The organism is Bifidobacterium sp. FKU (assembly GCF_026016385.1).
GTDB classification, from domain to species: Bacteria; Actinomycetota; Actinomycetes; order Actinomycetales; family Bifidobacteriaceae; genus Bifidobacterium; species Bifidobacterium infantis.
Map to the genome: position 1 here is coordinate 403,319 of NZ_CP092888.1, position 115,343 is coordinate 518,661.

A 115,343-nucleotide genomic window follows, 5' to 3' on the forward strand; every position below is an offset into this window, starting at 1 on the left:
GAGACCCCGGTGTTCAAGAAGGCCTCCGAGGAGAAGCGCACCTCCAAGCACCCGCTGCGTGACCTGCTGCCGTACTGGAAGGAGGTCCTGCTCGGCACCGTGGCCATGGGCATCACCTACACCCTGTTCTACGTGCTCGGCACCTGGTCGTTGGCCTACGGCGTCAAGGGCCTGAAGTTCACCCAAAGCGAGTACCTGCTTATGCAGATGTGCTCCGTGGTGTTCTTCGCCATCTTCATCGTGGTCTCGTGCGTGTATGCCGACAAGGTGGGTCGCAAGAAGGTCATGATCACCGTGACCGCCGCCGCCTTGGTGTTCAGCTTCTTCGTGCCGATACTGCTGGTGCACTCCGTCTCCCACATCATGATCTTCCTGTGCGTCGGCTTCGTGATCATGGGCGGCCTGTTCGGCCCCTGCGGCGCGTACCTGCCCGAGCTGTTCCCGGTGCACGTGCGCTACTCCGGCGCCGGCCTGAGCTACAACCTCGCCGCTATCTTCGGCGGCGCGTTCGCCCCGACCATCGCCCAGGCGCTGGTCTCCTCCGAGTTCGGCGTGGCCGGCGTGGGCTGGTACATGGCCATCATGGCCGCGCTCGCCCTGCTCGCCTTGTTCCTGATCAAGGAAAGCAAGGACAAGGACTACGAGCTCTGATCCCCGCTCGTCCGCGGCGGTCCGCGACAAGGAGCATCACCCGGCAAGGGTGGTGCTCCTTTCGTATGCCGGCCGATAAGATGAACAGTAGGCGAACTTACGTAGTCTATGCAGGGCACTACGCCTCGGGCGTTTTACTCTGGGAGTCATGGATATCTCGCAGATCGTCGTGACCGTGGTGCTCGCCGTGCTGGCGTTGGCATGGGTCGCCGTCATCGCCTACAACAAGGGCCGTGTTTCGGGTCGCCTTGCCGCCGAACAGGACCTGTCCGGCGATGAGGACGCGCGTTCCCTGTTCGGCGTCGATGTGCCCGTGCGCCCCACCGAGCGGCGTCTGATCGAAGCGCTGCCCGAAGCCCTGATCGTCACCGATCGCAATGGTCTGGTCCAATACGCAAGCCCTGGTTCGGAGCCGTTCGCCCTGGTGTCCGGGGGGCGGCTCAATTCGCGTGAGATCGAGGACATTCTCACCCAGGTCGCCAACGATGGCGGTGTGCGCGAGCGCGAGGTCCGGCTGCCGGTCAACCACGGCGCCTATCCATCCTCGAACGGCCGCGGGCTTGAGGCCGGTCAGTCGCGCCCGTCCAACACGATGTACCTGCGTGTGCGCATCGGCGACATCGGCGACGACCTGTATGCCATCTTCATCAACGACATGTCCGAACAGCGTCGTTTCGAGGCCGTCCGCCGCGACTTCGTGACCAACGTCTCGCATGAACTCAAGACTCCGGCCGGCGCGATCTCGCTGCTCGCCGAAACCGTGACCGACGCGGCCGACGATCCGGACGCCGTGCGGTACTTCTCCGGCCGCATCTCCAAGGAATCCGCGCGCCTGACCGAGCTGGTGCATCATCTCATCGACCTGCAGAGGGCCCAGAGCCCACAGGGCATGATCAACGCGCGGCGCATCTGCGCGCTGGATGTGGCCCGTGCCGCCATCGCCGACAATCAGGTCAAAGCCGACTCGCGCCATGTGGACATCTGCCTGAGCGTCAACGGCAAGCCGGTGCCGACCAGGCTTGCGGACGATGCCGTGGCCCCGCAGGTGGCGGTGCCCATGATCAAGGCCGATCGGGAGGCGATGCAGACCGCGGTCAAGAACCTCGTCGAAAACGCCATCCACTATTCGCCCGAGCACACCACGGTGGCCGTCGGCGTGGCGGAGCGTGACGGCAAGGTCACCATCCGTGTGGTCGATCAGGGCATCGGCATCCCCGCCAAGTCGCTGGACCGTATTTTCGAACGGTTCTACCGGGTCGATCCGGCCCGTTCCCGTGAAACCGGAGGGTCGGGACTTGGTCTGGCCATCACCAAGCACTGCGTTCAGGAGAACGGCGGACGCATTTCGGTATGGTCGCGCAAGGGGGAGGGCTCCACGTTCACCATCGAACTGCCGGCCGCCGCGGATGAGGATGATGAATCAGCGCAGGACGGGGACGGTGCGGACACGCCGAGCGCGGCGGTGACGGACGGTGCGCCGGATGGCGGCCATGGCGGCACGCCGAACGGCTCGGCGGCGCGGGAGTAGCGCCGGCGGCGCCGATGCGGCGTCGGACGATCGCATGGCGGGCTGGTTTCGCCCGTGGCGTGTAGCCTCATTGAGCAATTACGTACTTTCGGGAAACGGCAGGCTAACGGAGAACAAATGGTTACGATGGTGTCGGAAAACTTTGCGCCTATGCGCACGGGAACATACCCAAGAAAGGCTACTATGGCACGCATTCTTATCGTCGAAGACGAGGAATCCTATCGCGAGCCGCTGGTATACCAGCTCACACGCGAGGGGTACGACGTGTCCGCCGCCGCCACTGGCGAGGAAGGTCTGGAACTGTTCACCAAGGGCGGCATCGATTTGGTGCTGCTTGATTTGATGCTGCCGGGCATTGACGGCACTGCGCTGTGCCGTCGCATTCGTGAGCAGAGCCGTGTGCCGATTATTATGCTCACCGCCAAGAGCGCCGAAATCGATAAGGTCGTCGGCCTTGAGATTGGCGCGGACGATTATGTGACCAAGCCGTACTCCTTCCGTGAGCTTCTGGCGCGCATCCGGGCCGTGATGCGTCGCAACCAGGCCACCGCCCAGGCCTCCGGCACCGTGGACGACGACATTCCGCTGGTGTGCGGCGACATCGCCATGCAGGTGGGCCAGCATCAGGTCACCGTGCGCGGCGAGACCGTGTTCTTCCCGCTCAAGGAATTCGAGCTGCTCGAATATCTCATGCAGAACAAGGGCCGCGTGATGACCCGTCATCAGCTGATCGACCGCATCTGGGGCTCGGATTACGTGGGCGACACCAAGACGCTCGATGTGCATGTCAAGCGCGTGCGCTCCAAGATCGAGGAGGATCCGGCGCACCCCAAGTATCTGACTACCGTGCGCGGTCTCGGATACAAGATCGATACTCCCGCGGAGTAAATGGAAGGCGGCCTTCGGGTCGCTTTTTTGTTGTGGATTGTGGGCTCGCCGCAGGCGAGTCCGCTCCAAAAACTACGTAGCCTCAACGTAGCCCATAAACATCCAAGTGTTCATCTTCTGTTTACTGATTTCGGTTCCGCCTTTTCGAAACCGCTAATAGTCTTGTAGTTGTCAAGAATTGACCGGGCGGTTTCGCTCCGCCCGCGAATAGTTGATAGAGGGATTAGGTAATAATCATGCAGAAGAACATCCTCGTTCGCTCCATTGCCGCGCTGTCCGGCATTGTGATGCTTGCTTCCGTGGTTGCCTGCGGCGACAACAGCGCCGCGAAGACCGACAACAACGCTTCCTCCGACTCCACCGCCAAGGCCGCTCCGGTCTCCGGCGACTTCCAGGGCGCCGGCGCCTCCTCCCAGCAGGCCGCCGTCGAAGCTTGGATCGCCGGCTTCCAGGGCTCCAACCCGGACGCCAAGATCGCCTACAACCCGTCCGGTTCCGGCGCCGGCGTGCAGACCTTCCTGACCGGCGCCACCGCATGGGCCGGCTCCGACAAGGCCCTCGCCGATAACGAGGTCGAGCAGTCCAAGTCCGTGTGCGCCTCCGGCTCCGCCTTCGACGTTCCGGTCTACATCTCCCCGATCGCCGTGGTCTTCAACCTCAAGGGCGTTTCCGATGCCGGCAAGCACATCAACATGGACGCCGCCACCATCGCCAAGATCTTCGACGGCAAGATCACCAAGTGGAACGACCCGGCCATCGCCGAGCAGAACAAGGACCTGAAGCTGCCCGACACCGACATCACCGTCGTGCACCGCTCCGATAAGTCCGGCACCACCCAGAACTTCGTCTCCTACTTCAAGGACGTCACCCCGGACAACTGGAACTACGACCTCTCCGAGAACTGGCCGAACGAGGTCGGCCAGGGCGCCAAGGGCACTTCCGGCGTGATCTCCACCGTCAAGCAGGCCGACGGCACCATCGGCTACGCCGACTTCTCCCAGGTCGGCGATCTGGGCACCGTGGCCGTCAAGGTCGGCGAGAAGTACAACGTGATCTCCGCCAAGGCCGGCTCCAAGGTCATCGAGGACTCCAAGCAGGACACCACCGTCACCGGTGACAACCGCGTCGTCATCAAGATCAACCACGCCACCAAGGCCGACGGCGCCTACCCGATCGTCCTGGTCTCCTACGATGTCGTCTGCCCGGCCTACAAGGACGCCAAGCAGGCCGAGTTCGCCAAGGCATGGCTGACCTACGTGACCTCCGACGAAGGCCAGAAGGCCGCTCAGGATGCCGCCGGCACCGCTCCGCTGCCCGCCTCCCTGAAGACCAAGGTCGCCAAGTCCATCGAGGCCATCAAGACCAAGTGATGCCGTCGGCCCACAGGGTCGCATGGACTGGGCCTGACCTCTGAACGCCGAACTGTGAATGCACAGTCGCCAGCATGAAGCCGCAGTCGTAAACCATACGGCTGCGGCTTCAGTCGGGTCAGGACCCCAACGGTTTGACAACGTCGCCGACGGGCAACCGCACCACTCGAATACTTGATAACCACCCTATATAAGGAGAATCCGTGAGTTCGCAAGACAAAACGGTTGTACAGCCGGTTGGCGGCAAGACCGCCGACAAGGTGTTCCGCGGTGTGGCATACGCCTGCGGCATCCTGATCCTGGTTGTGCTCGCCGCTGTGTTCCTGTTCCTGTTCTTCCGCGCATGGCCGTTGATCGGCGGCGATCAGGCCGCCAACAGCAAAACCGTGTCCAGCTTCACCGGCGGCAAGGCCGACAACTTCTGGAGCTATGTGCTCCCGCTGCTGTTCGGCACCGTGCTGGTGTCGCTGCTGGCGCTGCTGATCGCCTTCTTCGTGTCCATCGGCATCGCGCTGTTCATCTCTCATTACGCACCCAAGAAGCTCGCCACCGCGCTGAGCTATGTGGTCGATCTGCTCGCCGCCATCCCCTCCGTCATCTACGGCCTGTGGGGCGGCCTGATTCTGGTGCCCGCCATCTACCCGTTCTGGAACTGGGTGGCCAACCATCTGGGCTGGATCCCGCTGTTCGAGGGCCCGGCGGCCAACCCGTCGCGTACCGTGGCCACCGTGGCCGTGGTGCTCGCCGTCATGATCCTGCCGATCATCACCTCCATGTCGCGCGATATCTTCATGCAGACCCCGCGCCTGCATGAGGAGGCCGCGCTGGCGCTTGGCGCCACCAAGTGGGAGATGATTCGTCTTGCCGTGCTGCCCTTCGGCAAGTCGGGTATCGTGTCCGCCTCCATGCTGGCTCTCGGCCGCGCGCTTGGCGAAACGATGGCCGTGTTGATGATCCTGTCCCCGGGCCTCAACTACTCCATCAAACTGCTGCAGGCCTCGCAGAACCAGACCATCGCCGCGAACATCGCCGCACAGTACCCTGAAGCCAACGATCTGGGCGTCTCCACGCTGATCGGAACCGGTCTGATTCTGTTCCTGATCACCTTCGTGGTCAACTTCATCGCCCGTAAGCTTACCGAGAAAGCGACTGCGTGATGACTGCTGCCGAGAACACTGAAAAGACCCCGATGTCCGGTGCGCCCAAGATCGATTTCGATCGTTTCCGCCCGACCCGTTCCGCCATCCAGCGCCGTAACGTCATGGACCGCTTCATGTGGGTCCTGATCGCGGTGGCGTTCGTGATCGCCTGCATCCCGCTGGTCTCCCTGCTGTGGACCACCATCGTCAACGGCGCCAAGCGGCTGAACCTGAACTTCCTGAGCTACAACATGACCGGCGTGGTCGGCGGCAGCCAGACCCCGTCCGGAGGCTACGGCGGCGTGCTCCACGCCATCATCGGCACGCTCGAGATCACCGCCGGCGCCATGATCATCTCCATCCCGATCGGTCTGATGTGCGCCGTGTACCTGGTCGAATACTCGAACCGCGGCAAGCTCGCCACCACGATTTCCCTGCTCGTCGACGTGATGAGCGGCATTCCCTCCATCGTGGCCGGCCTGTTCGCCTTCTCGATGTTCACGATTCTGCTGGGCCCCGGCACCATCAACGGTTTCGAAGGCTCCGTGGCCCTCTCCCTGCTGATGCTGCCCACCGTGGTCAAATCCTGCGAGGAGATGCTGAAGATCGTGCCGAACGACCTTCGTGAGGCCTCCTTGGCGTTGGGCGTCACCAAGCAGCGCACCATCACCAAGATCGTGCTGCGCACCGCCCTGCCCGGCATCGTCTCCGGCGCCATCCTGGCCATCGCCCGCGTGATCGGCGAGACCGCCCCGCTGCTCATGACCGCCGGCTTCATCGCCAGCACCAATGTGAACCTGTTCTCCGGCCAGATGACCACCCTGCCGGTGTACGTCTACCAGGAGTACTCGAAGCTCAACGCGAACTGCCCGCCCAACGCCGACGCCACCTGCGTGACCACGATCCCGATGGAGCGCGCCTGGGCCGCCGCCCTCGTGCTGATCGTCATCGTGCTGCTGCTGAACCTCATCGGACGAATCGTGGCGAAGGTCTTCGCCGTCAAGACCGAACGCTAAGCCCAGCCGCTCAGCCTAAGCCTTAAGAACACAAGGAAACATAAGGAAACATCATGGGACAACGTATTGACGTCAACCACGAGAACATCTACTACGGCGACTTCCTGGCCGTCGAGGATGTGAACATCAACATCGAGCCGAACAAGGTCACCGCCTTCATCGGCCCGTCCGGCTGCGGCAAGTCCACCGTGCTGCGCACCCTGGACCGCATGCACGAGATCATCCCCGGCGCGCACGTCGAGGGCGAGGTGCTGCTCGAGGGCAAGAACCTGTACGACAAGGACGTGGATCCGGTGGCCGTGCGCCGCGATGTCGGCATGGTCTTCCAGCGCCCGAACCCGTTCCCGACCATGTCCATCCGCGAGAACGTGCTGGCCGGCGTGCGCCTGAACAACCACCATCTGGCCAAGTCCGACGCCGACGATCTGGTCGAATGGGCCCTGCGCGGCGCCAACCTCTGGGAAGAGGTCAAGGATCGTCTCGACAACCCCGGCATCGGCCTGTCCGGTGGCCAGCAGCAGCGTCTGTGCATCGCCCGCGCCGTGGCCGTCCATCCGCAGGTGCTGCTCATGGACGAGCCCTGCTCCGCTTTGGACCCGATTTCGACCCTGGCCGTCGAGGATCTGATCAACGAGCTCAAGAGCGACTACACCATCGTGATCGTGACCCACAACATGCAGCAGGCCGCCCGTATCGCCGACTACACCGCCTTCTTCAACCTGAAGGCCGTGGGCCAGCCCGGTCACCTCGAGTACTTCGCGGACACCATCACGATGTTCAACAACCCGCAAAACGAAGAAGCCGAGCGCTACATCTCCGGTCGCTTCGGCTGATCGTTTCCTGCGCGCGGCGTAATGATTTGTGCGTAGGAGAAACGGCAAAGCCCGCCGCAAGGCGGGCTTTCGCATATTGAGGGCGAGTATTGCCGAGTATTACCGTTCTCGCAACGGAGCGAGCTGGAATACTTCGTCGGACTGGGCGGCGACTTCCCGCTTCGGTCGATCGACGGGAGAACGGCGGGTAAAGCGGTACAAGACAAGTCCGCACGATGAATACTCTGTGATGAATCTTCTGTTTACGGTGCGAGTGTGGAAGAATGGTCACAGCAAGGTCCAGCAAAGGAGCATAGGTGAGTACTGGTCTGATCGTCGGCATTGTCGTTGTCGTTATTATCGTTGTCTTGATTGGTTGGGGCGTCAGCGCCTATAACAACTTGGTGACGCTGAAGAACCGTGTGAAGAACGGTTGGGCGCAAATCGACGTGCAGTTGAAGCAGCGCGCCGACCTCATCCCGAACCTGGTGAATACCGTCAAGGGGTACGCATCCCACGAGTCTGAAGTCTTCACTCAGGTGACCGCCGCCCGCGCCGGCGTAGTGGCTGCGGCCAGCAACCCGAGCACGACCACTGCTCAGCGCGCCGCCGCCGAAAACCAGCTGTCCCGCGCCCTGTTCAACCTGCAAGCCACGGCTGAGGCATATCCGCAGCTGCAAGCCAACCAGAACTTCATGGATCTGCAGAACCAGCTCAAGGAACTGGAGAACAAGATCGCCTACGCCCGTCAGTTCTACAACGACGTGGTCCTGAAGCTCAACACCGCCATCGAAACCGTGCCGACGAACATCATCGCCGGTCTGTTCCACTTTGAGCAGGCGCAATACTTCGAGGCCGATGAGGCTTCCCGTCAGGTGCCACAGGTCCAGTTCTGACCCGCTTCAGGCCCGTCCGGTAAGCCGCCGGCCGGGCCCGTATTGTCTTAAGAGAGGGAAGATATGCGGATACGATTCATTCGCGCCGGAATCATCAGCATTGTTGCCACGGTGGTGTTGGCAGTTATCACCTTGGCGATAATCGGGACTTCCGCGTTCGGCGATTCGGCCGACCTCAGCTACCGCACGCTGGACTATGACGTGACCGCCACCGCGAACGGTGATTTGAAGGTCACGCAGCATATCGACGTCAAGATGCGTGAGCGTACCGACAGTGACGACAACACCAAGCCGTGGAAGCAGCTGTTCCAGCAATACACGCTGAACTCCGGCACCTTGACTGATATCAGCGATATCAGCGTGCGCAACGTCACCGACGGCATCGACTACGCACAACAGAGCGAGCCCAAGCTGCCCAGTGACGTCTCTTCCGACAAGGAATGGAACAGCGACTACGCCAACCATTGGTATGTCGCCGATGTGAGCGATGGCAGCGACCATCCAAAGGCATACACGCCCGGTACCGATGGCCTCAAGCCCAGCGCCTCCGCCACCGAAGATGACACAACCGTGGAGATCGGCTGGAATATTCCGGTCACCACCGAGGCCGACAGCATGAAGTTCGATGTAAGCTTCACCATGCACGATGTGGCCACCAAATGGAAAGACGTGGCCTCCTTCCAATGGGAGCCGTTCGGCAAGAAGAACCAAGTGCCTATCGGCACGGTCACCGGCACCGTCCATTTCCCCAACGGCATCACCGGCAAAACCTCATGGACATGGCTGCACACCGAGCGCACCTCGGAAACCAAGCGCAACAGCGACGGCAGCTACACGTTCACGGCCTACAACATCCACAATGGCGACTACCTCGATGTGGTCGCGGCGTTCGATGCCGCCAAAGCCAAGGGCATCGCCCGCAAGGGAACCGGCAATCATCTCAAGGACCTGAAACAGGACGAATATAAGCAACAGCAGCGCTGGCTCGACAAGCAACGATTCGCTGCCAGAGCTCGTCTCGTGTTCTGGATTGTCAGCATCGTGCTCGGCATCGCGTTGTGCGCGTGGGGTATCTGGGCTGTGATCTCCAGCAACCGGCGTGCGCAATACAGTGGCAGCGTCGAATACTGGCGCGACCAGCCCGGCATCAGTCCGGCTTCCGCAGCCCGTCTGATTCGCGTGGTCGATCCGTCGACGCGCCAATCCGATGAAGACCGCCAGCTGACCGCCACCATGCTGTCGCTCGCCGTCAAGAAGGCCATCGCCATTTATCCGGGGCCGTCGGACATGTATCGCGGCATCGACATGAGCCAGGCCACGCCGGTGGGCTTGAGCCAAATGATTGCCGCCGACCAAGGCAAGCAGTATGCGGCAGGCATCACCAGCACCATCGTGATTCTGCCGCTCGCCATTGATGAGGCACCCAACGCGCAACAGTTGGGATTGAGCGAATCGGAAGATGCGCTGCTGAACCTGCTCATCGTCATTTCTCAGCGCGTGGGCAGCCCGGTATTCGACCTGAACCAGATGAAGGCGACCTGCCAGAACTGGCAAGACGGCTATATTGAGCTCGGCAAATTCACCGGTGCATGCAGCATGGAATACCAGCGGCTGGGTGCCACGCGCTCTGTGGACTGGCAATGGATCCTACCCGGCGTATTGGCCGCCGTGCTGGGATTTGGTTCGCTGCTGGCCAACAGCTTTATCGGATACCCGGTGGCTGGTCTTATCGGGCTGCCGATATTCCTGGTCGGACTGTTCTGCTCGATGGCCGGCGCGATGACCGTGCTCACTGATCAAGGGCAGGATATCGCCGGCCGGACTCTGGGCCTTAAGCGTTATATGGAAGACTTCTCCAACTTCACCGACCGGGGTACCGCCGATTTGGCCTTGTGGGATTGGTATATGGTCTACGCCGCCGCGTTTGGCATTTCCGATCGCGTGATGCGTGAACTGGCCAAAGCATATCCTCAGGTCAACGACCCGGCTTGGCTGGATGCCAATGCCTCCAACTCGTTGTTCTACTGGAACTACCGCCCGTATGGCTGGTACAGCCACCGTCATAATGGTCCATTCGACCACGATGCTGCCGGGCAGATGGACCTAGGCGTTGGCGGCCCAGCTCCGGCTTACGGAGGCACGTCGTTTGCCGGCGGATTCTCCGACCTCGGCTCGCAGCTGAACTCCGGTCTGGCGGACATCAGTTCGACCATCAGCGCGGCAGCACCATCCGCCGATTCCGGTGGCGATTTCTCCAGCTTCGGTTCGGGCGGCGGCTCCGGTTTCGGCGGCTCGTTCGGTGGCTCAGGTGGCGGCTCGTTCGGCGGGCGGTAGCGCATGCCTATGCCGAAACGCATTGTTCGTGCCCTGGGCTTAAGCCTTGTCGGTGCGCTGATTCTTGCCGCACTCTGTGCCGGTGCCTTGATTCTCGGCACAGATGGTGCCGACCTGAGCTACCGCACGCTTGATTACGATGTGACCGCCACCGCCGACGGCGATCTTAAAGTCACGGAGCATATCGATATCAAGTTGCGCAAACGCAAGGATGACGATGGCAAGACCAAACCGTGGAGATCGGCTGGAATATTCCCACCACCGTAAAAACCAACAGCATCAAGTTCACGGTGAGCTTCACCATGCATGACGTGGCCACCAAGTGGAAGGACGTGGCGACCTTCCAATGGGAGCCATTCGGTGAGAACAATCAGGTGCCGATTGGTACGGTCACCGGCACGGTGCATTTCCCCAAAGGTGTGACCGCGAGCAACTCGTGGACTTGGCTGCACACTGAACAAACCTCGGAAACCGGCCGAACCAAGGATGGCAGCTTCACCTTCACCGTAAATGATGTGAAAAGCGGCGAGTACCTAGACGTGGTGGCCGCTTTCGACGCGGCCAAGGCGGGAGATATGGCTCGTGTCGAGACCGACGATCATCTGCAGGAGTTGAAGGAAGACGAAGCCGACGACGAACGGTTCTGGCGCAATCTGGAACGCCAACGCTCCACAAGGCGCCTGAACAACTGGATGACCACCATATCGGCCGGCCTGATATTCGGGATTATTGGTGTTGTTGCAGCCTTACGCTCCTCCGGACGTTCACGTTACCGTGGCTCCATCGAATATTGGCGCGATCGCCCCGAGCTGAGCCCCGCATCGGCGGCCAAACTCATCGATATCGTGACTTCCGGCGACAAACCCGACATTTCCGAGCGCCAACTCGTCGCGACCTTGCTTTCTCTGGCCGTGAAGAAAGTCATTGCTGTGTTCCCCGGTTCGGCGGACCTGTATATCGGCGTGGATCTGAAACAAGTTTCTCCGGTGGAGCTCAGTCAGCGAATCGGGTCCGATCCATACAAGCGCAATAATGCGCGTACCAATAGCACGATTGTGATGCTGTGGCAGTCCGATTACGGCGTATCTGAGGGATTTGATGAATCAGTATTCGTCGAATCCGTATTTGATGGATCTGGATCTGGCGGATCTGGATCTGCCGCATCTAGCGTGTCCGATGCACACCAGCCCGATCTCAGTGCTTCTGAGCGGGCATTGCTCTATCTGCTCACCGTGATTTCCGAGCGCGTAGGTCGTACGGCATTTGACATGGATGACATCAAAGACGCCTGCAAGGATTGGAAAGACGGCTACAAGGAACTCGAAAAGTTCACCAATGCGTGCAAGACCGAATTCGCGGCGGCGGATATCGCGCCGAAAACCGAGAACGGATGGCTCATTCCCGGGGCAATCACCGTGCTGATCGGTGGCGCCAGCATATTCATCAACGGTTTGGCCGGATATCTGGTGGCCGGGGCCCTCATCGGCATTCCCCTGATGACGGTCGGCATATTCTGCTTCCTGATGGGGAATTCCTACGTGCTGACCGATCATGGTCAGCAGATGGCCGGGCAATGCTTGGGTCTCAAACGATATATGCAAGGCTTCTCGAACTTCAAGTACCGTGGAGTCGCGGATTTGACGCTGTGGGATTGGTATATGGTCTACGCTGCCGCATTTGGCATATCCGACCGGGTGATGCGGGAGCTGGCCATGGCCTATCCGCAAGTATCCGATCCGGAATGGCTTGATGCCAATGCCTCCGACACGGTGTTCTATTGGAATTATCGTCCGTACGACTGGTATGGGTTGCGTTTCTACAATGGCTCGGCGTTCGCGGATTCCGTGGCTGACAGCGGATTGGCCGGAGCGGTGCCAGCGTTCGGGGGCACGTCGTTCGCGGCTGGGTTCTCTGACCTCGGCACGCAATTGTCGTACGGATTTGCGGATATCACCGCGACAATCAATGCGGCCTCGCCATCCGGTGGCTCAGGCGGCTTTGGCGGTAGCAGCGGCGGTTCCGGCGGCGGTTCGTTCGGTGGGCGGTAAGCGATGTGCTTCTGAAAGTCCCTATAGCTTTGAAAGTAAAAGGCCCGGTGTCATAAGACATCGGGCCTTTCTCTCAAAATCGAGGTGAGGAGACCTCAACAGTCAGGTCCAACGGGGCGAAAGTCTGTGGCGCCGCCGAGAAGATTGCCTCGAAGCTAGCGTGACCTTTCTGCTACAACACAGCATACCAGCCTCCACCGAAGCTCACCAGTACACTGGACTGACCAAACCAAGGTCTACTAGCGTGCCACTTTGGCGCGGTGTCGTTGTGTCAACCGGCATAATGACGTCTCAAAATTCAAGAGGAGGTTCTCATGGTAGGCAACGACCATGACAACCGTCCGAGACAAGACCGGCAATACCGGGAAGGTCTGATGACCGGCCTGTTGATCGCCCTGGCCAATCAAGTTGGACAGGGATGGTCGACGGCCATCATCATTGCCGCACTGGTATTGCTGGGAATGAGTCTCAGACGAGGCCACTGATTTATCAGCGGAACAGCCGGAATCCATGGGGTTCCGGCCCCTCGTTTTCGCTGAACTGGGTATGAGTAAGTTGCGTTTTCTATTCCGTGAAGTTGCGGAAATTTCATAGATTGATTGTGCGGGCAGGCCGAGAGTGTGAAATCCAACGGGATGCTTAGGCTTGATTGTGGATATCGAGTTTCCATAAGTTTCACGAAGGGAATCACCATGGCATTGTTCCGCACTCTCGGATCAGTCTCCACCACCGCCATCGGCCACGGCGAAATGCCGCTGACCATCGAAAACAACCGCGGCCATGAGGTCGGCATCGAAACCCTGCACGCCTCGCTGGACGCCGGCTGCCGCCACATCGACACCGCTTGGGCCTACTACTGCTCCGGCGGTGAAGAACAGACCGGTGAAAAGCTGGTGCGCGAGGCCCTTGAGACTTGGAAGGGGCCGAAGGACGAGGTGCTGGTGGCCACCAAGGTGGGCCACTTCCGCAACTTCACCGACGGCCGCCCCACGTGGGATGTGGACGGTCGTCCGGAGAACCTGATTCGGCGCGGCAAGGAGAGCGCACTGGCGCTCGGCGTGGACGCCATTGACCTGCTGTACTTCCACCGCCCGGACCCGAAGGTGCCGTACAACGAGTCCGTCGAAGCCATCAAGCAGCTGGTGGACGAGGGCGTGGCGCAGGAGGCCGGTATCTCCAACGCCTCTATAGAGCAAATCGACATTGCGCGCGGCATTCTGGGCGACAAGCTCGTGGCCGTGCAGAACCAGTACTCGCCGATTCACCTGGAGACCCAGGGCACGCTCGACTACTGCGCCAAGGTCGGTCTGGCCTTCGTGTGCTGGAGCCCGCTCGGCGGCTACCGTCACCCCTATGATGAGACCAAGTTCGACCCGTTCCGCGAGGTCGCGGCGGCCCATGGCGTGAGCTACCAGCAGGTCGTGCTGGCATGGGAGCTCGCCAAGGGAGATCACGTGTTCGTGATTCCCGGCGCCCACCGTCCCGAAACCATTCTCGACTCCCTGAAGGCCGACCGGCTCGAGCTCACCCCCGAAGAGCTCGCCAAGCTCGGCTGATTGCCCATTCCCCATCCTCCCGAATTTGTGCCGCTGACGTTGGCTTAACGTCACAAATTCGGGAGGATTGATTCGTCTTGAAGGAACCGCCATGCGCAAAAAACTCATCCTCGACCTCGATACCGGCATCGATGACGCGCTCGCCATCGCATATGCCCTAGGCAGTGCCGACGAGATCGATCTGATCGGTATCACGGCCACCTACGGCAATGTCGCGGTGCCGCTGGCCGCGCGCAACGCGCTGGCGGTGGTGCACTTGTTCGGCCGTGACGACGTTCCGGTCTATCCCGGAGTCGACCATCCCATCGCCCCGGCAACATTGCCGAAAATGCGTGGCACCACACCAGACGAGCGGACCCAGGCCTACGCGCGCTGGCAGAACGGCGGCGCGGACGGCTGGCAAACGGACGCTTCGTGGGCACCAACTCCCGGCTCGGTGGCGGTCCACCATCCCAACGGCATCGGCGGCGCAATCATCCCCGACTCCCCGCGCGCTCCGGAAGCACCAGGCTCGGCGGTCGATTTCATCATCGCCGCCGCGCGCGAATACGGCCCGGACCTGACCATCGTACCTACGGGCGCGATGACCACCATGGCCACCGTATTCCGCAACGCTCCGGACCTGAAGGATTCCGGCGTGAACGTGACGTTGATGGGCGGTGCGTTGACGCTGCCCGGCAATGTAAGCCCGGCCGCCGAAGCGAACATCTCCCAAGACCCAGAGTCAGCAGACTATCTGTTCAAGTGTGGCGCACGCACCACCATGATCGGCCTCGACGTGACCCACCAGACCGCGCTCACCCGTGAGAAAGCCCATGAATGGGCGTCTCTGGGGACGCCGGCCGGCGACTTCCTCGTCACCATGACCGACTACTACATCGACTTCTACCTGAAGAACCAGCCGGAGATTCGCGGATGTGGACTGCACGACCCGCTGGCCGTGGCCGCCGCGCTCGACCCATCGCTGGTCACGACCTTCGGGTTCAACTTGCAAGTCGATCTCGAGGGCCCGTTCCGAGGCCGTACCATCGGCGATCGCTCACGGCTCCAGGACCCCGACAAACACACCCAAGTCGCATTGGGTGTCGACGTGTCGGAATTCCTCGACCGCTTTATGGCTCGCGTCACCGCCGCGGCTCGTGGGTAAATGCTTATGCTTTGGCGGTCGTGTCGGTTGCTGAAGCGTCGGTTAGTAGTGCGGACAATGCGGTTCTAGCTTCCGGGGTGATCCACATGGTGTGTGGACAACCCTGTGGATAACTAGCGGTACGATTCGTCGTCGTGTATATGCGGGATGGCATCGGTCGGTGTCATCGGTGTGCTGGTGCATATGGATGAGAATACCGATTTGGCCGAGCTTCGCCCGTTCCTGGTGGTAATCATGGAGGAGGCGAGAAAGCGGGGGACTAGTGTGATGCTCGTTCCGGCCGACGAGGGGATTGAGGGACTGTGCCGTATGGTGCGTCAGGGCTTCTCTGCGCTCTGAGCCCAGCGGCTCTCTATTCGGGGCACGCCATTGCAGCGGTGGCGTGCCCTTTTGGGGATGCTCGAATAGGGAAGTAGGCAAGGATTTTTCATTTGGTGCCGTCCGAGCTAATTGGCTATAAACGTATCGAACGTGCCTGTAACCGATGGAGAAAACGTAAGGAAAGAGTTCTCGGAACTTTGTCATCTGCCTGAACTGACCTTTAGCAGTCGGATGCCAATCAGCTGCCGTATGACGTGTCGGCCACGCAGTCATCGCAATCGTTGCTCTCCGGTGTGAGGACCGCCGCGACTTTTTAAGCGATACCAGAGACATACCGAGGCCGGAGCCACGAGACGAGTAACAGTTTGCGGTAGATCCCCATCGCTCTACTGCAGAGCATGAACCGCCTTATCAAAACGTTCGGCCATCAGATTGATGGAATGCATGTCAATGCGGCGCATCGCTGCTCGAGATAATGCCTGAGATAAGGCTGATCGCAATGTCGGCAACCAATGATCCGCATATTTACGGCTTACACCGAACAAAGACAGACTCTCATCGGACATCAATTTATCTATATCGACTTCGGTGTCACCTAATAATGACATCTGGTGTGAGTCGGGTAGCGACGGATCGAATGGTTCAGGATTCATGTCAAAAGCGGGTGCCAATTGCCAGGAATTATTCTTACGCAAATACCCGTGGTTTCGTAGATGGTCATCAGTGTTGCCGATGGCCGCGCCAAACATTGCTCTCCGCCATAGCTCTATGGTGTCTCCTCCTGCCCTACGCGTAAATTCTGCTAGATCCAACCAGTCTCCGCCGTCCCCATCTCTTGCTTCCAGCGCGGTCATTGCGGATATATAAGGTAATCGCTCCATTCGCTCAACTGATGGTGCAGACACGCGATCAAAACGGTGAGTCAATAGCACGGTCCGGCTTCTCTCCTCCGAATCCTTTATTGCAATGACGCGATGTTCGGGCACTTTGATGCCGGCCATGTTCGCGATTTCCAAGGTGACGGCTTCCCAGCCGATAACATCCCAATCATCGCCGTTCGGTTTCGGAAATTTGGCCAGCCACAGCGCATTACGATCCGACACCGAAGCTTTAGGTCGTGCGCCTCCGAGTGAGCCGGTTGCCCGATACAACCTGCGTAAGGAGACATCACTTACCTCGCGGTTCTGTTCCACCGCATCCGCAGTGTCCAATAACTCCGGCAGCTTTGACAGTACGGGTACTCCTTCATCTCCTGCCGCTGGCTTGCCATCAACAATGAATCGAATGGCACCCTGTCTTGTCAGATCGTTGACGCCGAACAAATATTCCGACTCGCTGACACGCGTCCGTTTAAGACTGCGGGAAAACACCTTTCTGCCCCAACGGTCTGGGGCGGAATCCGAAAATGGACCAAGTCCAGAGAAGAAGAATGGGGCCAACGAGCGGGGCATAGATGGGAAGAGGTCGAAGGAATCGCTGCTGATTGTGTACGTCGAATCATAGCGGAACGATAGGTCGTCGCCAGTCGCATACAATGTGCCGGCAGGAGCTTCCATTCCAGGCCCTAGCGTAATCAGTACAGTTGATTCGATAGTTTTTGCCATCAGGGATTCACCTCCGAACGCGCTTCGGGAGTTGTTGGCCAGCGCGGAGACGCCCAAGATCGGTGGAATAGGGGTCGCATGCGGCTACGAGTGTGTCAGCAAGTTGCAACACGCGCGCGATGGTTAACAGCGAATCTGACCGGACAGCCTTGCCTTGCTCCAGATTTGACACTGTGGTCGGGCTGACACCAGAGCGGTGTGCTACATCCGCAACCGTCAACATCAGTAGTTTGCGCTGTTGCGAGAACTGTTCGCCTAGGATGCGTAAGTCGCGTTTGGTGGTGGTGGGCACATACTTCATTGCGATACTCCGAGTGTTATAACATATAGTTTTCCATGAATAAAATCATTTATTCACTAGTATACTATTGATTATCTGCTATGCGATACCGGAATGAGGAAGGTTTAGCGTCTCGATGTTTCTGCTCATGCGCAAAAGGACTTTCTGCCAACAAATAGCCAGAAAGTCCTTTGGTCTCACGTGTATATGAGGTTTACAATCCCGGAATCAAACCACCGGGTGGGTCGAGCGTGAGGTATTGCTCCTCCAGATCGATGTCGGGCACCAGTTCCTCCACGAACGGCACCAACGCGGTCTTCTCGACCACATCCTCGCCCTTGGAATTCTGGCCGGTTACCACCGGCTCGGTCAAACGAATCTTGAGCAGTGACTGAGCGGGGGAGTCGACCACATCCACCACTTTGCCGACCACTTGGCCGGCGGGCAGTCCCAGACCGTTGCCCTCGACTAGACGGGCCTCAAGGCCAATAAGATCCTTGGGATACCATTCGTCGGCTTCGAGCATATCTTCTGCGTCGTCGACCTCGCCGTAGAGTTCGACACCGTTTAGGGCCTCGGCGGCATTGCGGTCGTCGACGCCCTCAAGCTTGAGAATCCAACGATCCTTGAACGTGCGTGAGCCCTCGACGATGTACTCGGTCTCGCCATCCTGGCTGTAGAGCACGGAGTCCGGCTCGAAGCGCCACTCGGGATCATCGGTGTACAGGCGCACGGTGACTTCGCCCTTCAGGCCCTGTGCGCGGCCAATACGAGCGACCCTCAGCAACTCGAGCTGCTGAGGGTCGTCGTGCATGTCTTGCTGTGCCATGCTGTGAATCGTTCCTTATCGGTTATCGACGGACGTCCATGATGTCAACGCGGACCTTGTGGTCAGACAGTGCCTGAATCACGGTGCGAATCGCGTTGGCGGTGCGGCCGCCACGGCCGATCACACGGCCGATGTCTTCCGGGTTCACGCGTACACGAAGCAGTTCGCCGCGCGCGTTCTCATGAGACTTGACGGAAACATCGTCGGGAAAATCAACGATGTTCTTGATGAGGTGTTCCACAGCCTGTGCGAGCATAGCTAGCCTTTCGTTTCCGCTCAGGCCTCAGCCGGAGCTTCTTCGGCGGCCTCTTCAGCCGGGGCTTCCTCAGCGGCGGCAGCGGCTTCGGCTTCAGCCTTAGCCTTGGCAGCAGCTTCGGACTTGGCGGCCTTCAGCTTCTGAGCCTGGTTCTCAACGGCCGCGATGCGGGCCTCGGCGTCCGGGCCAGCCTCAACGGTCTTCAGGGTGCCTTCGGCACCTTCAAGGCCCTTGTACTTCTGCCAGTCGCCGGTGATGTTCAGCAGCTTGAAGACGGGCTCGGACGGCTGAGCGCCGACGCCGAGCCAGTACTGAGCGCGGTCAGACTTGATCTGGATGGTCGAGGGCTGGGTGTTGGGGTTGTAGGTACCGATCTCCTCGATGACCTTGCCGTCACGCTTCTTGCGGGAATCGACGACCACCACACGGTAGAAGGCGTAGAACTTCTTGCCCTGTCGCTTCAGACGAATCTTGGTTGCCAAAATGGCTCTCCTTGTAATGCTAGGTGTGCGGGTTCTCGGTTTGCCATGTGGGGCATGACCGGCCGGAATCCACGTGTCCTCGCGGCTCGGGGTGTAGAGGGCGCCACGCGCGCGCGAATAACCGTACTAGTGTAACGCGGAAGCCGGATATTGCGCATCGGTCCGGTCGTGACGCACGGAATCGCCGGACGGACGGCGTGTCGGCGGCGCGCCTGCCGTCTTCATGGCTGATAGCCTGATTGATGGCAGTGCGAGACGGGAAAGGGGGCGCTGATCGATGGGTGAGTGCGTGATCGGCCCCGGTGCCCGGGCGCGTGTGGATGCGGATGACGGATTCTTCTTCGGCATGGGGGCCTTCGAGACCATCGCGGTATCCGGCGGCGCGCCCGTGTTTCTGGACGACCATCTGACGCGTTTGGGTGAGACGTTGCGATACCTCGGCATCGAGGCGCGTCGCGCCGATCTGGAGACGATGGTGCTCCGCGCATGCGCCGGACTCGGCGTATCGGACGATTCGGCCCTCAAGCTCACGGTCACCGAGCGCAACCGCGTCGTCTCGTTGAGACGCAACCCGTATGCCGCGCCGGGGGCGAAGCGCGTCTTCCGCTGCGACTTCGCCGATGTGCGCAGGAACGAATCCTCCCCCCTCGCGCGCATGAAGACGCTGGCGTATGCCGAAAACATCATGGAGAAGCGTCGCGCCCGCGGCCGCGCCGTCGACGAGCCGTTGTTCCTCAATACGCGGGGCGAGGTCGCCGAAGGGGCCGTCTCCAATGTCTTCGCCGTCATCGGGGGAGACGTCGTGACGCCTCCCGTCTCCTGCGGTCTGCTGCCCGGGGTCATGCGCCATGCCGTGATCGGGTTCACGGGGGCCGTCGAACGCCCGATCATGCCCGATGAGCTGCTTCGGGCCGACGAGGTGTTCCTCACCAACTCCCTGATGGGTGCCATGCCCGTGGCCGGTATCGGCGGCGTGGAATTCGAACCGGGGAGCGTGTCGCGCGACGTGAACGACACCTACGCCCGCATGGTGGCGCGGACGCGGGCCCGGGCGCAGACGAAGGAGTTCCGGTGAGCGCGCAGGTGTTCAAGCTCAGGACGTTCCGACCGCTTGCCGACATCGTGGAGTGCGTGCGCGGCGAGGAACGCTTCGCGTTCCTGGACTCCTCGATGCCGGGGGCGCAGGGGCGCTACTCGATCCTGGGACTCTTCCCCTATCTTGTGATCGAACATGGGCGGGGCGGATGCCTCGTCGACGGCGTTGCCGTGGAGGGTGATTTCTTCGATGTCGTGAAGAAGCGGCTTGGACCCTGCGATGGCGCGCGCGATCCGCGTCTGCCCCTCACGGGAGGCGCGATCGGGTATCTGGGATACGATTTCGGCCGCGAATCGTGCGGCGTGCCGACCAGGCACGATCCCGTCGCGGCCACACCGGAGGCGAGCATGGTCTTCTACGACCTGCTACTCATCGAGGACGTCCGGTCGCGGGCGTTGTTCTGTTGCTGCCAGGGGCGGACGATGACGGCCGCCCACGCCCTGACACGGGCGCAGGACCTGGTGGATTCATGCCCGCCCGCCCCTCATCCCGCGCGCCGACGTTCGCTCGCCCCATGCTCCTCCGATTTCACGCGGGCCGGGTACGGCGACGCCCTGGCCCGTCTCGTCGACCATCTGCGCGCCGGCGACGCCTACGTCGTCAACATGGCGCAGCGCCTGCGCCTGGAGACGTCCGAGAGCCCCTATGCCATCTACCGTTATCTGCGCACCCACAACCCGGCCCCGTTTTCCGCCTATCTGCGCGCACCGGGTCTCGACGTGTGCTGTTCGAGCATGGAACGGTTCATGGAGATTCGCTCGGGGCATGTGGTGACGCGGCCCATCAAGGGAACCCGGCCACGCGGCGGCACGCCGGACGAGGATCGGGCGAACCGCGAGGAACTCGCCCGCAGCGAGAAGGACCACAGCGAACTGCTGATGGTCGTGGACCTCGAACGCAACGACCTGTCGATCGTCTGCGAACCGGGTTCCGTCGGCACGGACCCCGACTTTGCCATCGAGACGTATCCTTCCGTATTCCATCTCGTCGCGACCGTCGAGGGGACGCTGCGCAAGGATCGTTGCGCCGTGGACGCGGTTCGCGCCGCGTTCCCCACCGGTTCGATCACCGGCGCCCCGAAGGTTCGCGCCATGCAGATCATCGACGAGCTCGAACGCGCGCCCCGGGGATTGTACACGGGCAGCATCGGGTATTTCTCCGATACGGGCGATTGCGATTTCAACGTCGTGATTCGCACCATCGTGCGGGAGGGAGGCGAGACGTCGCTCGGCGTGGGCGGAGGCATCACCGTGGAATCCGATTTCGACTTCGAGTACGACGAGACGATGCAGAAGGCCCGGGCGCTGCGTGAGGCCGCTTCCGTTGACAGGGGGAGCGTCGGCGAGTACAATCGTGGGCAAAACGAATAACTATCTTCAGGGCAGGGTGCGATTCCCTACCGGTGGTACAGCCCACGAGCCGCAAGGCATGATTTGGTGAGATTCCAAAGCCGACAGTACAGTCTGGATGAGAGAAGATGAAAGTACGTTTATGCTTCGTCGTACGCCCTGAAATGATGCCATATCATTTCAGGGCGTTTTCGTGTTCGCATGAACCTTCTTTTGTATGCCTTGGATAGCGTATGGGCGCAACATGCTTGGAGGCGTACATGGACGATGCGCGGTACATGGGACTCGCGATCGAGCTGGCGAAGCGAGGGGCCGGATACGTGAACCCCAATCCCATGGTCGGCGCGGTGATCGTCAAGGACGATCGGATCATCGGGCAGGGGTATCACGAGATGTTCGGCGGATTGCACGCCGAGAGGAACGCGTTGCGGCATTGCACGCAGTCGCCCGCCGGGGCGACGTTGTACGTCACGCTTGAGCCGTGCTGCCATTACGGCAAAACGCCGCCATGCACGGAGGCGATCGTGGAAAGCGGCATCGCAAGGGTCGTCGTCGGAACCTTGGACTGCAATCCCGTGGTGTCCGGCAAGGGCGTGCGCATGCTCGAAGACCACGGCATACGGGTCGATGTGGGGGTGCTGGCCGACGAGTGCCGGCATCTGATACGGGTGTTCAGCAAATACATCACCACGCATACGCCGTATGTCATCATGAAATACGCCATGACGATGGACGGGAAGATAGCGACCCATACCAATCGGTCTCAGTGGATCAGCGGCGAGGAGTCGAGGCGTCGGGTCCATCAGCTCCGTCGATCCGTCGCGGCGGTCATGGTGGGGGTGAACACGGTGATCGAGGACGACCCGTTGCTGACATGCCGCATGGCACACGGAAGGAACCCGGTTCGCGTCGTCTGCGATACGCGATTGAGGACGCCCCTCACCTCGCGGATCGTGCAGACGGCGAATGACGTCAGGACCTATATCGCCACCGCCTGCGATGACGAACGCAAGGCGGAGGACTACCGGCGGCACGGCTGCGAAATACTCGCCGTCGGAAGGAAGGGCGACCACGTCGATCTGGCGGACGTGGTGCGGCGCCTGGGGGATATGCAGATGGACAGCGTGCTGCTGGAAGGCGGGAGCGCGATGAATTGGAGCGCCCTCGAACAGCGGATCGTCGATGAGGCGCACGTGTACATCGCGCCGAAGATATTCGGCGGCGCCGCGAAAAGCCCGGTGGGTGGCCAAGGGGTCGCCCTGCCCTCCGACGCCGTCATGCTCCGGCCCCGCGCCTGCTCCCGGGTGGGAGAGGATTATCTGGTGGAAAGCGAGGTGGTGTATTCATGTTCACGGGAATAGTGGAGGAAGTCGGAACGGTGGCGGACATACGGAGGAGCGCCACCAACTGCACGCTGTCGGTCGACGCCACGAACGTTATGGAAGACCTCCATATCGGCGACAGCATGGCGGTGAACGGCATCTGTCTGACGGTCGTCGATTTCGACCGGCGACGCTTCACCGTCGACGTGATGAATGAGACGTGGCGCAGAACCTCGCTTGGCGTATTGCGCCACGGGAGCGGCGTCAACCTGGAACGGGCCCTGCCGGTGAACGGAAGGTTCGGCGGCCATATCGTCACCGGGCACATCGACGGCACGGGCAGCATATCCTCCGTGCGACGCGAAGGCAATGCCGTGTGGTACCGGATCGCGGCGCGAAACGAGATACTCGAAGGCATCGTCGAGAAAGGCTCAATCGCCGTCGACGGCATCAGCCTGACGGTCGCGGAGGTCACGGGAAGGGACTTCTCGGTATCGATCATCCCGCACACCTTGGCGCAGACGGTGCTGGGCGAGAAACGGGTCGGCGGCGTGGTCAATCTCGAAAACGACGTATTGGGAAAATACGTGCGGAACATGATGACGACCCGGACGGGACTGACGCAGGATCTGCTGTCCCGGTGCGGGTTCTGAGAAAGGATGCATGAATCATGAACCATCAGTCGGTGCAAGCGGCGTTGCAGGCGCTGCGGGAAGGAAAACTCGTTCTGGTCATCGATGACGAGGACCGGGAGAACGAGGGGGATCTCATCTGTGCCGCGCAGTCGGCCACCACATGGAACGTCAATTTCATGGCAACCCACGCCAAGGGATTGATCTGCATGCCCATGAGCGAGCAACTGGCCCACAAGCTGATGCTTCCGCCCATGGTCGAGCACAACACCGATAACCATGAAACCGCTTTTACGGTGTCCATCGATTACCGTGGCACCACGACCGGCATCTCCGCCGAAGAGCGGGGATTGACGGCTCGCATGTGCGTCTCCGATGACGTGGAACCCCTCGATTTCCGCAGACCGGGGCACATGTTCCCCCTGGTGGCGAAGAAGGGCGGCGTTCTGGAACGGAACGGGCACACGGAGGCGACCATCGACCTCATGCGGCTGGCGGGATTGCGCGAATGCGGCCTGTGCTGCGAGATCATGGACGACGATGGCCGGATGATGAGGACCCCCGACCTGACCCGGTTCGCCCAGAAGCATCAGATCCCGCTCCTGACCATCAAGGAACTGCAGGAATACAGGAAAGCGCACGATACGCTCGTCGAATGCGTCTCGACCGTGGCGATGCCCACGCGATACGGGGAATTCACGGCGCACTGCTATGTGAACAGGTTGAACGGCGAGCATCATGTCGCGCTGGTCATGGGGGATCTGGGCGATGGGACCGATGTGTTATGCCGGGTGCATTCGGAATGTCTGACCGGTGACGTCTTCGGCTCGTTGCGTTGCGATTGCGGTCAGCAGTTGGACGCGGCGATGAGGATGATCGCGGAGCATGGTTCGGGCGTGCTGCTGTACATGCGTCAGGAAGGGCGGGGCATCGGTCTGGTCAACAAGCTGAAGGCCTACCGTCTGCAGGACGAGGGCATGGACACGCTCGACGCCAATCTCGCGTTGGGATTCCCCGGTGACGCGAGGGAGTACTACATCGGAGCGCAGATTCTCAGGGATCTGGGGATACGGTCTATGCTCCTGCTGACCAACAATCCCGACAAAGTGTATCAATTGGAAGACTATGGAATGGAGATCCGCGACAGAATACCAATCGAAATCGAAGCCAATGCTTACGACAGTTTCTATCTCAAAACCAAGAAAAACCGCATGGGACATATCCTGAACATGGAGGAGGAATAAATGCACACGTTCGAAGGCGATCTGGTAGCCGAAAACATCACGATAGGCATCGTTGTGGCGAGGTTCAACGAGTTCATCACCTCAAAACTGCTGGCAGGGGCGCTGGACACCCTGAAAAGGGAGAATGTCCGCGAACAGGACATAGCGGTGGCCTGGGTTCCGGGCGCCTTTGAGATACCCCTGATCGCGTCGAGGATGGCCAAGAGCAAGCGCTACGATGCGATCATCTGCCTGGGCGCGGTCATTCGGGGCAGCACCAGCCACTACGATTACGTGTGCAACGAGGTCTCGAAGGGAATCGCGCAGACCAGCCTCGACACCGGTGTGCCGGTGCTGTTCGGCGTGCTGACGACGGATTCCATCGAACAGGCAATCGAACGGGCCGGCACCAAAGCGGGGAACAAGGGTTCCGAGTGCGCGCAGGGCGCGATCGAAATGGTGAATCTGATCCGCTCCATGGACCTCTGACGGCGAACCACCCGGCTGCGGGCGGGGGTCTTCCAGACGTTCCCGCCCGCTTCGCGCCACACGGCCAAGGCCCGATCGATCGCCGCGCCCGCTACCGCAGGGTGAGCGTTGCGGCCAAAGCCAGATGGTCGGTGTCCGGCACTTCGAAGGACGTCACACCGGACGGCCTGAGCCCTTGGGTGAACAGGATATGGTCCAGTTCGATGCGCGGCCACTTGAGCCAGCGCGGGAAGGTGAGATTCGGGCCGGCGGCTTGAGTCAGACTTGCGTCCTTGAACCCGGACTTGAGCAACGCGCGGAAGCTCGGGTGGTCGGTGCTCGAGTTAAGATCGCCCATAACGACGACGATATTGCGATTGCTGACGGATTGTGCACGGGCGAGTTCTCGCAGACCCAGAATGCCGGCCGACCAATCCGCGCAGCCGCGCATCGGCGATTTCGGGTGAGCCGAACAAAGCGTCACTGTGCGATTACCGGAGGTTTTGAGGGTGATGGCGGGAACGTCGGCGGCAGGGATGGAGACCACGTTGGGCACCGCTGCGCTCGGCTCGTAGCGGGAATAGATCACGTTGAATCCGCCATTATCGGTCTCTTTGGCGTCTCCGAACTGATGGTAGGGGAGGAGTTCGTTGATGTCGGCTTCGGTAAGACGTGTGATGAGGTCGTCGGTGACTTCCTGCAAGGCCAATACGCTGATATTGCGTTCGCGAATATTGCGAATGATTTCAGCGGCGTCGGCGCGTCCGTATCGACAATTCATCGTCATAACCGAGAACTGGGGCGAGAGTGTTTCACGCGTTGTTTCACGGTGCCCATCGGAGATTGTTTCGGGCCCTTCCTTCGGAGTGTTTGAGGTACCCGATGTATTGCTGTTATGGCTTTTTGACAGCGTCGGCGAAGTTGTTTCACGGGCTGTTTCACGGTGGGATTCTCTGCGTTTGCCGGCTGGGTCGATTGACGTACCCCAGTAGCTGATGCGCTGTGAGCTGGCAATCAGCGCGACCATAATAAGCAACGACATCGCAGTCCATTCATGTTGCCATGCGGCGACCGCGGCCAGAATCATCAAAGGAACCCACAACAGCGGAGTCAGGGCAATCATGTACGGAAGCGGCATGCGGGCCTCGAGACCGGCGGGCAGCGCGCTTAAGGCCGTCCATAACAGTGCGATGATTGCCACCGCGCCGAGGATTGTCGTCATGGAAGTTCCTTTCGAAATACAAATTGAACCGAGATATAACTTGGCTCCCCTCTGCGAGGGGAGCCAAGTTATGAGATCAGCGACCGAACAGTCCGCCAAGGCCTCCGCCGAGGTTCGGCGGCAGTTCAGTGCCACCGTCGACGTTGCCCATCATCTGCTCAAGGCCGGCGGGCAGGGCCGGGTTCTGTGGCTTCTTGGCGAAGGCGGAACCGCCGGTCGAACCGGAGGACTTGCCGGCCAGCTTGTCGCGCAATGCCTTTTCCTCGGCCTCGCGCTTCATCGGATTGCCGGACTTGCCGCCCTTCTTCTTGTTCTTGCCCTTCTTCTTGCCGCCGCCCATAGCCGGGCCGCCGAAGCCGGGGATGCCGCCGCCCATGCCGCCACGATTGGACATGCGCTTCATCATCTTTGCGGCCTGCTCGAAACGCTGCAGCAAAGCGTTCACCTGAGAAACCGTCACGCCGGAACCATAGGCGATACGGGCGCGGCGGGAACCATTGATGATCGACGGATCGCGGCGCTCGGCCGGGGTCATCGAGCGAATAATCGCCTCGGTGCGGTCGATTTCCTTCTCATCGAACTGCTCGAGTTCCTTGCGGTGCTGGGCCATGCCCGGAATCATGCCGAGCAGCGACTTCATCGAGCCCAGCTTGCGCACCTGCTGCAGCTGATCGAGGAAGTCGTCCAGGCCGAAGGAGCCATCGGAGATCTTCGCGGCGGCCTTGCGGGCCTCCTCCTCGTCGAACTGCTTCTGCGCCTGCTCGATGAGCGTCATGATGTCGCCCATGTCGAGGATGCGCGAAGCCATGCGGTCCGGGTGGAAGACCTCGAAGTCCTTCAACCCCTCGCCATTGGATGCGAACAGGATCGGCTTGCCGGTCACGGACGCCACGGACAACGCGGCACCGCCACGGGCGTCGCCATCGAGCTTGGAGAGCACCACGCCGGTGAAATCCACACCCTCGTCAAAGGCCTTGGCGGTCCTGACGGCATCCTGGCCGATCATCGCGTCGATGACGAACAGGATTTCGTTGGGGTGCACGGCATCGCGGATGTCGCGAGCCTGCTTCATCAGCTCCTCGTCCACGCCCAGACGACCGGCGGTATCGATGATCACCGTGTCGTAGAGCTTCTGCTTGGCGAGTTCGATGGAATCGCGGGCCACCTTCACCGGGTCGCCGGAGGTCTGGCCCGGAGCTGCGACGGCCTCGCCGCCATCGGATTGGACGCCCTTTTCGGGAGCATAGACGGGCACGCCGGCGCGTTCGCCGACCACCTGCAGCTGCGTCACCGCGTTCGGACGCTGCAAATCGGCCGCCACCAGCAGCGGCGTGTGGCCGGAATCCTTGAGCCAGTAGCCGAGCTTGCCGGCCAGCGTGGTCTTACCGGCACCCTGAAGGCCGGCGAGCATGATGATCGTCGGCGGGTTCTTCGCGAAGTTCAGCGGACGATCGACGCCTTGGCCGAGCACGTCGGTGAGCTCCTCGTTGACGATCTTCACCACCTGCTGGGCGGGGTTGAGCGCGTCGGACACCTCGGTGCCCAGTGCACGCTCACGCACCTTGCCGGTGAAGGAACGCACCACGTCGAGCGCCACGTCGGCGTCGAGCAGCGCGCGGCGGATTTCACGGATCGTACCGTCGATATCCGCCTCGGAAAGCTTGCCCTTGCTCTTGAGATGCTTGAACGCATTCGAGAGTCTGTCTGTCAAAGATGAAAAAGCTGCCATAATGGGCAACAGTCTAGCCGCCACGCGGGAAATTGCGGTGTTGGGGACGACGCTTTCCGGGGAATGTGTCGCGTAGTAGTCAGGGATGTTGGGCATCCAGACGGCAAATGCCGTGCCGTCCGCTCGTGGCGAAGCCAATCGAGTGCTTCCGATACCATGGAAACCGTAAAGAATCCTGTGTTTTTTGGAATGCTTACGCTGTTTTGAAAATCGCTGGACACCGCTTATACGCAGACTGCCGTGCGCTCCGAACCATGACGTTCGGGCCAACGCAGACATGCCGTGCAATAAGGAAGGCCCACTGATGCCCACTCAAAAACTACTCGAACGCAAAGCTCTGATCGTTGGCATCGTCATCAACGTGCTGCAGGTCTTAGCCGGCGTGGCCGTGTTCTTCATGACCGGCCTCAAGGCCATGTTCCTCGACTTCTCCTTCACCGCGATTTCCGTCCTGTCCGGAATGGTGGCGGTGTATCTCTCGTCGCGCACGGTGCGAACCACCGAGCGCTTCCCCAATGGCATGTTCGCACTGGAACCCATCTACGCGATCTGCAAGGCCATTTTCACCATGTCGTTGTTGGTGTATTCGCTGATTGACGTGTGCCGAGTAGCGTACGACTACTTCGTGTTCGGGTCCGGCGAACGCATTGAAACCGGCCCGGTGGTCATCTACGAGATCCTGACCGTAATCGTGTGCTTCAGCCTATACATGTATTACCGGCGCTCCAACCGCTCCATCGGCGATTCCAGCACCATGCTCACCGCCGAGTGCAAGAGCACGTTGGTCGACGGATCAATGTCGTTCGGCATCGGCGTGGTTGCCATCTTCCTGATGCTGCTACCGGCCGGCGGTCCGCTTGACTTCCTGCACTACACCGGCGATTTCTTCATCACCGTGGCTTTGGTGGCATTGACCATCAAGGAGCCGTTCAGCGTGCTCAAAGAGGCGTTCGTGGAATTGGTCGGCGGCGTGCATGACGACGATGAGACCAACGCCTACGTGGAGGCCGAGGCACAGCGCCATCTGCCTGCCAACACCGACTACGAGCAGACGCTGATCTTCAAGACCGGCATGAACTACACCGTTGACGTGTATCTGAGCGGCATCGGCGAAACCATTGATGTAGCTGACCTCATCGAATGCAAGCGCTCGCTGGAGAAGGAGCTCATCAAGCGCCTGCATATCGTGGACGTGGACTTCGTGTTTGACTGATTGATGGGTTTGAAGCGGCTACTTCAGGCTCCAAATGGAACCCTGCGGGCCGTCTTCGATAGCGATGCCGGCCTCGGTTAGGGCGTCGCGAATCTGGTCGGCCTTGGCGAAGTCCTTGGCCTTGCGGGCCTCGGCGCGGGCGTTGAGCTGCTCGGCGATCAGTGCCTCCAGCGCCGCATGTTCGGGCGACTCGGCCGTGCCATCAGCGGCACCGCCGGCAACGCCGGCGGACACCCACGGTTCGGCCAGCGGGTCGAGACCCAAGGTGTCGAGCATGGCACGCACGGCGAGCAGCGCCTCACGCACCTCGGCCTTGGCGGTTTCGGAATCGGCGCGGTCAGCCAGCTGTGAAAGCAACGTGTTGCCGGAACGGATAGCAGTGAAGATTGCGGCGGTGGCTCCGGACACGTTGACATCGTCATTCATGGCAGCCACGAAATCAGCGGGCAGGTCGTCGGCGGGCACTGCGGTGATTTCATCGCGGTTCGGCTTGAGATCGCCCAACGCAACGCCGGCGCGCTCGATGAAGTTCGAGACACGGTCGTATGCAGCCTGCGCCTCGACCAACGCCTGATCGGACCATTCGAGCATCGACCGGTACTGCACGGAGCCCAAAGCGTAACGCACCACCCAAGCGGAATGCTCGGCCAGCACGCTCGGCACGGACAGGCCGGTGCCCAGCGACTTCGACATCTTCTCGCCCTTGGCGGTCACCCATGCCGAATGCATCCAGCGCGCAGCAGAGGGGTAGCCGGCCGCGCAGGTCTGCGCCATCTCGTTTTCGTGGTGGGGGAAGCGCAGATCCAAACCGCCGCCGTGAATGTCGAAGCCATCGCCCAGGTAACGGTGGGACATGGCGGAGCATTCGATGTGCCAGCCAGGGCGACCCACGCCGAACGGCGTCGACCAACGGGCGTCCTCGGGATCGGTGTCCTTGGGGGCCTTCCACAGGGCGAAATCACGCGGGTCGTGCTTGTCGGGGGAGGCGTCGGCCGGGTCGACCGGATTGTACTTGTCGGCACCGGTGGCGTCCACGGACGGGCCCATGCGGTCGGCCACGGCAGCGGCCTCATCGACTTCGGAAGTCTGCTTCTGGTGGGTGAGTTCGCCGTAATGCGGCCAGGATGCCACATCGAAGTACACGTTGCCGGTGGGCTTGCCGTCCGCATCCGTGACCACATAGCCGTGGCCGTTGTCGAGAATGCGCTGAATCAGGTCGATCATGTCCGACATGTGGCCGGTGGCGCGAGGTTCCACGGTGGGCGGCAGCACGCCGAGCGTGTTGTACGCCTCGGTGAATTCGCGCTCGTAGTAATAGGCGCGGGCCCACCAACGCTGGCCGGCGGCCGCGGCCTTATCGAGAATCTTATCGTCGATATCGGTCACATTACGCACAAAAGTGACTTTGTAACCGAGCTTCAAAAACCAGCGGCGCACGATGTCGAACGCCACGGCGGCACGGATATGGCCGATATGCGGTGACGACTGCACGGTGGCGCCACACACATAAATGCCGACTTCGCCCGGCTTGAGCGGCACGAAATGGCTGACCTGGTGCGAGGCGGTGTCATACAGATTCAGGCCTTCTGCGGCCTTGGCGACATGCACCGGCGTCAGGCTTGAAGGCATGACGGAAATGTTGAAATCCTGCGGTTCTTGGCTGTTTCCCATAACGCTCAAGCGTAGGGTCCGAACCAGACATGCTGAATCGTTACTCGAAGAGCTTGATGAACGCTTCACAGGCGGTGCCCGAACGAGGTGACAGACGGATGAGAAGCGGGACAACAGTCTCGCGAGAACACGTCTTTGACCGCTGCGGAAACTGCGAGATTCATGGATTTGCCCTGCCTGTTACGCAAACGGGGAACGCTCGTGCCACAATAGAAGTCATGGCCACACCACAAGTGCTCATTTTGCAACATGTCCCATGGGAACGTCCGGGACGCATATTGTCGAACCTCGAGGACATCGGTCTTGAGACGGTGACGATGAATATCGTCGACAAAAAGAAACCGGACTTGCCTGATTTCGGCGAACTGGCTGGCGTGGTAATCATGGGTGGACCTATGGGAGCGCTTGATTACGACAAGTATCCGGGGCTGAAGGCGGAAGCCAAGTTGGCACGTGCCGCCGTGGCTTCAGGCAAGCCGATTCTCGGTGTATGCCTGGGGCATCAGATTATCGCCACTGCGCTTGGTGCGCAGCTGCGCAAGGGCGATGCGCCGGAGATTGGGTTCGCGCCGATCAAGCGTGTGGACAAGCATGACTTCTTCTCCATGTGGGATAAGCAGCTGACGGTGCTGCACTGGCATAACGACGTGGTGGGTTTGCCCGAGGGAAGCCAGCTGCTGGCGCGTTCGTCTTCCACCAAGGTGCAGGCGTTCCGACTGGGATCCGCGCTGGGCATGCAGTTCCATCTTGAGGTGTGCGGCTCGCTGCTGGACGAATGGCTGGATGAGCCGAGCATGGTCAAGGATCTCAAGGCCGCGGGTGGGTCCAAGTCCCGATTGCGCGAGCAGTTCGCCCAATACGATCAGCTACTGCATCCGCTCGCCGAGCAAGTGTTCTCCGGTTTTGCGGCCCGCTGCAACTCCTACGCTCAGACGCTGAACAAATAACGTTTGTGGGCCGCCGCTGGGCAAGCGTGGCGCTACATTGGTGAGTCATGCCGACTTATGACATTGGACTGGAACACGTTTCGCTTGCCTTCGCTACCAAAACCATCTTCACTGATGTGACGCAGGGTGTTTTCGAGGGCGACCGCATCGGCATCGTCGGCAAGAACGGCGACGGCAAATCCACGTTGCTGCACCTCTTCCGCGGCACCCAGGAGCCGGATTCCGGCCGCGTGACGAAGCGCGGCGGACTCACGTTCGGCATGCTTGACCAGCGCGATCCGCTCGACGACAACGCCACCATCCGTCAGGCCGCGCTCGAAGGCCGCGCCGACTACGAATGGGCGTCCGATAACACTTCCCGTGAAATCGTCGAGGCATTGCTCGGCGGCATGAGTCTGGATGCCAAGGTCGGCTCCTTGTCCGGCGGCCAGCGTCGCCGCGCCGATTTGGCCCGACTTCTGCTCAAGGATTGGGATATTCTCGCGCTTGACGAGCCCACTAACCATCTCGACGTGGTCACTATCCACTGGCTTGCCGAGCATTTGAAGAACCGCTGGTCCAAAGGCCAGGGCGCTCTGTTGCTCGTGACCCACGATCGCTGGTTCTTGGACGAGGTCTGCGAATCGATGTGGGAAGTCCACGATGGCGTGATCGAGCCGTTCGAGGGCGGGTATTCGGCGTATATGCTGCAGCGCGTCGAACGCGACCGCCAGGCTGATGTGCGTGAAACGAAGCGCCGCAATCTGGCCCGCAAGGAGCTCGCATGGCTTTCCCGCGGTGCCCGTGCCCGTTCCACCAAGCAGAAGTTCCACGTCAAGGCCGCACGCGAATTGATTGCCGATGTGCCGCCGATGCGTAACACACTTGAACTGAAGCAAATGGCCACCTCCCGTCTCGGCAAACAGGTGGTCGATTTGGTCGACGTGACGCAGATTTTCGAAAAACCGCAGGGCATGGCCGATATCGACCCGGATGTGGCGGCGCTCTCCGCGTCCGCTTCCCGCGTGGATGTGGTCAACGCCATGTACGCCGAGCCGCAGCTGCACGGTTCCGTTGAGGTGGCGGTCACCGACCTGACTGACCCGCGCCTGGTGGACGCCGGCGTGCCGGAAGCCGTCGAGGCCGCTGAGGAAGCGCGTAAGAAGGCCGAGGCTGAGAGCGGCAATCCGCAGCTTGCTGACGATCGCGAGGTTCGTCGCATGAACACGGGTGGTGAAACCATCGGCGGTGACGCTGCTGCAACGGATTCGGATGATGACACTGCTGCAGCCGGTGTCACCTCGGCTGCACGCAAGGTGACGGTTTCCGGCCGCGAGATTTTGGATGATGTGACATGGCTGATTGGCCCCGGCGATCGTTTCGGCATCGTCGGTGCGAACGGTGCCGGCAAGTCCACATTGCTGAAGTTGATTGACGGTTCGATTACTCCGACCGTGGGCCATGTGAACATCGGCAAAACCGTGAAGTTCGCCGTACTCTCGCAGCGTCTTGATGAGCTGGAGAAACTGGGCCGGTACAAGATCAAGGAAGTGCTTTCCCGCTATAAGCCGAGCTACATTGTGGATGGCAAGGAAGTAACGCCGGGACAGTTGATGGAGCGTCTCGGCTTTGAATCCGCCCAGTTGATGACGCCGATTCGCGACCTCTCCGGCGGACAGAAGCGCCGCATGCAGTTGCTGCTCATCCTGCTCGACGAGCCGAACGTGCTCATCATGGACGAGCCCGGCAACGATCTGGACACTGATATGCTCGCCGTCATGGAGGATTTGCTCGATACTTGGCCGGGCACGTTGATCGTCGTATCCCACGACCGGTACCTGCTGGAGCGCGTCACCGATCAGCAGTTCGCGCTGATTGGCGGCAAGGTACGCCATCTGCCCGGTGGTGTGCAGGATTACCTCGATATGGTTGAGGCTATTAAGAACGGCAAGGGATTGCCGGCTGACACGCCTGGCTTCGCGGGCACCGGTAGCAGCTCGGCGAAGTCTGGTAGGGGTAAGGCGGCCGCCGTCAATGCTGCTGCATCTCTCCCTCAGTCCGCTTCGCGGACAGCTCCCTCGTCAGAGGGAGCCAATAACGGTGAGGACTCCACCTCGAAGCTCACCGGCAAGGCCTTCCACGAGGCATCCAAGCGCGTGAATGCCATCGAGCGCAAGCTTGCCAAACTGGAAGAGCGGAAGACCGAACTTGAGGCACAGATGGCCGCCCATGACCCGAGCGACTACGAGGGTCTCAACAAGCTCAATGAACAACTCACCGCCGTCAATACTGAAAGCGATAATCTCGAAGCCGAATGGCTCGAACTCTCCGAACAATTGGAGTAGCGGGAGAAACCGTAACGTTCACAAGGCCTCGGTAGTTTGCCGGGGCCTACCGCTATGCAAACTCCCACGGATTAATCAATTCCACGTCGGTACCTTCGAAGTCCTTGATATTGCGCGTGGCTATGGCCGCATCCCAGGAACAGGCAATTGCCGCAATCATGGCGTCTTGAATACTGGTAGGTGTGCCCCTGCGTTCGCGTTCGACAAGGATATGGGCATAATCCGCAGCTGCCTGGGTGTCAAATGCGAACGTCCTGTCCTCTAATGTCATAAGCGCCAGCTTGACGGTCGTATCTGTGTACTTTCGTCGTTTGCCTTCAGGCATGCGACATATTCCGACCAACAACTCGGCGACGGTGATGGCGGTGGTTGCCAGATTGCTTGTATCTTGGTTCCTCAGCCAATTGGCAACGTGTTCGTCTGGCTGTTTCTTGATGATTTCGCTGATGACGTTGGTGTCCAGAATAATCATGGCCGATTCCTATTCAAAAGATACTGGCGGTCGGGAATCGGCGGAATTTCGCTCGGATAGTGGGAGTTCCCCCTTGTCGAGTCCCTCAAAATCCATGTTCTTCATGAATTCGCGGATCTCGTCGTAGAAATTGGTCTTTCGTGTGATTTCATGCGCCACCGTGCCGGCCAGCCATTCTTCAAGAATGGATCGCACCTGAGATTCCATGGAGCGGTTGTTTTTCTCAGCCACTTCTTTGAGCTGTTGAATCTGCTCATCGGGTATTTTTCGGATGGTCAATGTTGCCATGATGCACCTCCTTGTTGCTGTCATAATGCTAGCATAAGGTGCTGTCATTTTGCTTGCAGCACGGGTGATGAGGTATGCACGCATGAAAAAGGCGGATATGCATCATGCACATCCGCCCTTTGAGCTTGGACTGGGTCTCCCCGCAGTCGCCGAATCAGCGCCCGGTAACCTCGGAACCGACGACCTTTTCGCTCAGGGCGCGCGGGCCGCGGGTCACGGCTACGGCACCGGAGCGCACCAGCTCAATCACACCGTAATGCTCCAAAAGCCCCAGCAGCGCATCGATCTTACCTTCGGCACCGGTGGCCTCAATGGTTAGGGACTCGGGGTGTACGTCCACCACACGCACGCGGAAGAGGCGCACGATCTCCAGCACGTCGGAACGGTTGGATTCGTCGGCGGCCACCTTGATGAGCACCAGTTCGCGTTCCACGGTGGAGTTCGGGTCGAGCTCCACGATCTTCAGCACGTGCAGCAGCTTGTTGAGCTGCTTGATGATCTGCTCCAGTGGCACGGCCTCCACGTCGGCGGTCACCGTGACGCGTGAGATGTCCGGACGCTCGGTGGGGGAGACGGACAGTGAGTTGATGTTGAACGCACGACGGGCGAACAGGCCGGCGATACGCGCCAGCACACCCGGGCGGTTTTCGACGAGCACGGACAGCGTATGACGCTGGGAGCCGGGCTGGGATGCGGGATAATTGGCCATGAGTACGCTCCTTTCCTCAGCGCTCGTTCGCGGCGCCGTCATCGGGGCCGGTTCCCGGAGCCGGGGTGCCGCCGGTCAGCGGCTTGATGCCGGGCTTGTACGTCACCTCGTCGTTGGAAGCGCCGGCGGCTACCATTGGCCACACCATCGCATCCTTCCACACGCGGAAATCAATCAGTACCGGGCGGTCGTTGATCTGGTTCGCCTTTTCGATGGCGGCAATCGCCTCTTCCTCGGTGAACGCGCGGATACCCACGCAGCCGTATGCCTCGGCCAACTTGATGAAATCAGGCACTTCGAGCGGCGCATCGCCGTCGACCAGTGCCGCCGCACCATCGGCACCGTGCGCCTCGCCATCGAGCAGGTTGGTCTGCGAGTAGTGGTGCTCGTAGAACAGCGTCTGCCACTGACGGACCATGCCGTACACGGAGTTGTTCAGAATCGCGATCTTCACCGGAGCGTGGTCCAGGAACGCGGCGGCCAGCTCCTCAGAGGTCATCTGGAAGGAACCGTCACCATCGATCAGCCACACCGGCTTCTTGCCCTCGAACTCGCGGGCCGAGCCCACGGATGCGCCGATGGCGGCTGGCAGACCGTAGCCCATCGTGCCGAGGCCTCCGGAGGAGATCCAAGCGTGCTGGTTCTCGAAATCGATGAACTGCGAAGCCCACATCTGGTGCTGTCCCACACCGGTCACCCAGATGGTGGACGGATCGGCCATCTCAGAGAGCTTTTTGAGGACCCACTGCGGGGCCAGCGAGCCGTCGGTCGGCTCATCCCACGTCATCGGGTATTCCTCGCGCCAGCCGTCGATCGCCTTCCACCAGGGGGCCAGATTCGGCTTGCCCTGAATGGCCTGCGTGTGCTGAATCTCGGGAATCAAGTCGTCGAGCACGGTAGCCACATCGCCCACGATCGGCACGTCGGGCTGACGGTTCTTGCCGATTTCAGCCGGGTCGATGTCAATGTGAATCACGCGGGCGGTCGGTGCGAAGGCGTCGAGCTTGCCGGTCACGCGGTCGTCGAAACGTGCACCGATGGCCACAAGCAGGTCAGCGCGCTGCACGGCGCCGGTTGCGGCAATCGTACCGTGCATGCCCAGCATGCCGAGGTTCTTCGGGTCGGAGTCGGGAATGATGCCGCGTGCGGGCAGGGTCGTGACCACGGGAGCGCCGGTCAGGTCGGCCAGAGCCTTGACCTGTGCGCCGGCGTTGGAGCGGGCGGCGCCGCCACCCACATACAGCACCGGGCGGTACGACTGAGAGAACAGCTTCGCCGCGTCGGACAGCACATGGCCGTGCGCCTTGGTGGTGGGGTTGTAGCCGGGCAGAATCATGCGCTGCGGCCATGAGTAGTACATGTCGCCGGTCTGTGCGGTCTTGGTCAGATCCACGACCACCGGGCCGGGGCGGCCGGTGTTGGCGATGTAGTACGCCTCGGAAAGCACGCGAGGAATGTCCTGCGCGCGGGTCACGAGGAAGGAGTGCTTGGACACCGGGTAGGTGATGCCCACGATATCCGCCTCCTGGAAGGCATCAGTGCCGATGGCCTGCACGCCCACCTGACCGGTAATCACGACCATGGGCACGGAGTCCATGTTCGCGTCCGCAATGGCCGTGACCACGTTCGTGGCACCCGGGCCGGAAGTCACGATGCACACGCCCACCTTGCCAGTGGCCAGTGCGTAGCCTTCGGCGGCGTGGCCGGCGGCCTGCTCGTGGCGCATAAGCACGAAGCGGAACTTCGTGTTGTCTTTGATCTCGTGGTAGACGGGCAGAATCGCGCCGCCAGGAATGCCGAAGACGTCCTCGACGCCGAGATCCTCCAGCGAACGCACCAGCGCCTGAGCGCCGGTCATCTTCTCTCCATCGACGATGGTCTGCTGGTCGGGCGCCGCGTTGATTTTCGGCACACCGCTGAATGCCTGCAAAGGCGTGGGTAAAGCCATGATTCCTCTCACCTCATAGGTTTTGTCGCGAACCTGCCCGACCTTGGGATGGGGCCGGGTGCCCGCGTGTCTGATTCCAGTCGCTTCCCCGAGACTTGTGGCCCCGACACGACTCGTCGCTCATGTTGGTATCAGTCTATTCGCAAATCCGACAGCGGGCTTACTTAGTCCGCGTCTTGAGCGAGTCCAGTGACTTCCAGCCCGCTTCGGCGGCCGCCAGCTGCGCCTTACGCTTGCTGGAGCCCTTACCGATGCCGATGATGTCGCCGTTCTCGCCCAACGAGACGCGCGCGGTGAAGATCTGCGCGTATTCCGGGCCGGAGACCTCCATATGGTAGACAGGCTCCTCCTTGCCGAGACCGTGCGCCTTGACGGTCAGCGAGGTCTTCCAGTCGAGTGCCGGGCCCTCGGTGGCCACTTCGGCGAGCGTGTCGTCAATAAGCCGGTGAATCACCTTGCGTGCCTCGTCGATGCCGTGTTCCAGGAAAGTCGCGCCGATGAGCGATTCCACGATGTCGCACAGAATGGAGTTCTTCTCCGCGCCGCCCTGCTCGGCTTCCCCGTGACCCAGCAGAATGTAGGGGCCCACCTTGAGCTTGGTTTTGGCGATGGCACTCAGCGCGTCTTCGGAGACGGCCTTGGCGCGCATCTTGGCCAGTTGCCCCTCGGTCATATCCGGGTGAATAGTGAACAGCGTTTCAGTGGAGACCAGTTCGAGCACCGCATCTCCCAGGAATTCGAGGCGTTCGTAATTGGCCACGCCGGGGTGCTCATGCGAGAAGGAGCGGTGGGTGAGTGCCTGCACGAGCAGATCCGGGCTAAGAGTGGTGCCCAACGCTTCAAGAAGCTCGTTGGCCGGCGTCGGCTGCTGTGGGGTTTCATTACTCATGATTGTTGTATGGTCCTTCACGCGATGGTGGTGTGTTGTGTTGTGTTGTGTTGTGTTGTGTTGTGTTGTGTTGTGTGCGATGCGATGGTGTACGTAATGGTGCACTTATGCGAAGACCCCGCCACCCGTCGATGGCAGGGCCTTCATTCAAGCCGTTATCGCAGGACTCACTTGGTGTGAGCCGGCTGGATGGCGGAGCGGTAGGTGCGGCCGCGGTAGTTACCGCAGCTCGGGCAAGCCATGTGCGGCAGGGCCGGAGCACCACAGTTCGGGCAATTCACGGTCGCAGCAGCGGTGGCCTTCCAGTTCGCGCGACGCGAGTGCGTGTTGGCGCGCGAGGTCTTGTACTTAGGCAGTGCCATTTGAGTATCCTCTATTTCGTTCGAACAATTGAGCTTAAGCGTCCGTTATCTTAACGCACGGCTCGTACAAACTCCGTTCAGGCGCGCGTCACTCGGCCTGCTCGCCGTTCTGCTCGGCCTCGAGCTGGGCTTTGAGCCCCGCCAATCCGGCGAAACGGATATCCGTCACATCGTGATGATGATCGGGATCCTCGTTCAGATCGGCACCGCACTGCGAGCACAGACCCTTGCAATCCGGTCGGCACAGTGGCTGCAACGGCAGCGATTCGACCAGCGTGTCGCGGATCATCGCCTCGATGTCCGCGAATGCGCCGTTCTCCAGCAGCGGATACGTGTCTTCCGACTCGTCCTCGCCGGCGATGATGTCGATCTCGTCGTCCTTCTTGTTCTTGCCGCCCTTGCCGTTGGCCTTGTCCTGACCCGACTCATACGGGAAGAACACCGTCACATCAACCGGCCAGTCCTCGTCAATCGGCTTCAGGCAGCGTGTGCACTCGCTGACGAATGGCGCGACCAGGCGGCCGGTGAAGATCAGGCCGTCCACAATCGAATCGAACTGCCCGCTCACGTGTACGGGCTCACCTTCCTTGATGCCGACAATGCTGTCGCCAATGCCGGAAGGTGCTGGGAAATCGGCGTCAATCGGCTTGGATTGACCGGCGCGCGAAGCAATCTGCGCTACCGGAATGGCCCACGGGGAATCTTCAACTCGTGCCATGGTATGTTCTTGGTGCCTTTCGTATGTTGGCTGGAGTTATTCGTTACTGGCGTTATTCGCGTTACTGATGTTGCCGGCGTTGCTGGTGTTACTGGGCTTCGGGATAGTCGTTCAGCGTCAGATGCGGCATCCGTTCTCCGGCCGCGCGCTGGCGCTCTTCCAGCACGTTAAGACCGGCCTGCACATCCTGACTGAGTTTGCCGAGCTGCTGGGACAGCCCTTCCATCACCGTAGTGCAGTACTGGTCCGCGCCTTGGGTCAGATGGTCGGCTCTGGTCTGTGCCTGGTCAAGAATCGCGCGCGCTTTCTGCCGTGCAAGCTCGGTGACGTTCTCCTGGCCGGCCAGGAACTGTGCCTGTTCGTTGGCGTCCTTGATCATGTCGGCTGCGCGGCTTTGTGCGGAGGCGACGATGGCGTTGGACTGGGTCTGTGCCGATTCCAGACGGCGCTCGGCCTCGCGCATGAGGGCGGAGGCGCGCTCCAACTGCACCGGCAGCATTTTCTTCAACTCGGAAAGCTGGTCGGTGAATTCGTCTCGGTCAACCTTCACCATGCCGGGGGCGAATATGCTGGACTTCGCTTCGCCCAGTGCCACCTCGAGCTGGTCGATGATGTCATACACCGTGGTGAATTCCTCGCGGCTCTTGACCGTGGCCGGGTCGTCGTCCGTGGTTTCTCGCAGGTCGGGCATTTCGTTCATGAACGAGGGGCGAGTGCCGGCGGCCTGAGCGGTCTGAGCTTGTGCCCGGGTCTGCTGAGCTGCTTGGGCCTGCATCTGTGCCGGAGTAGGGGTAGGCGCGGCGGGCGGCGATCCGGCGAGAACATCGGCCTCTTCGGTGGGTGCCGGCGCGGCTTGCGTAGACGCGGGTGGTTCCGGGGCGGACGGCTCCGGAGTGGACGATGCGGTGTCCGCATTCGGTGTGGTCAGATCGACGTATCCAGTGGGGTGGTCATCGCTCATAGTCATTAGTGCATCAGTCCTTCCGCTGACGTTCCTCGGCCAGGGCATCGGCCAGCATCGGCACGACGCAATCGGGCACCATGCCGGTCACGTCGCCTCCATGGCGGGCCACGTCCTTGACGATGGAACTGGAGATGTGTTCAAGAATCGGATCGGCCGGCAAAAACAGGGTTTCGATGCCGGCGAGCTTGCGATTGACCAGCGCCATGCCGAGCTCGGCTTCATAGTCGCCGTTCTGGCGCAGACCCTTGACGATAACGGTGGCGCCGACCTTCTTGCAGTAGTCGGTGATCAGGCCGTCGGTGGAAGAAACAGTGACGTTCTTGCAACCGGCTTTGTCAAGGGCACGGCGGATCACGTCGACTCTGGTGGCTTCGGAAAACATCGGTGTTTTCGCGGCGTTGATGGCCACCACCACATGCACCTCGTCGAAAAACCGCGCCGAGCGCTCGATTACATCCAAGTGTCCGGCGGTAACGGGGTCATACGAGCCGGGGCATACTGCGATAGTCATGCCTTATAGCCTACCGCGAATGGTGTGCTTCGTGCTGCCGAGCGTGCATTGTTGTCGCGTCGGCGTATGAGGCAGTGTGTGCGGTGCCGTATGTGGCGTCGTGCGCGGCATTGTATGTGGCGGGGTGGCGTGATGCGCGACATGGGTGTGTGGAGGTGTGCGGATTACGCGCCAATGGGTTTCGCGGGTAACGACGGGAATCTATGATGGAGTGCAGTCGAATCGTTGAATACGAGGAAAGAAGTGCACCATGACTTTTGCCGAGATGTTCGTTGATGATGCCGAACCGCTGCGCAACCCGGACCAAGGTGCCGGCACGTCGGTGCTGGAACGCCCGGAAACCAAGGAGTCTCCGGTTCGTGACGATGGCGGCGACGCGGATCGATTCGCACATTATGTTTCTAAGGACCGTATCGCCGAATCACGCGCGACCGGTCGTCCGGTGGTCGCCCTGTGCGGCAAGGTCTGGGTGCCCAAGCACGATCCGTCCAAGTACCCGGTTTGCCCCGATTGCAAGCGCATCTACGAAGAGATGACGCGCTAAAGGTGGTACTTGGCTCCCCTCAGCGAAGGGAGCCGAAATGGTCACCGAGCCGAAATCTCGTCGATCAGCTTGAGCTCTTCAACGGTGAAGCGGGTGTTCTTGAGGGCGTCGATGTTGTCGAGAATCTGCTGCGGCTTGGAGGCTCCGGTCAGCACGGAGATCACCTTACCATCGTGCAGCAGCCATGCCAGGCTCATCTCGGCCAGCGTCTGGCCGCGTTCGGCGGCCAGATTGTTCAGGTCCACGACCTGCTTGTGTAGTTTCTCGGTCAGAGCGGAATCGTTGAGGAATCGCGGATCGTGAGCCATGCGGCTGTCGGCCGGAATGCCGTTCAGATAACGGTTGGTCAGCAGGCCCTGAGCCAGCGGGCAGAAGGTGATAAGGCCCTTGCCCAGCTTGTAAGCCGTCTCCTTCAGACCGTTCTTTTCCACGGTGCGGTCGAGGATGTTGTACTTGTTCTGGTTGATGATGAACGGCACGTGCAGGTCGGCGAGAATCGCGGCGGCCTTCTCCATCGTCGGACCATCGTAGTTGGACAGACCCACGTACAGGGCCTTGCCGGAGTTCACGGCCTGAGCCAGCGCGCCCATCGTCTCCTCAAGCGGGGTTTCCGGGTCCGGGTGGTGATGGTAGAAGATGTCCACATAATCCAAGCCCAAGCGTTCGAGCGACTGGTCGAGGCTGGCGAGCAGGTACTTGCGGCTGCCGAGGTCGCCATACGGGCCTGCCCACATTTCATAGCCGGCCTTGGTGGAGATGACGAGTTCGTCGCGGTGGTGCTTGAAGTACTTGGCGAGCAGCAGGCCGCAGTTCTTCTCGGCCTGGCCGGGCTCGGGACCGTAGTTGTTGGCCAGATCGAAGTGGGTGATGCCGTTGTCGAAGGCGGTGAAGACCAGGGACTTCATCTGGTCGAATGGCGTGATGTCGCCGAAGTTGTGCCAGAAGCCGAGTGAGACGGCCGGCAACTTGAGGCCGGAGGTGCCGGCACGGTTGTAGGTCATCGTGTCGTAACGGTGCGGGTTGGGAGCGTAGGTGGTGGTTGGCTCGAACATTGAGTCTCCTTACAATGTCATTTTTGTTCTTACGAATGCTGGTCTGCGATGGGCAAACCGACGCCGATCGAGTGGTATTCGTAAGTGTTCTTAGATACTAAGGTTCCAGTTCAAGTGAACTTGAATGCAAACGGCTGCGACGCTTCGGCGTGTCGCCGCAGTAAGGAGTCATGATGTCCTACACCATTCGTCAGGTGGCCACGCAGTTCCATATGCAGCCCTCTACGCTGCGCTATTACGAGGATCAGGGATTGCTGACCAACGTGGAGCGCACCGAAACCGGCCAGCGTATATACGAAGACTGCCATATCGACCGTCTGCGCGCGATCTGCTGCTTCAAGAACGCCGGCATGACCATTGACGATCTTAAAAAGTTCTTCGTGTATGAGTCCAATGAGCCCGAGCATATCGACGAAATCCTTGATCTGCTGGAATCTCGCCGCGAATCCTTGGACGAGCAGCGCCGAGCCCTCAACGAGGCGGCCATGCACGTGCAGCGCAAGCTTCATTACTATGGCGACATCAAGCGTGCCATCGACGCCGGTGGAGACTGGCCGGATTGGCGCGAGTACAAAAACCGCGCCTATTCCATTGAATGTTGAGGCCATCGAGTGCTGAGCTGGATGCCGGCTGGGCACAAAGACCGATGCGCGTCGATCGTGGGCGCGTCTATCCGAGTAAGGCCTTGCTCGGCAGTGCGCGGTCGAGCAGCCAGACAACGAGCGATATCACGAAGAACGCCATGGCCAGCTTGCCGCAGCTAATGCCGAACCCTTGCCAGCCGAGTGCGTCGAGGTCGATGAAGTCGTACGGATACGGACTGCCGCCGGCCGCCGGTCCGGAACCCGGCCAAATCGCCGCACGGGCCAGCACGAAGACCAAGTATGCAGGGAAATACGCCAGCCACGAGAACATGTAATGCCAGCGGAAACGCCGGTGCGGATCGAATAGCACGAAATCGATAACCGCCATAATCGGGGCGATTTTGTGCAGCATCGTATTGGTCATGATGCCAATAACCTGTGGCACGTATGCCGGGTCGTCCGGAGGCATCAGGAAGAACGCCACCAGTGCGGTGACTGTGGCGTACACAGTCAGACACCCCTTAAGCCATGCGGGCGGCTGAATGCCTTTGAGCAGTGTGGCCGCGCCGGACCACAGCATCACGATGCCCAGCACGAAACCGGTCTGGAACGTGAAATACACCCAGAACTGTGGTTTGGACCATGCCTCATATGTGCCCACGAAGCAGAAACCGGCGATCGCAAAGCGCCACAACACCACGATGAATCTCATGCATCGAGTCTACCGCTTCGCCAGTGGGCTGTATGGCTTTGCCCGGACTACACTTAGGTGCAACTTCACCACTTATGTAGGAAAGGCCTTGCAATGGTCGATTATTCGCCGGCTCTGATGACCGACATGTATGAATACACGATGCTCGACGCCGCCCTGAAAGACGGTACCGCCGACCGCAAGTGCGTCTTCGAGGTGTTCACGCGTCGCCTGCCCGAAGGCCGTCGCTATGGCGTGGTGGCCGGCACCGGCCGCATTCTGGATGCGCTGGAACATTTCCACTTGGACGAAACGGACCTGAAGTTCCTGGCCGACCGTCACGTGGTAAGCCCCGAGACCATCAAGTGGCTGGAGAACTTCCACTTCTCCGGTACGATTCGCGGTTACCGCGAAGGTGAGATGTTCTTCCCGAACTCCCCGATTTTGCAGGTCGAAGGCACGTTCGGCGAATGCACGCTACTGGAGACGTTGATTCTATCCGTGCTGAACTACGATTCCGCAGTGGCCTCCGCCGCCTCACGTATGGCGTCGGCAGCCAAGGATCGCCCTTGCATGGATATGGGCGGACGCCGCACTAACGAGTGGGCCGCCGTGGCCGCCGCTCGAGCCGCCGTAGTGGGCGGATTCAAGGGTACCGCCAATCTGCTGGCCGCCCAGCTGTATGGTCTGAAGGCCATTGGCACCGCCGCGCATTGCTTCACGTTGGTGCATGATTCCGAGCGTGACGCCTTCGAATCGCAGATCGAGGCTTTGGGCAAGAACACCACGCTGCTGGTGGACACCTACAACATCGAGGAAGCCGTGAAAACCGCCGTCGAAGTGGCCGGTCCCGAACTGGGTGGCGTGCGCATCGACTCCGGCGACCTAGCCGCCATGGCCCAGCGTGTGCGCAACCAGTTGGACGCCCTGGGTGCCACGAACACCACCATTACCGTGACCAACGATTTGGATGAGTACGCGCTCGCCGCATTGCAGACCGCGCCGGTCGACTCCTATGGCGTGGGCACCATGCTGGTCACCGGCTCCGGTGCTCCCACTTGTGCGATGGTGTACAAGCTCACCGAACGTGAAGGCGCTGACGGCACGATGGTTCCGGTCATGAAGAAGTCCAAGGACAAGGCCACAGTGCCCGGTCGCAAGTTGGCATTCCGCTCCTACGAATACGCGCTAGCCGAAGCCGAACACGTGATTTCCGGCTCGGAAGAGAAGCTGGACGGTTTCACGCCCGAACCGACATGGAAGAACCTGCTGGTCGATTTCGTGGACCACGGCCATATCGATGCGCAATGGCAGGGCCATGACGCCATCATGGCCGCCCACGACTACCGCGCCAAGGCGTTGTCCGAACTGCCCATCACCGCACAAAGCCTGATGAAGGGCGAGCCCGTGATTCCTACGGAGACTCAGGTTCTCTGACGAGAACTTCCGTCTCCATAGGAATCCGTCGCAGCATAGCTGCTCCCCTTACCTACGGACGGCCCACTGGGCTGTCCGCTTAACGGTTCGACCACAGAGACCAAAGTCCTCTGACCGTATCTCACTGGCCGCATCCCTTTGGTTACATTGGCTACTCTTCCCTCTGTCTGTGCCCCTCTGTGTGTTGGCCGCACTCCTGTGGTCGCCGCCGAGGCGGGGAGATCCAACCCCGGTCGCACCCCCGTGTTTGCACCCCCCCCCCTGTGGCTGTGTCCCGGGGCTGTATTGGCCGCGTCCCCTCGGCTGAACTGCGTCCCGGTTCGCCGGACGTGGTTCCAGCTGAGGGTGGCCCCCTTGTTTTTTTTGGGGGGGGGCTACTGCTCACCGGGGAAATATGTATATGTGCATGCTGTTGCAATGTACATTTTGTTGTCAGTTGACAACGTCTTGATTCAGATGAATTGGCGGGAAATGGCCATTTGTCTTATCCAATTGATTTGAAGAACGTTGTCAGTTGACAACGTTTTGTACATGGTGCGGAACGACACATATTCCTATCCTGGTCAGGATGCCGACGAGGTGGAGTGAAAAACCAAACCATTTCAGAGGATATTGCACCGAGACGTTGTGGGATTGCCGTGTTGTCGGTGATGTTACAGAGATGGCGCAGTGTTGCGTGAGGGGGTATTGCGTGTGATGTTGCGTGTGATGTTGCGTGTGATGTTGCGTTGGGCTGATTGGGAGGAATATTCTGCCGGTAGAATGCCGTGATGCGTGCGGAGCAATCGTTTGCGGAGCAATCGTTGAAGAATCGTGTGAACTGATGCGATACGAATCATACCGTCTCTGAATTGTGGGATATGACGAATCGTATCGTCATGGGATTGTGGGATATGATGATTGCGGTTTGATGAAATGACCGGGAAATCGGCCGAGGCAAGGTGACTTCGATGAGTGAAACTCTCAATGATGAGAACGCGGCGGGCAACGATGACGTATCAGAGCGGCGCGCTGTAGAGCATCGAGCGTTAGAACAGTACGATGTCGTGCATCACGGTGTGGTATCTGGTTGCCCTGTTAATTCGTGTGCGGCTGTGCTGAATGAAGTGATGTCGCAGACTGGTTGGAATGCCTATGAGCTTGCACAGCGCACTGGTTTGGATCGGTCTGCAATTGGTCGCGTATTGCGTGGGCAAAGAGGTATGTTGTTTGATGTTTTGGCCGAGGGGCTTGAGCGGGCTGGTTTTGGTCTTCACCTAGAAGCCGTGGCCCCCTCGCAAACGATTCCGGAAGACGAATTGCACATGTTGTTGGCGCAACTGCGTAGGCCTCCTGATTTCGATGCAATAGAAAGCGGAGCGACCTGGTCTACGTTGAAGATGCTCTGCGTCAATCTGATTCATGCTCGAAATGTTCAACATCAACGTATATCGTTCGTCCGAGCGGTTGCACGGGTGAACGATGCGTGCTGGATTGCGTTTCTCGCTGGTTTATACCATTTTCTGCGTTGGGATATCAACCCAAGGAACAGACGCTTGACATTGGTTCCTCCGTACCGGTATGGCTTGGATGGATGGTGGTCCCCACTGCCGAGCGCGGCAATTATGCACGTGCTTCATCGATATGAAGAGCCGTTGCCTGACATGGACTATACATATTTGCCGTTAATCGATTACGAACTCAACGCTATGCAGCGCAAGCAATTCAACCAAGATTTCATGGAATATGGCATTCTTATTCCAGCGGACGATCTCTCCCGATCCTCATCAGGTACGCAGGCATTGACTCTGTAAGCGAGTGGTGCATAAGAAAATAGTGGCGTGCATCCAAGTGTCATGGGATGGATATGTAAGCAGGGAATGACATTGCGCTGGAGTTTGATGATGGTTGACGAGTTGCTATCCAGGCATAGAGCGGATGGCGTATGCTGGGGCGCATGGTTGAAATCAAAGACATGCTTGGCAATCACCAAATAATTCGTGCCGACGGCCGCAAGGTCGACGAACTGCGCCCCGTGCGCATCACCCGCCACTTCACCGACGCCCCCGAAGGCTCCGTGCTCATCGAATGCGGTAACACGCGCGTGATGTGCACCGCCACTTTTACCCCCGGTGTGCCGCGTTGGCGCAAGGACTCCGGCCTCGGCTGGGTCACCGCCGAATACTCGATGCTGCCGCGTGCCACCGCCGAACGCACCGACCGTGAATCCGTACGTGGCAAAATCGGTGGCCGTACCCACGAAATCAGCCGACTGATTGGCCGCTGCCTGCGTGGCGTCATCGATATGAAGGCGCTCGGCGAAAATCAGATTCAGCTTGACTGCGATGTGCTTCAGGCCGATGGCGGCACTCGCACGGCTTCCGTAACCGGTGCGTACGTGGCTTTGGTCGACGCAGTCAATTGGGCGGAGAAGCACCGCCATATCAAGTCCGCCAGCCGCGTGCTTAAGGACTATGTGTCCGCCGTATCGGTGGGCGTGATTAACGGCACTCCGATGCTTGACCTGCCATACATTGAAGACAGTCAGGCCATGACCGACATGAACGTGGCCATGACCGGTTCCGGCACCTTCATCGAGATTCAGGGCACCGCAGAACACCGTCCGTTCAACCGTGCCGAACTCGGCACCCTGCTTGACTTGGCCGAAAAGGGCAACAAGGAACTGCAAGCCGCCCAGCGTGCCGCTCTGTCTTTAGACTAAGCCAGCTCCCCTGCCAAGGGGAGCCTTCTTAAAGGAGAATCCATGCAAATCGTCGTCGCAACCCATAACGAAGGCAAGCTTGTGGAAATCCGCCGCATTCTCGAAGAGAATCTTGGCGTGGATGCCGAAAACATCGAACTGGTGTCCGCTGGCAGCCTTCACCTGCCGGACCCGGTGGAAACCGGCGTCACCTTCCAGGAGAACGCGCTGCTCAAGGCCCGCGCCGTGGCCATCCGTACCGGTCTGCCCGCTGTCGCGGATGATTCAGGTCTCATCGTCGATGTGATGGGTAACGCTCCGGGCATTCTGTCTGCTCGCTGGGCGGGTGCTCACGGCCACGACAAGGCCAATAATGCGCTGCTGCTCGCCCAAATCGGAGATATTCCGGATGACAAGCGTACCGCGCGCTTCCGTTGCGCCGCCGCGCTGGTGGTCCCGGACACCGAGGCCGGTGCCGACGTGACCGGTGGAGTGGCTGCCGGCGGCATCACCGTTCACACCACGGCTGCCGATGGGAGCCCTGCCCCGGTGCATGCCCGGTACGCCATCAAGTCGGAGACAGTGGAACTCGGCGACATGCCAGGTCGTATCATCCGTGAGGCTCGTGGCGAACACGGTTTCGGTTACGATCCGCTGTTCGTCCCGGACGACCAGCCTGCCGGTCGCGTCAGCACTGAGCCTGACCATGAAGGCGAGCCGCTGACCAGCGCCGAAATGACTCCGGCCGAGAAGAATGCGATTTCCCACCGAGGCAAGGCGCTGAAAGCCTTGGTCCCCGCTATCGAGGCACTGCTGCACTAAGTCGCGACTAAGCCACAGTTGAGTCGCGGCTCAGCACTCAGCCCCCGAATCGGGCGAGTGTCTAGCAAGCGCCTATGACCGAGCAAGGGCGATACGAAAAAAGGCCGGCGCTTAGTGCATCGGCCTTCTTGATGAACAAGAGCCACCCGATAGAATCGAACTACCGACCTTCCCACGAACGAGGGGGATGCTCTACCACTGAGCTAAGGTGGCGTGGCTTCAAGAGCTAAGTAGAGAATATAGCACTGCGTTTGATTCAGTGCAAGCCAGACGTTCATCATCTTTGGGCCATTGTTCTTTGGACCATCGTGGCGGCAATAGTGCGAACGATGTGCACACCTCATCTGCTCGGACGCCATTCGTCGTGTGCGCGTTATGCTAGCATGGTGAGCCTGATCGACTCGGAGGCAAAGGGAAGCATGCGTGATTTTGTGCTGGTGAAGTTGACAGACGAAGAGTTCGATGATTTCTCCGCCAGGCATCCACAAGGCAATTTCCAACAAACCTCGGCGATGGGACGCCTTCGCGCCGCGCACGGGATCGACGTCGAATATCTGGCCCTCAAGGAGGGCGAGAAGATCGTCGCGGCGGCACTGTTCGAAACTCACCGCTCTCGATTCTCTATATTTGCGGCCATCCATGATGGCCCGATGTGCGACTATCACGACACCGAAGCATTGACCTTCTTCATGGATGCGCTGAAACGCCATGCCAAGGCAGAGGGTGCTTCACAGCTGGAGATCACCCCTGAATCCCCATATCGGCTTCGCGACACCAATGGAGCTTCTTTGCCGGATGACCAGAATGGCGCTCCCGATAATAAGCTGATAGAACAGCTCGAGGCGATCGGCTTCACTCATGGCGGTTTCACCGTGGGCTACACGGCGGTTCCGCGTTGGCGCTACCTCAAGGATCTGACTGGTATTACCGATGAGAAAAGTCTGCTGAAGTCCTATGATAAGCGCACCCAGTGGAGCGTGAAGCGTGCCCAATCGATGGGTGTGCACGTGCGTGAGCTGTCGGACGACGAGCTGGGGGTATTCGCACGAATCGAGCGGCAAACCGCCGAACGCCGTAGCTTCGAATACCGTGGCGAAGCGTATTTCCACCGTTTCAAGGAAGCGTTCGGCAGCAAAGCGCATTTTATGGTTGCCGAGATCCGCATCGACGAATACATGGCGGACATGACGGCCAAGCGTGAAGCGCTTTTGGCCAAGGTGGCGGCATTGACCGCCAAAAACGCCGAACGTCCCACCACCAAAACCGAACGTCAGCTGGGGGAGGAAACCCGCAATCTGGCGGCAGCCGAAAAACGCCTGAACGAGGCGGCCGAGTTCGCCAAAGACGGGGATGTACTGCCGGCTGCGGCATCACTATTCGTGGAGCATCCGCGCGAGGTCATCTACCTGTTCTCCGGTAGCGTCGAGCGGTACAAGCCCTTCTACGCCTCCGCGCTGATTCAGCATGACGCGATGCTGCATTTCTGCGTGGAACACGGGCTGTCTCGCTACAACTTCTACGGCATCGACGGCGTCTTTGATGATCCCGATGACGAGGGTCGTGGTGTACTGGAGTTCAAGCAGGGCTTCAACGGATATGTCGAGGAACTTCCGGGCGAGTTCGTACTGCCGGTCAAACCGGTCGCCTATGTCATGAAGCAATTTGCGCACAAGCTGCTGTCGCGGTAAACGGACGCAGCACGCAGGCCGTTCCAGAGCCCAGAGTAACGATCAGAGTAACGACAAGTAAGAAGGTTCGATTATGACGCAATCCGATGCAGGCGTCGCCTCGCTCACCCCTACCAAGATCACTCCTGCCGAGCTGGATGCGTTCTCCGCAGCTCAAGTGCAAGGTAGTTTCCAGCAGACCTCGCAGATGGCCGCCATGGGTGCGTTCAACGGTCCGGTGGACTATGTGGGTGTCAAGCGCGGTGACAAGCTGATTGCCGCCTGCTACGTGGTGTACACGCGGTCCCGTTTCGGTTTGGAAGGCTCGGTCTGGTGCGGACCGCTGTGCGATTATGACAATCCACAAGTGGTTGAGGCGATGACCGAAGCCCTGCGTCGTTCGGCCAAGGCCCATCACGCCATCAGCGTATCCTGCTGGCCGGCCGCAGTCTACCGTCTGCATGATCTGGACGGCAAGCCGACCAGCGACCCGGACACCACGATGATGGACAACATGGCCCGATTCGGTTGGAAACATGGCGGCTTCACCGTGGGCTACGAATCCGTGGTGAACCGCTGGAACTTCGTCAAGGGGCTTGACGGCATTCATAACGAGAAGGAACTGCTGGCCTCGTTCTCCAAGTACCGCCGTAAGAACATCCGCATCGCCCAGGATTCCGGTCTGCGCGTGCGCCGACTGGAACGCGGCGAACTGAGCACTTTCGTCAAGCTGTGCGATATGAGCGCCGCACGTCAAGGCTTCAAGAGCCGCGATCTGGCCTACTATGAGCGTCTGTTCGATACCTTCGGCGACCTGATCGAGTTCAAGGTGGTCGAAACCCATTTCGACGAATATCTGGACACCCTGCAATCCAAGCTGAATGCGGCCTCCAAAGACAAGCGCAACCTCGAACGCCTGCTCCAGCGCGCGCAACAGCAGCCGGAAGGTACGGCCAAGAAGGGTGCCTCCGACCCGGCAACGCTGGAAAAGCGCATCGCCACCGCAGACAAGAAGATTGCGGCGCTGGAAAAGACCATCGGCGAAGTCAATGGCATCATCGCCTCGGACGGCCCGGTCATTCCGGTGGAAGCCGGTGTCTACTTCTGGCATCCGAACGAGGTCGTCTGCCTGTCCAGCGGCGAGGACGATCGTTTCATGGATTACTACCCGTCTTCCCTAATCCACTTCGAGGCGATGCTTGACTGCATCGCCCGTGGCGTGGAGCGCTTCAACTTCTATGGCATTTCCGGCATTTTCGACGCCAACGATCCTTCCTACGGCGTCTGGCAGTTCAAGACTCGCTTCGGCGGATTCGTGGAAGAGCTTCCGGGCAAGTTCACGCTGCCGGTGGACGGACTGCGCTTCGGTGTATCCGAAGCCGCACACAAGCTGCTGCATCGCTGACAAACAGTGGCGAGCACGGACACAGAAATAAGGCACAGGTGACGACGAGATGAGCGCGACTGTGAATCGAACAGATACGACGTATACGTTTGGCGTGATTACGCCCGAAGAGCTCGACCGGCTTTCCGAAGCTACAAGCCAGGGCAGCTTCCAGCAATGGTCCGGGCAGGTCCGTCTTGCCAAGATTCGTGGGCATGAAGCCGAATGCGTTGGCGTGTTCGACGCATCCGGCAATCTGGTAACCGGCTGCGTGATTCTGTACCTCAATGGTCGTTTCGGTGCAGATGGCTCCGTATATTTCGGCCCCATCGGCATTAGCGATGATCCGGCTCTGCTATGGACCATGACCGAGGCGATTCGTGAATCGGCCCGTCGCCACCATGCTGTTTCCGTGGCATGCTGGCCTAACGTCGCCTACCGTCTGTATTCCTCGGACGGACAGCCCGACGGCGAGCCGAACGATGCACTGCTGACCGGATTCGCCGATGCAGGCTGGGCGCATGGCGGATTCCATACCGGTTATGACGTGGTTTGCCAGTGGATGTACGTCAAGGATCTCACCGGCATCACCAACGGCAAGGAACTGCTGGCATCATTCGGCAAACGCGCTCAATGGAGCGTCAAGCGGGCGCAGTCGATGGGTGTGCACGTTCGCGAAATCGGCCCCGACGAGTTCGACGTGTTCGCCGATATCGAACGGCGGACCGGTGAACGCCGCGGGTTCGCGACGCGCGGCGCGGACTATTTCCGCCAGTTCAAGCAGGCGTATGGCGCGGATGCGCATTTCATGCTCGCGGAAATCCACATCGCCGAATATGTGGCGGATATGACCGCCAAGCGCGAGGCATTGCAGACTAAGGTCGCGCAGCTGCAGGCGAAATACGATGAACGTCCGACCACGCGCATCGAACGTCAGCTGGGGGAGGAATCGCGCAATCTCGCGGCCGCCGACAAGCGTCTGGCTGAGGTGGAGGGATATGCCAAGAAGGGCGATGTGCTGCCGGCAGCGGCTTCAATGTTCGTCAGTCACCCTAATGAGGTGGTCTATCAGTATTCCGGTTCGTTGGAGGAGTACAAGCCGTTCTATGCCTCGGCGCTGATTCAGTACGAAGCGATGCTGCACCTGTGTGTGGAACAGGGTGTGAGCCGCTACAACTTCTACGGCATTTCCGGCGTGTTCGACGATCCGAACGACGAGGGCCGCGGCGTGCTGGAATTCAAGCAGGGCTTTAACGGCTACGTCGAGCAGATGGTAGGCAAATTCACGTTGCCGGTGGATAAGTTCCGCTTCGGCGTGAGCAATCTGGCGCACAAGCTGCTGCATCGGTAGCAACTGGCGGTCGGGGGACGAACCTATGTGGGCTGCGTCTCGTCTGACCGTGCGCCCGCCGTGTGCCTACTTGCGCATTTGCTCACACGCCCATCAGCGCATGAGCCACAGCCATCATCGCCAGTGAAATCATCGCGGTGATTGCCAGTGAGAAGCCAGCCAGTTTGGCGTTGCCGAGTACTTTGTCGGTGAACAGCGTGGAGAAAATGGCGATTGGAGACAACGCGCAAATCACCATCACGGCGCGAATCGAAGCCGAGAACGGCAGCAGGAACCACGAGATCAACGCGAAGGCGACGCTGAACGGTATACGCCAAGCGATGACGGCCATGACTTCCTTCACGTCATGCTTGGATTGAGGCAGGTCCATGAGCATACCCACCATCAGCATCGACACCAGCGCGTTGGCACCGCTCAACGGTTGGGTCATAGAGGCGATCCAATTGGGAATCTTCACGTTGGCGACGGTCAACGCAATCATGAGCAGATACGTGTCGAACGGCACCGAGCCGAAGAAGCTCTTGCCGATGGTGCGCAGCAATGCGCGGCGGGCAGGCCGTTTGGCGTCGCGATCCTTGGGCTTTTCGTACGGCAAGGTGGGCGCCGAATCGGCGTGTTGCTCGGCAAGTGTTTTGCCGGGCTGAATATGCAGCAGTTGCTGGGTGAGCACATTGGTGCCGGCGGCCACCATCACGCAGTTGCCGATATCGAACATCGCAGCCGGCACCACCGCGCCCGCACCCCAGAATGACTGGACGACCGGAAAAGAAAAACAGCCGAGATTGAAGCCGGCGCCGTTGAGCATCAGGAAGGCTCGGTCGGTCACATTGCGCTTGCGGGTGGCCAGAAAGATGAACATGATCGGGATAAAGGCAAACAGGAATGCGAATACCGAAATAAGCAGCAGTGAGATGTCATGAGGATTGGTGGCGAACGAGTATACGATGGCACCGGGCAGCACGATATTGAATTCCGCGGTCTGCAACACACGATAATCCTTCTGCCCGAACAGGCCAAACCGCTTGAACAGATAACCGGCGAGAACGATCAGCAACAGACCAACCGGCGTAAGAATGGCGGACATACACTTCTCTCCTTGGCTCACACAGGCTCATGGCGCACAGGCTCAGACCCACAATGCTGTGACCATTATATTTGCCGCCTTGGCATTGCCATATGTAGAGGCGTCCGCAAGGGCTTGCAATTGCCTCACGCATATACGAAGAGCCTCCCGGAATCATTGGCGATTCAATGCTTCCAGGAGGCTCAAGCCGGTGCGCGAGATGGGACTTGAACCCACACGTCAAAGACACAGGAACCTAAATCCTGCGCGTCTACCAATTCCGCCACTCGCGCGTGCATATCCGCGTTTCCACAGGTGTGGAAGATATGCAAAACCCTAGGCCGGACAGCCATTACAGACCAGCCAGCCTAGGGCATCCGAGCCACTTGTCAGAATCGAACTGACGACCTGCTCATTACGAGTGAGCCGCTCTACCGACTGAGCTAAAGTGGCTTGGCTCGCGAAAGGCATTTCGCCAGCCGCGCACAAGAAATTAAGTATAAGACATCTCCGCGAAAAGTCCAATCGGCGGCTTGGCGGTTGTGTCGCGACCGCTCGGTTGAAGATGACGGTTGTGCCGCGCCACGAACTGTTCGATAATGCAAACGATGGCAATCCGACATCGCTGACTGATTTTTGTTCTGTTCATGTCCGAATTTGTGAGTATTCTGTTTGGTGATACGGAGCGCATCCGAGCCGTGAGCGAAGGCGCTCCAGTCACTGATGAAAGGAATGGAATCCTATGGCCATCAATCCGCCCGTTGACGCCACCCAGACCCCTGAGTGGGCTGCCCTGCAGAAGCACTATGACGAGCTTCAGGCCGAAGGCGTGAGCCTCAAGAAGTGGTTCGCCGAGGACGCCGAGCGCGTCGAGAAGCTGTCCTTCGACGCCGGCGACCTGCACTTCGATCTGTCCAAGAACCTGATCAAGCCGGAAACCCTCCAGCTGTTTGCCGACCTTGCCAAGGCCGTCAAGCTCGATGAGCGCACCAAGGCTATGTACACCGGTGTGCACATCAACAACACCGAAGATCGCGCCGTGCTGCACACCGCGCTGCGTCGCCCGGTCGAGGATGAAGGCAAGTACATCGTCGACGGTCAGGACACCGTCAAAGACGTGCGCGAGGTGCTCGACCGCATCTACGCCTTCGCCGACAAGGTCCGTTCCGGCGAGTGGACCGGTGTAACCGGCAAGAAGATCGAGACCGTGGTCAACATCGGCATCGGCGGCTCCGACCTGGGCCCCGTCATGGTGTACGAAGCCCTCAAGCCGTACGCTGACGCCGGCATCTCCGCCCGCTACATCTCCAACATCGACCCGAACGACCTGGCCGAGAAGACCAAGGGCCTCGACCCGGAGACCACCCTGTTCATCATCGTTTCCAAGACCTTCACCACCCTGGAAACCCTGACCAACGCCCGTGAAGCCCGCACCTGGCTGCTCGAAGAGCTCAAGGCCAAGGGCGCCATCGACGGCTCCGACGAGAAGAACGCCGAAGCCATCAAGAAGCACTTCGTCGCCGTCTCCACCAACCTGGAGAAGGTCGCCGAATTCGGCATCGACCCGAACAACGCGTTCGGCTTCTGGAACTGGGTCGGCGGCCGTTACTCCGTCGACTCCGCCGTCGGCACCTCTCTGGCCGTCGTCTTCGGCCCGGCTCGTTTCGAGGAGTTCCTGCACGGCTTCCACGAGATCGATGAATACTTCGCCAACACCCCGTTCGAGAAGAACGTCGTGGTGCTGCTCGGTATGCTGAACGTCTGGTACCGCAACTTCTTCAAGGTCGCCTCCCACGCCGTGCTGCCGTACGACCAGTACCTGCACCGCTTCCCGGCCTACCTGCAGCAGCTGACCATGGAGTCCAACGGCAAGTCCGTGCGTTGGGACGGCACCCCCGTCACCTCCGAGACCGGCGAGATCTTCTGGGGCGAGCCTGGCACCAACGGCCAGCACGCCTTCTACCAGCTGATCCACCAGGGCACCCAGCTCATCCCGGCCGACTTCATCGCGTTCGTCAACACCCCGAACCCGACCAAGGACAGCGACCAGGACGTGCACGAGCTGTTCCTGGGCAACTACTTCGCTCAGACCAAGGCTCTGGCATTCGGCAAGACCGCCGACGAAGTGCGCGCCGAAGGCACCCCGGAGGAGATCGTCCCGGCCCGCGTGTTCACCGGTAACCGTCCGACCACCTCCATCTTCGGCGTGGCCCTGACCCCATTCGCCGTCGGCGAGCTGATCGCCCTGTACGAGCACATCACCTTCGTTGAAGGCACCGTCTGGGGCCTCGACTCCTACGATCAGTGGGGCGTCGAGCTCGGCAAGCAGCTGGCCAAGCAGATCACCCCGGCCATCTCCCAGGACGACGACGCCCTCGCCGCCCAGGACGCCTCCACCCAGAGCCTGATCAAGTTCTACCGCGCCAACCGCGAATTCTGATCTCCGCTCCTGCGTCGCTTCAATCAGAACTCGCGGTTGGCGCGCCGCGCTGTGTTGTTTGATGGTCGGTCTGGCGACCGTCCATGGCGCGAGTTCTGATTCGCTTTGCTCGGTCAGAATTTGCGATTCGCGCGACTGCAGCTGTGCTGTCGGGTGAATGGTCTGGCGACCATTCACGGCGCGAGTTCTGATTCATTCCTCTGGCTCCCCTCGGGTGAGAGGAGCTGTCAGTGTAGCTGACTGAGGGGAGTCTCTCTCACGACTAGTGCCCGACATCTTCGGATGCCGGGCACTTTGCATATACGGATTGCTGTCGGTCAGATGAGTCGAATGGTCATATTCCGCTTCGGCATCTGTTTGCAGACATAAAGGCGCTTTCTAGCCAACTCACGTGGCTGATTCGCTTATTCGCCCTTATTCGCCTCATCCAAGCTCAGCAGATCGTCATCGGCATCGTAATCGAAGAGTTCGCCGTAACGGCCCCACTCCACGGCGATGGCGAACTGCTGATGCGCCTCGTCGTTGGCGTAACGGGCGCGCAGCAGGTCCAGCATGAGCTCGCCGCGGAGCTTGCCTTCCGCAGACTTCCGCAGTGCATGCTCAATGTTGTGCACCAGCGGCGCGTGTTCCATCGCCAGTGAGGCGAACACCTGCTTGGCGCGCAGAATGTCCGCCTTATGCCAGGAGTCGCCCGCCTCGGTGATCTGCACATGGCCGTCGCGTACCACGATGACGCGCAGCATCGTACCGGCATCCACCAGCGGGAACAGGTCGTCCACCTCGAACGAAAGAGCCGAGGCCAAATCTGCCAAGTCGATGCCGTGAGGATGCTCGGCAACCACATCCAGCAGACCGGCAAGCCCGCCCGGCGTGGCGTTGGGCAGCGGATGCTCCTTGATTTTCTCGATGGTCTTGGCGGGCTGAAGGTCTGATGCGTCCGTGACAGATGCGTCCGTGACGGGTGCGTTCGTGAGCGATGCCGATGGCGATAAAGCCTCGGCTTGTTGCGTAGGCTGCGAGGCCTGTCCGGTCAAAATCGCGTACAGTCGGTCCACCATCGCCTCGAATTCGACACTGTGACGGTCGCGCGGGCGCTGCAGATCAACCCGCACATCGGCAATCAGATGCCCCGGGTGCGAGCCCAACACCACCACTCGGTCGGCCATCTCCACGGCTTCCTCGATGTTATGCGTGACCATAAGCACCGACTTGATGCTGCGCTGTTCGCTCGACCACAGCTTGAGCACTTCCTGACGCAGGTTTTCGGCGGTCAGCACGTCCAGAGCGGAGAACGGCTCATCCATGAACAGCGCGTCCGGCCGCAGCACCAAGGCGCGTGCAATGCCCACGCGCTGCCTCATGCCGCCAGACAGTTCCTTCGGATACGCCGATTCGAAGCCGTCCAGGCCGATCATGTCGATGGCATCCAGAGCCAGTTTGGTGCGTTCCGCACGTGGTACGCCGCGCGCCTTCAGACCGAGTTCCACATTGTCTTGCACGGTGAGCCACGGCATCAGCGCGAAGGTCTGGAACACGAGTGCGATGCCGGGATTCGGGCCGGTCAGGGCCTTGCCGCGATACTTGACCGTGCCGCTGGTCGGCTTGACCAGTCCGGCCAGCGCACGCAGGAATGTGGACTTGCCGGCACCCGAACGGCCCAGAATGGCCACGATCTCGCCCTCGTACAGGTTGAACGATATGTTGTCGAACACGGTGAGTTCGGTGCCGTTGTCGGCCGTGAAGCGCTGGCCGACGTGCTGGGCTTCGATGATGGTGTTCTGCGGGGTCACCGCCCGCAGCGAACGAATGGTTTCCAGTGCAACAGTCATATTATTCTCCTTAAGTCTTTAGTTCAGTGTGAAACGGCGCTCGGCCATGCGCTGCAGCGGGTTCCAGAACAAGCGGTTGACGGCCACCACGAACACGCTCATCACGGTCACGCCGATGATGGTCTTCACGGTGTTGCCGCTTTCGGTGGCCTCGGCGATATACGCGCCCAGGCCGGAGGCGGTCAGCGTATGCCGCCCATAACTTACGATTTCCGAGACAATCGAGGCATTCCACGCCCCACCGGCAGCCGTAATGCCGCCCGTGGCCCACGAGCCGAATACCGCCGGCAAAATCAAATCGCGCCACCGCTGCCAGCGCCCCAGCTGGAAGCTGCGCGTCATCTCACGCAAATCGTCGGGAATCTGGCTGGCCCCGGCGATCACATTGAACAGGATGTACCATTGCGTGCCCAACGCCATCAGCAGGATACTGCCCCAGTTGATATCCACACTGCACGCCACGAACCACAGCGTGACGAACGGGAACGTGAAGTTCGAGGGGAAGCTGGCCAGCACCTGCACAATCGGCTGCATAAACCGCGAAACGCGCGGATTCATGCCAATCATCGCGCCAATCGGCACCCAAATCACCGAGCAGGCGAGCGTGAGCAGCGCCACGCGCAGGAACGTCACCATGCCCAACACGAACGCCTGCCCGAGCTCGCCGAATCCCGCATCGCGATGAATCACCAGCATAAGCTGCACCAGTCCGAACGCACACGCTGCCAACACCAGTACTGTGAATACCACGTCAAGCGCGCGGCTGCGTGCGGACTTCACGTCCGCCGCCCAACGTCCACCGGTCCGACCCAACGGGCGGGTCAGCGTGTCGAACAGGTCGCCGACAGGCCTGAGCAGCCAGACCACTATCTCATCGATATGTGACTGACGAATGATGGTCAGCACCACACTGGTCTTGCGCACCGCCGACTCGCTTTGCGTAATGCGGAACTTCTCCGCCCACGCGGTCAACGGCTTCCACAGCAGTACGTCGATAAGCAGCACCACCAGCACCATCGTCACGATGGCCCAGCAGATGGACGCGAGATTCTCCTCGGCCGCCGCCTGTGCCACGAAGCTGCCGATGCCGGGCAACGCATAGGTGCGATTGTTCACCGAGATCATCTCGGAGGCGGTCAGGAAGAACCATCCGCCGCCTACGCTCATCATGCAGTTCCACAGCAGCGGAATCATCGCGTTCGGCACGTCCAGTGTCCAGAATCGTTGCCAGCGTGTGAGCTGTAATGAGCGGGCCGCCTCGTCAAGTTCAGTTGGTTCGCTGGTCAGGGACCGGGTGAACGAGAACGCCATGTTCCAGGCCTGACTGGTGAAGATTGCGAAAATCGACGCGGCCTCCACGCCCAGCATCGAGCCGGGGAACAGCACCATCCAGATGGTGATGGTGGCCGAAAGAAAGCCCAGAATCGGTACCGACTGCAGAATATCCAACAGAGGAATCAGCACGCGGCTCAGGCGGCGGCAGCGCGCGGCTGCCGTGCCGTAGATGAACGTGAACACCAGTGAGAAGAACAGTGCCACGAACATACGGAACACCGAGCGCAGCGCGTAATACGGCAGGTCGGCGAGATTCGTACTGACTTGTGATGGCACTCCTTTCGGGCCGATCGGTTCGCCGATCGCCGGCAGAATCCAAGCGATCAGACCGAACAGCGCCAGAATACCGGCCACGACCAGTACGTCGGAGGCCAGGCGCACGGCGAATGGCTGGCGGTCGGACGCGGCGGTGGAGGGGTTGCGGGCCGACGCATCTGGACGCGCGCCGACGCGATTGAATGAAAACATGGTCATGAAAAGACCTCCCTATGCATAGGAAAGACGAATTATGCAAGGGTTATCCGGGGGCCAAGGAACACTACAGGCGAGAGCCCGACTTCCGGATAACGGAATATAAGAAAACATGGTCATCACCACCGCAACTATGACTGTTGCCGGCGGCGGAACTACTGGAATAATCACCGTCCATCGGACTCTCACCTCCTTCAAGCCGTGCGCTGAAACGCCAGATCAATACCATCGTCGGTATCCATGCGACCAGCAGGAGGGGCGGAAAGTATTCGAATCCGCCGATTCGAGCCATCGTTCAAGCTTCAGCATCGCAGGGCGGTGGAATTGCGTTAGTTCATGCCTTGATCCGACAAGAACAGCTGACCTGCGTGCAGTGTCTCCACTGTTAGCGGCAGCAACCCATATCCCTGCGGTAGCCTCGCCTACCGACGCTCCCAAGATAAAGCCCGCCCGCAGGTCTGTCAACTACGTCGCAGTGCCTTGGTGTTGGAATGCAATCAGGCAGCCATTCTGTCCGCAATAATCCGTAGAATAATCGATTGCTGTGTCGAGAAGTGGGCCGCCGCATAAGCCCACGTCTCCATGGGTCCAGTCCGAACGGCCGCAAGGCCTGACTTTCGGCGGATTGGCAGGCTTCCCAAGGGCAAACCCGAGGGATAACGAGAACAGGCCAATGCACGCGATGCGCAATCGCGTGGATGGCCCCAGATCTGTGGCTGATATGCGGCAGCACTGAAGGAAAACAATGGTTAACGCTGTTGAGGCTTTTGACGCCAAGCACATGAAGCCGGCCGAGGAAATCCCGGCCTTCCGTCCCGGCGACACCGTCGACGTGAACGTGAAGATCCAGGAAGGCAACAACTCCCGTATCCAGACCTTCACCGGCGTGGTGATCGCTCGTAAGGGCGCTGGCGTGCGTGAGACCTTCGTGGTCCGCAAGATCAGCTTCGGCACTGGTGTGGAGCGTCGCTTCCCGGTGCACTCCCCGTCCATCGACTCCATCAAGCTCGTGCGTAAGGGCCGTGTGCGCCGCGCCAAGCTGTACTACCTGCGCGCTCTGCGCGGTAAGGCCGCTCGTATTGCCGAGCGCCGCGACAACTCCGCTAAGTGAGTCGATTCGCGGGTGCAATCGTGGGCCTGATGATGCAGGTGCGCGAATAAACCGTGAAATTCAGCCCGGAACCGTTTCGGTTTCGGGCTGTTTCCGTATTTTCCACGTATGATGGACGGGCGCCGGCACCCCTCATATCCGGCAGCATGAATCGCGAGGAGATGGTATGCAGGACGATCAGGATAACGGCGAATTCCCGGTTTCCGACAATCCGGAGAGCAACCAGACCTCGTATGATGACGAGGCCGATGCCCGCGATTCCCGCACGTTCCAAGTCGCCGACCACGGCATCGCCCTGTCCCCGGTTCCCCCGGCACCGGCGCGCCCGGCGCACGCCGCTTCTTCCGCTGGCGCGAATGCCGCGGCAGCATCATCGATGGATGATGACCACTTCACCCTACGCGACTTTTTCCTGTGGTGCGGCGTTCCCGTGCTTATCGTGCTGCTGATTCGCATTTTCGCCGTCGGCTTTTACGAGATTCCTTCGCGCTCGATGATGGACACCATGGTGCCCGGCGATCGCGTGGCGACCAGCAAGCTCACCCCCAAGATCTTCGATCTGCAGCGCGGCGACGTCGTGGTATTCAAAGATCCCAACAACTGGTTGAACGAGGAGCAGAGCAGCGCTCTCGGTGGCGGGTACCTCATCAAGCGACTGATCGGCCTGCCCGGTGACGTGGTCGAATGCAAGGGCGCGGGCCAGCCGGTGACCATCAACGGCGTGGCCATCAATGAGACCTCCTACATTCGCCCCGGCGTGGATCCGAGCGCCTTCCCGTTCTCGGTAACCGTGACCGAGGACCACGTGTTCGTCATGGGCGACAATCGCGCCAATTCCGCCGACTCCCGCTATCATCAGGATGACGGCGATCGCGGCTTGGTTCCCATCTCCGATGTGGTCGGAGTCGGAATCGCGAGATACTGGCCGCTTGACCGGCTTGGTGCGATTGATGACCACCACGAAGTCTTCAAGGACGTGCCTGACGCTTCCGGCTCGAATTCCTGAGTCTTTTTTTGAACCGTGTGAGTCTTTGAACTGATTGAGTTCCGGGCCGTCTGAATCCTGAACCATATGAATCCTAACCATTGTGAGACGATGGGAGCCGCGCATGATTACCCCGACACTTGACTTGGAACGCAGCCTTGCGGCCCAGGGCTATGACCTTATTACTGGATTCGATGAAGTCGGCCGCGGCGCGCTCGCCGGCCCGGTGATGGTCGGGTGCGCCGCCATCTGGGCCCGTGATTTGGCGCCGCTTGACGGCGATGATTCCGCCGAACTGTCCGGGCGGACCTACCGCGGCGTACCGGACGGCGTGGCCGACTCCAAGATGCTCACCGAACATAGGCGCGAGGCGATTTTCGACGAACTGCGCGACTGGTGCGCGGCCTACGCCGTAGGCCAGGCCAGCAACACCGAGATCGACGAATGGGGCATCACCTATGCGCTCGGCGTGGCCGCCCTGCGCGCGCTCAGCCAAGTCGAACGCGAACTTGGCTTACGGCTTGGAGAGGGATTGACGGCAAAAAAGGCTGCGGGGGAGATTGTGGAAGGTCGTCCGGGAGACTCCGTAGGGGAATCCATTGGAAATTGTGGGGAAAGCGTTCGCGCCCTGCCCAAAGTCGCCGGAATTCTCGACGGGCCGAGCGATTACATCACCAAGGCGCTCAACACGTTCGACGCGCCGGACGTGCCGATTCCAGCCGATATAACGACCAAAGTCAAAGGCGACCAGCATTGCGCCACCATCGCCACCGCGGCGGTCATCGCCAAAGTGACCCGAGACCGGCTGATGGTCGACCTCGCGCAAAGCAACCCACGTTACGCCGCCTACGAATGGGCTCATAACAAGGGCTATGGTTCCGCCGCACACCGTACCGCCATCGCCGAACACGGGCCGACTCCGCTCCACCGTGTCTCATGGCACCTGACCTGAGCCGCCTGCGACACGACAGTGTGAGCGCTAACGCAAAACTGTTGTGGACGCGCTAAAGTCAGTATTGATTAAGGTACAAGACTGGCCGCGCATGGGTGCCGGCCGCCAGCGGGGAGGTTAGGCAGCATGGTGACCGGCCGCAAGCCAAGCAAACGTCCGTCCATGTTCGAAGTGGCCAAGCTCGCCGGAGTCAGCCACCAAACCGTCTCCCGTGTGATCAATGACTCGCCGGACGTTTCCGACGCCACCCGTGCGCGAGTCCAGGCCGCCATTGACCAACTCGGCTATCGCCCATCCAATTCCGCGCGCGCACTGGCTTCCCGCCGTTCGCGCACCATAGGCCTGATTGCCGGAGGCCTCAAATTCTTCGGCCTGATTTCCTCCATCTCCTCCATCGAATCCATGGCCCGCGAACACGGTCTGTTCATGAGCGTGATGATGGTCCACGAGGCTTTGTGCATGCAGTCCGAATTCGACAACCTGTGCTACACCTTCAACGAGCAGAACGTCGACGCCTTCATCTTCCTGACTCCGACCGACGTGATGTTCGCCGCCGCCTGCCGTGCGCGAGTCACTCAGCCACGCGTCATCGTCACCGCCACCCACGGCCAAATGACCGTGCGTGAGGGATTGGGCCTTATCTCCACCGAAAACAAGCGTCGCACTGCACTGGTCGGTATCGACCAGTGGGGTGCAATGGCCAAAGTGGTGGCCTTGCTGGGCGAATACGGGCACAAATCGGCTCTGTATTTTGCCGGTCCCAACGAATGGCGCGACGCCCACACCCGACTGGATGCGTGGCGCAAGCTCGCCGCCTCCCGATCCATCGATTCACAGATTGTGCGCTGCCATACGTGGGATGCCTCTGAGGCATATGCGCACATGAATCATCTCATTGATGAGTATGGGCGTCGGGGCATGGCGTTACCCACTGCGGTCGTCGCCGCGAACGACAATCAGGCCGTCGGCGTCATGCGCGCGTTGCATGAGCATGGGCTTCGGATTCCGCAAGACATCAGCGTGGTCGGATTCGACGACATGTCTGGCGTGGATAACATGTACCCACCGCTGACCACCGTGCATCCCGATTTCGAGGGGCTTGGCGTGGCCGCCATGCGCGAGACGCTGCGTTTGCTGGGGGAGGGCGGCGAGCCGACCTTCCTGACCACCCAGCACGGCGTGGGCCTGATCCCTGCCGAAGTGCGTGCTCGGCGGTCCTTGGGACCGGCTCCCCGGCGGTAAGGCCGGGTTTAGCGGGGCGCTTCTTCGGATGATTCGAGGGTTTGCTTCGCTCCCCGGTCAAGATTGGCATGGACGTGATGACCAAGCAGGAGCACGTGCAGGTCGACTCTCTCGTGGGCCATGGCGGCATCTTCACCACTCCGAAGGTGGCGCTTGGGGTATGGCCGTGCTCGCCAACTACCTGTGGAACACCAACGAGGATCACAGCAACCTCGCTGATAAGTAAGCCTTTCTGACCTCCCTTTATTGAGGGAGGTCCTTGAGATTTTGGAAAAACGTCCATCCATCACAGTGGAAAGGTCAAAAAATTTCTAACACGGGTTTGCATATTTCTTATTCCGGTGTTTATAATGCATTCAACGTCCATTACATTAAAGAACTGAGGCGATGGGGAACGTCACCGCAGACGTGCACCGGTTGTTGTTGCCACGGGCAACAACCATAGTGACTCGGTCCTTGTCCTTCGTCCACGTTCCAACCGACCCTATACGCCCATGGAGGAGTGAATTCCCGCTGCCCGTGTAATCGATAACGATTGCGCGTTGTATGGCGAAAGACGACGCCGTCTTCCGCCGAATAAAAATAGAAAGAAACGAGTCTGACAATGGCATTAGATGTTGGCAAAGCGTTGAAATCCAAGACCTTGGTGGTCGGCGTCTTGTCGATGTCGTTGCTGATGTCCGCCAGCAATGCAGTCAGCGGTACCATACCGGCGATGAAGGAGGCGTTCTCCGACTATTCCGCGGCGAACGTCGAACTGCTGACCACGGTGCCGACGATCGGCTCGATGGTCGGCACGGCATTGACCGGCCTATTCGCCAATGCCATCGGCAGGAAGAAAATCGCGATGGCGGGATTCCTCATATCCGCCGTCACAGGCGTGATTCCGGCGTTCTTCCCGTACTATTGGCCGATTCTCATATCGCGTATGTTCTTCGGCTTCGGGTCGGCGCTGTTCGTCACCTTGAGTGTGTCGTACATCACCGACCTGTATGACGGCGATATGCAACGCAAGCTGCTTGGATGGAGACAGGCGGTCGGCAATCTTGGCGACGTCGTGCTGCTGTTCGTCGCCAGTCTGCTGATCACCATCAACTGGCAATCCACGTACCTCATCTTCTTCCTGTTGTTCGTCCCCATGGTGCTCGTGGGCATGTTCATTCCGAAGGAGTTCGATAACTTCAGCATTCGCAGCGCGCTCGTCGACGATGAGGGCCACGTCGTCGACAAGAGCGCCTCGCAGAAGCAGACGACGAACTGGCAGGTGCTGTGGCTGGCGTTCATCTTCCTGATGGTCTCCATGCTTTACAACGTCATGTCCATCAAGCTCGCCAGCTACGTGGTCGATGAAGGCATCGGTTCAGCATCGCTCGCCACATTGATCTTCAGCTTCCTCGTCGTCGCCACCATCCTCTCCGGCGTGTTGTTCGACAAGGTCGCCAAGGTCACCAAGCGCCTGACGGTGACCATCTCCGAAGTGGTCATCGGCATCTGTTTCATCGCCACTGCGCTGACGAAGAACGTGCCGCTGATGTTCGCCCTGGTGCTGATTGCCGGCTTCGCATGGGGCATCATCAACCCCGCGCTGACCGCACGATTCGTGGACTACTCGCCCGCGCACTCGATGAACCTGACCACGTCCATCGTGATTATCGGCATCAACATCGGCTGTCTGATCTCCCCGTACTTCTTCGCGCTGACGGCAAGCGTCTTCGGCAATTCCTCGGCCGGATTCGCCATCATCGTCGGTGGTGCGCTCTACCTCGTGATGGTGGTCATCGAGCTGATCACCCTCAAGGTGGACAAGAAGCTCACGGTGTGATTCCCGCGGCGACGGAGCCGTACCGGAACCGGACGACGGCAACCAACAACCAGCAACCAATCAGACACACAGACAACGAACAAAGGAGTTTCAACATGGTGTTGTTCATGGCCGATCCGCAGCGTCCCAAGATGTATGAGAAGTTCGTGCACGATACACCCGAATGGTTCAAGGGCGCCGGTCTCGGCATCTTCGCCCACTGGGGTTCGTATTCGGTGCCGGCATGGGCGGAGCCGATCGGTGCGCTTGGCACCTTTGACGATCCGGTGTACTGGAACACCCACTGCCCGTATGCGGAATGGTATTGGAACACGATGAGCATCAAGGGCTCGCCGGCGGCCGAGCATCAGAAGGAAGTCTACGGTGACATGCCGTATGAGGACTTCATCGACATGTGGAGGGCCGAGGCGTTCGACCCCGCGGACATGGCCGACCTGTTCGCACGCGCCGGTGCCCGGTACTTCGTGCCGACCACGAAGCATCACGAAGGCATCACGCTGTGGAAGGCCCCCGACAACGATGGGTGGAATACCGTGGACCGTGGTCCGCATCGCGATCTGGTCAAGGAATTCGCCGACGCCATGCGCGACAAGGGACTGAAGTTCGGCGTGTACTACTCCTCGGGCCTCGACTGGCACAAGGAGCCCAACATGCCGATTCTCGGCGACGGGGAATACGGGCCGCAGAGCGAGGACTACGCCCGCTATATGTACTCGCATGTGATGGACCTCATCGACAAATACCAGCCGTCCATCCTGTGGGGAGATATCGACGTGCCGAAGATCTCGGAGGAGGACAACGATTTCAGCGTGGCCCGACTGTTCGAGCATTACTACGACGTGGTGCCGGATGGTGTGGTCAACGACCGCTGGGGCCTGACCCATTGGGACTTCCGCACCGTCGAATACGAACAGGGCAAGGAGCTCATGGGCAAGGGCATGTGGGAGATGACCCGAGGCATCGGCTACTCCTTCGGCTACAACCAGATGGAGGACGCCGACTCCTACATGACCGGTCCGGAGGCGGTGAAGTTGCTCGCCGACGTGGTCTCCATGGGCGGCAACCTGCTGCTCGACATCGGCCCCGACGCCGCCGGACGCATCCCCGAACTGCAGCGTCAGTGCCTCGAGGGCATGGCCGACTGGATGGACGTGAACTCGCCGAGTATCCATGATGTCGAACCGGTGCCGGAAGCCTCGCCTTCCGGAGAGGGGGACGGCGAGCCATGGGTCCGTTGGACCGGAGACGGCAAGAGCGTCTATGCCGTCGTCGATGCTGCGGGCAGGGTTCCGCTGCGCATAGATGCGGGTGCGGTCGATGTGGATTCCGCAACCATTCTTGGCGGTGGCAACGTTGTCGTGGAGGCGGACGGCGATATGCTGACCGTGGAGATTCCCGCGACAGACGTCGCCGGCCCTCAGGTCGTGCGTTTTGCTCGACACTAATCAGCCCTTATCCATGAAGGCGGTCGCAGTCCGGTCGGTGCATTCCCGGCCGGCGCGGCCGCCTCGCTCATGAGTGGAAAAATTCTAAAACAATATTGAAAAATTTCCTTACCGTATATTATCCCTTACTGTAAGAACCTATTGCAAGGCGAAGGAGCCTATCATGAGTCGTTTTACCAAGTGATCCCTTCCTACGACGAAGTGCTCGTGTATTACGGCGAATAGTGCATGACCAAAAGCGTCAGTCAAAAAAGAGAGGGCCCACAGAAAGGCCCTCTCTTCATGTCGGATTACGAACCGCGCGTCTCACCGCTTGCCGTTGTAGATCTCGTTGTCGATCACATCGGCGAACACGCGATTGACGGCCGGGCGCACCACTTTCAGCGACGGCGTCAGGCACTTGTTCTCCTGCGTGAACTGCGTATCCAGCACGGCGAACTTGCGCACGGACTCGGCGCGCGAAACCGTCGCATTCGCCTTGTCCACGTACTGCTGGATCTCCTCGCGCACCGCCGCGTTCGTGGCGAGCCGGTCCACCGGCGTCTCCGTGGACAGTCCATGCGCGGGCAGCCACAATGCCAGCGACTCCGGATCGAGCGTCACCAGCGCGCCGATGAACGGGCGCTGGTCGCCCACCACCACGCAGTGCTCCACGATCGGGCATTTGGCGATCTCTTCCTCCAGCGGAATGGGGGAGACGTTCTTGCCGCCGGCGGTGATGATGATGTCCTTGATGCGTCCGGTGATGGTGATGCGGCCTTCGTCGTCGATGGACGCGAGGTCGCCGGTCCTGAGCCAGCCGTCGGCGGTGAACGCCTCGGCCGTCTTCTCCGGCAGATTGTGGTAGCCGCGGAACACGTTCGGGCCCTTGACCTGCAGTTCGCCTTCGTCGGAAATGCGAATCGAGGAGCCGGGCGCGGGCTGGCCTACGGTGCCGATCACGTTGTCGGTCACGCGCGTGGCGGTGAACGGGGCGGCGGTTTCGGTCATGCCATAACCCTGAATCATCGGCAGTCCGATGCCGTTGTAGAAATGCGCCAGATCAAGCGACAGTGGTGCGCCGCCGCAGGCCACGTACTTGATCTTCGGGCCCAGAGCACCGCGCACCGTGCGGTAGACGAGCGTTTCGTACTTGGCGCGCTCGGCGATTTCGGCAAACGTGTGCTGCTCGCCGGCCTGCTCCTTGCGACTCCAGACGCGCGCGGCCTCGGCGGCCTTGACAAACAGGCGGCCCTTCCAGCCGGCACCGGCCTTGTGCGAGGCGGCGTTGTACACCTTCTCGAACACGCGCGGCACGCCCAGCAGGTAGGTCGGTTCAAACGAACGCAGGTCCGGCAGCAGGGACTTGGTATCCGGCAGATAACCGACCACGCCGTCATCGGAGGCGATGGAGGCGTACTGGATAAATCGTGCGAAGCAGTGGGCCAGCGGCAGGAAGAGCAGCAGGCGTGGATGGTCGTCAAGCACCACTTCATGAAGCGCCTGCGAAGCGGTGATGGTGATGGACACGAAGTTCTTATGGGTCAGTTCGGCACCCTTCGGGTTGCCGGTGGAGCCCGAGGTGTAGACGATGGTGGCCAGATCGTCGGCGCGCACGGTGGCCACGCGCTCGTTCAGTTCCTCGTCCGAAACAGCCACGCCCAGACCTTCGAGTGCGCCCAGTGCGTTGCCCTCGAGCATGAGAATCTGCTTCAAGGCAGGGCAGTGGTCCTTGACCGAGTCGAGCCGGTCGAAGCGCTCGCGGTTGTCGGCAAAGGCCAGCTTGACCGCCGAATCGTTCATGATGCGCTGGGCTTGCGGGGCGGAGTCGGTGTCGTAGATCGGCACGCTTACCGCACCCACAGCGGCCAGTGCGAAATCGAGAATGCCCCATTCGAGACGAGTGGAGGAGAAGATGGTTACCGCGTCGCCCTTGGCGATGCCGAGCGCGATCAGGCCCTTGGCGGCTGAGACCACGCGCTCGTGGAATTCGCCGGTGGTGACGTTCTGCCAGTGGCCGGGGCCGATTTTCTTGGCGGCGATTGCCGTGTCCGCGCCGGTGCGGGCAAGGCGATCGGTGAGCAGTGAATAGATAGTTTGGTCATCGCGGATCTCGATGGATTCGCCGGGCGTGGTGTAGTGGTCAAGCATAAGCGGGCCGTGTTCTTACGTGCGTTGCGTGATGGCTGTTGACAAATCGAGCCATCCTGACAAGTTAGGCTACGCTGGCGTAAGGTTGCGCGCGTTGTGGGCAATGGAGAAGTTGTCTGTCTGGTTTTGTGGATTGTATACAACGCCGTGTCTAACCGGTTTGCTCTACGGTTATGACCGTGTCCATTTCGGGAGCCATCGACTTCCTGCAGGACAAGTACGCGCTGAGCCCGGCCCTGCAGGGTCTGGTCATCAGCTCCATCATGATCGGCGCCGGCTTCTCCGGCTTCCTGTCCGATAAGTACGGCCGCCGCCGAAGCACTGGTCGCCGCGCAGAAGCAGCACTAGGCCGCGTTTGCTGCGTCTATTGGCGAATTGATCATATGGGTCGTCTGCGTGCAGACGACCCTTTTGCGTTCCGTCGGCTTCTGACACCGTAGAGACGTGCTTTCTCGGCTTCGAGGGGCTGATTTTGCCTTATCCGGAAGTCTACTTCCACTTCGAGGGGCTGATGCCCAAGTAGACGCGGCCCTAAAACGGCGGAATGACGTTGACGTGTAGCCGTTTATACTTCCGATTACATGGATGAGGAGCCCCTCGAAGCGGAGATAGACTTCCGGCAAATGCGAAATCAGCCCCTTGAAACGGAAGTAGACCTCCGGCAAACGCAAAAATTAGCTTCTTCGAAACGGATAAATGCACGTATTGGGTGTAGTTGATGCTTCAGCCCCTGATATCGAAGCATATTTTTTCTGGTTGGCGCGTCTAGCATGCGCACTCCGCAATCGAAAATTCTGTGGCCTCTCTCACTTTAAAAGTCTGGCATGTGCGAGGGCGTTCGCTTAAGGTGAATGGGATTGCGCGGAATGTGGAGCGCAGGGTCATGACCATGCGCGTGCTGCAGATCCAGCTGCGCTCGCTGACCGCCATGGATATCGTAGCCTACGGCGGTGCGGCGGCCGGCATTGGTGTGGCTCTATGGCAGTATGCGCATACCACCGCAGCCGCCGCAGGAGCCAGCGCCGCCGGCTGGTCGCCGATCATGCTCGCCGCCCACCTGCCCGGCGCATTCGCCTACCTGGCCTACGGCCTGCAATACCTGATGCCGTTCGGTGCGGGCTTCCCGCTCACCCTCGCCGGACTGCTGCTGATAGTGCTGCTGTCCGCCGAATTCTTCATCCCCATGCGCCAACTCGGCTCCTACTTCCACGTGGCGATGAACGGCATGACCTCCACCAAACGTATCTTCGCCCTGCTGGACACCCCCGAGCCCGCCCATGGCACTGCCATGCTGCCGGCCACCACTGGTACTGATGTTGGGACTGATACCGGTACCAAGGCCGGGACCGAGGCCGATGGCGGAATCACCGTCAGCTTCGACCACGTCGGCTATTCCTATGACAGCGCCGATTCCGGTGCCGCCGTTCAGCAAATGAATTCCGCGCCTGCACCTGCGCTCACCGGCCTCACCTTCACTGCCTACCCCGGTCAACTCACCGCCATCGTCGGCATCTCCGGTTCCGGCAAATCCACGGCTGCCGCGCTGCTTGCCGGCACGCTGACCGGATACCAAGGCTCGCTTACGCTGAACGACGTCAAGGTATCCGACCCGTCCGGAGAGACGCTCGCCCGAACCATCACCCTGATCGGTGCCAGTAGCCATCTGTTTGCCGGTACTCTGCGTGAGAACCTTCTGATGGCTTTGCCTGATGACGGCCAGAACGGTGACGTTGCGTCCGACGCCGCCAACCTGTCCAGTGGCCAGCTCCGGCTGCAGCGCCGGCCGAGATGAGCACGTTCCAAGTCATCAAGCGGTTACTCGGGGAGGCCAAGCCGCTGGCCGGGCTTATGGTCGCGGCTTCCACGGCCGGCACCATCGGCCACCTTGCCGCAACCTTCCTACCGGTGTTCGGCACCATCGCCGGATTCGCACTCGCCGGCAACCCCGTGACCACCACCATCGTCTACGCCATCGTGGCGGCCACGCTGAGCCCCTGGATGGTGTTGGCGCTGATCGCCGCCTTCACGCTGCTCGCCAGCTCGTTCGGGCCGACGCTGGCGCTCGCCGCCCTGCCCGCGAACCTCACCCAGACCTTCACCTCCGCCCGTCGTCTGTTCGGTCTGATGGACGAAGCGCCGGGCGTGGTAGAAACTGGCACTGCGAACTCGGATTATGAGGGCATGCGCCTTGACCACGTCACTTTCGCGTACCCGGGGGAGGAGAGCGAGGCGATTCTCGCCGACTTCTCGCTCGATGTGCCGCAGCACGGCATCCTCGGTATCCAAGGCCCATCCGGCAGGGGCAAGTCCACTATGCTGAAGCTGCTGATGCGCTATTGGGACCCGCAGCGTGGCCAAGTGACGCTGTCCGGCACGCCGCTACCGCAAATCGATGTGCATGCCCGCCGCCGTATTCAGGCCATGATGAGTCAGGAGACCCACCTGTTCGACGGCACGATTCGAGAGAATCTGCTTATCGCCTTGCCTGAATCGGAGATTCGCAATGGGGGAGCGGCCGGTGTTCTTGACGCCCGACTCCGCGAAGCCCTCGCCAAGGCATCCGTGCTTGACTTGATTGATTCGTTGCCGGATGGGCTCGACACCCAGGTGGGTGAGCTGGGCGACCGACTGTCTGAAGGCGAACGCCAGCGCATCGGATTGGCTCGCGTATTCCTACGCAATGCCGACTTGGTGCTCTTTGACGAGCCGACCAGTCGTCTGGATGCCTTGAATGAAGCCATCATTCTGCGTTCCATTCATGAGCTGTCCAAGAGCGAGCAGAATGCGGATAAGGGGCAAGACGTGGCTGTAGTGCTGGTCTCTCGCCGTGAATCCGCCATGCGCGTTGCCGATGCGGTGCTGAATCTGTAAAGTCACACAGTCACAGGCCGCAATACTCTGCAATACAGGATTCCCGCCTTGCGCAGCCGAAACGCACCGACGCGCAAGGCGGGAATCCTGTATTTCCTTATATATCAGCCTCTGATAAGGGCATCCAGAGAGTCGAGGGCCGCGTCGATGGCCTGAGCCTCGCGGTCATCATCCGTCTCGGCGAAGGAATGCTCGCTGTAGGAATCCTCGTCGGCACTGGGCAGTAATACCCCGCGAGGCGTATCGGCACTGTGCGCGTGCTCAATAGAGGCCATATGTGCCGGCTGCACGGCATTTGTCTGCTTGCGGTTTCGATTCGCGTCATTCGCGGAATCAACGGCATCTGCGGCATCAACGCTATCCGTATCATCCGCACCACTGCGCGTAGTCGGCCGATTCGCCAGCGTGCATGGGTCGTCGGGCAACGAATCGGCCAAGGCCGCGACTGCTGCGCTGGCCGCTGCCTCGGCCGCCGCGCCGTCCAGCATCGCACCGGCCGCAGAGCCAGTCACGGAGCCATCCGCAGGGCCATCCGCAGGGCCGCCCGTATACTCGCCGTCGTGCCGTCTACTGGATGACTTACCAACCAGAACAGCGCCCCTCGTACGCCGCACAAGCGACGGCACGTTCTCATCCGTCGTGACTTCCGAGACGGTCGCTGCCGTGTCTTCTTCTGCAGCCATATTCGCCGATGCCTTGGCGGCTTCCTCGGCAGCGCGCTGCGCCGTCAGCCGTTCTGTCTCGGCCCTTTTGGCGGTCTCTATGGCGAAAATCTTCTGCTGTGCCGCAGCGCGAGCCCGCTCAGCCGCATCCATAATGCCCAATGCCTGCTGACGTTCGTTTTCAATACGACGCAGCGTGGCTTCCGCGTGGCGGATATTCGCATCAGCCGTGCTCAGCGAGTATTTTGCAGAGGCCAAATCGGTTTTCGGCTGCCATAGATGCTCGATTTCCTCCAGCGTGCGTCCCATTGTCTCCGGCACCAACGCCACGATGCCGAACAGGCAAATCAGATCCAGAAACGCGAAAATCGCGAACGATATGCCGCCGCCCAATCCATCGATCATCATCGGCGTGAATTGTGCGATGATCCAGTTGGCGAACAGCAGACACATCACACACAATCCGGTGGCGCGACCGCGCAGATACGTGGGGAAGAGCTCGGGAATCACAATCCAAGGAATCGGCCCCATCGAAAAGGCGAACGATATGGTGAACGCCATGACGAATATAAGCGTCAGCAGCGAATTGCCCATGAAATACGAGCCCGAAATGCATAGCGCGAACGCGCACATCATGCCGGTGCCTATTTCCATAAGACGTTTACGGCCGAACGTGTCGATCAGGTACATGCCTACCACGGTGGCCACCAGCTCCACGCCGCCTACGCTGGCGGCCACGAGGAACTGAGTGTCCCCGCCGAACCCGAGATCCGAGAACATCACCGGCCCATAGTAGGAGATGGCGTTCATGCCGATGAACTGGTTGAACACGGCGAGAAAGATGCCGATGACGAGTGCCCGTCGCAGGCCTGGACGGAACAAATCATGGAATTCGTGCGACATCTCGGTTTCCAGTTTGACCGAGGCTTGGATGTCATCGGTGCGCAGGCGTGCGCGTTCGGTGCCGAGGATGTGCTCGAGCACCGCGAAACCTTCATCGGTTCTGCCTACCTGAATGAGGAATCGCGGGCTTTCCGGTGCCCTCCGCATAGCCAGCAGGAAAGCGGCGGCCGGAATCGCGCCTAATCCCAGCATCCAGCGCCATCCAATGGCGATATCCCAGTCGTTTGATCCGTAGGAGGCGATGATGTAGTTGATGACGTTAGTCAGGAAGAGGCCGCAAACCGCAAGCAACTGATAAGAGAAGGCGAGCAGACCACGGATGTTGGCCGGAGCCGATTCGGTGATATATGTGACGGCCAGCGCGGCGGTCAGGCCGATGCCGTAGCCGCCGGCCACGCGCGCCACGATAAGCGCTATGGGACCTATCGTCAGCGCACTCCATACAGCCGCAACGAGGAAGAACGCGCCGCCGATAATAAGGATACGTTTTCTGCCGAATCGGTCGGAAAGGAATCCGGCGGTGGCCGCTCCGATGACGGCACCGAGCATGATGGAGGAGATGACGAGGCCCTCCATGAGAGTACTGAGCCCATATCTGGCGCGCAGGAATTCGATGGCACCGGAGATGGAGACGGTGTCGTAGCCGTACAGTAATCCGGCAAGACCAGCACTCAAAGCCAGTCCGAATGTATATTTTCCTGATCCGCGGGTGCGTATGGCTGTCCCTAAAGGATTGGGCTGCTTGGAGGCAGTCCGAAACAGTCCCGCCATGTGCTCTTCCTCTCAATACAGCTATGGGGGTGCCTATTCATACTAGCCGAACTGGCTCCGTCTGGCGCTGGTCCCGGCCCGTCACGCAAGACAATCCATCCTGGGATGTGAATCAGAGGAATTCGCCAGTCTTTCCGAATGCACTTTAAAGCAATTCGCCAGTTTGCAGTCAGCAAGGGTGTTATTGCCATCGTATAGAAAGACGGAAAATGCTCTCCTTGCCACTATTATCCTTTGATAATGTCCCATTTATGTCCTTGGCTTTTATTCTAAGCTGAGATAGTCCTCTACCGCCTGTCATAGCTCGTGCGGTATAATATGAGGACTTGGTATTACACGTATTGCTTGATATGACTGTTATATCTGCTGCTGTGATATTGACGATAAGACTGCATTCTTTTATCGGATCAGCGTACTTGATCATATTGCTGGTGAATTCATCTATGCCCGTATGGACTATATCCAGCACTTTGGGATCGTAGCTGAGTGGCATAGTGCCCAGAAGTTGTGTGTTCACAGCAAAACCAAGTTCACGCATCTCTTCCTTGGCCTGTGTAAGATGTGCATCAAGCATTTCCTGCTCAGTCTCAGGGGCGGGAGACATTCTGGACTTAGGAAGCTCGACTCTATCGTGTGATTCATTGTCTGCGATGGTTTCGGAACCGAGTACATCGATTGTCGCCCGTATTTTTTCGAGCAGATCTTGAGATATGTCAAGTAGTTCAGAGATTTCGGCTTGGTACTGTTCAGATTGCGGTGGTTGCTCACACCAAGTCCGTATGTCGTGCTGCATGCGAAGTATCTGGTAGGCGAGTCGGTTGGTCACTTGGTCGTGGAGTGTTGCAGCAATTAACTCGCGGCGGCGACGTTCCTCGTTAATCTCCCTCTGACGATCCAGCTCATGGCGGATCTGCTGCATGCGCATGAGCCTAATGCGCCATTGCATGCCGACGCCGATACATGAAGCAGCGGGGAGCGCTACTACGGCAATCATGTCAAAAATAGGCGATGGACTCGCGCCGGACATTCCCAGCATAGCGTGGGAGACGACAGTTACGGATGATTGGACTATGCCTAAGCCGATGCCTAGTCCTGTATATCGAAATGAGACCAGCATTAGAGTGGCGGCAAATGAGAGGAACAACGCCCAAGATAATTCAGATAATGCGGGAACCATACAAATGCACGCCCAAAGCAGAGTTTGCATTATCGCCGCCACAAGTGGAAAACGTATGGAGATGATGGACAGAACCATCGCTACCACGCCAATCGCGAACGCAATCCATCCAATTACACCCGAGACAAGACTGGCGACCAGCAGTATACTTCCGTATCCGCATCCTGCCATGACCGCGATTGCGCGCATGTACATCCAACTGCTGGTACCTATTTCGTCGTTCTGATCCTGTGCAAGTCCATTCCGTTTGGTGTTTTCATGGTTCATAGCAGTCCGCGTTTCTCGCACATGATGATGGCGTGGATTCTGTTCCGTGCATGCAATTTGGCGACCGCACGTTTGACATACGTGCCGATGGTGAACTTGCTTAGGGACAAAGACCTCGTAATCTCCTCAGTTTCCAGTCCTTCGGAGTACATGCGCAGGATTTCAACCTCCCGTGCGGACAGTCGATCTCCGTTCATCCAACGCTTATCTGAAGCCTTAGTAAAGTCTGGAATAAGGTTGGAAGCAGTGTCTGGCACATCAGTGAAACGTGCTGATTCATCAGCAGCGCATTGCGTCGCCGAGCCCATCGATGCGCGTCGTACGGCGCTGGACAAGATGCGTAAGTCCGTTTTGGAGATCAACGCCTGAGCTCCGGCTTCGGCGGCTGCGCGAGCATAGCTTCCCAGCGAAAATGAGGTCATGCATACTACTCCGATGGGTAGCGAATGACGGCGTAAGGTCCTGCATACCATGGCACCGCTCGTGTTCTCCATGGACATATCGACCAATATCACTTGCGGACGCGTTCTCGGGGACAAGCAGTTGTCAATCGCATCGTCGCCTGAGATTGTCGTCCATAGGATGTGCAGCCAAGGCAGACTGCGCAGGATGCTCGACAATGCCGCCAACGTCAGCTGGTCGTTGTCCACAATGCCCAATGTCACTTTTCCTTCGCCTTGTTGGTTCATGTCTTGATGATATTGCGGATGGTCGCCAGCTTCCCACAATGTCACTTATGAAGTGACATCGGTGGATTGTCCCGGAAGAAGGCGATACCTTGAAGACGTTCCGTAAAGATTCCGGAACGGCGAACGCGGGTTCCGGTCAGTGTTGACGGAATTCATGGGTAACGGAACGATCGGATACGAGAATGGAGCACACCATGTCCGTTCAAACAGGAAAACAGTCCAAGCTGAAGATGATGGCGATTGCATTGGTGACCTGCGCATCGATGACAATCATCCCTGTGGCATCCGCCTCTGCTGCTGAGGCCGACGTCATTGCGCCGACCACGGAAAGCGGAGAGTATGGGATTCGGCCCATGTGGCTCAACCCGGAGGGTAAGCATACGCAGTACCCTGCTCAGGGCGGTATCTGGGAATGGGGCTTCTGGAACGTCAAGATTCGTTCCTATTACACGCATGACACACGGACGCATGGCTCTTCGGTCTCGTTGAACGGGGATACCGTGCGCAGCATCGATACAGTCGCAAAGAAGCAGTCCATTGCAGAGAAATACGCTGTGAACTATTGGGGCAATAACGACGCCTACTACTATCGGGTGTCCTGAAAGGTAATGATGAACGGCCGATGGCATATGGCATTCCCGTGTGGTATCGGCCTCTCCTGATGATTGGAGTGTACCATGCATCGTCGCCTGTTCTTCATGGTATCCACGTTGGTATTTCTGCTCGCCACGTTATTGTCAGTCATGGCCAGCGACCTACATGACAGAGCTTTACCCCAAGGAATTCATCCTACAATCTCGATGACACTGGATTTTCAATCACCTAACGTGGATGACGCTCAAATGCTGCGAGAGCTTGCTGATATCGGAGAACAGCAACAACTCGGCATCGTCAAGGTTATGCCTGACCTTGACGGGGATGCATCCGCTCAAGTATTTGTCGCGCTAGATTCCACTGCAAGTGAAAGACTGCCCGAGGGAACTTCAGTCCGTCGATTTGGAAACATGCCGAGTTCTAAGGTGGCAGGACAGTCGCGTCTGTCGGCGGCCTCTGCGAGCGGTCAATACTATCTACTGCAAGGCAACCAGTCTGATAAAGCACTGCGCGATTGGACGGTACGCAATGGGGTAATGGTGGCGTGGGGTGCGGATTCGTTGCGTGATGACGTGCGCTTGCTAGCCTCACAGTCAAGTTTCGTGATGTCGATGGCCGCGGCTCTTGCCCTGATGGTGACGATGGTTCTGTATTGGATGGCATCTAAAGTTCGTTCAAGGGCGTTGCGGGTATTAGCTGGCGTCTCGGTATGGCGCATACAGAAAGACGACATGATGGGCATTCTGACCCCATCGCTGTGTGCGGCATGCCTAATCGACATCGTCTCAGTCACGGTGGTTGGTGCGGTTAGAGGCGCGGTGTTCATACCATACTTCTCTCGCATACTACTGGTACTTGAAGGGACCGTGTTGGCAGGACTGTTTGTGGCGATGCTGATTGTCGGCATGCTGTCATGGCCTTCAGCAACGATGATCATGCGTCGCGCATCCGGCAATATCGGACTACGCCGATCTGCTTTGGCAATGAAAGCGATGGTATTCGTAGCGGTGCTGGCGGTGACTGCGCCCGCAATGTCGGCGATAGCATCGGCTGATTCATCGGCCCGCGAGCAACGTGTATGGGAGCGTTTGTCTAATCAGGTCTCAATAGCGCTGTCGTATGAAAATAACCCCCAACTGGATGCGAAGGTCGCGAACGTGATGCGTGAAATAGAAGATGACGGGAGAGGAGCTCTCTCCTACACGTTCACGCCAGAAATGACCGGAGCCCCAAGTGCTGAACCAGTAGCGTTAGTCACTCAGCAATGGCTCAATATGGTACAGGTCGACCCGGCTCACATGGAGCACTCAGTCCGCGTCACGTTCGATTACCTACCCGCGGAGGCGAAAGACATAGTTTCTCAGATACCAGCATGGAGTGCAGATTCCCAGACCAGTGTGAATATGCTCGAAAGAGCCTTGTATTATAGCGTTTCCGGCGATGCAATACCCGTGCTCAAAGGCGGCTCTGACACTATGCTTTTCCCGAAAAGGCTCACGCTCATAGTTCTCCCTGACTACTCGGGATTCTCCGACTCAGGATTTCTAGTGCCGGCGGCCACCACACGCAACATCGTGTTGACGGGTCTTCAGGATGTACGAGCAAGATTGCGACAAGCAGGGTTGTCAAGACAGGTCAAAGTGCGATACATCGCTGAAGAGCAGATTCTGCAGGCCCAGTTCTCTGCATATTTCGCTTGGCTGCAAGCCGCTGCATTTGTAATGCTTATTGTTGCGTTTGCCTTAACCGTTATGGTGCATGCGATGGTCCGCGCTGCGCTGCGCGCAAGACACGACTATCCGCTCATGCTCAACGGTAGCCCCGCAAGACGATTGGCGGAGTCCACGATACTTGTGGAGAGCAGTACGGCGTTAGTAGGAGGAATTATCTTCGCTGCAATAGCACTTCGCTCTACAGGCATCTCAGCTGCAGTAATGACCGGAGCGCTGGGTTTGCTGGCAATCTTCATTTCCGCACTTTCGCACATTCTGTCCGTACAGCGCATGTTTGTGGGCATCAATAATCGCACTCTTTAATCAACCGAGCCCAGCAGAAAGGACATGTTTATGACCACTATAGAATGCGACAACCTGACGGTACGCATTGCCGGGCGAACAATTTTCGAACACGTCGACCTACATATCTCCGAAGGTGGTATGGTCGCCCTCACTGGCCCCAGCGGATGCGGAAAGACCACGCTGTTGCACACACTCGGTCTTCTACAGGAAGCGGATGGTGGACGACTTATGATCGATCGCGAAAATGTCACGCACGCGACAGCCAGAAGACGTAGACGATTCTGGCATGACACGGCCTCGTTCATCCTTCAGGACTACGGCATTATGGACGAGGAAAGCGTGGCTTTCAATGTCTCCATGCAGCTTGGACCATTTGGACAACGTGCGGGAGGGGACCGCAAACAGATACGAGAGGCTCTCAGAGCTACTGGACTGGCAAAAAGAACTCAGGAACCCGCGTCTCATCTCAGTGGAGGAGAAAAACAACGTCTTGGAATTGCGCGCGCTATATACAAGAACGCGTCTGTAATTTTCGCAGATGAACCCACCGCTTCTCTCGATGCGCATAACAGGCAAATCGTTATTGATTTGTTGCGGCACCGAGCTGATCAAGGGGCAATTGTGGTTCTTGCCACGCATGATCCCATTTTAGTCTCTGCATGTGACCAAAACTACCAAGTAGGCAATCATAACTAATCATTGATTGCTATACCTCGTGAAGTGGAATAGTGAAAACGCAAGGAGGAATGATGGTCCAGATAAACGCTGACGGTATGACGAAGCGCAAATCGCTGGCTAGGCGGGTGCTGTTATACGCTATCATCGCATTTATAACGTCGGCGCTCATTGCGGCTGTCTTGATCATGATTGGTCTCATTCCGCTGAAAAGAAATGGCACAAGTTTGCCGTGCAACGATTTGGCATCCTACCAAACAACGAAGCAGATATATGTCGAGAGCAGCGCAGCCATTGACAAACTCAAATCAGTAGGGAAAAGCGTTAAAGTGAACATTAAACACGCCGATTGCCCCTCCCGGATACAGGACAAAGGATATGTCGAAATTACATATGGAAACGATATCGAACGTGACAAAATCATGAAGATTCTTAATGATGATGGTTTGGGAATATATACTGTGCTTGTTCGACAGTAATTTTTAGTGAGGATATGAAAAAGGAATACTGAAGAATCAGTCACTATGCGCGCCAATTGACTTTTGCCTTGATTGGTAGTGTTTTTTCGGTTATTCGCTGTTTGTGGTGAGTGGTGGTCAGGCGGTGGTGACGGCTTTGAGGTCGAGTTTGCCGCAGGTCAGGTAGATCATGGTGGCGAAGTAGTCCGTGTTGCGGAAGCCGCGGGCCCGTCTCTTCACGTTCCGGATGACGCTGTCGGCGTCCTCGAGGACGGCGTTGGTGTACGGGTGCTCGAAGTATGCGACGATCTCGGCGAAGTGGCGGCGGATCGGACGGGCCGCCTCGTTCTTGGGCCACAGGCGTTCTGGTCCCAGCACGTCAACAGCTTTGCCGAGGTGCTGCTGCCACGCCACATGGGCGGCGACAGCATGGTCAACCCGCCCCAGCGGTTGGGTTACAAACGGTTCGGCAACGACATGCTGCTCGACTTCTACAAGGCCGAACGCGACGCCATCGAAGCAATCTGCCCCGGCAAGCCGTGGTACATGATGGAGCACTCCACCTCCGCCGTACAATGGAAGCCGTTGAACACGCGCAAGCGCGCCGGTGAACTTTGGGAGCTCGACGGCGTCCCCGCCATCACCAGTCACCCCCCCACGGCCAAGGCGCTGCCATCTACGTGGGCTGCGACCTTGGCCGCCACGACATCACCCACTTGCTCACAGAACTCAACACAACAGCCCCCTCCGACGAAAGGGCTCCCGACCAAAGGCCGGGTGGGGGAGAGATCAACGCCGCAACCACGACCGCAGCAGCCACGACTCATGACCCCCCGCATCCTGCACACCATCCGCCAATCCTCAGACGGCACCATCCGCTTCGTTTTCTCTCTGAACCGTTCGAAGCAGCCCGTTGCCGTCAACGGCATTGAGTAAGAGCCAATCATCGCCTGCCGGTGCGAACCCGGTCTAGACGATTTCATTGCCGGGAACGCCGGCCCCACCGGCTACGAGCTGGCCCGCAACGCCATTCTCATCACCAAAACCACGCTCTAGATGAGTGTCCAACCGGCTATCTCCGTTTCAAGGGGCTGATACACCGGTTGGGCAAATGTCTATCTCCGTTTCAAGGGGCTGTTGCCAAAGTAGACGCGGCCCCAAAATGGCTTAATGGCGTTGAAGCAAAGCCGTTTATACTTCCTCTTTCGCGGATGAAGAGCCCCTTGAAACGGAGGTAGATGTCCGGAAAGCCTCAGATCAGCCCCTTGAAGGCCGGATATGGCTCGAAAATGGTGCCATGTGGTCCTAAAATAGGTGAGTCGATGGTCTTTCAGAGATGAAAACGAGGTATGCACAGTGGGGAAAGCCGAATCGAACACAAGTCGTACGGTCGGCGCGGTCAAGGCTGCTTCCACTGCATCCCCTGCCTCCGCCAAGCGTCGAGTCACCCTGCGCGATGTGGCTCAAACCGCTGGAGTGTCTCTCAAAACCGCTTCAAACGTCATTAACGGTTCCGGCCGCATGACCGATGAAACCCGTGCAAAGGTCGAAGCAGTCATTAAGGACCTCGGCTACCGCGTCAATGTGGCCGCCCGCAACCTGAATCGCGACCACACCGGTTTTATTACTCTTGCGGTGCCATCGCTCACTCCGCCGTATCTCGCTGAACTGGCCAATCGCACCATTGACGCCGCCCGTCAGCGCGACTACTCCGTATACGTCACCACGTATGCAGAGGGCTCGGCCAAAGGAGCGCGTGACCTGCTCAAGAACTTCAACTCCACCGTGTCAGACGGCATGATTCTCTCCATGAGCGAGGTGGAGGATATTTCGCCCGAAGACCTGAAGGTCGATTTCCCGCTGGTTATTGTCGGTGCCCGAACCACATGGGGTGTTGCCGACCACGTGACTCCGGACGATGTTGCCGCCGCAGCAACAGCGGCAGGCTACCTATACGATCGAGGTTCTTCTCGTCTCGCCGTAGTGGGCGCACGAGGCGATTATGATACGGCCGCTTTGTTGCAGGCTGTGGAAGGCAGCGCACAACTGCGTTTGCGTGGTGTCATTGAAGAAACGCGCCGCCGTGGGCTTGAGCTGGATCCTCATCTGATTGGTAATACCGCTCAGGATTGGTCCATCGGCGCTGGCGCTCGTGTGACTCAGCGACTGATTGATTCCGGCGTGCCGTTCGACGGCGTGGTTGCCTTTAATGATCAGCTGGCCATTGGCGCATTGACCGCACTACGCACTGCCAGCTATGAGGTTCCCGCGCAGGTGCAGGTCATCGGCTTCGACAACAACGAGGAAGCCCCATACCTGCAAATTCCGCTTACCACCATGGATTCCAGGCTCGACTGGACCGCGCCCACCGCCGTGGACCGCATCCTCGGCCGTATCGCTGGAGACATTTCCAAGCCCGAACTGCTCACCACCGAATCGCAAGTAATTGCCCGCGCCTCCACGCGCTAAACAACATTGCTGTAATGCTGGTGCTGTTGCACGAAGTCGTTGTTGTATAAATGTCCCATGGGGCGGTGATTTCCTCATGGGGCGGTAGCTGAGAATGGCTCTATTCTGCGGAAGGTGAAATTTTACCGACCGCCCCATGGGCAAGTTACCGCCCCATGGGTGTAAGGGTAAAGGCGGCCGAATCGCCTCGTGCCGCCCCCGTGGATATGCAAGTTAAAGAGCACCGGCAGCATGACTTAATGCACATAGAGCGTCCCCCGCATGGTTGTGCCACTGATGCCGGCCTGTACTGGGTCGGCTCAGGTGTCGATAACCAAGCTTTGTTCGATTTCGATGGCAAGGCGCTCGCCTCTCTGCCGACGTTCAAGTACATTCACACCGGTGCCGTCACCGATCATGTGTTCACCAAGATAGATCCAGTGGAGATTACCGCGACTGACTCGGATTCCATCGACGTGATCAAAGCGCAATTGCCGAGTGAGGCGGCTGCACACTATCAGGATGGGGTGGACGAGACCGAAACCGTGACCTGGCAATCCGCTGCGCTTGACTGGATTCGTGGCGCGGGCACATACACCATCACGGGCAACCTGCCTGCCGACGCATGGGGCAATGTGGACAAGGTCTCACTCGTCAAAAAGACCGAAACTCCGGTGAAGCCATCCACGGAGAACTTGGACAAGGCCGTGGCCGAATCCGGGGAAATCAATCGCGATGAGTACACCAACGAGTCGCTCGCCAAACTCGATCAGGCGCTTGCCGCCGACCAGTTCATGCTCGATTACGATTTCTCCGCTCCCGCTGATGCGGCGAAGGTTACCGTAACGCTCAAGTCGAATCCGAATGTTACTGAAACCTATACGGTTGCTGTTGCCTCTCGGGCCGAAGGTGGTTCCGGCAGCGGCTCGGACGGTGCGGGTAATGGCGGGGCTACTATCAATCCCGATACGGGCGAGGGTGATAAGACCAACGGTGCGAATGGCGACGAGATTACTGGTGTGCTGAGCAATACCGGTAGCGCGGTGACTGCCGTGGGTCTTGCGGTTGTCGTTCTCGGCGTGGCCGGTGGGGTCTCGCTTGCTTTGCGTCGTAAGTGCTCCTGATAGAGACTGATACGGCATTATGATGCGGTTGCCGGCAACTGGCTGCCAGATGCCATCTGTCGGTTTTCGTCTGCTGGATGCCATCTGTCGGCTGTCGTTTATCGGTTGTTGGCTGTCAGATGCGTCTGTCTCGGCGCAGCGATGCGATTCTGTCCCGGTTCGTGCATCAATCGTTTGATGTGGGTGCCAGGACAGAAATCACTGTCCTGGTTTGCGAAAACGGGTGTTTTTCGCGTACCGGGACAATTCCCGTTGCCCCGGTTTGCGCGTCAATCGTTCTACGTGAGAACCGGGACAGTATGTTGATTTCGGGATTGGCTGTATTCTGCCGATTCTGTTTGTCGGGGTATGTGGACTTTGGGGATTGGCTTGTCCTGGTTCTCGAAAATGGCCCGAAATTGCGTACCGGGACAACGATTTCTGCTCCGGTGTAAACGTCAATCGATTGACGCCTGTACCGGGGCAAATTCGCGCCCGGGAACAATAGGGCGAGGGCCGGTCGCAGGAGTAGAGCGTGATGTTGTCATGATTGCGCCCGGCTCTCCCACACGGAAGGCCGGGCACAATCATGCCGTTTGGTTGCAGCACCCGCACATCGCCTGCATAACCGTGTACAGTGGCGTGTAGTTGCAGTACATGAAGGAGCATCGCACATCATGACCAACGGGCACATCAACCCCGCCAACGTGCCGGACATCGCCTTGAAAGACGGCCATTCCATTCCGCAGGTCGGCCTTGGCGTCCTACGCATCGACGACGAGGGTGTGGTCCCCGTCGTCGAATCCGCGCTGGAAGCCGGCTACCGCCACATCGACGGTGCGGCCGGCTACAACAACGAGGCCGGCGTGGGTCGTGCGCTCGCCGCTTCCGGATACAACACCGGTGCCAAGCGCGAGACCCTGTGGGTCACCGCCAAGCTGCGCGACGAAGGCATGGCACGTACGCTCGGCGTATGCAACTTCATGCCCGCCGATTTGAAGCGTCTGCACGAGGAGACCGGTGCATGGCCGGCCGTCAATCAGATTGAGCTGCATCCCACGTGGCAGCAGCGTGAAGTGGTGGCGTTCTGCAAGGAGCACGGCATCGCCGTGGAGGCCTACTCGCCGATGGCGCGTGGCTCCGACCTCAACGCCGGCGACGGCACCATCGAGAAGATCGCCGCCGCCCATGAGGTCAGCCCGGCCCAGGTGATTCTGCGTTGGCACATCGAAAACGGCACGATCATCATCCCCAAGTCCGTGCATGCCGACCGCCAGAAGGAGAATCTCAACCTGTTCGGCTTCGCCCTGACCGCCGACGAACATGCCGCCATCGACGCCCTTGACGGCCCCGCCCGCGCCGGCCACGACCCCCTCACCTTCACCTATGCGTGATTGATGGCACGCCGTAACGCCCACTTTCGCTGTCGTTTCAACGCCTCCGGGCCGCTGGAGCGCATGCTGATTCTCATCGTTCTCGCCGCAGCAATCGGCGTGACCATTGGCCTGCTACTGCCGCAGGTCAGCTCCGACGCGGCCAAAATCACCGGTGGCTACACTGCCACCGGTTCAGCCGCCGACACCTTGAACGCGCTCGCCGTAGACGACAATCAAAGCTCCTCCGGCTACGACCGCGATTCCTTCGGTTTCCGCACCACCGACGCCGACGGCAATGGCTGCGACGTACGCGACGACGTGCTCGCCCGCGATCTCACGGACATCACCTACAAATACGCCGGTTCCTGTGTGGTCGAGTCCGGCACACTGGCCGATCCGTACACCGCTCAGACCATCCATTTTGTACGTGGCCGCGCCACCAGCGCCAAAGTGCAGATCGACCATGTGGTGGCCCTTGAAAACGCTTGGCAATCCGGTGCGCACGACTGGTCCACTGCCAAACGCCATGAATTCGGCAATGACCCCTACAACCTGCTGGCCGTCGACGGCCCGGCCAATCAGGAGAAGGGTTCGGCTTCCGCCGCCTACTGGCTACCCACCAACGCCGACTACCGTTGCGACTATGTGGCCCGCCAGATTGGCGTCAAAGACAAGTACCAGCTCACCGTCACCTCCCAAGAAAAGGACGCCATGCTCGCCGTCCTCCACACCTGCCCGGGCCAGGCCGTGCCCGCAGACGAATAGGGGCTACCGCTCAGGATTGTTGAGCATAGGTGCCTGCCCCTCGTCATAAGCGCGCAGGAGCCGTCGGAGCAAAAATGTGGTGAAGTATGGTGCGGTGAACACGTGTTCGCTGCTACCGATATTGCCGGCGGATAGTTTCACGCCGAACTGAATTTCCGGATAAGAATCCGAAGCGATTAGCGTCCGCATGGATTTGGCGGTGCCTTTTTTCGATTTCACCTCCACCGGCACCAGCCATTCGCGCGTGCGGACGAAGAAATCCTGTTCCAGTGTGGAATCCTCTTTTTTGTAGTAGTACAGGTCATAGCCGGATTTCCGTAGCGCTTCAGAGACGATGCTCTCGTACATAGCACCCTTATAGACACCAAGATTACGATTGGCCCGCAGATCATCACTGGCCTCGTCGTCAAGCATCGCTACGAACAGACCGGTATCGCCGAAATATATCTTGAACTTGTTTTCGTCATAATTGCCTTTCAACGGCAGTTCAGGATAGGACATACATCGGCAGATATTCACCATTCCCGAGGTTTCAAGCCATTCCACGCATCCTCGATAGTCTTTGAAACGCGCTCCGCTGGCAACCTTGCTGATTTGGAACTTCTTGTTTTCCTTGGCGAGTTGCACGGGAATATGGTTGAACACGTTGAGAATTCGTGCCTGATCGAGTCCTTGCGCGTATTTGCGGATATCCTCCTGGTAGTCCAAAATAAGCTGGCGCTGCAATTGCAGTGTTCCCTCGAACGTGCCAGTGCGTATATGGGAGGCGACAACCGCAGGCATGCCGCCAAGCACGCAGTAATCCATAAATGCCGTGGAGAAGACGTTCATTTCCACTTCAGAGAATGGCGTAGCATTACACAGGTGGGTGAACATGCTTTCGATGACGGCCTCATCGTATCCGCGAGCCCACAGAAATTCCTCGAAGTCCAACGATCGCATTTCGTAGTCGGTCTTATATCCCACGCTATTGCTTTCGATTTGCTTATAGCTGATGCCCAACATTGAACCGCTGCAAATCACATCATATTTGCCGTCGATTTTAAAGAACTTCAGTGCAGTGGCGATATCAGGATGGGCCTGGATTTCGTCGAAAAAGATGAGCGTATCGCCCGGAATGAACTTTTTGGCTGGGTCGATCAGGGAAATATTGCGGACGATGGTATTCGCGCCATAACCGTCCGCAGTGATTGCACGATATTTCGGTTCCTCAACGAAGTTGATTTCCACTACCGAACGGTAGTTGTGTGCGGCAAAGTAATCGATAGTCTCTGTCTTGCCTACTTGACGAGGGCCCTTGATGATTAGCGGGGAGCGATTCGGGTCGGATTTCCATGCATTGAGATAGGCATCGGCTTTGCGTTTGAGATACATGAGGAGCCCCTTTCCGAATTACTGCGATATCAATGATATTACACTTTCATGAGCGAGTTTTCTACCGTCTTGCACATTTTATGAGCGAGTTTTCCGGTTATTTCCTCATTTCATGAGCGAGTTTTCGGTGGTTTGTCACATTTCATGAGCGAGATGGCGGGGGATGCCAGCTGCCAGTCCGCCAGTCATCCATCAATCGTCCGCAGATTGTCCGTCTGTTGACTCGGGAAACATGCCTGCGCTATAACTGTGCGCGGTATGAAGGGAACAGGTACAAACAATATGGCAGTAACACACACCGAAGCAGATGCCACTGCGGCAACCACTATGACGAACGCTGTGGCAGACATCGAACAGGAAACACCGGAAATCGAGAAGGAACGCCAGCTTGCCGGAGCCGGAGCAGGGACGAACAACAAGGAAAAGCCGCATGACCATGCGCTGGCCAGCATCCTTGGCCCCGCGTTCGTGGCGGCCGTGGCCTACGTCGATCCTGGTAATGTGGCGGCCAACATCACCTCCGGCGCACGATACGGCTACCTGTTGGTGTGGGTGCTGGTGCTCGCCAACGCCATGAGCGTGCTCATCCAGTATCAGTCCGCCAAACTCGGCATCGTGACCAACAAATCCCTGCCGGAACTGCTGGGCGAGCGTATGAGCGATGCCGGCCGCTTCATGTTCTTCATACAGGCCGAGGTCATCGCCATCGCCACCGATCTGGCCGAGGTGATCGGCGGCGCCATCGCCCTGAACCTGCTGTTCGGATTTCCACTGTTCATCGGCGGTTTGGCGATTGGCGTAATCTCCACGGTGATGCTGTGGTTCCAAGGCGGCAAGACACAGACCACATTCGAGCGCATCATCATCGTGATGCTGCTGATTATCACATTCGGCTTCATCGCAGGCCTGTTCGTAGCCCCGCCGAACCCCGGCGAAGTGGTCAAAGGCATGATTCCACGCTTCCAAGGCGCCGACTCGGTGTTGATGGCCGCCTCGATTCTGGGCGCCACCGTGATGCCGCACGCCATCTACCTGCACTCCACGCTGGTGAACGACCATTACGCAGGCGGCGAAAAGCCGTCAATCAAAACGCAGCTGAGAGGCTCGAAAATCGATGTGGCCTGGGCGCTGTTGCTGGCCGGCACCGTGAATCTGGCGATGCTGGTGCTCGCCGCCAACTCGCTGCATGGCATGTCTGGCACGGACTCCATCGACGGCGCACAGCGGGCGATCACGCAGGTGCTCGGCCCGGTGATCGGCACGATCTTTTCCATCGGCCTGCTGGCTTCGTCGCTGAGCTCCACATCGGTCGGCACGTACGCCGGCTCGGAAATCATGCACGGTCTGCTGCACGTTAACGCCCCGATGTGGGCCTGCCGCGTGGTCACGCTGGTGCCGGCACTGATTGTGCTGTGGTTCGCCAATGACCCGACTCAGGCGCTGGTCATCGGCCAGGTGGTGCTTTCCATCGGCATCCCGTTCGCCGTGATTCCGCTGATGCGGTACACGCATGACAAGGAACTCATGGGCAAGTGGGCTGATGGAACCGTCAAGCACGTGATCTTTATGATCGTCGTGGCGCTGATTGTGGCGTTGAACGTGCTGCTGATTGTCCTGACGCTAATGGGCAGGGCGTAATAGACTCCAGCTGAAATCCTGCGATAGCACAACATAATAAGAAGCCCCGGTGTTGGAAACCGGGGCTTCTTATTATGTTGAGAATGGTTGAATCTGCCGTCAGTTCGCAGCCATACGCCGCGCACGCCGTTCACGCAGCGAACGCAGGGAAATAATGTCTCGCGTACGACCGGCACCGTCGCCCTTGACGCCGAAGAACACCATCAACACCATTACCAGGCAGATCATTGCGGAGATGCGCAGCGCCCATTGAATGCCAAAAATCGAAGCGGCGACGGCGGAGGCGCCGCCCTGCTTATGCAAAGTGGCAAACGTTTCCATCAGAATCACCAACACGGGTGCGCCCACAGCGCCCGCAATCTGACGCGCGGTATTCGTCACCGATGATCCGGCGGACACTTCGCTCGGCCCGTTCAGGCAATTCAGGGACCACGTGGTAATCGGCATCAGCAGGAAACCCATGCCGATCTGACGGATGAACTGGCAGATCGATACCCACCAGATCCACGTATCCATCGCCACCAGCGACATGCCCAAGGTGCCAAGGGTCAACACAATCGAACCGAACAAAGCCACGGGTCGTGCGCCGAATCGATCCATCGCACGGCCGCCGAAGAACTGGGAGATGCACTGACCGATAGCGCCCGGCAGCATGATCAGACCACTCATCGTGGCAGAATACCCACGGTCGGTCTGGATATAGAGCGGCATGATGACCAGAATCGAACTGAACGCGAAAAATGCCAGCGACGCGGTAATGGTGCCGATGGTGAACGAACGGTTCTTCAGCACTTCCAAGTCCAGCAGCGGCGGCTGGGGGAGTGCCGACTTGTCCCCGGCTACGGCCTCGCGATACCGCTTGCCAGCACGCAGGTTACGCAGCACGAACCAGACAATGCCAATCAGGCCCACTGCCATGGGCCCCCACGTTACCGGTGCGGCGAACCCGTAGGCCTCCGAATTGGTGAAGCCGAACATCAGTCCGCCAAAGCCAATCACCGACAGGCTCACCGAGAAAAAGTCCGCGCGGGCAGACGGGTCATGCGAGCCGAAATTATGTAGTCCGAACATGGCCGCCACCAGCGAGACCACGCCAATCACGGTCATGGTCAGGAAGATGGAACGCCAGCCATTGGCGTCGGTCTGCCAGCCGCCCAAGGTGGGGCCGATTGCCGGAGCCACGCTCATGGCCATGCCCACGGTGCCCATAGCAAAGCCGCGTCGGGACAGCGGGTAGATCGAGAACACCGTGATCTGCAGCACCGGCCACATCACGCCCGTGCCGGCCGCCTCCAGCACGCGGCCGAGCAGCACGAAGAGGAAGTTCGGGCCCAGCCAGGCCAGCAGGGAGCCGATCGTGAACACCGCCATCGAGCAGATTACGATCTGTCGGGTGGAGAAACGACGGGTCAGGAACGCGGTCAGCGGCACCATAACGCCCATGACCAGCTGGAACACGGAGGTCAGCCACTGGCCCGTGGTTACGGAAATATGGAATTCCGAAACGATGATCGGCAGCGCCGAGCTCAGCTGCAGCTGCGTAAAGTTGCCGACGAAGGTAATAAAGGTCAGGATTGCGATGGAAACAAACGCGGCATGACTCAGCTTGCCGTCAACGTATGATTCCTCTTGGCTCAGCACTCGTTGCAGTTCGCCACGACGGTTCTTGATTCCGTTCTTTCCAGCCACGCACACACTCCACTTCCGTTGCTCGGCCTGATGGCTTTGGGCGGTGTCGGTTGGCATGTTCGGCACTGGTTGTGCCTGCGGCGCATGCCGGTATGCTGGTTTCGTCTTTTCTTCTTTTTCGCATACCGACTTACGTGCCGACGTGAGGCAAATGTATTCGGCGACCGTCGTTATTTTCTTGTGCTTGGCCGGGCAGCCTGACAAAAGCACCCCAATACGCTATACCTAGGGGTGGTCCAGGCGGCTGGGTGGCTCAGTAAGGACTGTTGCCAGCTGAATTCTAAAACAATCTAAAACAATCTAAAAAGTTCTAAAAGAGCTTCATCATTCCGAGATATCCAATGTCATCGAATATATGCCGCATGTTCTCTGAGGTATTCACGAAGGTACGGGATGGCGAAATCGACTTTCCCGTATCCACGATCCTCGATTACCTGCGCCTCAATGAGGCGCGTGCGGTAGATGCTGGCGTATTTCACGTCCTTGCCCATGCGTTCGGCAACGGTGGAGGTGGAAGAAGGTCCGTCATCTTGCGCCATTGCCAGAAGATAGGTTTTATCGATGGGCGAAAGCCCATCCAGTTCCGGTCCGTGGACTGTGTCTCCCAGACGACTGAGCGCATCTTGGACCCCGGCTTCAGCATCTTCCACTGAGACGGTAATGGCTGTGTCGTGCTTGTGATTCCGAGCGGTGATTCGCCAAATATGATAGCCGACAAGCTGAATCATGAAAGGATAGCCTGCAGTTGCTTGTGTAGCGATCCGCAAGGGTTCCCCTTCTAGAATCATTCCGGTTTCCTGGAATGTGTCCGCCAACGCATGAGAGACTTCGGCCAGATCGACGTCGCTCAACCGCTCCGGTTGTGCACGTCGTAGGAAGGTCATTACGTTATCATTAAGCCATCTTGAGGACATGGAAGGCAACCCGGCAAACACAAAAGCCAGATTTCTGTCTTCACTGGTCAGATGTTGTACTGCGGTGGCGATGGCGACCATGTCTGCCCGAGTGGCGGCTTGGGCCTCGTCCATGGTCACCAGAAGACCGTTGCCATGCTTTTCCAGCTCGTCGAGCCGCAGACTCATGGTTTCGCGGAGTGTCAATGGCATTCGGTTCTTTTCATAATGGACTCCACCAAGACTGCCTCCCACGTTCTTGACACTGATAGATGGTTCGAACGAGAAACTGAAACTCCCCTTTCGCGGCTGCAGCTTGTCCACTAACCGTTGCGCCATGCCGTCTGATGCGGTTTCGCTGATGGTTTGCCATCCTCGTTTTTCTGCGATTCTCCGAAATTCAGCGAGCATTACGGTTTTGCCTACGCCCCTAGCCCCGGTGATCCTCATCAAACGTCCAGGTGCGCCTGATCCGTTGTCTAGACCTTCTTCGAAGTCGGCGAGCACCATATCTCTTCCAATGAGAACGGGTGGAAGATGCCCGGCGCTGGGCTTAAACGGATTGATTCTGGTGCTGAGCATGTATCCTCAATTCTCAAGAATCTCAGGGTTCATGAATTATAGCAAAGTCACATACGAAAGAGAACGCTCATGAATTGTTTGCGGTGGTGGTGGACGTGGACTATGTAGGCAAACAGCAGTTAAAGAACCTGTTGAAGCAGTTTGGGAATGGTGTGCAGCTTCGTCCGACTTATCTTGTCAGCTCCGGCAAGGGGGTACATCTTTATTATTTCTTGCAGGAGCCGGTTCAGTTGTATCGAAACCGGGAAGAAGTGCTTGCGGAGCTGAAAGAAGCTCTTATCCGGCGGCTATGGAATGATACCAGCTCTATCCGTCCGGACAGCCCGGATATAATCGGAATTTATCAAGGTTTCCGGTGTGTGGGGAGTCAGTCGAAGCTGGGTGTAGATTTCCCAGTAAAAGCCTATAAGCTGTCAGAGAACCGTTACACGCTGGAGGATATAAAAGCCAGCATACCGAGCTGTAAGGTAGACCTTGCTCCGTTGTACGAGAAGCCGAGAAGAAAAAGTACCGTTACGCTGGAAGAAGCAAAGGAGCTGTACCCGGAATGGTATGAGAAGCGGATCGTGCAAGGAGAGCCGAAGCAGAAAAGTAAGAAGCAGGGTGGTACGTGGGTATGTAACGAAGCTTTATATGAGTGGTGGAAACGGAAAATAACCGAAGAAGTGAAAGCCGGAGGGCGTTATTTTTCTATTATGGCGTTGTGCTCTTATGGCTTAAAGTGCGGCATATCCGAGCAGAAGATACGGAGAGACGCCTATGCGTTCCTGGATCATTTAGAGAGCCTTACTGAGGACGAGGACAACCATTTCAGCCGGGCAGATGTGAAAGACGCTCTCCGGGCATTGAAAGGGGACAGAAAAAGGCTGTCAACGATAGCAAGCCGGGAATGGATAGAGGATAACACAAAGGTTACGATACCAGCAAATAAGCGAAATTACAGAAAACAAGAGGCTCATTTATATCTTGCAAGGCGAAAAAAGAGGATATGAAAGTTATAGGTGAAGTAGTAAAAGAGGGCAGACCAACAGCAGAGCGGACAGTCAGAGAATGGCAGGAGAGCCACCCGGCAGGAAAGAAAGCGGACTGCATCCGAGAGACAGGACTTGCAAAGCATACTGTTTATAAGTGGTGGAAAGATATAAACAATGAAAATATATAGGGAAAAAGGAGTTATTAAATAACTCTTTTTTCCCTATTGTCTATTTCTGAAGATTTGAGGAAAAATGAAGGAATTTTGATAAAAAAAGATAATTTATCAAATATATTAAAGCCAAGGTTATTATTCCAATAATGATGCTAATAGGCAATATTTTTTTTATAAATAGTGTTGCAAGAGACGTTCCTAAAAGAAACGCAGATCCATATGGAATAACAATATTCAACATAAAAATTTTATTATGTTTTTTCCGTAAGGTTGATTGATTATAAATTGATTTTAGAATGTGGATAAATAAATACAAACATAGTATATTTAGTAAAATAAAAATAATCAAAAAACCAATGATGAAAAGTATATGATGCTTTTGTATAAATAAAAGTAATTCTATATGTTGTATTTGAAAGTTATCAATACCAACTAAAGAAAAGTCTGAAAATCCAGTTTCGTCAGATATAGACTTTATATTTTTTAAAATTTGTGATTCCTCAACAAATGGTAGTAAATCACAATTTATCATAGCAAAGTATAATAATGATTCAAATTGAAAATTAGTTTTGCCCACTTCCCAAAGAGTGGAAGGGTAAGGAATAAGCATATAAGTATTCAAAGTGATATTAGAGGTATTTTTATAATTTATAGAACAATCTGTTTCTATAAATCCGATAACTTCAAAATTAGTATTTTTACTATAATAATTTCCAGTAATTATGTCTCCGATTTTATAAAAAGATTTATATTCAGAACCCAATAGAACAGGAATCGAGTCATCTTTATATGAAATACTATTCCATGCAATTCCGGAATTTCCCTCAACTTTTATATTATAAAACTCATAGGCTTTTTGATTAAGTTGTAACGCTTTTATATTTATTGTAGGAGACTGACTATTATCAATAAATTCATCAGAATTATAATAAAAGCGTTGGTCTCCATTAAAGTCATCTATATCTACAGCGATAGCCTGATTGAATGAGGTTAAAACATCGAAGTTACTTGATGCATTTAATGTGTTATAGAAGTTTGCTAATATATTTATGTTTTGATTGTCTGTTCTAAAATTATAAAATTCATCTGAATCATAAAAATTGTCAACCATTTTGTAAAAATCATTTTGTGATGAAAGTGTTTTAAATCCACCATTGCTTTGCGGAATAGAAGCAATGAAAGGAACAAATATACCTGACAAAGTAAAATATATAGAGAAAATAATAAAAGAAAATAATGTTATAAAATATTTTTTAGTGTTCATAGAAGACTCCTTAAAAAGAATATAGTAAAAAAGCAAAGGATTTTACAATCCTTTGCTTTTTTGTTTGTGAAGAATCAACTTCCGTAATAGGTTCTAGCAGATCCTAAAGTATCACCGTTAAAACTCCACCAAGGAGATATTGCTTCTGTTTCGTCAGTTCCCCATTGACGTCCAGAATCGGGAAGTTTCCGGTTCAGCAGCAAAAGTGGTTACTGGATTAAGTGCTAGTACAAGACCTAAACTTAAAATAGAAACACCGAAACGCTTGAATTTGTTCATAAAAAAATACTCACTTTCTTTGTAAGTTTTTTAGAAAGCTTATCATAGGAAACATATAAAAGTCAATACCCGTTGTCTAAATGAAAGTGCAACACCCGTTAGATTGGAAATTGCCTAGAAAACCAGTCCGAAGGGATGTCGCACCTATGGGAGAAGTATATTCGCACCTGTCGGAAGAGGAACGCCAGGTCATCCAGATCGAGGCAGGCAACGGCGCCAGCATACGCGGGATCGGCGCGATGCCGGGCCGCAGCCCGTCCAGCATCAGCCGGGAGATCAAGCGCAACACATGGTTCCCGTCCAACGAGAACGAGTCGTACCGCCCGTACCGGCCGAAAAGACCGAAGGCGGAGCCATGGACCGGCCGCTACCACATCGCCGGGCCCGCGCAGCGCAAGGCCGACCGCAGGAGATCCAAGCCACGAAAGCCCTACCGGCTGTCGCACGACCGCCTGTGGGCGCAGGTGGCCGAACGGCTGGGCCGCGGCTGGTCGCCGCCGCCCGTCAGCGGCAGGCTGCGCGTCCTGTGGCCGGACGATGCTCTCATGCGCGTGTGCCCGGAGACCATCTACCGATGGGTCTACTCCAGCAGGCCGCTTCGGGAACGCTGGGCGCGGTGCCTGCCGCGAGGGCACAGGCGGCACCGCAGGCACGGCGGCAGGAGGACGTCGCGCTTCCCGATCCCCGGCCGAGCGCCCATCTCCGAACGCCCGCCGGAGGCCGACGGCAGGAGCGCGTTCGGCCATTGGGAGGCCGACAGCGTCATCGGAGTGGGATGCAACCTGCACACCGAGGTGGAGAGGAGGACCAGGTTCCTCATGGCCCGCGTCGTTCCGGACAAGACCGCCGGCGAGAGCGTCGGGGCGCAGCTGGACATGTTCTCGCCGCTGCCGGCCGGCGCGCGCGTCAGCGTCACGCACGACAACGGCACCGAGTTCGCCCACCACGAAAGGCTGCGCGACGGGCTGGGCATGGCCACGTACTTCGCCGACCCGTACTCCAGCCGGCGGCGGGGAAGCAACGAGAACAGGAACGGCATGATCCGCCGGCATCCGCCCGAACGCAGCGAGATCCGGATGGACATGGCCGGGGAACTGCGGGAGATTGTCGACGAGGCCGACAACCGCCCCATGCGCGTGCTCGGCTACCGCACGCCCGCCGAGGCGTTCGCCGACGAACTGTTAGAATTACAGGACCAACAAGGGTGTTGCACTTCTAAATAGACATCGGGCAATCTAAAAGGTTCTAAAAGGCTTCGGGACAAACCTCGCATTTCCGAAGCGCCCATGCATGTCGTCGATTATGGATTCAGTAAGGAGCATCATCGTATCCGCAAGGACGAAGAAGGACAGTACGGGACCGTCGTCGGAGCGGCGGAGCAGGTTCGGCACCGTGACGCCGCGCTACGATACCGCGGGCAATCTCGTCGCCTGGCAGGTGCGCTACCCGGACCCGAAGCGTCCGGGCAAGAAGGTCCAGCGTCAGTTCAAGCCGGACATGGAGCACGAAGCGCACCAGTGGCTTGAGGGGGAACGGCACCTGCTCGAACTGGACCGCAAGAACATCCAGGAATGGGTTCACCCGTCCGAACGCCGTCGCAGGAAGCGCACCAGCCTTATCTCGTTCGAGGATTACGTGATCCGGTGGGCGGAGGAATACCGGCTGCCGAACGGCGAGAGGATAGCCGGCGGCACGCGCCGGAACCTCTATCTCGACATCGCGCACTTCATGCCGGGCTTCAAAGGCAAGCTCCTGACCGTGCGCCACTCCGTCAACAGAGGATATTCGGATCGCGGCTCGACGCGCATCGCCAGGACCAAGACCGACTCCAGCCGGCGCACCGTGCCTATCCCCGACGAGCTCGGCCGCGTCGGCGAGAAGGTCGCCATCAAGCACTACCAGCGCATCGTCGCCCAGCACCGCAACCAGATCGTCAACCAACTCGCCGAAGACTTCATCAAAGCGGCTGTCGTATATGAAGAGCATAAATAAGACAACAGTGATACTGTTTAAAATACTATTAATAATCGAAATTCATTAACAAATATATGGATGCCGACGATGTGATGGGCATTTCGCGAATATTAAAATTACCTCACTAAATTCGAAGTCTTCATAACTACTTTTGTTTTGAATTTGCGGTTGGTCTTCTTTTGAAAGGTCAACCGCAAATTCTAATCATATTCAATTCAATTCGATAACAGTATCTATTGCTGGTCTTTTTATAAGATTCTCTTATTTATCTCCCTGTATTATCTCCTTATCTTGTAATTTATGCACGCTTGCAATACTATATAAAACAAGTGCAACTAGCGCCATAAATCGAGTCCAGTTGGTATTGCAGATGATCAGCGCGAGAAGGATAAGAGCACAATATATTGTGGATCTAATCCAACGATAGTGATGCTTGTCGTTGATTTTAAGAGACTGTATTACCACCCAAATAAACGCACCGACTATAATTGCACCATTCAACCATAGGAGGAGTGATCTTCCTGTAGGGTCGGGGGTGTCTGAGACTGCAAAATTGCCGAACCAGCATATACATGCACCTGTAAACAGTGCTTCGGGTGCCATCAGCATTTTTTGCGAAAACATCTCACGATGTCCTTTCTACTGGACACTGACTCCGGGCGGAATGGCTATCGTTAAGCAGATTCCCTTTCCGGTGGCTACGGCACGGGTGATTTGCAGAGCGAGATTCGCAAGATATGCGGCTCCTACAGCGGAAACAAGTATGCCGGCAATTGTTCCAGCGGGTCCTCCGACCATGGTGCCCAACGCAGTCAAGGCTGCTGCCAGCGCCTCGGGTCCTATGCCGGCCGCGACAGTTACTGCGGTAGCAATGCCTATAGTGAGATCCGAGTAGGAAATATACCATTCATCGCATTTCGCCATTGCTCCGGATGGAGAAGCGGGGACTCTCGCAGGTGAAGTGTTATCGGCATGAGTGACTCCTAGAACGGCATCTTGCAAGAATGTATATTGAGATTACGAAAAACCGTATGCATTCTTAAGTTCGCTCTCATTCAAGGTAATGGTTAACTGATTGTTTACATATTTAAAATACGGTCCAACAGATACAATTTTATTCAAAGTATCTTGTTGTTCGTTGGTCAATTCAATAGGATTGGTTTGACATGTCGTTACATCGATAGGAGGTGAATTATCCTCGGCGGCCGTTGCGGTGCTCGTGAAGGCTGACATGCACAAAAAGATTGCAATAATACTGCTTAGTATGCGCCTAAAGTATTTCATGATAATCTCCTTTGATTATTGTTTTAGGGAACCTTGTCCCAATTTAATTAAAGCATATAGTGCACATTCCAGGGCTCTATCATTGGTGGTTTTGTCATCTGAAGATGACAAAACCACCACAGCTTCCGTCATTTCTGGTATTGCCAATCTTCAATCGTATGCTCTCTCGGAATGCGAACGGTGCTACATACCCAATGTCTGATATATCAGAGGAAAAGCATGAAACGACCCTGCTCGTGCTCAAGGACGGCGCCCTAAGGAGATCTCATGGACAAGCTCGGCCACGTCAGTGAGAAGGTCGCCATCAAGCACTACCAGCGCATCGTCGCCCAGCATCGCAACCAGATCGTCAACCAACTCGCCGAAGACTTCATCAAAGCAGCGAACTAGTGTGCTCTTTTTAGGGTATCGTGTATAGATTATAGATTTCGTTTTGTGACAGCGGCTTGCGGTAAACTTGTCTCAAGTTTACCGCAAGCCGCTGTACTCAGAATCTAAAATTAAGTACATAAAAGCTTCAATTATCCATATTAGAGTATATTTAAACTGTTTAATAAATGTCACACAATGCCAATTGTGTCGAATTAACAGTTCGCATATATACGAATGATATATCCTTTTCGACCATTGCCTCCCAAAAGTGTTGGATTGAATAAAAGACAGATACTTAATACAAATTCACTAGTGTATTCATTAGCCACGGTATGAAGAGAACGAAGAAACATCCTATAACGGAAACAATAACAATCTTCATTATCTTTTTGAAATTCTGCTTATCCATGGTGACTCCTCAGAGAAGACCGAAACAGGCTATAACACCACCGACGTTGGCGGCTCCCATCGCAGCAACTGCTCCAATGCAGGCAGCGCAAGCAGGTGCGGCAATAGGTTGTGCAGCACATGCAGTCGTGCAGGTACCAAGAATGATCCAGGCAACAGCCACATCGACCCCTAAAACAGCAGTCAGACAAGTGGCTGCCTCTCCCCATCCCTGAGTTTGCGGAAGACTGGCGTACTCATCTAACTTTTTTTGAATGTCTTCATTGGAGATGAAATCGAAGTCGCTGACTTGCTGATTAACCAAATCGCCGTTCATGTAAACCTGCATTAAAAACTTATTATTATCGGTTTTTGAAAGCAACTGCTCTGCGTAGTTGCTGATGTTCCAGCTAGAGTCAAAGACGGCGGTAATATTACTCAATATAGAGTAACGAGGATCCTGGATTTGAAGAGTTATTGAACGAAAAGTTCCGTTATCGGTGTCGAACTCTAGCAATGAAGGTTCGCTCCAGTTGAGTTTGACATCTTGATAATGTGTCTTTATATGCGCTGATTTCAATAGGGCTTTCGTGTTTGTGACTAGTTTTGACCTTACCTCGACATCATGAATATTTTTGCTTGACTTATTGTAGTTTCCGCTAATTCGCATTCAACATTGCACTGTGTTCTCGCTTCCGTTGCTGGCGAAGCGTAGGCAAAAGAAGCAAAATTAAATGACATAATAATGGTGCAAAGTGATGCAGCAACTCGTTTAGCTATAGTTTTCATTTTTCCTCCGTTAACACCTTTGTTGACAAAAGAGACATTATAAAAATGTCTCTTTTATTTTATGATGATGGGGTGGACGCCTTTAATGCAGAAGCTTCCCCGTGAATCTAGGTTCTTTCCGTATATTGTATACAGAACTATTCCATTTTGGGAATAGTTCTGTATACAATGAGTCCGTGACCATTAGAACAAATCGAACGCTGCTCACACGGCGGGAAGCCGCTCTCCGGCTCGGAGTGAGCGAACGGCGAGTCAGTGCGCTCTGCGCTGCCGGCCAGCTCGAATCATTCTCCGCGGGGAATGGCATTCTGATTACGGAGGATTCCGTGCACCACCAGGCACGGCGGCAGGGTGCGGGCGGACGCCCGTATTCGCCGGGCATGGCGTTTGCCGCGTTGTACATGCTTAGCGGACTCGACGTACCGTGGCTGGGTCGGCAGCAGCGGTACCGGCTCAGGGGTTACCTGAGACGGGTAGATGCGGAGAATCTGACTCGTCTTACCCGACGGCGCGCGACGATGGTCGAATACTGGTGCAGGGACTCCAACCTCGCCAAGGTCGAAACCCTCATCCGTCCCTCCGCCGCCACCGGCACATTGGCGGACTCATTCCAGCTGGCCGCCACAGACGTGGTGGAAGGCTACGTCACCGCCAGCGCTCTGGATGACATCGTCCGTCAATGTCGGCTGAAGCAAGGCGTGACACCCGTCCGGGTGCGACTCCACGTCACCGACAATCTCCCCGCCGGCGAGAGGACTATGCCTCTCGGCGTATGCGCGGCCGACCTGGCCGAATCCAACGACCCGAGGGAACGACGCGCCGGCCTGGAAACCCTCCAACAGCTGATCGACGACCACCACCGCAAGGAGCATCAGGAATGACCCCCACAATCCACATCCCCAACACGGGTCATCCATGGAGCACCGTATACGCGGTCGCCGCAGCAGACATGTCGGAATCATGGCTGCTTACTGGCGGGCTCATGGTCCAGTTGCACGCCATCATGGGCGGATTGACCGCGCGCCCCACCACCGACGCCGACCTGCTCGCCGATCTCATGGCCGACCGACGCGGCATCGCCAGACTGCGCGGTGTTCTCGCCGCCTGCGGGTTCGAGACGCAGCCGGGCATGCTGACCGGATACACGACCCGCATGAGCGCACCAAACGGCGACACTGTGGACCTGCTGGTCGCTGACCACCTGCCCAAGTTCCTCGGAAAAGACGCGACCATCGCCGGCACGCCGGTGCTGTCCATGCCGGGCGGCACTCAGGCCGTGGAACGCAGCATGCAGGTCCGACTCATCGACGACCAGAGCAATGCCGATGCCGTGATTCGCATCCCGGACCTGCTCGGCGCACTGATACTCAAAAGCGCGGCATACAGCGCCGATCACGCCGGCTACAGCGACCGTCACCTCTATGATGCAGCCATGCTCGCATCTCTCATCCCAGATCCCGATGCGGAGCTCGCACGCCTGCACAGCGGTACCGACCGCAAACACATCAAACTCCTGCACGAGCTGCTCACCGAGGATTCACCTTACTGGGACAACCTCGACGAACCACACCGTCAGGACGGATTGGACACCATCGAAACACTCGCCACATGGTGACGGGCCTGTAGACAAGTTGTATATATATGAGGACATGAAATTCTGAATTATGTAGCTCAAAATGGGCCTTTCGCTGTTTGTGGTGGGTGGTTTGGGTGCGGGGTGATGCCGGTCGGGTAGGTTGGAGGCATGGATGCCTCTCACCTGTTCACCGCCGCGCTTCGGTTGCAGTCACCTTGGAAGGTGGGGTCCGTGGACTTCCGTGACGCCGACGGCGGCCGGCAGGAGCTGCGCATCATGATCGGCTTCGAGCCCGGCGCCCGCTTCCATTGTCCCGAGACGGGCTGCCGGGAAGGCGCCTGCCCGGTGCATGACAGGCGGGGGCGTGTGTGGCGGCATCCGGACTTCTTCCGGTGCAAGGCGTTCATCCACGCCGCCATGCCCCGCGTCACGTGTCCCGAGCACGGGGTGAGGACGGTGCCCGCCCCGTGGGCGAGGCCGGGCGGCGGGTTCACGCTCCTGTTCGAGGCGTGGGCCGTGGAGATGGCCCGCCGCCTGCCCGCCGGCACGCTCGCCGGGCAATTGGACGAGACCGATACCCGTTTGTGGCGGTCCGTCGCCCGTTACGTCGACGAGGCGAGGAGGCTGGAGGGCTACATGGGTGTGGAGGCCGTCGGCATCGACGGGACCGGCCGCGGGGGCCGCGATTGCATCACCGTGGTCGCCGGTCTCGTGGAGCACGATGTCGTCAACGTGACGCCGGGCAGGGACCCGGCCACGGTCGAACGGTTCTCGCGTGGTTTCATGGGCCACAACGGGGTCCCGGAGTATGTGCGTCTGGTCGCCTGCGACATGAGCCCGGGCTCCCCGGAAGGGCATCCGTGGGCATCTGCCCCATGCGCGGCGGATCGTCGACAGGTTCCATGTGGCCAGGCACGCCAATGGGGCCGTCGACAAGGCCGGGAAGACGGAGGGCCGCTCCGACCCGCTGCTCAAACGGGCCGAGTACCTGTGGCTCAGGAACGGGGAAAGCCTGGCCGAACTGCAGGTGGAGGCCAGGCGCAACCTGACGGGGCGACGGTTGAGGACCGGCCGCGCCTGCCGGATGCGCGAGGTCCTGCAGGACGTCTACGCGGACGGCCGCACCCCGTCCGAGGCGTGGGTGCGCCTGCATCGCCTGTGCTCGTGGGTGATGCACTCGGGGCTCGAGCCGATGAAGGACTTCGCCCGCATGGTCCGACGCCGCTTCGCCGAGATCGTCGCCTGCTTCGGGCACCCGTACGCCAACGCCGTGCTCGAGGGCGCCGACGGCGTCATCCGGAACGTCAAACGACGGGCGAGAGGCTTCCGCGACATGGACCACTCCGCCGCCATGATCTACCTGGCCTGCGGCGGACTCGACCTCAAAGCCGTCACCACCACTTGACCATCACCCACCACAAACAGCGAATAGCCCTAAGAAATTATGCCGCTGACCAAGAATTTAGTGTTCAATGATGGAATAGAGTGGCTGACAGGAAGCATTTGTTCTTGCCGGCCACTTGTGCCCGTCTTACGCTTTATCGGCTGTCCATACGAGCAGGGCGCCGGCGATGGAGACGACGATGACGCCGAGTACGGCCATCGGCGTAATGGTCTGGCGCAGAATCAGGGCGGCGATGATCACGCTCATGGCTGGGTCGATGGAGAACAGCGTGCTGACCACGCGCGCCGACGTGATGCGTCCGGACAGCGTATCCATCGTGTAGGGAATCGCCACGCCCAGCACGGCCGAAGCGGCGATGACGCCCCACTGGACGGCAGTGGCGTGCGTGGCATGGCCGACGGATATCGGCAGCGTGGCGAGCGCGGCGACCGTGACCGACAGGGCGAGTCCGTCCAGCCCGGTGCCCGCCTTGCCGACCTTGTCCGCGAACAGCGTGTACAGACCGAAACAGAAGGCCGAGCCCAGCGCGAACAGGTAGCCCGCTGGGTTGAAGTAGCCTCCCGGTGTGAACGAGATCAATCCCACACCCGCCAGCGCGACCACCGCGCACAGTCCCTCGCGCCAGTGACGAGATCCGGCCAGGGCGACCACGCATGGGCCGAGGAATTCCAGGGTGACGGCCACGCCCATCGGGATGCGGTCGATGGCCGAGTACAGGCAGATGTTCATCGCCGCCATCGCCAGTCCGTAGACCACGATGCCCAGCCATTCGCCTTTCGACCTGCCCGTGAGTTTCGGACGGATGAGCACGAGCATGACGATCGCGGCGATGAGCATACGCATCGAACTGACCGGAATCGGCCCCAACGCATCGAACAACGACGCCGACAAGGACGACGAGGTCTGGATACCCAACGAGCCGACCATAACCATGCCCGTTGCGAGCAGTATTTTGTCTCGAGTATTTAAAGATTTCATCATCTGATCCGCCTGAGGATATCCTGTTCGGTCAGCAGCATGGACGCCTCGATATTATCGTCGCCTAGGAAGAACTGTGGCAATTCCGGAGCGTTACCGTGTTCTCCTAAGGCCGGGGACATCGGGATTGTATCATATTGTGCAATACGTTCACGGATACCCGGATTCAATTTGTAAGCGCAACGCTTGTGCTCGGGCTGGCTGCCTTCGATTGTAGCCTGGCGATCTCCTCGTCCCATACCTCGTTGGGCGTTTTGTAGCCGAGGAGCTTCATGGGGGTGTCGTTGATCTCCCCGACGATCGCGTCGAGGTCCTCCTGGGCCAAGTCCTCGAAACTGGTTCCCTTGGGCAGGTAGCGGCGGATCCTGCCGTTCCTGTTCTCGTTGCTGCCACGCTGCCAGGAACTGTACGGGTCGGCGAAGTACGTGAGCATGCCCAGCGCCTCGTCCACCAGCATGTGCAGGCTCGCCTCCGTGCCGTTGTCCCACGTGCGGTCGACGCGCGCGGCCGGCGGGATGTCCTTGAAGATCTCGTATTCGGCCCTGGCCGTGGCGGACGCGCTCTTGTCGTCGACGAGCCGGGCGAACAGCCTGCGGCTCCTGCGCTCCACCTGCGTGTTCACGCAGCGCCTCGACGGCGCGGCGCCGACCACCGTGTCCGACTCGAAATGGCCGAACCCCTTCCTGGATCCGACCGCCTCGGGCCGGTCCGCGATGGGCACGCGCATCGGGATGCGCGGCCCCTTCGCCTTCCTGCCCTTTCTCCTCGTCCGGCGTTTCCTGCCGCGCGCCAGATACTGGCGCAGGTCCAGCGCCCGCTGCGGCTTGGCGTAGATCCACTGGTAAAGGCACTCGTGGCTGATCCGCATCGACGGGTCGCCGGCGCACTGGGCCTTCAACCGTCCCTCGATCAGTTCCGGGCTCCACCCCCTGCGCAGCGCGTCCAGCACCCAGGCGCGCAACGGGCCCGAATCCATGCGACGCGGTTTCCTGGACTCGCGCCGACGCCGGTCGGCCTTCCTCTGCGCGGCCAGCGCCGAATAGAACGGACCCGAGGTCCACGGCCCGGTCTTCAGCCGTTTCGGCCGGTAGGGCCGGTACGACCCGTTCTCGTTGGACGCGAACCACAGGCCGCGCCTCAGCTCGCGGCTCACCGTGGACTTGTCCCGGCCGATCCTCTCCGCGGTCCGCCGAATGCCCGGATGCTGTTCGCAATGCAGCTTCTCGATCAGGATCCTCTCCTCGGACGACAGGTGCGAATACTGTTGACCCATGAGTGCAACACCTTCTTAAGTTAGAAACTGAACACTTCCAACCCTAGACAAGGTGTTGCACTTCTATTTAGAACTCAGGTAGAAGGGCCGGAACGAGACTATCTATTAGGATCAGGGAATGACGTCTTCTCCGGAATGCTTATTCCCAATCGTGCAGGTGTCGTCAGTCTAATCAATGACTCTCACTCTATTCAGAGACAGAGGGCGACCTTTTGTCATGAAATTGCCCATTTTGTTCTGGAACATCCTTTTGAAATATCCTTTTCCGCGGATCGTAGCTGCGGGCTGGGAGGCGAGTATGAGGAGGAAGCCGTTTGACTTGGAGCCAGCATGCTCATTCCAAAAGACGCCGCGTTTGAACTCGCTTATAGAAATTGCTCCGATGACGAGGTCGCCAGTCGATATAATGTCAGCATTGAACTAGCTCGTTGGAGAATGAACATCACCGGAGCGCGTATACGCGCCAGAATGATTCATAAACGATATATGCGGGAATCAGAATGATTCTTGGCCTTGCTCGTTGCTCGAAAAGCACTCGGCCCGCTTCCAATATAGGAAACGGGCCGGTGAAAGCAACCGATAGGTCAAGCCTATCGAACATCACACAGTATATCATTGATTGGCATGGACATGAAATCAACCAGGAGTGAACAAGAGCGTCAGGAGGTGGCCGAACGCTTTCTGGGCCAAGCGCGACTGGATCGCTACCGTCGCGAGCTGCCAGATTTGGAGAAAGCCTTGGCGCTGCACTCTTGGAATCAGGAGTATGCAGGGGCCTTGCACGTTATCCTCAGCTACGCGGAAATCGCACTACGCAACAGCATCGACCACGCTCTATCCCAGCTCAGCACGTCTGAGCTCGGCACGCCGTATTGGAGCGGAGTGGACTCTTATCATTACAACGGGGAGAAGAAACCCTTCGAGCGCATGCGTATCCCTTCGGCAATCAGCCCGCTGATTCGCACGGATATCTTCAAGGCGCACCAGCATGCTCAGGAAGCCTCTCTAGAGCGTATCGTCAGGCGCAAAAGCCCAAGGACGGATCGTGGATACGGACATCAAGATGTTCTGGCCCAGTTAATGTTCGGCACTTGGTGCCGTCTAATAGGCGAACCACACACCTCGCATAAAACCGAAAGAACACAACGCCTGTGGACGAGCACACTGCATGAGGCATTTCCACAGGTCTCTGCCGACGAAAACGGTCGAATTCAAATCGCTAGGAAACTAATGCAACTACGCGAAATCCGGAACCGCGAGGCGCATCATGAAAACCTGTTGTACGTGGACCCGGAGAACGTCATTGACGCGGTGATGTCCTTACTTGCTTCCATCGATCCGCGATACACGCATGGTTGGGTAAATCCCGATGCCGTCCGTCAAATTGCATATCGGGATCCGCGTCGTGATGAACCTATTCGCGCTGCCGCGTTTAAGCTGACGAGCTTAGACATCTGTGGCAGACATCTTACCGCCCGTGAGGTGTTGGAAGAACTGATTCGATATTCAGATACACACAACGGGAAAGTACTATTCTGCAATTCCGTTCGCGTGAGAAATCAGTATTTCGGCAAGCTTCGTGAAATCGTTCTTTATGCCGACAACGAGCATATCGCAGTTGGCGTGATAGCCGCACAAGGCCTAGTTGAGGAAAGCATCAGTCCTGATAGTGAATTGCCCGGGTATTGCCGTCCTACTGAATTTACGCAATCCGGTTCATTGGCAGGTACTAGATGGTATGCCATAAATAACTTGAGCATGACTAATCAGACTGCTGATAATTTCCAGATGCTGGAACGCGATAAAACTCTTCGCGAAGCCTTTGAATCAACAAGAGCAAACTTCATCTACCTTAAATAGTAGGGGGCCTTTCGCTGTTTGTGGTGGGTGGTTTGGGTGCGGGGTGATGCCGGTCGGGTAGGTTGGAGGCATGGATGCCTCTCACCTGTTCACCGCCGCGCTTCGGTTGCAGTCACCTTGGAAGGTGGGGTCCGTGGACTTCCGTGACGCCGACGGCGGCCGGCGGGAGCTGCGCATCATGATCGGCTTCGAGCCCGGCGCCCGCTTCCATTGTCCCGGGACGGGCTGCCGGGAAGGCGCCTGCCCGGTGCATGACAGGCGGGGGCGTGTGTGGCGGCATCCGGACTTCTTCCGGTGCAAGGCGTTCATCCACGCCGCCATGCCCCGCGTCACGTGTCCCGAGCACGGGGTGGGGACGGTGCCCGCCCCGTGGGCGAGGCCGGGCGGCGGGTTCACGCTCCTGTTCGAGGCGTGGGCCGTGGAGATGGCCCGCCGCCTGCCCGCCGGCACGCTCGCCGGGCAATTGGACGAGACCGATACCCGTTTGTGGCGGTCCGTCGCCCGTTACGTCGACGAGGCGAGGAGGCTGGAGGGCTACATGGGTGTGGAGGCCGTCGGCATCGACGGGACCGGCCGCGGGGGCCGCGATTGCATCACCGTGGTCGCCGGTCTCGTGGAGCACGATGTCGTCAACGTGACGCCGGGCAGGGACCCGGCCACGGTCGAACGGTTCTCGCGTGGTTTCATGGGCCACAACGGGGTCCCGGAGTATGTGCGTCTGGTCGCCTGCGACATGAGCCCGGGCTCCCCGGAAGGGCATCCGTGGGCATCTGCCCCATGCGCGGCGGATCGTCGACAGGTTCCATGTGGCCAGGCACGCCAATGGGGCCGTCGACAAGGCCGGGAAGACGGAGGGCCGCTCCGACCCGCTGCTCAAACGGGCCGAGTACCTGTGGCTCAGGAACGGGGAAAGCCTGGCCGAACTGCAGGTGGAGGCCAGGCGCAACCTGACGGGGCGACGGTTGAGGACCGGCCGCGCCTGCCGGATGCGCGAGGTCCTGCAGGACGTCTACGCGGACGGCCGCACCCCGTCCGAGGCGTGGGTGCGCCTGCATCGCCTGTGCTCGTGGGTGATGCACTCGGGGCTCGAGCCGATGAAGGACTTCGCCCGCATGGTCCGACGCCGCTTCGCCGAGATCGTCGCCTGCTTCGGGCACCCGTACGCCAACGCCGTGCTCGAGGGCGCCGACGGCGTCATCCGGAACGTCAAACGACGGGCGAGAGGCTTCCGCGACATGGACCACTCCGCCGCCATGATCTACCTGGCCTGCGGCGGACTCGACCTCAAAGCCGTCACCACCACTTGACCATCACCCACCACAAACAGCGAATAGCCTTCTTAGTTATTTTAGGGTCTTAGGATGCTGGACAGTTTGCGGTGACGTCTTGTTGGATGCCGGAGGGATCGCCGAGTTTGGCTTTGTCGATGTTGTCTTTGAAGAATCGTCGGGTCGCGTCATCGGCTCGGTCAGGGCTCATGAATCCCATCTCGGGGACTTTCTCCAGTTCCTTGAGCGCTTCTTCGCTGCGTTCCGGTTGAGAGGAATAGGTGTTGAGCCATTCCTTCTCCCACGCGCACTGGAAGAGATTGGATGCCTGGGTGTCTCCCCATCCTTGTTGGAAGGACGTGCCGGAATCCGACGGCATGGATTCAGGCGGGGTGTAGTCCTGGGGCCAGGAGAGTTTGCCGATGGATTCCCGGTATTCCTTGTTGATCTCGTCGTAGCCGACGATTTTCCTGGAGTCGCCCGCATTCGAGACGTCGCCGTTGGAGCAGCTGGCGAGGCTCAGGGCGAGGATGCCGACGCATGCCGTCGCCAGCGCTTTCTTGCCTGCGTTTGTGAGGGTGGATTTCATCTTGGTTGCATCTCCTTGTTGGTGATGTGTGTGGTGTTTGGACTACCGCAATGCCAGTGCCGGTTGGAGCCTGGCCGCGCGTATGGCGGGGACGAGGCTCCCGATGATCGAGGTCGCCAGCGCCGCCGAGACGGCTGCGATGGCGGCGGCGACGGGGAACGCAGGGGGCTGCAGAGGCGAGTATGACGGCAGGAACGCCGGGAGCGCGCCTACCGCGCATGCCGATATGGCGACGGCCAATAGCGACACCGAAAGACCGATGATGAGCTGGCTTCCGATCACCAGGCCTATGAGGGATGCCCGCGTGGCGCCGAGCGCGCGTCTGACGAGGAGCTCGCGTGTTCTGGATTCCAATGACGCCAGGCCGATGTTGACGATGCCGATGGCCGAGACGAAGAGCAGCAGGATGGCGCAGACGCCGAACGCGATTTGCATGACCGCGATCACCGATTCGTAGCTTTGCGCGTTGTCGATTGTCTGAACGCCGGACACGGAGCCTCCTATGGAGTCGAACAGGATGTCCTCGACAACGGTCCTGACCCGTTGCTTGCCGAGTTGCGGGAAATCCAGCCAGAGGATGGTAGCGCTTCGCGAAACGATCCTCATGTATTGGGTCAGCGCTTGGGCGTTGACGTAGATGGTCGGGTCCGTGCGTCCGTCGTTGACGACGCCGGTCACGGTGAACGGGGTCGCGATCGTGGTTTGGTTTGTCTTCGCGTATGCGGTGGAGTCCTTGGGAAGGTTCTGCTCCGCGGCGAGATTGACGACGATCGATGCGGTCGATCGTTCGCCGCCGGCGTACCAGCGTCCGGATTTCATCGGAAGGTTGTAGATGCTCGAATATCCGGGAGTGGTCGCCACGACGTCTCCCTTGATGCCTCCGTTTGACTGCGTTCCGGGAGAGAACGTGATGTCGGTATCGAGGTTGAGGACGATCGCCGTCTCATGGTTCTTGGCCGCGATTGCGTCGGCGAGGCGCGAGAAATCATCCGCGTCGCTCAGTCTCGGGCTGTTCATGGAAACGGTGACCAGCGGGGTGCGCCCGTAGAGTTGTTCGTTGATCGCCACCAGGTAGTCCTTGCCGATGGTTCCCGCGAGGACGGCGAGTATGACCGCCACGATCCCTATGAGCATCGACAGACCGGTGAGTACGGATCGCAAGGGGGCGAGCCGTAGATCCTTAATCAATTGACGGAGCATGGAGCTCGCCTCCGGACATGGTGTACGTGATGTCGCAGGTGGCGGCGAGATCATCGTCATGGGTGACGAGCAGCAAGGTCGTGGCATGCTCGCGCACTGCGTCCCGCAGCACCGAAAGCACCTCGCCGCTGGTCTTGGTGTCGAGTGCTCCGGTCGGCTCGTCGCAGATGAGAAGCTCGGGCTGGTTGACCAGGGCGCGGGCGATCGCGACCCGTTGCTGTTCGCCGCCCGAGAGTCTTTTCGGCAGTTCCCTCGCCTTGTCCCTGAGACCGACCGAAGCGAGCGCGGCAAGGCACCTGCGCCTGCGGGCCGAGGCGGAAGCGCCCGTGGCGCGGGGACGGCGGGCATGCTGGCCGTACCACAATGCCAGCTCGACGTTTTCGAGCGCCGATAGATGACCGATCAGCGAATAGTTCTGGAACACGAAGCCGATGTGCCCGGCCCTCATGAACGAGAGCCGCCTGTCGGACAACGCGCCGACGTCTTGGCCTTTGTACAGGTAACGGCCGCTGAACTGCGTGTTCAGCATCCCGATGATGCTTATCAGGCTGGTCTTGCCGGCTCCCGACTTGCCCACTATCGAGTATGTCATGCCGGCGAACAGCTCCAGGGAGACGTCGTTCACCGTCGTGAGCCTGTCCTTGTTGCCCAGGGTCACGACGGCCGACACTCCCTGCAGGGCCACGAGCGGCTTCGTTGATTCAGACATGCGGTGCCGCCCTACTTGGATTGCGGATCCAGATCGGGAGGAGTGGCCGACACGGCGTCTCCCGCCTTCAGTCCCGAGGTGATTTCGATGTGGGCGCCGTCCGTGGCGCCCAGGCCGACGTCGACAACCGTGCCGTCGGGACGGCGGACCTGTCCCTTCTGCAGTCTGCCGGCCACGGCGGTGACCGGCAGCGACGCGACGTCGTTGCGTGCCTGTGCCGTCACGACCAGTATCGCCGACTGTCCCGCCCTCACCAAGGAATCGGTGGGAATGAGGCAGGCGTAGGAATCGGAGACCGAAATCGTGGAGGACTGTCCCTCCGCTCCGGAGGATGCGTCCGAGGCCAATGGCACGACGCCCGAGCAGTCCGTCGGGCCGACGCCATCCGTGACCTGGAATTTCCCGGCGAAAGGAGCGTTGCCGACGGTTGCCACGAGATTGGATAGATCCCCGGTCAGGCCGAAGCCGTCGAAACGCAGGGTCACGACCGGATAGTTGGCGGGGACGGTCGTTCGCGCAGCGATCACGCTCACGACGGTCGCGCCCACGGGGGAAACCAATTGCCGGTCTTCGACACTTCCCAACACAGTCCCTTGCTCGACCCGCTGGCCGGATTCCACCGACGGGACGAAGACGCCGACTTTGTTCGCCAGCACGGCGAAATCAACGCCAGCGCCGACCTGCGTTTTCAAAGAACGCGTGGGAACGATGTCGCCGGTCTCGACCCGCACCGTTTGCGCGGTCCGATTACTTAACGCACTTGCAGGTTGCCCTCCATACTGCTTGTTCTCAGTCGAGGAGCAACCTACAAGTGCAAGAGGTATCAGCAAGATGACAATCGCCCGCTGCATACGTCGAATATTCATCTTGACCTCTTCTCGTATGTCAATATGAAGGCTAAGCCATCTGTGCCTTAACTCTTCCAATATTAGAGAATACCGTATCTTCTGCACAGATGTCGAACCATGAGCTTTAACGTCTGTGATTTAGAGGGGATACGATCATGCGAGCCGTTCCTTCCTGTTTGGGGCAGTTGAAGGCGTCCTCCGTGGTTGGAGGAAGAAGATAGCTGATAAGAACAGCACAAGAGCATGCAAATGCATGAGAGAGGATTCGCTGATGGCAAAGGATGGCGCTGCGACGAAGCCAGTGTCGTTATGGAGGGGCACGGATTACGGCCAATGGTTAGTGGCGGGCACATGCACATCGCTGTCAAACAGCATCCAGGACTTCAGCCTGCCGATCATCGCGCTGTCGATCACTGAATCGCCGGCTCTGGCCACACTTATTGATTCTGCCATCGGGTTCGTTCGTGGCGCGCTGGAGCTACCGGGCGGTCTGCTCCAGGACAGCGTGGATCGGCGTAGGCTCATGACAATCTTCGGCGCCACGGGGTTCGTTATCTTCCTGACCGCTGCTGCATGTGCGCACGTGGGCGTACTGGGATACGCGGCGCTGGTCGTTGTCGCTGTGCTGTTGGGCATCCGCGGAGGCCTGCTTGGGGGGGCACCTCCAACACGATGCTCAGGGGTAAGGAGAATCTGGGGAAGGCCGCTGCCGGCATTGACGTTGAAGGGATTGATTACGCTGCCCAGACCTGACCAGTGGCAACAGCACATCAAACGTTGTGGCCTGACCACGTTTTGAATTCACGCTTCGTATTCTCACCCATCGGCGCATGAAATCAAACGAGGTGACGACATCTCCTAAACCTGGAGGATTCGGGAGGTGGCTATCTATGGATATTTCAGGACGCAGCATGGCAGGACTGCAGATTTGTATCCAAGGCGAGTACTGCATCGCAGGGTCAAAGACAGTGTGACATCGAGCCTGAACTTGACCGGTTTGACAGTAATGATTGAGCTCAGCTGTTCATGCTCACAGTTCACATCAGGTATCACTTCAGCATTGTCTCGAACGCGTCAATGTGATTGCCGAGCAGGAATGCGATGGCGCATTGGTCATGGCGGATAAGGTGGCAGATCAGGCAACCCAAGCAGGCCGGATCGCCCGTTACCAACTGATCGGAAATATCGAAGGATATTTTCCCTCTGACTTGGCGCGCATCACGATGTTTTTCCAGTGGGAGGATTCACGCACATTGTACGGTTTGCAGGTGATTGATATTGTTCGAGCAAAAGAACTACAGTAGAACAGATGGAGGTGCGCTATGAATTATATGACTTTGAAAGAGGCAAGTGAGAAATGGGGTGTAACGCCTCGACGGGTAAACTACTATTGCGCCGGTGGCCGTATTCCCGGCGCTGTGAAGATGGCCGGCGTCTGGCTGGTTCCCAAAGATGCAGAAAAACCGTTGGATAAACGATGTAAAGCAGATAAATCTATGGATGGTGATAATACATGAAACGAATCTTCTATGTCGAAGATGATTTGAGCCTAATCAATGGATTATCCTTTGCAATTAAGAAACAGGGATATGAGATTGATATTGCCCGGACAAGTTCAGAAGCGGAAAATCTGTGGATGAATGGGAAATATGATTTAGTTATATTGGATGTATCTCTGCCAGATGGTTCCGGCTGTGATTTATGTAAGAAGATTCGTCAGAATTCAAAGGTGCCGATTATCTTTCTGACCGCAGCAGATGAAGAGACGGATATTATTATGGGCCTTGACATAGGAGGCGACGATTATATTACAAAGCCTTTCAAATTGGCGGTATTTCTGTCAAAGGTCAATGCTCTGCTTCGCAGAAGTGAGAACTTCAATCAGACTGATACAGAATTGAGTTCAAATGGAATAAGAATACAACTACTAGAGCATGAAGTTTACAAAGATGGTGTTCTGATCGACTTGACGGCCAGTGAATATAAATTGCTGTGTCTGTTTATGGAGAACCCAAACATTGTCCTGTCATCGGAGCAAATTTTGAGCAGGCTTTGGGATTGTGAGGAAGACTATATTGACAACAGCACCCTGACGGTATATATCCGAAGATTACGCATAAAAATTGAGGATGATCCCGGCAATCCACAGAAGATCGTCACTGTTCGGCGTTTTGGTTACAAATGGAATAAGACGGAATGAGGTGTGCTATGCGAATACTGGCAAACCGAAAAATCAAACAGCTTTTCATCTGTATCCTGTTGATTGTCGTTGGTTTCTCGTCATTCTCCGTTGCTGCGGTCAGTCTGCAATGGAAGTTTGCAGCACTGTATGTATTGGTGTCTGCAATTTGCATGGGAGCTTTGATCTTTATCTCTTTGTATTTCTATTTTAGAAAGCAGGAGCAGATCATGGAAAACGCCGTGACACAGATACGGAGATATATTTCCGGCAATCACGATGCACGGATCGACTGTAATGACGAGGGCGAATTATATCGGTTGTTCCATGAAGTAAATGCTTTGGTCGCGATCTTAAATGCTCATGCAGAGAATGAGGGAAACGCAAAGATTTTCGGGTATTCGGATTTTATGGTGGAAAAGGGCTTATAAATCACCCTTCTCCAAATTCTTAATAAGTGTGGAAAAATCGACACCTAAGTTGTCTGTAATGTCGTGATCATTCACTTCATGCCAATTGAAAGTATCGTATAACATAGCTTTATTGAAAGCACTTGAATTAAATCGTGGCTTACGCTTTTTATGGAGCTTCTCATTGAAAAGGATTTTGGCTCGTAAGGCATCAAACGAGTAACCTCTACCCATTCGCTCTACCTGCCTAATAATGCTGTTAATTGACTCCGTATAAGCATTAGTGAGCCTTTTATCAAAGTAGTTGAATATTTCAACATGCCAGTTGTCTACGGCTCTCACGAGGTC

General features: G+C 58.4%; 99 protein-coding genes, 3 tRNA genes, 8 pseudogenes and 2 riboswitches (2 of these 112 running past the window's edge). Of the genes and pseudogenes, 68 read left to right on the forward strand and 42 right to left on the reverse strand.

Annotated elements, in window-relative coordinates:
• From MMB48_RS01845 to MMB48_RS01910, 14 genes and pseudogenes are all read left to right on the forward strand, one after another.
• A protein-coding gene (locus MMB48_RS01845; protein ID WP_014484564.1) for an MFS transporter crosses the window boundary here: on the forward strand, positions 1–651 show its 3' portion. 663 nt of this gene lie to the left of the window's left edge; 651 of the gene's 1,314 nt are visible here — the last part of the coding sequence; the start codon falls outside the window, past its left edge; it ends in the stop codon at positions 649–651.
• Between the two features lie 148 nt (positions 652–799).
• Positions 800–2,179, forward strand: a complete 1,380-nt coding sequence (locus MMB48_RS01850) for a sensor histidine kinase (protein ID WP_032744611.1) — start codon at positions 800–802, stop codon at positions 2,177–2,179.
• Positions 2,180–2,362: 183 nt separating this feature from the next.
• Positions 2,363–3,067, forward strand: a complete 705-nt coding sequence (locus tag MMB48_RS01855) for a response regulator transcription factor (RefSeq protein ID WP_029680021.1) — start codon at positions 2,363–2,365, stop codon at positions 3,065–3,067.
• A gap of 236 nt (positions 3,068–3,303) precedes the next feature.
• On the forward strand, positions 3,304–4,437 hold the full coding sequence (pstS, locus tag MMB48_RS01860; protein ID WP_032744612.1) for a phosphate ABC transporter substrate-binding protein PstS: 1,134 nt from the start codon (positions 3,304–3,306) through the stop codon (positions 4,435–4,437).
• A gap of 203 nt (positions 4,438–4,640) precedes the next feature.
• Entirely contained in the window at positions 4,641–5,594 is a 954-nt protein-coding gene (pstC, locus tag MMB48_RS01865) for a phosphate ABC transporter permease subunit PstC (protein ID WP_012576795.1), read from the forward strand.
• Entirely contained in the window at positions 5,594–6,592 is a 999-nt protein-coding gene (gene pstA / locus MMB48_RS01870) for a phosphate ABC transporter permease PstA (protein WP_012576796.1), read from the forward strand. Before pstC ends, pstA begins: the two co-directional genes overlap by 1 nt.
• 53 nt (positions 6,593–6,645) lie before the next feature.
• Complete coding sequence (gene pstB / locus MMB48_RS01875; protein ID WP_007051433.1) at positions 6,646–7,425, forward strand: phosphate ABC transporter ATP-binding protein PstB; 780 nt, start codon at positions 6,646–6,648, stop codon at positions 7,423–7,425.
• Positions 7,426–7,721: 296 nt separating this feature from the next.
• Positions 7,722–8,300 carry a LemA family protein gene (locus tag MMB48_RS01880; RefSeq protein WP_032744613.1) on the forward strand — a complete coding sequence of 193 codons (579 nt, stop codon included), beginning with the start codon at positions 7,722–7,724 and terminating at the stop codon, positions 8,298–8,300.
• A 63-nt stretch (positions 8,301–8,363) separates the two neighbouring features.
• Positions 8,364–10,634: a DUF2207 domain-containing protein gene (locus tag MMB48_RS01885; RefSeq protein WP_012576797.1), complete on the forward strand. Its 2,271-nt coding sequence runs from the start codon at positions 8,364–8,366 to the stop codon at positions 10,632–10,634.
• A 9-nt stretch (positions 10,635–10,643) separates the two neighbouring features.
• Positions 10,644–12,682 (forward strand): annotated as a pseudogene (locus MMB48_RS01890) (DUF2207 domain-containing protein).
• A gap of 314 nt (positions 12,683–12,996) precedes the next feature.
• Positions 12,997–13,167 carry a hypothetical protein gene (locus MMB48_RS01895; protein WP_168928626.1) on the forward strand — a complete coding sequence of 57 codons (171 nt, stop codon included), beginning with the start codon at positions 12,997–12,999 and terminating at the stop codon, positions 13,165–13,167.
• Between the two features lie 207 nt (positions 13,168–13,374).
• Complete coding sequence (locus tag MMB48_RS01900) at positions 13,375–14,238, forward strand: aldo/keto reductase (protein ID WP_032744616.1); 864 nt, start codon at positions 13,375–13,377, stop codon at positions 14,236–14,238.
• Positions 14,239–14,329: 91 nt separating this feature from the next.
• The gene (locus MMB48_RS01905) at positions 14,330–15,385 is read left to right on the forward strand and encodes a nucleoside hydrolase (protein WP_032744617.1); all 1,056 of its coding nucleotides are present in this window, start codon (positions 14,330–14,332) and stop codon (positions 15,383–15,385) included.
• 147 nt (positions 15,386–15,532) lie between these two features.
• Positions 15,533–15,724, forward strand: coding sequence for a hypothetical protein (locus MMB48_RS01910; RefSeq protein ID WP_032744618.1), 192 nt, complete (start codon positions 15,533–15,535; stop codon positions 15,722–15,724).
• Positions 15,725–16,092: 368 nt separating this feature from the next.
• On the opposite strand, the gene MMB48_RS01915 is transcribed toward MMB48_RS01910, so the two are convergent.
• From MMB48_RS01915 to rpsP, 5 genes are all read right to left on the reverse strand, one after another.
• Positions 16,093–17,310 (reverse strand): type II toxin-antitoxin system HipA family toxin, encoded by a 1,218-nt coding sequence (locus MMB48_RS01915; protein ID WP_008782865.1) that lies wholly within the window; start codon positions 17,308–17,310, stop codon positions 16,093–16,095.
• 7 nt (positions 17,311–17,317) lie between these two features.
• Entirely contained in the window at positions 17,318–17,611 is a 294-nt protein-coding gene (locus MMB48_RS01920) for a helix-turn-helix domain-containing protein (RefSeq protein WP_012576804.1), read from the reverse strand.
• Between the two features lie 193 nt (positions 17,612–17,804).
• Complete coding sequence (gene rimM, locus MMB48_RS01925) at positions 17,805–18,419, reverse strand: ribosome maturation factor RimM (RefSeq protein WP_032744620.1); 615 nt, start codon at positions 18,417–18,419, stop codon at positions 17,805–17,807.
• A 22-nt stretch (positions 18,420–18,441) separates the two neighbouring features.
• Entirely contained in the window at positions 18,442–18,675 is a 234-nt protein-coding gene (locus tag MMB48_RS01930) for an RNA-binding protein (RefSeq protein WP_007051427.1), read from the reverse strand.
• Positions 18,676–18,695: 20 nt separating this feature from the next.
• Entirely contained in the window at positions 18,696–19,157 is a 462-nt protein-coding gene (gene rpsP / locus MMB48_RS01935; RefSeq protein WP_032744621.1) for a 30S ribosomal protein S16, read from the reverse strand.
• Between the two features lie 277 nt (positions 19,158–19,434).
• Between rpsP and MMB48_RS01940 the strand changes: the two genes are divergently transcribed.
• The 6 genes from MMB48_RS01940 to ribE all read left to right on the forward strand — a co-directional run bounded on the left by MMB48_RS01940 (position 19,435) and on the right by ribE (position 25,268).
• Positions 19,435–20,232: an aminotransferase class IV gene (locus MMB48_RS01940; protein WP_032744622.1), complete on the forward strand. Its 798-nt coding sequence runs from the start codon at positions 19,435–19,437 to the stop codon at positions 20,230–20,232.
• Positions 20,229–21,623 carry an aminodeoxychorismate synthase component I gene (gene pabB / locus MMB48_RS01945; protein WP_032744623.1) on the forward strand — a complete coding sequence of 465 codons (1,395 nt, stop codon included), beginning with the start codon at positions 20,229–20,231 and terminating at the stop codon, positions 21,621–21,623. Before MMB48_RS01940 ends, pabB begins: the two co-directional genes overlap by 4 nt.
• A riboswitch (FMN riboswitch) is annotated at positions 21,622–21,736 on the forward strand. It overlaps the preceding gene by 2 nt.
• Positions 21,737–21,835: 99 nt before the next feature.
• Entirely contained in the window at positions 21,836–22,963 is a 1,128-nt protein-coding gene (ribD, locus tag MMB48_RS01950) for a bifunctional diaminohydroxyphosphoribosylaminopyrimidine deaminase/5-amino-6-(5-phosphoribosylamino)uracil reductase RibD (RefSeq protein WP_230581259.1), read from the forward strand.
• The gene (locus MMB48_RS01955) at positions 22,948–23,577 is read left to right on the forward strand and encodes a riboflavin synthase (protein ID WP_032744624.1); all 630 of its coding nucleotides are present in this window, start codon (positions 22,948–22,950) and stop codon (positions 23,575–23,577) included. The genes ribD and MMB48_RS01955 overlap by 16 nt, the downstream gene beginning before the upstream one ends.
• 17 nt (positions 23,578–23,594) lie before the next feature.
• On the forward strand, positions 23,595–24,800 hold the full coding sequence (locus MMB48_RS01960; RefSeq protein ID WP_032744625.1) for a bifunctional 3,4-dihydroxy-2-butanone-4-phosphate synthase/GTP cyclohydrolase II: 1,206 nt from the start codon (positions 23,595–23,597) through the stop codon (positions 24,798–24,800).
• Entirely contained in the window at positions 24,801–25,268 is a 468-nt protein-coding gene (gene ribE, locus MMB48_RS01965; protein ID WP_012576812.1) for a 6,7-dimethyl-8-ribityllumazine synthase, read from the forward strand.
• Positions 25,269–25,359: 91 nt separating this feature from the next.
• Here ribE and MMB48_RS01970 read toward each other — a convergent pair whose 3' ends face one another.
• On the reverse strand, positions 25,360–26,469 hold the full coding sequence (locus tag MMB48_RS01970; protein ID WP_032744626.1) for an endonuclease/exonuclease/phosphatase family protein: 1,110 nt from the start codon (positions 26,467–26,469) through the stop codon (positions 25,360–25,362).
• 76 nt (positions 26,470–26,545) lie between these two features.
• Positions 26,546–28,198 (reverse strand): signal recognition particle protein, encoded by a 1,653-nt coding sequence (gene ffh, locus MMB48_RS01975; protein ID WP_032744672.1) that lies wholly within the window; start codon positions 28,196–28,198, stop codon positions 26,546–26,548.
• 304 nt (positions 28,199–28,502) lie between these two features.
• On the opposite strand from ffh, the gene MMB48_RS01980 reads away from it, so the two are divergent.
• Positions 28,503–29,411, forward strand: coding sequence for a cation transporter (locus MMB48_RS01980; protein ID WP_032744627.1), 909 nt, complete (start codon positions 28,503–28,505; stop codon positions 29,409–29,411).
• 18 nt (positions 29,412–29,429) lie between these two features.
• Here MMB48_RS01980 and cysS read toward each other — a convergent pair whose 3' ends face one another.
• Positions 29,430–31,082 carry a cysteine--tRNA ligase gene (cysS, locus tag MMB48_RS01985; protein ID WP_032744628.1) on the reverse strand — a complete coding sequence of 551 codons (1,653 nt, stop codon included), beginning with the start codon at positions 31,080–31,082 and terminating at the stop codon, positions 29,430–29,432.
• Positions 31,083–31,300: 218 nt separating this feature from the next.
• On the opposite strand from cysS, the gene MMB48_RS01990 reads away from it, so the two are divergent.
• Entirely contained in the window at positions 31,301–32,029 is a 729-nt protein-coding gene (locus tag MMB48_RS01990; protein WP_032744629.1) for a type 1 glutamine amidotransferase, read from the forward strand.
• A gap of 47 nt (positions 32,030–32,076) precedes the next feature.
• Positions 32,077–34,353: an ABC-F family ATP-binding cassette domain-containing protein gene (locus MMB48_RS11595; RefSeq protein ID WP_032744630.1), complete on the forward strand. Its 2,277-nt coding sequence runs from the start codon at positions 32,077–32,079 to the stop codon at positions 34,351–34,353.
• 52 nt (positions 34,354–34,405) lie between these two features.
• Here MMB48_RS11595 and MMB48_RS02010 read toward each other — a convergent pair whose 3' ends face one another.
• The 9 genes from MMB48_RS02010 to coaD form a co-directional block, all read right to left on the reverse strand.
• Positions 34,406–34,825 (reverse strand): type II toxin-antitoxin system VapC family toxin, encoded by a 420-nt coding sequence (locus tag MMB48_RS02010; protein WP_029680035.1) that lies wholly within the window; start codon positions 34,823–34,825, stop codon positions 34,406–34,408.
• A 9-nt stretch (positions 34,826–34,834) separates the two neighbouring features.
• Positions 34,835–35,113: a FitA-like ribbon-helix-helix domain-containing protein gene (locus MMB48_RS02015; RefSeq protein WP_007054812.1), complete on the reverse strand. Its 279-nt coding sequence runs from the start codon at positions 35,111–35,113 to the stop codon at positions 34,835–34,837.
• Between the two features lie 154 nt (positions 35,114–35,267).
• Positions 35,268–35,822 carry an acetolactate synthase small subunit gene (gene ilvN, locus MMB48_RS02020; protein ID WP_012576821.1) on the reverse strand — a complete coding sequence of 185 codons (555 nt, stop codon included), beginning with the start codon at positions 35,820–35,822 and terminating at the stop codon, positions 35,268–35,270.
• A gap of 16 nt (positions 35,823–35,838) precedes the next feature.
• On the reverse strand, positions 35,839–37,770 hold the full coding sequence (locus MMB48_RS02025; protein WP_032744631.1) for an acetolactate synthase large subunit: 1,932 nt from the start codon (positions 37,768–37,770) through the stop codon (positions 35,839–35,841).
• A 160-nt stretch (positions 37,771–37,930) separates the two neighbouring features.
• Positions 37,931–38,659, reverse strand: a complete 729-nt coding sequence (gene rnc / locus MMB48_RS02030; protein WP_032744632.1) for a ribonuclease III — start codon at positions 38,657–38,659, stop codon at positions 37,931–37,933.
• 167 nt (positions 38,660–38,826) lie between these two features.
• Positions 38,827–39,021, reverse strand: coding sequence for a 50S ribosomal protein L32 (gene rpmF / locus MMB48_RS02035; RefSeq protein WP_007051413.1), 195 nt, complete (start codon positions 39,019–39,021; stop codon positions 38,827–38,829).
• Between the two features lie 88 nt (positions 39,022–39,109).
• Complete coding sequence (locus MMB48_RS02040; protein ID WP_012576824.1) at positions 39,110–39,739, reverse strand: YceD family protein; 630 nt, start codon at positions 39,737–39,739, stop codon at positions 39,110–39,112.
• An 88-nt stretch (positions 39,740–39,827) separates the two neighbouring features.
• Positions 39,828–40,706 carry a cell division protein gene (locus MMB48_RS02045; RefSeq protein ID WP_032744633.1) on the reverse strand — a complete coding sequence of 293 codons (879 nt, stop codon included), beginning with the start codon at positions 40,704–40,706 and terminating at the stop codon, positions 39,828–39,830.
• A 7-nt stretch (positions 40,707–40,713) separates the two neighbouring features.
• Complete coding sequence (gene coaD / locus MMB48_RS02050; RefSeq protein WP_032744634.1) at positions 40,714–41,214, reverse strand: pantetheine-phosphate adenylyltransferase; 501 nt, start codon at positions 41,212–41,214, stop codon at positions 40,714–40,716.
• A 250-nt stretch (positions 41,215–41,464) separates the two neighbouring features.
• Here coaD and MMB48_RS02055 point away from each other — a divergent pair, with 250 nt between their 5' ends.
• Positions 41,465–41,758: a DUF3039 domain-containing protein gene (locus MMB48_RS02055; protein WP_007055705.1), complete on the forward strand. Its 294-nt coding sequence runs from the start codon at positions 41,465–41,467 to the stop codon at positions 41,756–41,758.
• A gap of 41 nt (positions 41,759–41,799) precedes the next feature.
• On the opposite strand, the gene MMB48_RS02060 is transcribed toward MMB48_RS02055, so the two are convergent.
• The gene (locus MMB48_RS02060) at positions 41,800–42,810 is read right to left on the reverse strand and encodes an aldo/keto reductase (RefSeq protein ID WP_032744635.1); all 1,011 of its coding nucleotides are present in this window, start codon (positions 42,808–42,810) and stop codon (positions 41,800–41,802) included.
• A gap of 173 nt (positions 42,811–42,983) precedes the next feature.
• On the opposite strand from MMB48_RS02060, the gene MMB48_RS02065 reads away from it, so the two are divergent.
• A complete protein-coding gene (locus MMB48_RS02065) occupies positions 42,984–43,412 on the forward strand; it encodes a MerR family transcriptional regulator (protein ID WP_012576828.1) in 429 nt (142 codons plus the stop codon).
• A 67-nt stretch (positions 43,413–43,479) separates the two neighbouring features.
• Here the strand turns inward: MMB48_RS02065 and MMB48_RS02070 are convergent, their stop codons facing one another.
• Positions 43,480–44,106, reverse strand: coding sequence for a Pr6Pr family membrane protein (locus MMB48_RS02070; RefSeq protein ID WP_012576829.1), 627 nt, complete (start codon positions 44,104–44,106; stop codon positions 43,480–43,482).
• A 93-nt stretch (positions 44,107–44,199) separates the two neighbouring features.
• On the opposite strand from MMB48_RS02070, the gene MMB48_RS02075 reads away from it, so the two are divergent.
• The 4 genes from MMB48_RS02075 (at position 44,200) to MMB48_RS02090 (ending at position 49,024) form a co-directional block, all read left to right on the forward strand.
• On the forward strand, positions 44,200–45,522 hold the full coding sequence (locus MMB48_RS02075) for a nicotinate phosphoribosyltransferase (RefSeq protein ID WP_032744639.1): 1,323 nt from the start codon (positions 44,200–44,202) through the stop codon (positions 45,520–45,522).
• Between the two features lie 950 nt (positions 45,523–46,472).
• Entirely contained in the window at positions 46,473–47,315 is an 843-nt protein-coding gene (locus tag MMB48_RS02080; protein WP_032744640.1) for a helix-turn-helix domain-containing protein, read from the forward strand.
• 143 nt (positions 47,316–47,458) lie between these two features.
• Positions 47,459–48,223 (forward strand): ribonuclease PH, encoded by a 765-nt coding sequence (gene rph, locus MMB48_RS02085; RefSeq protein WP_007058292.1) that lies wholly within the window; start codon positions 47,459–47,461, stop codon positions 48,221–48,223.
• A 42-nt stretch (positions 48,224–48,265) separates the two neighbouring features.
• Positions 48,266–49,024 carry a non-canonical purine NTP pyrophosphatase gene (locus tag MMB48_RS02090; protein ID WP_032744642.1) on the forward strand — a complete coding sequence of 253 codons (759 nt, stop codon included), beginning with the start codon at positions 48,266–48,268 and terminating at the stop codon, positions 49,022–49,024.
• Positions 49,025–49,164: 140 nt separating this feature from the next.
• Here the strand turns inward: MMB48_RS02090 and MMB48_RS02095 are convergent.
• Positions 49,165–49,237: transfer RNA gene (locus tag MMB48_RS02095), tRNA-Thr, on the reverse strand.
• A gap of 206 nt (positions 49,238–49,443) precedes the next feature.
• Here MMB48_RS02095 and MMB48_RS02100 point away from each other — a divergent pair.
• The 3 genes from MMB48_RS02100 to MMB48_RS02110 all read left to right on the forward strand — a co-directional run bounded on the left by MMB48_RS02100 (position 49,444) and on the right by MMB48_RS02110 (position 53,426).
• Positions 49,444–50,712, forward strand: coding sequence for an aminoacyltransferase (locus tag MMB48_RS02100; RefSeq protein ID WP_032744644.1), 1,269 nt, complete (start codon positions 49,444–49,446; stop codon positions 50,710–50,712).
• A 73-nt stretch (positions 50,713–50,785) separates the two neighbouring features.
• Entirely contained in the window at positions 50,786–52,096 is a 1,311-nt protein-coding gene (locus tag MMB48_RS02105; protein WP_010081168.1) for an aminoacyltransferase, read from the forward strand.
• A gap of 49 nt (positions 52,097–52,145) precedes the next feature.
• Positions 52,146–53,426: an aminoacyltransferase gene (locus MMB48_RS02110; protein WP_032744645.1), complete on the forward strand. Its 1,281-nt coding sequence runs from the start codon at positions 52,146–52,148 to the stop codon at positions 53,424–53,426.
• 82 nt (positions 53,427–53,508) lie between these two features.
• Here the strand turns inward: MMB48_RS02110 and MMB48_RS02115 are convergent, their stop codons facing one another.
• The 3 genes from MMB48_RS02115 to MMB48_RS02125 all read right to left on the reverse strand — a co-directional run bounded on the left by MMB48_RS02115 (position 53,509) and on the right by MMB48_RS02125 (position 54,942).
• Positions 53,509–54,510 (reverse strand): AEC family transporter, encoded by a 1,002-nt coding sequence (locus MMB48_RS02115; RefSeq protein ID WP_032744647.1) that lies wholly within the window; start codon positions 54,508–54,510, stop codon positions 53,509–53,511.
• A 191-nt stretch (positions 54,511–54,701) separates the two neighbouring features.
• A tRNA-Leu gene (locus MMB48_RS02120) sits at positions 54,702–54,782 on the reverse strand.
• Between the two features lie 87 nt (positions 54,783–54,869).
• Positions 54,870–54,942, reverse strand: a tRNA-Thr gene (locus MMB48_RS02125).
• 289 nt (positions 54,943–55,231) lie between these two features.
• Between MMB48_RS02125 and pgi the strand changes: the two genes are divergently transcribed.
• Positions 55,232–56,929 (forward strand): glucose-6-phosphate isomerase, encoded by a 1,698-nt coding sequence (gene pgi, locus MMB48_RS02130; protein WP_032744648.1) that lies wholly within the window; start codon positions 55,232–55,234, stop codon positions 56,927–56,929.
• Between the two features lie 404 nt (positions 56,930–57,333).
• Here pgi and MMB48_RS02135 read toward each other — a convergent pair whose 3' ends face one another.
• Both MMB48_RS02135 and MMB48_RS02140 read right to left on the reverse strand, forming a co-directional pair.
• Entirely contained in the window at positions 57,334–58,758 is a 1,425-nt protein-coding gene (locus MMB48_RS02135) for a nitrate/sulfonate/bicarbonate ABC transporter ATP-binding protein (RefSeq protein ID WP_032744649.1), read from the reverse strand.
• A gap of 18 nt (positions 58,759–58,776) precedes the next feature.
• Positions 58,777–60,567: an ABC transporter permease gene (locus MMB48_RS02140; RefSeq protein WP_032744650.1), complete on the reverse strand. Its 1,791-nt coding sequence runs from the start codon at positions 60,565–60,567 to the stop codon at positions 58,777–58,779.
• A 277-nt stretch (positions 60,568–60,844) separates the two neighbouring features.
• A riboswitch (M-box (ykoK) riboswitch) is annotated at positions 60,845–61,001 on the reverse strand.
• A 308-nt stretch (positions 61,002–61,309) separates the two neighbouring features.
• Between MMB48_RS02140 and rplS the strand changes: the two genes are divergently transcribed.
• The 7 genes and pseudogenes from rplS (at position 61,310) to MMB48_RS02175 (ending at position 68,121) form a co-directional block, all read left to right on the forward strand.
• The gene (rplS, locus tag MMB48_RS02145) at positions 61,310–61,675 is read left to right on the forward strand and encodes a 50S ribosomal protein L19 (protein ID WP_007051394.1); all 366 of its coding nucleotides are present in this window, start codon (positions 61,310–61,312) and stop codon (positions 61,673–61,675) included.
• A 166-nt stretch (positions 61,676–61,841) separates the two neighbouring features.
• Positions 61,842–62,681 (forward strand): signal peptidase I, encoded by an 840-nt coding sequence (gene lepB, locus MMB48_RS02150; RefSeq protein ID WP_032744651.1) that lies wholly within the window; start codon positions 61,842–61,844, stop codon positions 62,679–62,681.
• 103 nt (positions 62,682–62,784) lie between these two features.
• Positions 62,785–63,612 carry a ribonuclease HII gene (locus MMB48_RS02155; RefSeq protein WP_032744652.1) on the forward strand — a complete coding sequence of 276 codons (828 nt, stop codon included), beginning with the start codon at positions 62,785–62,787 and terminating at the stop codon, positions 63,610–63,612.
• Between the two features lie 126 nt (positions 63,613–63,738).
• On the forward strand, positions 63,739–64,854 hold the full coding sequence (locus tag MMB48_RS02160; RefSeq protein WP_032744653.1) for a LacI family DNA-binding transcriptional regulator: 1,116 nt from the start codon (positions 63,739–63,741) through the stop codon (positions 64,852–64,854).
• A gap of 50 nt (positions 64,855–64,904) precedes the next feature.
• Positions 64,905–65,074 (forward strand): annotated as a pseudogene (locus tag MMB48_RS02165) (ATPase); the annotation flags it as partial.
• 384 nt (positions 65,075–65,458) lie between these two features.
• The gene (locus MMB48_RS02170; protein ID WP_032744682.1) at positions 65,459–66,676 is read left to right on the forward strand and encodes an MFS transporter; all 1,218 of its coding nucleotides are present in this window, start codon (positions 65,459–65,461) and stop codon (positions 66,674–66,676) included.
• A 95-nt stretch (positions 66,677–66,771) separates the two neighbouring features.
• Entirely contained in the window at positions 66,772–68,121 is a 1,350-nt protein-coding gene (locus MMB48_RS02175; RefSeq protein WP_151497895.1) for an alpha-L-fucosidase, read from the forward strand.
• Between the two features lie 306 nt (positions 68,122–68,427).
• On the opposite strand, the gene MMB48_RS02180 is transcribed toward MMB48_RS02175, so the two are convergent.
• Positions 68,428–70,251 carry an AMP-dependent synthetase/ligase gene (locus tag MMB48_RS02180; RefSeq protein WP_032743582.1) on the reverse strand — a complete coding sequence of 608 codons (1,824 nt, stop codon included), beginning with the start codon at positions 70,249–70,251 and terminating at the stop codon, positions 68,428–68,430.
• Positions 70,252–70,430: 179 nt separating this feature from the next.
• On the opposite strand from MMB48_RS02180, the gene MMB48_RS11600 reads away from it, so the two are divergent.
• Together MMB48_RS11600 and MMB48_RS02190 are read left to right on the forward strand one after the other, a co-directional pair.
• The gene (locus tag MMB48_RS11600; RefSeq protein ID WP_272953012.1) at positions 70,431–70,691 is read left to right on the forward strand and encodes a hypothetical protein; all 261 of its coding nucleotides are present in this window, start codon (positions 70,431–70,433) and stop codon (positions 70,689–70,691) included.
• Between the two features lie 467 nt (positions 70,692–71,158).
• Positions 71,159–73,122, forward strand: a pseudogene (locus MMB48_RS02190) (ATP-binding cassette domain-containing protein); the annotation flags it as partial.
• 104 nt (positions 73,123–73,226) lie between these two features.
• Here MMB48_RS02190 and MMB48_RS02195 read toward each other — a convergent pair.
• From MMB48_RS02195 to MMB48_RS02205, 3 genes are all read right to left on the reverse strand, one after another.
• The gene (locus MMB48_RS02195; protein WP_032743581.1) at positions 73,227–75,458 is read right to left on the reverse strand and encodes a sugar porter family MFS transporter; all 2,232 of its coding nucleotides are present in this window, start codon (positions 75,456–75,458) and stop codon (positions 73,227–73,229) included.
• Between the two features lie 181 nt (positions 75,459–75,639).
• Entirely contained in the window at positions 75,640–76,902 is a 1,263-nt protein-coding gene (locus MMB48_RS02200) for a histidine kinase (RefSeq protein WP_032743579.1), read from the reverse strand.
• Entirely contained in the window at positions 76,899–77,567 is a 669-nt protein-coding gene (locus MMB48_RS02205; protein WP_248577108.1) for a response regulator transcription factor, read from the reverse strand. The genes MMB48_RS02200 and MMB48_RS02205 overlap by 4 nt, the downstream gene beginning before the upstream one ends.
• 218 nt (positions 77,568–77,785) lie before the next feature.
• Between MMB48_RS02205 and MMB48_RS02210 the strand changes: the two genes are divergently transcribed.
• The 4 genes from MMB48_RS02210 to MMB48_RS02225 all read left to right on the forward strand — a co-directional run bounded on the left by MMB48_RS02210 (position 77,786) and on the right by MMB48_RS02225 (position 81,357).
• Entirely contained in the window at positions 77,786–78,193 is a 408-nt protein-coding gene (locus MMB48_RS02210; RefSeq protein ID WP_032743577.1) for a lactococcin 972 family bacteriocin, read from the forward strand.
• Positions 78,194–78,268: 75 nt separating this feature from the next.
• Entirely contained in the window at positions 78,269–80,221 is a 1,953-nt protein-coding gene (locus MMB48_RS02215) for a hypothetical protein (RefSeq protein ID WP_032743576.1), read from the forward strand.
• 30 nt (positions 80,222–80,251) lie between these two features.
• Positions 80,252–80,899, forward strand: coding sequence for an ABC transporter ATP-binding protein (locus MMB48_RS02220; RefSeq protein ID WP_012576851.1), 648 nt, complete (start codon positions 80,252–80,254; stop codon positions 80,897–80,899).
• Between the two features lie 50 nt (positions 80,900–80,949).
• Positions 80,950–81,357, forward strand: coding sequence for a hypothetical protein (locus MMB48_RS02225; RefSeq protein ID WP_060620593.1), 408 nt, complete (start codon positions 80,950–80,952; stop codon positions 81,355–81,357).
• 117 nt (positions 81,358–81,474) lie between these two features.
• On the opposite strand, the pseudogene MMB48_RS02230 reads toward MMB48_RS02225, so the two are convergent.
• Positions 81,475–81,675, reverse strand: a pseudogene (locus MMB48_RS02230) (transposase); the annotation flags it as partial.
• A gap of 21 nt (positions 81,676–81,696) precedes the next feature.
• On the opposite strand from MMB48_RS02230, the pseudogene MMB48_RS11605 reads away from it, so the two are divergent.
• The 5 genes and pseudogenes from MMB48_RS11605 to MMB48_RS02255 form a co-directional block, all read left to right on the forward strand.
• Positions 81,697–81,951 (forward strand): annotated as a pseudogene (locus tag MMB48_RS11605) (beta-galactosidase); the annotation flags it as partial.
• A gap of 834 nt (positions 81,952–82,785) precedes the next feature.
• Positions 82,786–83,805 carry a LacI family DNA-binding transcriptional regulator gene (locus MMB48_RS02240; RefSeq protein WP_050496203.1) on the forward strand — a complete coding sequence of 340 codons (1,020 nt, stop codon included), beginning with the start codon at positions 82,786–82,788 and terminating at the stop codon, positions 83,803–83,805.
• Positions 83,806–84,083: 278 nt separating this feature from the next.
• Positions 84,084–84,908, forward strand: a pseudogene (locus MMB48_RS02245) (Ig-like domain-containing protein); the annotation flags it as partial.
• A 656-nt stretch (positions 84,909–85,564) separates the two neighbouring features.
• On the forward strand, positions 85,565–86,281 hold the full coding sequence (locus tag MMB48_RS02250) for an aldo/keto reductase (protein WP_032743571.1): 717 nt from the start codon (positions 85,565–85,567) through the stop codon (positions 86,279–86,281).
• 3 nt (positions 86,282–86,284) lie between these two features.
• Positions 86,285–87,028, forward strand: a complete 744-nt coding sequence (locus tag MMB48_RS02255; RefSeq protein ID WP_032743570.1) for an HNH endonuclease family protein — start codon at positions 86,285–86,287, stop codon at positions 87,026–87,028.
• Positions 87,029–87,031: 3 nt separating this feature from the next.
• Here the strand turns inward: MMB48_RS02255 and MMB48_RS02260 are convergent, their stop codons facing one another.
• A complete protein-coding gene (locus tag MMB48_RS02260; protein WP_032743569.1) occupies positions 87,032–88,402 on the reverse strand; it encodes an ATP-binding protein in 1,371 nt (456 codons plus the stop codon).
• Positions 88,403–88,684: 282 nt separating this feature from the next.
• Between MMB48_RS02260 and MMB48_RS02265 the strand changes: the two genes are divergently transcribed.
• Positions 88,685–90,040 (forward strand): Nramp family divalent metal transporter, encoded by a 1,356-nt coding sequence (locus MMB48_RS02265; RefSeq protein WP_032743568.1) that lies wholly within the window; start codon positions 88,685–88,687, stop codon positions 90,038–90,040.
• 99 nt (positions 90,041–90,139) lie between these two features.
• On the opposite strand, the gene MMB48_RS02270 is transcribed toward MMB48_RS02265, so the two are convergent.
• Both MMB48_RS02270 and MMB48_RS02275 read right to left on the reverse strand, forming a co-directional pair.
• A complete protein-coding gene (locus MMB48_RS02270; RefSeq protein WP_032743584.1) occupies positions 90,140–91,729 on the reverse strand; it encodes an MDR family MFS transporter in 1,590 nt (529 codons plus the stop codon).
• 344 nt (positions 91,730–92,073) lie between these two features.
• Positions 92,074–93,204, reverse strand: a complete 1,131-nt coding sequence (locus MMB48_RS02275; RefSeq protein ID WP_032743567.1) for an ATP-binding protein — start codon at positions 93,202–93,204, stop codon at positions 92,074–92,076.
• Positions 93,205–93,278: 74 nt separating this feature from the next.
• Here MMB48_RS02275 and MMB48_RS02280 point away from each other — a divergent pair, with 74 nt between their 5' ends.
• A complete protein-coding gene (locus tag MMB48_RS02280; RefSeq protein WP_234884539.1) occupies positions 93,279–94,196 on the forward strand; it encodes a replication protein in 918 nt (305 codons plus the stop codon).
• Positions 94,193–94,366 (forward strand): hypothetical protein, encoded by a 174-nt coding sequence (locus tag MMB48_RS02285; protein WP_230581164.1) that lies wholly within the window; start codon positions 94,193–94,195, stop codon positions 94,364–94,366. The genes MMB48_RS02280 and MMB48_RS02285 overlap by 4 nt, the downstream gene beginning before the upstream one ends.
• Before the next feature lie 40 nt (positions 94,367–94,406).
• On the opposite strand, the gene MMB48_RS02290 is transcribed toward MMB48_RS02285, so the two are convergent.
• Positions 94,407–95,615 (reverse strand): hypothetical protein, encoded by a 1,209-nt coding sequence (locus MMB48_RS02290; protein ID WP_080714669.1) that lies wholly within the window; start codon positions 95,613–95,615, stop codon positions 94,407–94,409.
• 425 nt (positions 95,616–96,040) lie between these two features.
• Between MMB48_RS02290 and MMB48_RS02295 the strand changes: the two genes are divergently transcribed.
• The 3 genes from MMB48_RS02295 to MMB48_RS02305 all read left to right on the forward strand — a co-directional run bounded on the left by MMB48_RS02295 (position 96,041) and on the right by MMB48_RS02305 (position 99,542).
• Entirely contained in the window at positions 96,041–97,117 is a 1,077-nt protein-coding gene (locus tag MMB48_RS02295; RefSeq protein ID WP_032743566.1) for an IS30 family transposase, read from the forward strand.
• 67 nt (positions 97,118–97,184) lie between these two features.
• A complete protein-coding gene (locus tag MMB48_RS02300) occupies positions 97,185–97,886 on the forward strand; it encodes a hypothetical protein (RefSeq protein WP_230581163.1) in 702 nt (233 codons plus the stop codon).
• A 1,533-nt stretch (positions 97,887–99,419) separates the two neighbouring features.
• The gene (locus MMB48_RS02305; protein ID WP_014484597.1) at positions 99,420–99,542 is read left to right on the forward strand and encodes a hypothetical protein; all 123 of its coding nucleotides are present in this window, start codon (positions 99,420–99,422) and stop codon (positions 99,540–99,542) included.
• Between the two features lie 400 nt (positions 99,543–99,942).
• On the opposite strand, the gene MMB48_RS02310 is transcribed toward MMB48_RS02305, so the two are convergent.
• On the reverse strand, positions 99,943–100,581 hold the full coding sequence (locus tag MMB48_RS02310; protein WP_230581162.1) for a hypothetical protein: 639 nt from the start codon (positions 100,579–100,581) through the stop codon (positions 99,943–99,945).
• Positions 100,582–100,876: 295 nt separating this feature from the next.
• Between MMB48_RS02310 and MMB48_RS02315 the strand changes: the two genes are divergently transcribed.
• The 3 genes and pseudogenes from MMB48_RS02315 (at position 100,877) to MMB48_RS02325 (ending at position 103,681) form a co-directional block, all read left to right on the forward strand.
• Positions 100,877–101,581, forward strand: a complete 705-nt coding sequence (locus MMB48_RS02315) for a helix-turn-helix domain-containing protein (protein WP_032743564.1) — start codon at positions 100,877–100,879, stop codon at positions 101,579–101,581.
• Positions 101,578–102,315 (forward strand): hypothetical protein, encoded by a 738-nt coding sequence (locus MMB48_RS02320; protein ID WP_032743562.1) that lies wholly within the window; start codon positions 101,578–101,580, stop codon positions 102,313–102,315. The genes MMB48_RS02315 and MMB48_RS02320 overlap by 4 nt, the downstream gene beginning before the upstream one ends.
• 129 nt (positions 102,316–102,444) lie before the next feature.
• A pseudogene (locus MMB48_RS02325) lies at positions 102,445–103,681 on the forward strand (ISL3 family transposase).
• A 126-nt stretch (positions 103,682–103,807) separates the two neighbouring features.
• Here MMB48_RS02325 and MMB48_RS02330 read toward each other — a convergent pair.
• Both MMB48_RS02330 and MMB48_RS02335 read right to left on the reverse strand, forming a co-directional pair.
• Complete coding sequence (locus tag MMB48_RS02330; protein ID WP_032744775.1) at positions 103,808–104,662, reverse strand: EamA family transporter; 855 nt, start codon at positions 104,660–104,662, stop codon at positions 103,808–103,810.
• Between the two features lie 163 nt (positions 104,663–104,825).
• Positions 104,826–105,932 (reverse strand): IS30 family transposase, encoded by a 1,107-nt coding sequence (locus tag MMB48_RS02335; RefSeq protein ID WP_176338715.1) that lies wholly within the window; start codon positions 105,930–105,932, stop codon positions 104,826–104,828.
• A gap of 135 nt (positions 105,933–106,067) precedes the next feature.
• Between MMB48_RS02335 and MMB48_RS11655 the strand changes: the two genes are divergently transcribed.
• The 3 genes and pseudogenes from MMB48_RS11655 to MMB48_RS02345 all read left to right on the forward strand — a co-directional run bounded on the left by MMB48_RS11655 (position 106,068) and on the right by MMB48_RS02345 (position 109,099).
• Positions 106,068–106,250 (forward strand): ImmA/IrrE family metallo-endopeptidase, encoded by a 183-nt coding sequence (locus MMB48_RS11655; protein WP_136527123.1) that lies wholly within the window; start codon positions 106,068–106,070, stop codon positions 106,248–106,250.
• 312 nt (positions 106,251–106,562) lie between these two features.
• Entirely contained in the window at positions 106,563–107,792 is a 1,230-nt protein-coding gene (locus MMB48_RS02340) for an Abi family protein (protein WP_168928603.1), read from the forward strand.
• Positions 107,793–107,862: 70 nt separating this feature from the next.
• Positions 107,863–109,099 (forward strand): annotated as a pseudogene (locus tag MMB48_RS02345) (ISL3 family transposase).
• A gap of 49 nt (positions 109,100–109,148) precedes the next feature.
• Here MMB48_RS02345 and MMB48_RS02350 read toward each other — a convergent pair.
• The 4 genes from MMB48_RS02350 to MMB48_RS02365 are packed head-to-tail and all read right to left on the reverse strand — an operon-like array spanning position 109,149 to position 112,250.
• Complete coding sequence (locus MMB48_RS02350; RefSeq protein ID WP_032744313.1) at positions 109,149–109,649, reverse strand: hypothetical protein; 501 nt, start codon at positions 109,647–109,649, stop codon at positions 109,149–109,151.
• A 42-nt stretch (positions 109,650–109,691) separates the two neighbouring features.
• The gene (locus tag MMB48_RS02355) at positions 109,692–110,849 is read right to left on the reverse strand and encodes an ABC transporter permease (protein WP_032744312.1); all 1,158 of its coding nucleotides are present in this window, start codon (positions 110,847–110,849) and stop codon (positions 109,692–109,694) included.
• A complete protein-coding gene (locus MMB48_RS02360) occupies positions 110,830–111,558 on the reverse strand; it encodes an ABC transporter ATP-binding protein (RefSeq protein ID WP_032744311.1) in 729 nt (242 codons plus the stop codon). The genes MMB48_RS02355 and MMB48_RS02360 overlap by 20 nt, the downstream gene beginning before the upstream one ends.
• Positions 111,559–111,569: 11 nt before the next feature.
• Positions 111,570–112,250 carry a hypothetical protein gene (locus tag MMB48_RS02365; protein WP_136527106.1) on the reverse strand — a complete coding sequence of 227 codons (681 nt, stop codon included), beginning with the start codon at positions 112,248–112,250 and terminating at the stop codon, positions 111,570–111,572.
• Positions 112,251–112,677: 427 nt separating this feature from the next.
• Between MMB48_RS02365 and MMB48_RS02370 the strand changes: the two genes are divergently transcribed.
• The 5 genes from MMB48_RS02370 (at position 112,678) to MMB48_RS02390 (ending at position 115,016) form a co-directional block, all read left to right on the forward strand.
• Positions 112,678–113,205: a hypothetical protein gene (locus tag MMB48_RS02370; RefSeq protein ID WP_032744310.1), complete on the forward strand. Its 528-nt coding sequence runs from the start codon at positions 112,678–112,680 to the stop codon at positions 113,203–113,205.
• A 280-nt stretch (positions 113,206–113,485) separates the two neighbouring features.
• A complete protein-coding gene (locus MMB48_RS02375; RefSeq protein WP_129558969.1) occupies positions 113,486–113,710 on the forward strand; it encodes a hypothetical protein in 225 nt (74 codons plus the stop codon).
• Positions 113,711–113,728: 18 nt separating this feature from the next.
• Entirely contained in the window at positions 113,729–113,923 is a 195-nt protein-coding gene (locus MMB48_RS02380) for a helix-turn-helix domain-containing protein (RefSeq protein WP_080714777.1), read from the forward strand.
• Positions 113,920–114,606 (forward strand): response regulator transcription factor, encoded by a 687-nt coding sequence (locus MMB48_RS02385; RefSeq protein WP_032744308.1) that lies wholly within the window; start codon positions 113,920–113,922, stop codon positions 114,604–114,606. The genes MMB48_RS02380 and MMB48_RS02385 overlap by 4 nt, the downstream gene beginning before the upstream one ends.
• 8 nt (positions 114,607–114,614) lie before the next feature.
• Positions 114,615–115,016 carry a hypothetical protein gene (locus MMB48_RS02390; protein ID WP_050496258.1) on the forward strand — a complete coding sequence of 134 codons (402 nt, stop codon included), beginning with the start codon at positions 114,615–114,617 and terminating at the stop codon, positions 115,014–115,016.
• Here MMB48_RS02390 and MMB48_RS02395 read toward each other — a convergent pair.
• Positions 115,011–115,343 carry the 3' end of an ISL3 family transposase gene (locus MMB48_RS02395; protein WP_032743809.1) on the reverse strand. 990 nt of this gene lie beyond the right edge of the window, so only the last 333 of its 1,323 coding nucleotides appear in the window; the start codon falls outside the window, past its right edge; its stop codon occupies positions 115,011–115,013. The two genes, MMB48_RS02390 and MMB48_RS02395, sit on opposite strands and share 6 nt — an antisense overlap.

Excerpts from the sequence above, each read along its gene's own strand:
- MMB48_RS01850 (WP_032744611.1), top strand. The coding sequence starts at position 800 with ATGGATATCTCGCAGATCGTCGTGACCGTGGTGCTCGCCGTGCTGGCG.
- MMB48_RS01855 (WP_029680021.1), top strand. The coding sequence starts at position 2,363 with ATGGCACGCATTCTTATCGTCGAAGACGAGGAATCCTATCGCGAGCCG.
- pstS (WP_032744612.1), top strand. The coding sequence starts at position 3,304 with ATGCAGAAGAACATCCTCGTTCGCTCCATTGCCGCGCTGTCCGGCATT.
- pstA (WP_012576796.1), top strand. The coding sequence starts at position 5,594 with ATGACTGCTGCCGAGAACACTGAAAAGACCCCGATGTCCGGTGCGCCC.
- pstB (WP_007051433.1), top strand. The coding sequence starts at position 6,646 with ATGGGACAACGTATTGACGTCAACCACGAGAACATCTACTACGGCGAC.
- MMB48_RS01885 (WP_012576797.1), top strand. The coding sequence starts at position 8,364 with ATGCGGATACGATTCATTCGCGCCGGAATCATCAGCATTGTTGCCACG.
- MMB48_RS01895 (WP_168928626.1), top strand. The coding sequence starts at position 12,997 with ATGGTAGGCAACGACCATGACAACCGTCCGAGACAAGACCGGCAATAC.
- MMB48_RS01900 (WP_032744616.1), top strand. The coding sequence starts at position 13,375 with ATGGCATTGTTCCGCACTCTCGGATCAGTCTCCACCACCGCCATCGGC.
- MMB48_RS01905 (WP_032744617.1), top strand. The coding sequence starts at position 14,330 with ATGCGCAAAAAACTCATCCTCGACCTCGATACCGGCATCGATGACGCG.
- MMB48_RS01910 (WP_032744618.1), top strand. The coding sequence starts at position 15,533 with ATGGCATCGGTCGGTGTCATCGGTGTGCTGGTGCATATGGATGAGAAT.
- MMB48_RS01915 (WP_008782865.1), bottom strand. The coding sequence starts at position 17,310 with ATGGCAAAAACTATCGAATCAACTGTACTGATTACGCTAGGGCCTGGA.
- MMB48_RS01920 (WP_012576804.1), bottom strand. The coding sequence starts at position 17,611 with ATGAAGTATGTGCCCACCACCACCAAACGCGACTTACGCATCCTAGGC.
- rimM (WP_032744620.1), bottom strand. The coding sequence starts at position 18,419 with ATGGCACAGCAAGACATGCACGACGACCCTCAGCAGCTCGAGTTGCTG.
- MMB48_RS01930 (WP_007051427.1), bottom strand. The coding sequence starts at position 18,675 with ATGCTCGCACAGGCTGTGGAACACCTCATCAAGAACATCGTTGATTTT.
- MMB48_RS01940 (WP_032744622.1), top strand. The coding sequence starts at position 19,435 with ATGGGTGAGTGCGTGATCGGCCCCGGTGCCCGGGCGCGTGTGGATGCG.
- ribD (WP_230581259.1), top strand. The coding sequence starts at position 21,836 with ATGGGCGCAACATGCTTGGAGGCGTACATGGACGATGCGCGGTACATG.
- MMB48_RS01955 (WP_032744624.1), top strand. The coding sequence starts at position 22,948 with ATGTTCACGGGAATAGTGGAGGAAGTCGGAACGGTGGCGGACATACGG.
- MMB48_RS01960 (WP_032744625.1), top strand. The coding sequence starts at position 23,595 with ATGAACCATCAGTCGGTGCAAGCGGCGTTGCAGGCGCTGCGGGAAGGA.
- ribE (WP_012576812.1), top strand. The coding sequence starts at position 24,801 with ATGCACACGTTCGAAGGCGATCTGGTAGCCGAAAACATCACGATAGGC.
- MMB48_RS01970 (WP_032744626.1), bottom strand. The coding sequence starts at position 26,469 with ATGACGACAATCCTCGGCGCGGTGGCAATCATCGCACTGTTATGGACG.
- ffh (WP_032744672.1), bottom strand. The coding sequence starts at position 28,198 with ATGGCAGCTTTTTCATCTTTGACAGACAGACTCTCGAATGCGTTCAAG.
- MMB48_RS01980 (WP_032744627.1), top strand. The coding sequence starts at position 28,503 with ATGCCCACTCAAAAACTACTCGAACGCAAAGCTCTGATCGTTGGCATC.
- cysS (WP_032744628.1), bottom strand. The coding sequence starts at position 31,082 with ATGGGAAACAGCCAAGAACCGCAGGATTTCAACATTTCCGTCATGCCT.
- MMB48_RS01990 (WP_032744629.1), top strand. The coding sequence starts at position 31,301 with ATGGCCACACCACAAGTGCTCATTTTGCAACATGTCCCATGGGAACGT.
- MMB48_RS11595 (WP_032744630.1), top strand. The coding sequence starts at position 32,077 with ATGCCGACTTATGACATTGGACTGGAACACGTTTCGCTTGCCTTCGCT.
- MMB48_RS02010 (WP_029680035.1), bottom strand. The coding sequence starts at position 34,825 with ATGATTATTCTGGACACCAACGTCATCAGCGAAATCATCAAGAAACAG.
- MMB48_RS02015 (WP_007054812.1), bottom strand. The coding sequence starts at position 35,113 with ATGGCAACATTGACCATCCGAAAAATACCCGATGAGCAGATTCAACAG.
- ilvN (WP_012576821.1), bottom strand. The coding sequence starts at position 35,822 with ATGGCCAATTATCCCGCATCCCAGCCCGGCTCCCAGCGTCATACGCTG.
- MMB48_RS02025 (WP_032744631.1), bottom strand. The coding sequence starts at position 37,770 with ATGGCTTTACCCACGCCTTTGCAGGCATTCAGCGGTGTGCCGAAAATC.
- rnc (WP_032744632.1), bottom strand. The coding sequence starts at position 38,659 with ATGAGTAATGAAACCCCACAGCAGCCGACGCCGGCCAACGAGCTTCTT.
- rpmF (WP_007051413.1), bottom strand. The coding sequence starts at position 39,021 with ATGGCACTGCCTAAGTACAAGACCTCGCGCGCCAACACGCACTCGCGT.
- MMB48_RS02040 (WP_012576824.1), bottom strand. The coding sequence starts at position 39,739 with ATGGCACGAGTTGAAGATTCCCCGTGGGCCATTCCGGTAGCGCAGATT.
- MMB48_RS02045 (WP_032744633.1), bottom strand. The coding sequence starts at position 40,706 with ATGACTATGAGCGATGACCACCCCACTGGATACGTCGATCTGACCACA.
- coaD (WP_032744634.1), bottom strand. The coding sequence starts at position 41,214 with ATGACTATCGCAGTATGCCCCGGCTCGTATGACCCCGTTACCGCCGGA.
- MMB48_RS02055 (WP_007055705.1), top strand. The coding sequence starts at position 41,465 with ATGACTTTTGCCGAGATGTTCGTTGATGATGCCGAACCGCTGCGCAAC.
- MMB48_RS02060 (WP_032744635.1), bottom strand. The coding sequence starts at position 42,810 with ATGTTCGAGCCAACCACCACCTACGCTCCCAACCCGCACCGTTACGAC.
- MMB48_RS02065 (WP_012576828.1), top strand. The coding sequence starts at position 42,984 with ATGTCCTACACCATTCGTCAGGTGGCCACGCAGTTCCATATGCAGCCC.
- MMB48_RS02070 (WP_012576829.1), bottom strand. The coding sequence starts at position 44,106 with ATGAGATTCATCGTGGTGTTGTGGCGCTTTGCGATCGCCGGTTTCTGC.
- MMB48_RS02075 (WP_032744639.1), top strand. The coding sequence starts at position 44,200 with ATGGTCGATTATTCGCCGGCTCTGATGACCGACATGTATGAATACACG.
- MMB48_RS02080 (WP_032744640.1), top strand. The coding sequence starts at position 46,473 with ATGAGTGAAACTCTCAATGATGAGAACGCGGCGGGCAACGATGACGTA.
- rph (WP_007058292.1), top strand. The coding sequence starts at position 47,459 with ATGGTTGAAATCAAAGACATGCTTGGCAATCACCAAATAATTCGTGCC.
- MMB48_RS02090 (WP_032744642.1), top strand. The coding sequence starts at position 48,266 with ATGCAAATCGTCGTCGCAACCCATAACGAAGGCAAGCTTGTGGAAATC.
- MMB48_RS02100 (WP_032744644.1), top strand. The coding sequence starts at position 49,444 with ATGCGTGATTTTGTGCTGGTGAAGTTGACAGACGAAGAGTTCGATGAT.
- MMB48_RS02105 (WP_010081168.1), top strand. The coding sequence starts at position 50,786 with ATGACGCAATCCGATGCAGGCGTCGCCTCGCTCACCCCTACCAAGATC.
- MMB48_RS02110 (WP_032744645.1), top strand. The coding sequence starts at position 52,146 with ATGAGCGCGACTGTGAATCGAACAGATACGACGTATACGTTTGGCGTG.
- MMB48_RS02115 (WP_032744647.1), bottom strand. The coding sequence starts at position 54,510 with ATGTCCGCCATTCTTACGCCGGTTGGTCTGTTGCTGATCGTTCTCGCC.
- pgi (WP_032744648.1), top strand. The coding sequence starts at position 55,232 with ATGGCCATCAATCCGCCCGTTGACGCCACCCAGACCCCTGAGTGGGCT.
- MMB48_RS02135 (WP_032744649.1), bottom strand. The coding sequence starts at position 58,758 with ATGACTGTTGCACTGGAAACCATTCGTTCGCTGCGGGCGGTGACCCCG.
- MMB48_RS02140 (WP_032744650.1), bottom strand. The coding sequence starts at position 60,567 with ATGACCATGTTTTCATTCAATCGCGTCGGCGCGCGTCCAGATGCGTCG.
- rplS (WP_007051394.1), top strand. The coding sequence starts at position 61,310 with ATGGTTAACGCTGTTGAGGCTTTTGACGCCAAGCACATGAAGCCGGCC.
- lepB (WP_032744651.1), top strand. The coding sequence starts at position 61,842 with ATGCAGGACGATCAGGATAACGGCGAATTCCCGGTTTCCGACAATCCG.
- MMB48_RS02155 (WP_032744652.1), top strand. The coding sequence starts at position 62,785 with ATGATTACCCCGACACTTGACTTGGAACGCAGCCTTGCGGCCCAGGGC.
- MMB48_RS02160 (WP_032744653.1), top strand. The coding sequence starts at position 63,739 with ATGGTGACCGGCCGCAAGCCAAGCAAACGTCCGTCCATGTTCGAAGTG.
- MMB48_RS02170 (WP_032744682.1), top strand. The coding sequence starts at position 65,459 with ATGGCATTAGATGTTGGCAAAGCGTTGAAATCCAAGACCTTGGTGGTC.
- MMB48_RS02175 (WP_151497895.1), top strand. The coding sequence starts at position 66,772 with ATGGTGTTGTTCATGGCCGATCCGCAGCGTCCCAAGATGTATGAGAAG.
- MMB48_RS02180 (WP_032743582.1), bottom strand. The coding sequence starts at position 70,251 with ATGCTTGACCACTACACCACGCCCGGCGAATCCATCGAGATCCGCGAT.
- MMB48_RS02195 (WP_032743581.1), bottom strand. The coding sequence starts at position 75,458 with ATGGCGGGACTGTTTCGGACTGCCTCCAAGCAGCCCAATCCTTTAGGG.
- MMB48_RS02200 (WP_032743579.1), bottom strand. The coding sequence starts at position 76,902 with ATGAACCATGAAAACACCAAACGGAATGGACTTGCACAGGATCAGAAC.
- MMB48_RS02210 (WP_032743577.1), top strand. The coding sequence starts at position 77,786 with ATGTCCGTTCAAACAGGAAAACAGTCCAAGCTGAAGATGATGGCGATT.
- MMB48_RS02215 (WP_032743576.1), top strand. The coding sequence starts at position 78,269 with ATGCATCGTCGCCTGTTCTTCATGGTATCCACGTTGGTATTTCTGCTC.
- MMB48_RS02220 (WP_012576851.1), top strand. The coding sequence starts at position 80,252 with ATGACCACTATAGAATGCGACAACCTGACGGTACGCATTGCCGGGCGA.
- MMB48_RS02225 (WP_060620593.1), top strand. The coding sequence starts at position 80,950 with ATGATGGTCCAGATAAACGCTGACGGTATGACGAAGCGCAAATCGCTG.
- MMB48_RS02250 (WP_032743571.1), top strand. The coding sequence starts at position 85,565 with ATGACCAACGGGCACATCAACCCCGCCAACGTGCCGGACATCGCCTTG.
- MMB48_RS02255 (WP_032743570.1), top strand. The coding sequence starts at position 86,285 with ATGGCACGCCGTAACGCCCACTTTCGCTGTCGTTTCAACGCCTCCGGG.
- MMB48_RS02260 (WP_032743569.1), bottom strand. The coding sequence starts at position 88,402 with ATGTATCTCAAACGCAAAGCCGATGCCTATCTCAATGCATGGAAATCC.
- MMB48_RS02265 (WP_032743568.1), top strand. The coding sequence starts at position 88,685 with ATGGCAGTAACACACACCGAAGCAGATGCCACTGCGGCAACCACTATG.
- MMB48_RS02275 (WP_032743567.1), bottom strand. The coding sequence starts at position 93,204 with ATGCTCAGCACCAGAATCAATCCGTTTAAGCCCAGCGCCGGGCATCTT.
- MMB48_RS02285 (WP_230581164.1), top strand. The coding sequence starts at position 94,193 with ATGAAAGTTATAGGTGAAGTAGTAAAAGAGGGCAGACCAACAGCAGAG.
- MMB48_RS02290 (WP_080714669.1), bottom strand. The coding sequence starts at position 95,615 with ATGAACACTAAAAAATATTTTATAACATTATTTTCTTTTATTATTTTC.
- MMB48_RS02295 (WP_032743566.1), top strand. The coding sequence starts at position 96,041 with ATGGGAGAAGTATATTCGCACCTGTCGGAAGAGGAACGCCAGGTCATC.
- MMB48_RS02300 (WP_230581163.1), top strand. The coding sequence starts at position 97,185 with ATGTCGTCGATTATGGATTCAGTAAGGAGCATCATCGTATCCGCAAGG.
- MMB48_RS02305 (WP_014484597.1), top strand. The coding sequence starts at position 99,420 with ATGGACAAGCTCGGCCACGTCAGTGAGAAGGTCGCCATCAAGCACTAC.
- MMB48_RS02310 (WP_230581162.1), bottom strand. The coding sequence starts at position 100,581 with ATGCGAATTAGCGGAAACTACAATAAGTCAAGCAAAAATATTCATGAT.
- MMB48_RS02320 (WP_032743562.1), top strand. The coding sequence starts at position 101,578 with ATGACCCCCACAATCCACATCCCCAACACGGGTCATCCATGGAGCACC.
- MMB48_RS02330 (WP_032744775.1), bottom strand. The coding sequence starts at position 104,662 with ATGATGAAATCTTTAAATACTCGAGACAAAATACTGCTCGCAACGGGC.
- MMB48_RS02335 (WP_176338715.1), bottom strand. The coding sequence starts at position 105,932 with ATGGGTCAACAGTATTCGCACCTGTCGTCCGAGGAGAGGATCCTGATC.
- MMB48_RS11655 (WP_136527123.1), top strand. The coding sequence starts at position 106,068 with ATGCTTATTCCCAATCGTGCAGGTGTCGTCAGTCTAATCAATGACTCT.
- MMB48_RS02340 (WP_168928603.1), top strand. The coding sequence starts at position 106,563 with ATGAAATCAACCAGGAGTGAACAAGAGCGTCAGGAGGTGGCCGAACGC.
- MMB48_RS02350 (WP_032744313.1), bottom strand. The coding sequence starts at position 109,649 with ATGAAATCCACCCTCACAAACGCAGGCAAGAAAGCGCTGGCGACGGCA.
- MMB48_RS02355 (WP_032744312.1), bottom strand. The coding sequence starts at position 110,849 with ATGCTCCGTCAATTGATTAAGGATCTACGGCTCGCCCCCTTGCGATCC.
- MMB48_RS02360 (WP_032744311.1), bottom strand. The coding sequence starts at position 111,558 with ATGTCTGAATCAACGAAGCCGCTCGTGGCCCTGCAGGGAGTGTCGGCC.
- MMB48_RS02370 (WP_032744310.1), top strand. The coding sequence starts at position 112,678 with ATGGCAAAGGATGGCGCTGCGACGAAGCCAGTGTCGTTATGGAGGGGC.
- MMB48_RS02380 (WP_080714777.1), top strand. The coding sequence starts at position 113,729 with ATGAATTATATGACTTTGAAAGAGGCAAGTGAGAAATGGGGTGTAACG.
- MMB48_RS02385 (WP_032744308.1), top strand. The coding sequence starts at position 113,920 with ATGAAACGAATCTTCTATGTCGAAGATGATTTGAGCCTAATCAATGGA.
- MMB48_RS02390 (WP_050496258.1), top strand. The coding sequence starts at position 114,615 with ATGCGAATACTGGCAAACCGAAAAATCAAACAGCTTTTCATCTGTATC.